111 protein-coding genes (2 of these 111 running past the window's edge) are annotated in these 113,397 nt (G+C 66.2%); 63 read left to right on the top strand and 48 right to left on the bottom strand.

Going from position 1 to position 113,397, the window contains the following annotated elements:
• Both IPG63_12045 and IPG63_12040 read left to right on the top strand, forming a co-directional pair.
• Nucleotides 1-1,072: the 3' portion of an ammonium transporter gene (locus tag IPG63_12045; protein ID MBK6727978.1), read on the top strand. It extends 242 nt beyond the left edge of the window; the window shows 1,072 of its 1,314 coding nt (coding positions 243-1,314); its start codon lies off the left edge, out of view; the stop codon is at nt 1,070-1,072.
• 14 nt (nt 1,073-1,086) lie between these two features.
• Nucleotides 1,087-1,425: a P-II family nitrogen regulator gene (locus tag IPG63_12040; protein ID MBK6727977.1), complete on the top strand. Its 339-nt coding sequence runs from the start codon at nt 1,087-1,089 to the stop codon at nt 1,423-1,425.
• 2 nt (nt 1,426-1,427) lie between these two features.
• Here IPG63_12040 and IPG63_12035 read toward each other — a convergent pair whose 3' ends face one another.
• Nucleotides 1,428-1,910, bottom strand: coding sequence for a YajQ family cyclic di-GMP-binding protein (locus tag IPG63_12035; protein ID MBK6727976.1), 483 nt, complete (start codon nt 1,908-1,910; stop codon nt 1,428-1,430).
• A 65-nt stretch (nt 1,911-1,975) separates the two neighbouring features.
• Nucleotides 1,976-2,365, bottom strand: a complete 390-nt coding sequence (locus tag IPG63_12030) for a hypothetical protein (GenBank protein MBK6727975.1) — start codon at nt 2,363-2,365, stop codon at nt 1,976-1,978.
• Between the two features lie 142 nt (nt 2,366-2,507).
• On the opposite strand from IPG63_12030, the gene IPG63_12025 reads away from it, so the two are divergent.
• The 6 genes from IPG63_12025 (at nt 2,508) to IPG63_12000 (ending at nt 8,145) form a co-directional block, all read left to right on the top strand.
• On the top strand, nt 2,508-4,931 hold the full coding sequence (locus tag IPG63_12025; protein MBK6727974.1) for an EAL domain-containing protein: 2,424 nt from the start codon (nt 2,508-2,510) through the stop codon (nt 4,929-4,931).
• 49 nt (nt 4,932-4,980) lie between these two features.
• Nucleotides 4,981-5,469: an 8-oxo-dGTP diphosphatase gene (locus tag IPG63_12020; GenBank protein MBK6727973.1), complete on the top strand. Its 489-nt coding sequence runs from the start codon at nt 4,981-4,983 to the stop codon at nt 5,467-5,469.
• Between the two features lie 49 nt (nt 5,470-5,518).
• Entirely contained in the window at nt 5,519-5,962 is a 444-nt protein-coding gene (gene trxC / locus IPG63_12015; GenBank protein MBK6727972.1) for a thioredoxin TrxC, read from the top strand.
• A 68-nt stretch (nt 5,963-6,030) separates the two neighbouring features.
• Nucleotides 6,031-6,951: a peptidylprolyl isomerase gene (locus IPG63_12010; protein ID MBK6727971.1), complete on the top strand. Its 921-nt coding sequence runs from the start codon at nt 6,031-6,033 to the stop codon at nt 6,949-6,951.
• Nucleotides 6,948-7,550, top strand: coding sequence for a class I SAM-dependent methyltransferase (locus IPG63_12005; protein MBK6727970.1), 603 nt, complete (start codon nt 6,948-6,950; stop codon nt 7,548-7,550). The genes IPG63_12010 and IPG63_12005 overlap by 4 nt, the downstream gene beginning before the upstream one ends.
• A 55-nt stretch (nt 7,551-7,605) precedes the next feature.
• Nucleotides 7,606-8,145 (top strand): carbohydrate binding domain-containing protein, encoded by a 540-nt coding sequence (locus IPG63_12000; GenBank protein ID MBK6727969.1) that lies wholly within the window; start codon nt 7,606-7,608, stop codon nt 8,143-8,145.
• Nucleotides 8,146-8,154: 9 nt separating this feature from the next.
• Here IPG63_12000 and IPG63_11995 read toward each other — a convergent pair whose 3' ends face one another.
• Entirely contained in the window at nt 8,155-11,220 is a 3,066-nt protein-coding gene (locus IPG63_11995) for an efflux RND transporter permease subunit (GenBank protein ID MBK6727968.1), read from the bottom strand.
• A 1-nt stretch (nt 11,221) separates the two neighbouring features.
• Nucleotides 11,222-12,295, bottom strand: coding sequence for an efflux RND transporter periplasmic adaptor subunit (locus tag IPG63_11990; protein ID MBK6727967.1), 1,074 nt, complete (start codon nt 12,293-12,295; stop codon nt 11,222-11,224).
• 183 nt (nt 12,296-12,478) lie between these two features.
• Here IPG63_11990 and IPG63_11985 point away from each other — a divergent pair, with 183 nt between their 5' ends.
• Nucleotides 12,479-14,359 carry an ATP-binding cassette domain-containing protein gene (locus IPG63_11985; GenBank protein MBK6727966.1) on the top strand — a complete coding sequence of 627 codons (1,881 nt, stop codon included), beginning with the start codon at nt 12,479-12,481 and terminating at the stop codon, nt 14,357-14,359.
• 47 nt (nt 14,360-14,406) lie between these two features.
• Here IPG63_11985 and IPG63_11980 read toward each other — a convergent pair whose 3' ends face one another.
• On the bottom strand, nt 14,407-16,173 hold the full coding sequence (locus IPG63_11980) for a M14 family metallopeptidase (protein MBK6727965.1): 1,767 nt from the start codon (nt 16,171-16,173) through the stop codon (nt 14,407-14,409).
• Between the two features lie 29 nt (nt 16,174-16,202).
• A complete protein-coding gene (locus IPG63_11975) occupies nt 16,203-16,865 on the bottom strand; it encodes a DUF502 domain-containing protein (protein MBK6727964.1) in 663 nt (220 codons plus the stop codon).
• A gap of 77 nt (nt 16,866-16,942) precedes the next feature.
• On the opposite strand from IPG63_11975, the gene IPG63_11970 reads away from it, so the two are divergent.
• The gene (locus IPG63_11970; GenBank protein ID MBK6727963.1) at nt 16,943-17,530 is read left to right on the top strand and encodes an AAA family ATPase; all 588 of its coding nucleotides are present in this window, start codon (nt 16,943-16,945) and stop codon (nt 17,528-17,530) included.
• Nucleotides 17,531-17,545: 15 nt separating this feature from the next.
• Here IPG63_11970 and rapA read toward each other — a convergent pair whose 3' ends face one another.
• Both rapA and IPG63_11960 read right to left on the bottom strand, forming a co-directional pair.
• Nucleotides 17,546-20,383, bottom strand: coding sequence for an RNA polymerase-associated protein RapA (gene rapA, locus IPG63_11965; protein ID MBK6727962.1), 2,838 nt, complete (start codon nt 20,381-20,383; stop codon nt 17,546-17,548).
• Nucleotides 20,384-20,482: 99 nt separating this feature from the next.
• A complete protein-coding gene (locus IPG63_11960) occupies nt 20,483-21,331 on the bottom strand; it encodes a symmetrical bis(5'-nucleosyl)-tetraphosphatase (protein ID MBK6727961.1) in 849 nt (282 codons plus the stop codon).
• Between the two features lie 150 nt (nt 21,332-21,481).
• Between IPG63_11960 and IPG63_11955 the strand changes: the two genes are divergently transcribed.
• On the top strand, nt 21,482-22,828 hold the full coding sequence (locus tag IPG63_11955; GenBank protein MBK6727960.1) for an FAD-dependent monooxygenase: 1,347 nt from the start codon (nt 21,482-21,484) through the stop codon (nt 22,826-22,828).
• 92 nt (nt 22,829-22,920) lie between these two features.
• Here IPG63_11955 and IPG63_11950 read toward each other — a convergent pair whose 3' ends face one another.
• Entirely contained in the window at nt 22,921-25,731 is a 2,811-nt protein-coding gene (locus IPG63_11950; GenBank protein ID MBK6727959.1) for a S8 family serine peptidase, read from the bottom strand.
• Nucleotides 25,674-27,062, bottom strand: coding sequence for a S8 family serine peptidase (locus IPG63_11945; GenBank protein MBK6727958.1), 1,389 nt, complete (start codon nt 27,060-27,062; stop codon nt 25,674-25,676). Before IPG63_11945 ends, IPG63_11950 begins: the two co-directional genes overlap by 58 nt.
• Nucleotides 27,063-27,419: 357 nt before the next feature.
• On the opposite strand from IPG63_11945, the gene IPG63_11940 reads away from it, so the two are divergent.
• The 14 genes from IPG63_11940 (at nt 27,420) to IPG63_11875 (ending at nt 37,974) form a co-directional block, all read left to right on the top strand.
• Nucleotides 27,420-27,596 (top strand): hypothetical protein, encoded by a 177-nt coding sequence (locus IPG63_11940; GenBank protein ID MBK6727957.1) that lies wholly within the window; start codon nt 27,420-27,422, stop codon nt 27,594-27,596.
• Nucleotides 27,597-27,619: 23 nt separating this feature from the next.
• The gene (gene ccmA / locus IPG63_11935) at nt 27,620-28,261 is read left to right on the top strand and encodes a heme ABC exporter ATP-binding protein CcmA (protein MBK6727956.1); all 642 of its coding nucleotides are present in this window, start codon (nt 27,620-27,622) and stop codon (nt 28,259-28,261) included.
• Nucleotides 28,254-28,937, top strand: coding sequence for a heme exporter protein CcmB (ccmB, locus tag IPG63_11930; GenBank protein ID MBK6727955.1), 684 nt, complete (start codon nt 28,254-28,256; stop codon nt 28,935-28,937). The genes ccmA and ccmB overlap by 8 nt, the downstream gene beginning before the upstream one ends.
• 4 nt (nt 28,938-28,941) lie before the next feature.
• A complete protein-coding gene (locus IPG63_11925; protein MBK6727954.1) occupies nt 28,942-29,706 on the top strand; it encodes a heme ABC transporter permease in 765 nt (254 codons plus the stop codon).
• Nucleotides 29,703-29,852 carry a heme exporter protein CcmD gene (ccmD, locus tag IPG63_11920; protein ID MBK6727953.1) on the top strand — a complete coding sequence of 50 codons (150 nt, stop codon included), beginning with the start codon at nt 29,703-29,705 and terminating at the stop codon, nt 29,850-29,852. Before IPG63_11925 ends, ccmD begins: the two co-directional genes overlap by 4 nt.
• On the top strand, nt 29,849-30,295 hold the full coding sequence (gene ccmE / locus IPG63_11915; protein MBK6727952.1) for a cytochrome c maturation protein CcmE: 447 nt from the start codon (nt 29,849-29,851) through the stop codon (nt 30,293-30,295). The genes ccmD and ccmE overlap by 4 nt, the downstream gene beginning before the upstream one ends.
• Nucleotides 30,292-32,268, top strand: a complete 1,977-nt coding sequence (locus IPG63_11910) for a heme lyase CcmF/NrfE family subunit (GenBank protein MBK6727951.1) — start codon at nt 30,292-30,294, stop codon at nt 32,266-32,268. Before ccmE ends, IPG63_11910 begins: the two co-directional genes overlap by 4 nt.
• Nucleotides 32,265-32,792 (top strand): DsbE family thiol:disulfide interchange protein, encoded by a 528-nt coding sequence (locus IPG63_11905; protein ID MBK6727950.1) that lies wholly within the window; start codon nt 32,265-32,267, stop codon nt 32,790-32,792. The genes IPG63_11910 and IPG63_11905 overlap by 4 nt, the downstream gene beginning before the upstream one ends.
• Nucleotides 32,792-33,220 (top strand): cytochrome c-type biogenesis protein CcmH, encoded by a 429-nt coding sequence (locus IPG63_11900; GenBank protein MBK6727949.1) that lies wholly within the window; start codon nt 32,792-32,794, stop codon nt 33,218-33,220. Before IPG63_11905 ends, IPG63_11900 begins: the two co-directional genes overlap by 1 nt.
• Complete coding sequence (locus IPG63_11895; protein MBK6727948.1) at nt 33,217-34,278, top strand: hypothetical protein; 1,062 nt, start codon at nt 33,217-33,219, stop codon at nt 34,276-34,278. The genes IPG63_11900 and IPG63_11895 overlap by 4 nt, the downstream gene beginning before the upstream one ends.
• Nucleotides 34,279-34,423: 145 nt before the next feature.
• Entirely contained in the window at nt 34,424-34,654 is a 231-nt protein-coding gene (locus tag IPG63_11890; GenBank protein ID MBK6727947.1) for a CopG family transcriptional regulator, read from the top strand.
• On the top strand, nt 34,651-35,046 hold the full coding sequence (locus tag IPG63_11885) for a type II toxin-antitoxin system VapC family toxin (GenBank protein ID MBK6727946.1): 396 nt from the start codon (nt 34,651-34,653) through the stop codon (nt 35,044-35,046). Before IPG63_11890 ends, IPG63_11885 begins: the two co-directional genes overlap by 4 nt.
• Nucleotides 35,047-35,297: 251 nt before the next feature.
• On the top strand, nt 35,298-35,741 hold the full coding sequence (locus tag IPG63_11880) for a DUF2442 domain-containing protein (GenBank protein ID MBK6727945.1): 444 nt from the start codon (nt 35,298-35,300) through the stop codon (nt 35,739-35,741).
• Nucleotides 35,742-35,982: 241 nt separating this feature from the next.
• Complete coding sequence (locus tag IPG63_11875; protein MBK6727944.1) at nt 35,983-37,974, top strand: VCBS repeat-containing protein; 1,992 nt, start codon at nt 35,983-35,985, stop codon at nt 37,972-37,974.
• Between the two features lie 106 nt (nt 37,975-38,080).
• Here the strand turns inward: IPG63_11875 and IPG63_11870 are convergent, their stop codons facing one another.
• On the bottom strand, nt 38,081-38,563 hold the full coding sequence (locus tag IPG63_11870) for a peptidylprolyl isomerase (protein ID MBK6727943.1): 483 nt from the start codon (nt 38,561-38,563) through the stop codon (nt 38,081-38,083).
• Nucleotides 38,564-38,702: 139 nt separating this feature from the next.
• Between IPG63_11870 and IPG63_11865 the strand changes: the two genes are divergently transcribed.
• The 4 genes from IPG63_11865 to IPG63_11850 are packed head-to-tail and all read left to right on the top strand — an operon-like array spanning nt 38,703 to nt 42,238.
• Nucleotides 38,703-39,290 carry a hypothetical protein gene (locus IPG63_11865; GenBank protein ID MBK6727942.1) on the top strand — a complete coding sequence of 196 codons (588 nt, stop codon included), beginning with the start codon at nt 38,703-38,705 and terminating at the stop codon, nt 39,288-39,290.
• Between the two features lie 36 nt (nt 39,291-39,326).
• Nucleotides 39,327-41,105, top strand: a complete 1,779-nt coding sequence (locus IPG63_11860; protein ID MBK6727941.1) for an acyl-CoA dehydrogenase C-terminal domain-containing protein — start codon at nt 39,327-39,329, stop codon at nt 41,103-41,105.
• 7 nt (nt 41,106-41,112) lie between these two features.
• Entirely contained in the window at nt 41,113-41,565 is a 453-nt protein-coding gene (locus IPG63_11855; protein MBK6727940.1) for an isoprenylcysteine carboxylmethyltransferase family protein, read from the top strand.
• Nucleotides 41,566-41,575: 10 nt separating this feature from the next.
• Entirely contained in the window at nt 41,576-42,238 is a 663-nt protein-coding gene (locus IPG63_11850; protein MBK6727939.1) for a DUF1311 domain-containing protein, read from the top strand.
• A gap of 78 nt (nt 42,239-42,316) precedes the next feature.
• Here the strand turns inward: IPG63_11850 and IPG63_11845 are convergent, their stop codons facing one another.
• From IPG63_11845 to IPG63_11810, 8 genes are all read right to left on the bottom strand, one after another.
• Nucleotides 42,317-43,678: an NAD-dependent succinate-semialdehyde dehydrogenase gene (locus tag IPG63_11845; GenBank protein ID MBK6727938.1), complete on the bottom strand. Its 1,362-nt coding sequence runs from the start codon at nt 43,676-43,678 to the stop codon at nt 42,317-42,319.
• 4 nt (nt 43,679-43,682) lie between these two features.
• Nucleotides 43,683-44,519 (bottom strand): ABC transporter permease subunit, encoded by an 837-nt coding sequence (locus tag IPG63_11840; protein MBK6727937.1) that lies wholly within the window; start codon nt 44,517-44,519, stop codon nt 43,683-43,685.
• Nucleotides 44,516-45,424 (bottom strand): ABC transporter permease subunit, encoded by a 909-nt coding sequence (locus IPG63_11835; protein MBK6727936.1) that lies wholly within the window; start codon nt 45,422-45,424, stop codon nt 44,516-44,518. The genes IPG63_11840 and IPG63_11835 overlap by 4 nt, the downstream gene beginning before the upstream one ends.
• Entirely contained in the window at nt 45,421-46,575 is a 1,155-nt protein-coding gene (potA, locus tag IPG63_11830; GenBank protein MBK6727935.1) for a polyamine ABC transporter ATP-binding protein, read from the bottom strand. Before potA ends, IPG63_11835 begins: the two co-directional genes overlap by 4 nt.
• Before the next feature lie 173 nt (nt 46,576-46,748).
• On the bottom strand, nt 46,749-47,885 hold the full coding sequence (locus IPG63_11825) for a polyamine ABC transporter substrate-binding protein (GenBank protein ID MBK6727934.1): 1,137 nt from the start codon (nt 47,883-47,885) through the stop codon (nt 46,749-46,751).
• 62 nt (nt 47,886-47,947) lie between these two features.
• A complete protein-coding gene (locus IPG63_11820; protein MBK6727933.1) occupies nt 47,948-49,324 on the bottom strand; it encodes an aspartate aminotransferase family protein in 1,377 nt (458 codons plus the stop codon).
• 66 nt (nt 49,325-49,390) lie between these two features.
• Nucleotides 49,391-50,791 carry a glutamine synthetase gene (locus IPG63_11815; protein ID MBK6727932.1) on the bottom strand — a complete coding sequence of 467 codons (1,401 nt, stop codon included), beginning with the start codon at nt 50,789-50,791 and terminating at the stop codon, nt 49,391-49,393.
• 5 nt (nt 50,792-50,796) lie between these two features.
• The gene (locus IPG63_11810) at nt 50,797-51,552 is read right to left on the bottom strand and encodes a gamma-glutamyl-gamma-aminobutyrate hydrolase family protein (protein MBK6727931.1); all 756 of its coding nucleotides are present in this window, start codon (nt 51,550-51,552) and stop codon (nt 50,797-50,799) included.
• 286 nt (nt 51,553-51,838) lie between these two features.
• Here IPG63_11810 and IPG63_11805 point away from each other — a divergent pair, with 286 nt between their 5' ends.
• Both IPG63_11805 and IPG63_11800 read left to right on the top strand, forming a co-directional pair.
• Entirely contained in the window at nt 51,839-53,191 is a 1,353-nt protein-coding gene (locus IPG63_11805; GenBank protein MBK6727930.1) for a glutamine synthetase, read from the top strand.
• Between the two features lie 12 nt (nt 53,192-53,203).
• A complete protein-coding gene (locus IPG63_11800) occupies nt 53,204-54,523 on the top strand; it encodes an FAD-binding oxidoreductase (GenBank protein MBK6727929.1) in 1,320 nt (439 codons plus the stop codon).
• A 475-nt stretch (nt 54,524-54,998) separates the two neighbouring features.
• Here IPG63_11800 and IPG63_11795 read toward each other — a convergent pair whose 3' ends face one another.
• Together IPG63_11795 and IPG63_11790 are read right to left on the bottom strand one after the other, a co-directional pair.
• A complete protein-coding gene (locus IPG63_11795; GenBank protein ID MBK6727928.1) occupies nt 54,999-56,180 on the bottom strand; it encodes a hypothetical protein in 1,182 nt (393 codons plus the stop codon).
• Nucleotides 56,181-56,255: 75 nt separating this feature from the next.
• On the bottom strand, nt 56,256-56,558 hold the full coding sequence (locus tag IPG63_11790) for a type II toxin-antitoxin system Phd/YefM family antitoxin (protein ID MBK6727927.1): 303 nt from the start codon (nt 56,556-56,558) through the stop codon (nt 56,256-56,258).
• A gap of 249 nt (nt 56,559-56,807) precedes the next feature.
• On the opposite strand from IPG63_11790, the gene IPG63_11785 reads away from it, so the two are divergent.
• Together IPG63_11785 and IPG63_11780 are read left to right on the top strand one after the other, a co-directional pair.
• Complete coding sequence (locus IPG63_11785; GenBank protein ID MBK6727926.1) at nt 56,808-57,245, top strand: helix-turn-helix domain-containing protein; 438 nt, start codon at nt 56,808-56,810, stop codon at nt 57,243-57,245.
• Nucleotides 57,181-57,498, top strand: a complete 318-nt coding sequence (locus IPG63_11780; protein ID MBK6727925.1) for a Fic family protein — start codon at nt 57,181-57,183, stop codon at nt 57,496-57,498. The genes IPG63_11785 and IPG63_11780 overlap by 65 nt, the downstream gene beginning before the upstream one ends.
• Before the next feature lie 62 nt (nt 57,499-57,560).
• Here the strand turns inward: IPG63_11780 and IPG63_11775 are convergent, their stop codons facing one another.
• Nucleotides 57,561-58,979, bottom strand: a complete 1,419-nt coding sequence (locus IPG63_11775) for a hypothetical protein (GenBank protein MBK6727924.1) — start codon at nt 58,977-58,979, stop codon at nt 57,561-57,563.
• A gap of 351 nt (nt 58,980-59,330) precedes the next feature.
• Here IPG63_11775 and IPG63_11770 point away from each other — a divergent pair, with 351 nt between their 5' ends.
• Together IPG63_11770 and bla are read left to right on the top strand one after the other, a co-directional pair.
• Nucleotides 59,331-60,221: a hypothetical protein gene (locus IPG63_11770; GenBank protein MBK6727923.1), complete on the top strand. Its 891-nt coding sequence runs from the start codon at nt 59,331-59,333 to the stop codon at nt 60,219-60,221.
• Between the two features lie 113 nt (nt 60,222-60,334).
• Nucleotides 60,335-61,177, top strand: a complete 843-nt coding sequence (gene bla / locus IPG63_11765) for a subclass B3 metallo-beta-lactamase (GenBank protein ID MBK6727922.1) — start codon at nt 60,335-60,337, stop codon at nt 61,175-61,177.
• Here the strand turns inward: bla and IPG63_11760 are convergent.
• The 4 genes from IPG63_11760 to IPG63_11745 all read right to left on the bottom strand — a co-directional run bounded on the left by IPG63_11760 (nt 61,174) and on the right by IPG63_11745 (nt 66,943).
• Nucleotides 61,174-61,656 carry a hypothetical protein gene (locus IPG63_11760; GenBank protein MBK6727921.1) on the bottom strand — a complete coding sequence of 161 codons (483 nt, stop codon included), beginning with the start codon at nt 61,654-61,656 and terminating at the stop codon, nt 61,174-61,176. The two genes, bla and IPG63_11760, sit on opposite strands and share 4 nt — an antisense overlap.
• A 186-nt stretch (nt 61,657-61,842) precedes the next feature.
• Nucleotides 61,843-62,460 carry a hypothetical protein gene (locus IPG63_11755; GenBank protein MBK6727920.1) on the bottom strand — a complete coding sequence of 206 codons (618 nt, stop codon included), beginning with the start codon at nt 62,458-62,460 and terminating at the stop codon, nt 61,843-61,845.
• A 190-nt stretch (nt 62,461-62,650) separates the two neighbouring features.
• Nucleotides 62,651-65,476, bottom strand: a complete 2,826-nt coding sequence (locus tag IPG63_11750) for a right-handed parallel beta-helix repeat-containing protein (protein MBK6727919.1) — start codon at nt 65,474-65,476, stop codon at nt 62,651-62,653.
• Nucleotides 65,477-65,545: 69 nt separating this feature from the next.
• Nucleotides 65,546-66,943 (bottom strand): GntP family permease, encoded by a 1,398-nt coding sequence (locus tag IPG63_11745; protein MBK6727918.1) that lies wholly within the window; start codon nt 66,941-66,943, stop codon nt 65,546-65,548.
• 345 nt (nt 66,944-67,288) lie between these two features.
• Between IPG63_11745 and IPG63_11740 the strand changes: the two genes are divergently transcribed.
• Nucleotides 67,289-67,942, top strand: coding sequence for a hypothetical protein (locus IPG63_11740; GenBank protein ID MBK6727917.1), 654 nt, complete (start codon nt 67,289-67,291; stop codon nt 67,940-67,942).
• 92 nt (nt 67,943-68,034) lie between these two features.
• Here the strand turns inward: IPG63_11740 and IPG63_11735 are convergent, their stop codons facing one another.
• The gene (locus tag IPG63_11735) at nt 68,035-69,045 is read right to left on the bottom strand and encodes a hypothetical protein (protein ID MBK6727916.1); all 1,011 of its coding nucleotides are present in this window, start codon (nt 69,043-69,045) and stop codon (nt 68,035-68,037) included.
• Between the two features lie 127 nt (nt 69,046-69,172).
• Between IPG63_11735 and IPG63_11730 the strand changes: the two genes are divergently transcribed.
• Together IPG63_11730 and IPG63_11725 are read left to right on the top strand one after the other, a co-directional pair.
• The gene (locus IPG63_11730; GenBank protein MBK6727915.1) at nt 69,173-70,207 is read left to right on the top strand and encodes a virulence RhuM family protein; all 1,035 of its coding nucleotides are present in this window, start codon (nt 69,173-69,175) and stop codon (nt 70,205-70,207) included.
• A 72-nt stretch (nt 70,208-70,279) separates the two neighbouring features.
• Nucleotides 70,280-71,095: an AAA family ATPase gene (locus IPG63_11725; protein ID MBK6727914.1), complete on the top strand. Its 816-nt coding sequence runs from the start codon at nt 70,280-70,282 to the stop codon at nt 71,093-71,095.
• On the opposite strand, the gene IPG63_11720 is transcribed toward IPG63_11725, so the two are convergent.
• Genes IPG63_11720 through IPG63_11710 form a run of 3 tightly spaced genes read right to left on the bottom strand, consistent with a single transcriptional unit; the run spans nt 71,065 to nt 73,220 of the window.
• Entirely contained in the window at nt 71,065-71,376 is a 312-nt protein-coding gene (locus IPG63_11720) for a type II toxin-antitoxin system RelE/ParE family toxin (GenBank protein MBK6727913.1), read from the bottom strand. The two genes, IPG63_11725 and IPG63_11720, sit on opposite strands and share 31 nt — an antisense overlap.
• A gap of 2 nt (nt 71,377-71,378) precedes the next feature.
• Nucleotides 71,379-71,669 carry a ribbon-helix-helix protein, CopG family gene (locus IPG63_11715; GenBank protein MBK6727912.1) on the bottom strand — a complete coding sequence of 97 codons (291 nt, stop codon included), beginning with the start codon at nt 71,667-71,669 and terminating at the stop codon, nt 71,379-71,381.
• Nucleotides 71,670-71,720: 51 nt separating this feature from the next.
• On the bottom strand, nt 71,721-73,220 hold the full coding sequence (locus IPG63_11710) for an aldehyde dehydrogenase (protein ID MBK6727911.1): 1,500 nt from the start codon (nt 73,218-73,220) through the stop codon (nt 71,721-71,723).
• A gap of 178 nt (nt 73,221-73,398) precedes the next feature.
• Between IPG63_11710 and IPG63_11705 the strand changes: the two genes are divergently transcribed.
• The 6 genes from IPG63_11705 (at nt 73,399) to IPG63_11680 (ending at nt 78,103) form a co-directional block, all read left to right on the top strand.
• Nucleotides 73,399-73,752 carry a hypothetical protein gene (locus IPG63_11705; protein MBK6727910.1) on the top strand — a complete coding sequence of 118 codons (354 nt, stop codon included), beginning with the start codon at nt 73,399-73,401 and terminating at the stop codon, nt 73,750-73,752.
• 283 nt (nt 73,753-74,035) lie between these two features.
• Nucleotides 74,036-74,908 (top strand): DUF1570 domain-containing protein, encoded by an 873-nt coding sequence (locus IPG63_11700; GenBank protein ID MBK6727909.1) that lies wholly within the window; start codon nt 74,036-74,038, stop codon nt 74,906-74,908.
• Nucleotides 74,905-75,495, top strand: coding sequence for a metal-dependent hydrolase (locus IPG63_11695; protein ID MBK6727908.1), 591 nt, complete (start codon nt 74,905-74,907; stop codon nt 75,493-75,495). The genes IPG63_11700 and IPG63_11695 overlap by 4 nt, the downstream gene beginning before the upstream one ends.
• Before the next feature lie 254 nt (nt 75,496-75,749).
• Entirely contained in the window at nt 75,750-76,184 is a 435-nt protein-coding gene (locus tag IPG63_11690) for a hypothetical protein (GenBank protein MBK6727907.1), read from the top strand.
• 159 nt (nt 76,185-76,343) lie between these two features.
• The gene (locus IPG63_11685; protein ID MBK6727906.1) at nt 76,344-76,775 is read left to right on the top strand and encodes a hypothetical protein; all 432 of its coding nucleotides are present in this window, start codon (nt 76,344-76,346) and stop codon (nt 76,773-76,775) included.
• Nucleotides 76,772-78,103 carry a hypothetical protein gene (locus tag IPG63_11680; GenBank protein ID MBK6727905.1) on the top strand — a complete coding sequence of 444 codons (1,332 nt, stop codon included), beginning with the start codon at nt 76,772-76,774 and terminating at the stop codon, nt 78,101-78,103. Before IPG63_11685 ends, IPG63_11680 begins: the two co-directional genes overlap by 4 nt.
• Before the next feature lie 150 nt (nt 78,104-78,253).
• Here IPG63_11680 and IPG63_11675 read toward each other — a convergent pair whose 3' ends face one another.
• Complete coding sequence (locus IPG63_11675; GenBank protein MBK6727904.1) at nt 78,254-78,802, bottom strand: cupin domain-containing protein; 549 nt, start codon at nt 78,800-78,802, stop codon at nt 78,254-78,256.
• Between the two features lie 122 nt (nt 78,803-78,924).
• Between IPG63_11675 and IPG63_11670 the strand changes: the two genes are divergently transcribed.
• The 3 genes from IPG63_11670 to speB all read left to right on the top strand — a co-directional run bounded on the left by IPG63_11670 (nt 78,925) and on the right by speB (nt 82,549).
• Complete coding sequence (locus IPG63_11670) at nt 78,925-80,289, top strand: aspartate aminotransferase family protein (GenBank protein MBK6727903.1); 1,365 nt, start codon at nt 78,925-78,927, stop codon at nt 80,287-80,289.
• Nucleotides 80,290-80,337: 48 nt separating this feature from the next.
• The gene (ald, locus tag IPG63_11665; protein ID MBK6727902.1) at nt 80,338-81,453 is read left to right on the top strand and encodes an alanine dehydrogenase; all 1,116 of its coding nucleotides are present in this window, start codon (nt 80,338-80,340) and stop codon (nt 81,451-81,453) included.
• Nucleotides 81,454-81,571: 118 nt separating this feature from the next.
• Nucleotides 81,572-82,549, top strand: coding sequence for an agmatinase (speB, locus tag IPG63_11660; protein ID MBK6727901.1), 978 nt, complete (start codon nt 81,572-81,574; stop codon nt 82,547-82,549).
• 176 nt (nt 82,550-82,725) lie between these two features.
• Here the strand turns inward: speB and pyk are convergent, their stop codons facing one another.
• On the bottom strand, nt 82,726-84,207 hold the full coding sequence (gene pyk / locus IPG63_11655; GenBank protein ID MBK6727900.1) for a pyruvate kinase: 1,482 nt from the start codon (nt 84,205-84,207) through the stop codon (nt 82,726-82,728).
• 163 nt (nt 84,208-84,370) lie between these two features.
• Here pyk and IPG63_11650 point away from each other — a divergent pair, with 163 nt between their 5' ends.
• The 3 genes from IPG63_11650 (at nt 84,371) to IPG63_11640 (ending at nt 88,384) form a co-directional block, all read left to right on the top strand.
• A complete protein-coding gene (locus IPG63_11650) occupies nt 84,371-85,597 on the top strand; it encodes an NnrS family protein (protein ID MBK6727899.1) in 1,227 nt (408 codons plus the stop codon).
• A 31-nt stretch (nt 85,598-85,628) separates the two neighbouring features.
• Nucleotides 85,629-87,122, top strand: coding sequence for a UbiD family decarboxylase (locus tag IPG63_11645; GenBank protein MBK6727898.1), 1,494 nt, complete (start codon nt 85,629-85,631; stop codon nt 87,120-87,122).
• A 68-nt stretch (nt 87,123-87,190) separates the two neighbouring features.
• Nucleotides 87,191-88,384 (top strand): aspartate/tyrosine/aromatic aminotransferase, encoded by a 1,194-nt coding sequence (locus tag IPG63_11640; GenBank protein MBK6727897.1) that lies wholly within the window; start codon nt 87,191-87,193, stop codon nt 88,382-88,384.
• A 324-nt stretch (nt 88,385-88,708) separates the two neighbouring features.
• Here the strand turns inward: IPG63_11640 and IPG63_11635 are convergent, their stop codons facing one another.
• Both IPG63_11635 and IPG63_11630 read right to left on the bottom strand, forming a co-directional pair.
• Nucleotides 88,709-90,121, bottom strand: a complete 1,413-nt coding sequence (locus tag IPG63_11635; GenBank protein ID MBK6727896.1) for a DUF3320 domain-containing protein — start codon at nt 90,119-90,121, stop codon at nt 88,709-88,711.
• Nucleotides 90,122-90,148: 27 nt separating this feature from the next.
• The gene (locus IPG63_11630) at nt 90,149-93,379 is read right to left on the bottom strand and encodes a DUF4011 domain-containing protein (protein ID MBK6727895.1); all 3,231 of its coding nucleotides are present in this window, start codon (nt 93,377-93,379) and stop codon (nt 90,149-90,151) included.
• Nucleotides 93,380-93,543: 164 nt separating this feature from the next.
• Between IPG63_11630 and IPG63_11625 the strand changes: the two genes are divergently transcribed.
• Nucleotides 93,544-93,921 carry an aminotransferase class I/II-fold pyridoxal phosphate-dependent enzyme gene (locus IPG63_11625; GenBank protein ID MBK6727894.1) on the top strand — a complete coding sequence of 126 codons (378 nt, stop codon included), beginning with the start codon at nt 93,544-93,546 and terminating at the stop codon, nt 93,919-93,921.
• 78 nt (nt 93,922-93,999) lie between these two features.
• On the opposite strand, the gene IPG63_11620 is transcribed toward IPG63_11625, so the two are convergent.
• Together IPG63_11620 and IPG63_11615 are read right to left on the bottom strand one after the other, a co-directional pair.
• Nucleotides 94,000-94,296: a HigA family addiction module antidote protein gene (locus tag IPG63_11620; protein MBK6727893.1), complete on the bottom strand. Its 297-nt coding sequence runs from the start codon at nt 94,294-94,296 to the stop codon at nt 94,000-94,002.
• Nucleotides 94,297-94,307: 11 nt separating this feature from the next.
• Nucleotides 94,308-94,589, bottom strand: a complete 282-nt coding sequence (locus tag IPG63_11615; GenBank protein MBK6727892.1) for a type II toxin-antitoxin system RelE/ParE family toxin — start codon at nt 94,587-94,589, stop codon at nt 94,308-94,310.
• A 193-nt stretch (nt 94,590-94,782) separates the two neighbouring features.
• Between IPG63_11615 and IPG63_11610 the strand changes: the two genes are divergently transcribed.
• The gene (locus IPG63_11610) at nt 94,783-95,313 is read left to right on the top strand and encodes an ORF6N domain-containing protein (GenBank protein MBK6727891.1); all 531 of its coding nucleotides are present in this window, start codon (nt 94,783-94,785) and stop codon (nt 95,311-95,313) included.
• A 239-nt stretch (nt 95,314-95,552) separates the two neighbouring features.
• Here the strand turns inward: IPG63_11610 and ipdC are convergent, their stop codons facing one another.
• Nucleotides 95,553-97,184 (bottom strand): indolepyruvate/phenylpyruvate decarboxylase, encoded by a 1,632-nt coding sequence (gene ipdC / locus IPG63_11605; protein ID MBK6727890.1) that lies wholly within the window; start codon nt 97,182-97,184, stop codon nt 95,553-95,555.
• 59 nt (nt 97,185-97,243) lie between these two features.
• Here ipdC and IPG63_11600 point away from each other — a divergent pair, with 59 nt between their 5' ends.
• Complete coding sequence (locus IPG63_11600; GenBank protein MBK6727889.1) at nt 97,244-97,747, top strand: cytidine deaminase; 504 nt, start codon at nt 97,244-97,246, stop codon at nt 97,745-97,747.
• Nucleotides 97,748-97,753: 6 nt separating this feature from the next.
• On the opposite strand, the gene IPG63_11595 is transcribed toward IPG63_11600, so the two are convergent.
• Nucleotides 97,754-98,302 (bottom strand): DnrO protein, encoded by a 549-nt coding sequence (locus tag IPG63_11595; protein MBK6727888.1) that lies wholly within the window; start codon nt 98,300-98,302, stop codon nt 97,754-97,756.
• A gap of 137 nt (nt 98,303-98,439) precedes the next feature.
• Between IPG63_11595 and IPG63_11590 the strand changes: the two genes are divergently transcribed.
• Both IPG63_11590 and IPG63_11585 read left to right on the top strand, forming a co-directional pair.
• A complete protein-coding gene (locus IPG63_11590) occupies nt 98,440-99,438 on the top strand; it encodes a U32 family peptidase (protein MBK6727887.1) in 999 nt (332 codons plus the stop codon).
• A 1-nt stretch (nt 99,439) separates the two neighbouring features.
• Nucleotides 99,440-100,324 carry a U32 family peptidase gene (locus IPG63_11585; protein MBK6727886.1) on the top strand — a complete coding sequence of 295 codons (885 nt, stop codon included), beginning with the start codon at nt 99,440-99,442 and terminating at the stop codon, nt 100,322-100,324.
• Here IPG63_11585 and fabB read toward each other — a convergent pair whose 3' ends face one another.
• The 4 genes from fabB to IPG63_11565 all read right to left on the bottom strand — a co-directional run bounded on the left by fabB (nt 100,325) and on the right by IPG63_11565 (nt 103,174).
• A complete protein-coding gene (gene fabB / locus IPG63_11580; protein MBK6727885.1) occupies nt 100,325-101,536 on the bottom strand; it encodes a beta-ketoacyl-ACP synthase I in 1,212 nt (403 codons plus the stop codon).
• Entirely contained in the window at nt 101,536-102,051 is a 516-nt protein-coding gene (gene fabA, locus IPG63_11575) for a 3-hydroxyacyl-[acyl-carrier-protein] dehydratase FabA (protein MBK6727884.1), read from the bottom strand. The genes fabB and fabA overlap by 1 nt, the downstream gene beginning before the upstream one ends.
• A 128-nt stretch (nt 102,052-102,179) precedes the next feature.
• Complete coding sequence (locus tag IPG63_11570; protein ID MBK6727883.1) at nt 102,180-102,626, bottom strand: RES family NAD+ phosphorylase; 447 nt, start codon at nt 102,624-102,626, stop codon at nt 102,180-102,182.
• Nucleotides 102,626-103,174: a DUF2384 domain-containing protein gene (locus tag IPG63_11565; GenBank protein ID MBK6727882.1), complete on the bottom strand. Its 549-nt coding sequence runs from the start codon at nt 103,172-103,174 to the stop codon at nt 102,626-102,628. Before IPG63_11565 ends, IPG63_11570 begins: the two co-directional genes overlap by 1 nt.
• 112 nt (nt 103,175-103,286) lie before the next feature.
• Here IPG63_11565 and IPG63_11560 point away from each other — a divergent pair, with 112 nt between their 5' ends.
• Together IPG63_11560 and IPG63_11555 are read left to right on the top strand one after the other, a co-directional pair.
• A complete protein-coding gene (locus IPG63_11560) occupies nt 103,287-103,547 on the top strand; it encodes a type II toxin-antitoxin system prevent-host-death family antitoxin (GenBank protein MBK6727881.1) in 261 nt (86 codons plus the stop codon).
• On the top strand, nt 103,535-103,960 hold the full coding sequence (locus IPG63_11555; protein ID MBK6727880.1) for a PIN domain-containing protein: 426 nt from the start codon (nt 103,535-103,537) through the stop codon (nt 103,958-103,960). The genes IPG63_11560 and IPG63_11555 overlap by 13 nt, the downstream gene beginning before the upstream one ends.
• 36 nt (nt 103,961-103,996) lie before the next feature.
• On the opposite strand, the gene IPG63_11550 is transcribed toward IPG63_11555, so the two are convergent.
• The 6 genes from IPG63_11550 to IPG63_11525 all read right to left on the bottom strand — a co-directional run bounded on the left by IPG63_11550 (nt 103,997) and on the right by IPG63_11525 (nt 109,385).
• Complete coding sequence (locus tag IPG63_11550) at nt 103,997-105,466, bottom strand: FAD-dependent oxidoreductase (protein ID MBK6727879.1); 1,470 nt, start codon at nt 105,464-105,466, stop codon at nt 103,997-103,999.
• Nucleotides 105,463-106,488 carry a quinolinate synthase NadA gene (nadA, locus tag IPG63_11545; protein ID MBK6727878.1) on the bottom strand — a complete coding sequence of 342 codons (1,026 nt, stop codon included), beginning with the start codon at nt 106,486-106,488 and terminating at the stop codon, nt 105,463-105,465. Before nadA ends, IPG63_11550 begins: the two co-directional genes overlap by 4 nt.
• 12 nt (nt 106,489-106,500) lie before the next feature.
• Nucleotides 106,501-107,385: an SCP2 sterol-binding domain-containing protein gene (locus IPG63_11540; protein MBK6727877.1), complete on the bottom strand. Its 885-nt coding sequence runs from the start codon at nt 107,383-107,385 to the stop codon at nt 106,501-106,503.
• Nucleotides 107,372-107,752, bottom strand: coding sequence for a putative zinc-binding protein (locus tag IPG63_11535; protein MBK6727876.1), 381 nt, complete (start codon nt 107,750-107,752; stop codon nt 107,372-107,374). Before IPG63_11535 ends, IPG63_11540 begins: the two co-directional genes overlap by 14 nt.
• Nucleotides 107,753-107,849: 97 nt before the next feature.
• On the bottom strand, nt 107,850-109,109 hold the full coding sequence (gene murA / locus IPG63_11530; GenBank protein ID MBK6727875.1) for a UDP-N-acetylglucosamine 1-carboxyvinyltransferase: 1,260 nt from the start codon (nt 109,107-109,109) through the stop codon (nt 107,850-107,852).
• A gap of 39 nt (nt 109,110-109,148) precedes the next feature.
• Nucleotides 109,149-109,385, bottom strand: a complete 237-nt coding sequence (locus IPG63_11525) for a BolA/IbaG family iron-sulfur metabolism protein (GenBank protein ID MBK6727874.1) — start codon at nt 109,383-109,385, stop codon at nt 109,149-109,151.
• A 186-nt stretch (nt 109,386-109,571) separates the two neighbouring features.
• On the opposite strand from IPG63_11525, the gene IPG63_11520 reads away from it, so the two are divergent.
• The 6 genes from IPG63_11520 to IPG63_11495 all read left to right on the top strand — a co-directional run.
• Nucleotides 109,572-110,549, top strand: a complete 978-nt coding sequence (locus IPG63_11520; protein ID MBK6727873.1) for a KpsF/GutQ family sugar-phosphate isomerase — start codon at nt 109,572-109,574, stop codon at nt 110,547-110,549.
• Between the two features lie 94 nt (nt 110,550-110,643).
• Nucleotides 110,644-111,105 carry an HAD hydrolase family protein gene (locus tag IPG63_11515; protein MBK6727872.1) on the top strand — a complete coding sequence of 154 codons (462 nt, stop codon included), beginning with the start codon at nt 110,644-110,646 and terminating at the stop codon, nt 111,103-111,105.
• Nucleotides 111,102-111,668, top strand: a complete 567-nt coding sequence (lptC, locus tag IPG63_11510) for an LPS export ABC transporter periplasmic protein LptC (GenBank protein ID MBK6727871.1) — start codon at nt 111,102-111,104, stop codon at nt 111,666-111,668. Before IPG63_11515 ends, lptC begins: the two co-directional genes overlap by 4 nt.
• Nucleotides 111,643-112,164, top strand: a complete 522-nt coding sequence (gene lptA, locus IPG63_11505; GenBank protein ID MBK6727870.1) for a lipopolysaccharide transport periplasmic protein LptA — start codon at nt 111,643-111,645, stop codon at nt 112,162-112,164. Before lptC ends, lptA begins: the two co-directional genes overlap by 26 nt.
• On the top strand, nt 112,164-112,883 hold the full coding sequence (gene lptB, locus IPG63_11500) for an LPS export ABC transporter ATP-binding protein (protein ID MBK6727869.1): 720 nt from the start codon (nt 112,164-112,166) through the stop codon (nt 112,881-112,883). Before lptA ends, lptB begins: the two co-directional genes overlap by 1 nt.
• 109 nt (nt 112,884-112,992) lie before the next feature.
• On the top strand, nt 112,993-113,397 hold the 5' end (the start) of the coding sequence (locus tag IPG63_11495) for an RNA polymerase factor sigma-54 (protein MBK6727868.1). Its footprint extends 1,014 nt past the window's final position; only the first 405 of its 1,419 coding nucleotides appear in the window; its start codon is at nt 112,993-112,995; its stop codon lies beyond the right edge, outside the window.

Genomic DNA, 113,397 nt, shown 5'->3' with positions numbered 1-113,397 from the left:
GGTGCTGTATGGCTACAGCCTGGTGTTCGACACCACCGGCATGGCCAAGGGCGCGCTCAACCTGCACAGTTTCATCGGCGGCTTCGGCAAGGCCATGCTCGACGGCATCACCACCGACAGCCTGAGCTATGCCATCCCCGAAAGCGTGTTCGTGACCTTCCAGATGACCTTCGCGATCATCACCCCGGCGCTGATCGTCGGCGCCTTCGCCGAACGCATGAAGTTCTCGGCGCTGCTGCTGTTCATGGCGTTGTGGTTCACCTTCGCCTACGCGCCGGTTGCCCACATGGTCTGGGGCGGCGACGGCGCGCTGCTGTGGGACTGGGGCGTCCTCGACTTCGCCGGCGGCACCGTGGTGCACATCAATGCCGGCGTCGCCGGACTGGTGGCCGCACTCGTGCTCGGCAAGCGTCGCGGCTACCCGAACACGGCGATGCCGCCACACAATCTCGGCTTCACCCTGGTCGGCGCCAGTCTGCTTTGGGTTGGCTGGTTCGGTTTCAACGCCGGCAGCGCGGTCGCGGCGAATGGCACCGCCGGCATGGCCATGCTCGTCACCCACATCGCGAGCGCGGCCGCAGCGCTGGCCTGGATGACCATCGAGTGGCTGACGCATCGCAAGCCGAGCGTGCTCGGCATCGCCTCGGGCGCGGTCGCCGGGCTGGTCGCGATCACTCCCGCCGCCGGCACCGCCGGGCCGGTGGGTGCGCTCTGGATCGGCCTGGCCGCCGGCGCGGTCTGCTTCTTCACTGCGACCGGGGTCAAGCGTCGCTTTGGCTATGACGATTCGCTCGACGTGTTCGGCGTGCATGCGGTCGGTGGCATCGTCGGCGCACTGCTCACCGGCGTGTTCGCAGCGCCGGCACTCGGCGGCTTCGGCACCGTCGAGAGCATCGGCATGCAGTTGTGGATCCAGTTCAAGGGCGTCGCCTTCACCCTGGTCTATTCGAGCATCGTCACCTGGCTGCTGCTGAAACTGGTCGACAAGACCGTCGGCCTGCGCGTCGACGCCGAAGCCGAGACCGAAGGCCTCGACCTGGCGCTGCACAACGAACGCGGCTACATCATCTGAACCGGAGCACCGACATGAAAATGGTCACCGCCATCATCAAGCCCTTCAAGCTCGACGACGTGCGCGAAGCACTGAGCGAGGTCGATGTCACCGGCGTCACGGTTTCCGAGGTGAAGGGCTTCGGCCGCCAGAAGGGCCATACCGAGCTCTACCGCGGCGCCGAGTACGTGGTCGATTTCCTGCCCAAGATCAAGCTCGAGGTCGCGGTCACTTCCGACCAGTGCGAGCGAGTCGTCGAAGCGATCCAGAACGCCGCGAACACCGGAAAGATTGGCGACGGCAAGATCTTCGTGCACGACCTCGACCGCGTCATCCGCATTCGCACCGGCGAACTCGACGGCGACGCGCTGTAGCGCTAGTCGCGGAAGTTGTCGAACTGCAGCGGCACCTCGAACTCGCCCTTGCGCAGCAGCGCGATGGCGAGTTGCAGGTCGTCGCGCTTCTTGCTGCTGACGCGCAGCTTGTCGGCATTGATCTGCGCCTCGACCTTGAGCTTGGCTTCCTTGATCGCAGCGATGATCTTCTTCGCCACCGCCTGTTCGATGCCCTGCTTCACCGTCACTTGCTGACGCGCGCCGGCCAGGTTCACCTCCGGGTCAGCCGCGTCGAGACAGCGCGCGTCGATGTGCCGGGCGACCAGCCGCGCGCGCAGGATGTCCTGCATCTGCTGCAACTGGAACTCGCTCGGCGCCTGCACCTTGATGACCAGCTTGTCGAGTTCGAACTTCGCGTCGGTGCCCTTGAAGTCGAAGCGATTCGAGATCTCGCGGTTGGCCTGATCGACGGCATTGGTCAGTTCGTGCTTGTCGACTTCGGAAATGACATCGAACGAGGGCATGGCGGGCTCCGGCAAGGATCGAGGCACGAAGCCTACCCGAGCATCCGCGAGCGCGAAATCGCTGCTCAGCGGAGCCGGCGTGTGGTCACCACCTGCTTCTGCCGGCGCACGTAGGCGATTGCCGTCAGCAAGAGCAGTAGGGGCGCGCCCCAGTGGGACCACAGCAGCAGCCGATGCTGGAAACCGAAGGATTGACGATGCAGTGTGTACATCGCCAGTGCCGGGTTGCCCAGGAGCATGGATCGGGAGGGCGCGAACATGGCGTCGGCATGCTGCCTCGCCGCGTTCTCCAAGCCGACGCGCTCGATCAACCAGCGCCCGCCCTGCATGTAGGTCCAGGTCAGCGCGCCTTCGCGCTTGGCCGACCGTTCGGCGATCGGGCCAAGGTCGGCGACCTGGGTCAATCCGCCCCAGCCATAGAGGGCGTTGCCGAGCACCGGCAGGGTCATCAGCATCAGCCATTGGAAATTGCGCAGTTTCACCGGAATACCTGTGGATCGGGGGCCCGAGGATAAGCCCAATTCCGGCACGATTCCTGCGACGCCAACGGCAGAATTCCGCTCCGAAGGCCGCGCACCGGACTGCTAGCATCCACCCATGATGTCGCCCTCGCCCGCACCTGTCGATTCGGACCCGCCACAGCGCACGGTGGCGGCGATCTGGGCCGAGCTGGCCGAGAACTGGTCGCAGCCCCAGGCGGAGCACTTGGCCGAGCAGATCGACGCGTGGTTCGAAACTGCCGACGGCGAGCAGGTCACGCGACTCGGCGACCTGGCTGCCTATCTCGCCAGTTTCGTCGAGGCCGGACGCGAGCCGAACACCGCGCAGCGCATCCGCCTGGAAGAACTGGTCGGCCGCCTCACCGCCGCGCCGTCAACGCCGGGCGCGGGCGCCCGCGAGGTGTCCGAGCGCAGCATCACAACGCCGCCTGCCGACAACGTCACTTCGATCCAGAACGCGCTCGCCGCAGCAGTGCGCCCGCGCACGGCACGCAATGCACTGTGCCTGCTTGGCATCGGCGACCGCATGGCCCCGGGCCTGCAAGCCGCACTCACCGAACGCGGCTACGACCTGCACCATTTCGGCGATGCCATCGGCCTGCGTGAATTCCTGGTCACCACCATGCCGGGCGCGGTGCTGATGCCGGCGCCGCAGTTGCGCGCATTGCCAGCTCTGATTGCACGCTGGAAGGACGCCCCGGCGCCGCCAGCAGTCGTGGTGCTGTCGCCGGACCGCGACCTGACGCATCGCCTGCTGGCCCTGCGCGCCGGCGCTGCGGCTTTCTTCGCGGCGCCGCTCGACAGCTATCGCATCGCGGCGCGCATCGACGAACTGCTCGGCCGCCAGGACGCGCCGCCCTACCGCGTGCTGATCGTCGAGGACGACCGCGATCTGGCACTGCAATGCGGCCAGTGGATTGCCGCCGAAGGCATGACCGCGCGCATCGCGCCGCACGGCTCGGCAGCGATCACTGCACTCTCGGAGTTCCAGCCCGACGCGGTCTTGATCGACGCCACCCTGCCCGACGCACGCGGCATCGACCTGGTGCAACTGATGCGCCAGCAACCCGAGCATGCGACCCTGCCGATCGTGATGGCCGCAACCGCCGGTGATGCCACCGAGCGCTTCGACGCCATTGCCGCTGGTGCCGATGAGGTGCTGGTCAAGCCGCTCAAGGCGCGCCACGTCGTCGGCGTCATCCGCTCGCGCGTGCAACGCGCACAGTGGCTGCGCGCCCAGGCCGAGGCCGGTGCCGCACGCGACCCCAAGACCGGGCTGTATCCGCGCTCGTTGGTGATCGAGCGCATCAGCGGGCGCATCGATACCCAGGGCTCGGCCTTGCTGATGATCCAACTGGACGAGGTCGACACGCTGCGCAGCCAGATCGGCACCAGCGCCCTGGCCGCGATCGACGTCGAGATGGGCTCGCGCCTGCGCGAATTGCTGCAGAACCACGACCTGCCCTGCGGACTGCGCGATTTCTCGTGGCTGGTGCTGCTCACGCGCGAGCGTCGCGAGCTGTCGACGCAGTTGGCCGAGCGCATTCGCTTCGCGCTGGTCGAGCGCCCGTTCATGGTCGCGAACACGCCGGTCGCCGTCACCGCCAGCATCGGCCTGGTGCCACTGGACGAGGCGCCGATCGACCCCGACGGCGCGCTGCTCGCGGCAGAACGTGCCTGCAGCGAAGCGCAGGCGCGCGGCGGCAATATCGCCACCTGGTCGGCGCTGGACAGCGAGGCGCCGATCGATCCGGTACTGGCGGTGCGCGCCGTGCTCAGCCGACCGCTGGACGCGCGCAACCTGCGCGTCGAATACCGGCCTTTGGTGCCACTCAAGGGCGCCCTGCATGACCAGTTCGATTTCCAGTTCTTCCTCGGTAGCGCTGGCAACGGCGGTGCCCGTGGCAGCTACGCGCTGTGCGCGCAGGCGGCGCGCGAACTCGGCGTCGCCAGCGCGCTCGAGCGCGCGCGCTTCGAGATCGCCTTCGCGGCGCGCGAAGAAGCACGCGGCGAACGCCATGCGCTGCGTTTCCTGATGCCGGTGAGCAGCGACTGGCTGCTCGATGCCGACGAAATGGAGTGGCTGTTCGCAACCATGGAAGCACGCCAGCTCGCCGGCGGCGGCTTCACCTTCGAACTGTCCGGCGCCGAACTGCTCGACCGTCGCGAGGCGCTCAGCGCCCCGATCGCGCGCCTGCGTCAGGCCGGCGTGCGCTTTGGCCTCGGCGACTACGGCCGGGATTTCGCCGCGGTGCATGTGCTGACACAACTCCCGATCGACGTCCTGCGCATCGACATCGAACTTCTCGAATCCACCGCCTCGGCGAACAGCACCAGCCCAACCCTGATCGCACTGGTACGCAAGGCGCATCAGCTCGGCGCCGCGGTGATCGCGCCGGGCATGAACACACTCGAACACGCGCACATCTACACGCGCCTCGGCATCGACTACGGCGTCGGCAATGCCTTCGGCCCAGCGCTGACGCAACCGGAGTTCGACTTCAACCGACCGCTGTGGTGAACACGGCCTGCCGGTTCCGGGCTACGCGCGCTTCTGCGACCATGCGCCGATGCCCTACACCCCGATCCTCGCCACGCTCGGCTATGTGCTCTCGCCCGATCGCTCACGCGTGCTGCTGGTGCATCGCAACGCGCGCGCACACGACGCCCACTTCGGCAAGTACAACGGCCTCGGCGGCAAGCTCGAAGCCGACGAGGACATCGTCTCCGGAATGCGTCGCGAGCTGCGCGAGGAAGCCGGCATCGAATGTCTTGAACTGCAGCTGCGCGGCACCATCTCCTGGCCCGGATTCGGCAAGCACGGCGAAGACTGGTTCGGGTTCGTGTTCCTGATCACCGCGTTCGACGGCGAAGTGCCCGCGCGCAATGCCGAGGGCGATCTCGAATGGATTGCGCTCGAGCGCATCCTCGAACTGCCGCTGTGGGAGGGCGACCGCCACTTCCTGTCACTGGTGTTCGATGCCGACCCGCGCTCAATCCACGGGGTGATGCCGTATCTCGACGGCCGTCTGGTGTCGTGGTCGGTGACGCGCGCCTGACGCTTGAATCGCGGTCGAGGCAGCCGCATCTCGTCGCCAGAGGTGAATCATGTCCGACACCAGCCTGCACATCGTCTGCCCGCATTGCGATGCGGTGAACCGCGTGCCCACGGCGCGCCTCGGCAATGCGCCGGACTGCGGCCGCTGTCACCAGCCCTTGTTCGTCGGCGCACCGCGAGCGGTCGATGGCGCGCAGTTGACGCAGCACCTGCAACGCGACGAACTGCCGGTCGTGGTCGATTTCTGGGCGCCCTGGTGCGGGCCCTGCCGCCAGTTCGCGCCGACCTACTCCGAGGCTGCGCGTCGACTGGAGCCGCGACTGCGCCTGCTCAAGATCGACACCGAGGCGCATCCGCAGGCGGCGGCGCCGTTTGCCATCCGCAGCATCCCGACGCTCGCGGTATTCGCCGGCGGTCGCGAGCTCGGGCGCGTCTCCGGTGCACTTTCGCTGCCGCAGTTGTTGCAATGGATGGCGCAGCACACCAGCGGCTGATGCGCACCCTTGCATTGGCGCCGCCGCATCCGGGCGGCTAGGCTCTGGTCTCCGCATCCGGAGGCCCCATGTCGCGATTCGTTCTGCCCCTGCTCGCCGTTGCCGCATTCACCGCCGCGGCCGCCGACACCCCTGCCTATCGCACCGTGAACGAGATCGTTGCCGCGTCCGCCGCCGAAGACTGGCGTACCCCGGACCCTGAGAACACGCTGTACCTGGAACTGGACAGTGGTCGCGTCGTCTTCGAATTGGCACCGTGGCTGGCACCGAAACATGCGACCAACATTCGCGCCCTGATCCGCGAACGCTACTTCGATGGCCTTGCGATTGTGCGCTCGCAAGACAACTACGTCGTCCAGTGGGGCGATCCAGACGCCGACGACGCTGCCAAGGCGCGGCCCCTCAAGAAGGCCTCGGCCACCCTTGATGCCGAGTTCACCATGCCCTGGCAAGACGGCATGGCGTTCACGCGCATTCCCGACGACGACGGCTATGCGCCCGTGGTCGGGGTGTCGGATGGCTTCTGGGTCGGCCGCGATCCGAAGTCGAATGAGGTCTGGCTGACGCACTGTTACGGCAGTCTCGGCGTCGCCCGCGGCAATGAATCCGACTCCGGCAACGGTGCGCAACTGTACGTCGTGACCGGACACGCGCCGCGACATCTGGACCGCAACATCGCCCTGATCGGACGCGTGCTGTCCGGCATCGATCTGCTCAGCACGCTGCCCCGCGGTCCGGCGCCGATGGGCTTCTACGAGAAGGCCGAGCAGCGCGTGCCGATCCGCTCGATGCAAGTCGCCGCCGACGTGCCGGCGGCGAGCCGAACTGCGTTGCAGGTGTTGCGCACCGACACCGCCACCTTCAGCGAGATTGTCGAGGCCAAGCGTAACCGCCGCGACCCCTGGACCAAGTTGGCGTCCGGCCATATTGAATTGTGCAACGTGCCGTTGCCGGTACGCACCACGCCCGCCGCACCGGGCAAGCCGTGAGCAAGCGCTACGACCAGGACTACTTCGACCGCTGGTACCGCGACCCGCGCCATCGCGTGAAATCGCCGCTGGTGCTCGAACGCAAGGTTGCGATGACGGTGGCCATGGCCGAGTACTACCTCGGCCATCCGCTGCGCTCGGTGATCGACATCGGCTGTGGCGAGGCGCCGTGGCGCGGTTTTCTCAAGCTGCTACGCCCGAAGCTGCACTACCTCGGGCTCGACAACAGCGAATACGTCGTCGACCGCTACGGGCTCGCGCGCGACATCCGCCTGTGTCGCTTCGGCGATCTGGAGCATCAGCGATTCGACCGTGAGTTCGACCTGCTGCTCTGCTCCGATGTCATGCACTACCTGCCAACCAAGGAACTGCTGCGGGGTCTGACCGGTTTCTCCGAACTGTGCCCGGGCGGTTTCGCCTTCCTGGAGCTGATGTGCCGCGGCGATGAGTTCGTTGGCGACCGCGAAGGCTTCATCGCACGCCCGGCGAAGTTCTACCGCAAGGCTTTCGCCGACGCCGGCTTCAGCGCCTGTGGCTCGCACGGCTACCTGAGCCGTCTGCTGCGCGAGGAAGCCAGCGCACTGGAACTGATCGGCTGATCGCGCCGAACTTCCTGGACCGATAGAATTCGCGGTCTTGAACCGGAGCCCCGCCATGAAAACCGTTCTCACCATCGCCCTGCTCGCCGTCGCTGTCACGGCGGTCGCGAAACCCGAGTCGCTGCTGCGCAACGGCAGCTTCGAAACCGCGAATGCCAAGGGCAAGCCGGAGGGCTGGAACTTCCAGCAGCATGCCGGGGTGCGTGCCTACGATTTCACGCTCGACGACCTCGCCTTCGAGGGCAAGCACAGCTTGCGCCTGACGCGACTGCAGAAGCAGGTCTGGGGCAAGGTCGTCCAGAACATCCCGGCCAACGACTTGATCGGCAAGACGGTCGAGTTCAGCGTGCGGGCGCGCGGCGAAGCGGTCGGCAAGCGCGGCTTCAGCGTCGGACTCGGCGGTTTCGCCGGCTCGACCATGTTGCAGCACGTGAAGTCGGAACGCGTAACCGGAACCAGCGACTGGCGCAAGTACACGCTGCGCATCGAAGTTCCCGAAGGCAGCAGCCAGGTAATGGTCGGGGTCACGCTCGATGACAAGGGCACGGTCTGGATCGACGACGCGCGCCTGCGCGTCGTCAAATCGAAGTCCTGAGATCGGACCTCAGTCCGCTGCCACCGGCAGCGGACGACGCCGACCCAGCCGCGCGGCCAGGTCGTCGACCACGGTGTAGGCCGCCGGCACCACGATCAGGCTGAGCAGGGTCGAGGTCACCAGGCCGCCGATCACCGCGATCGCCATCGGCGCGCGGAAACTCGAGTCGGCGCTCAGCCCGAACATGATCGGGGCCATGCCCGCAGTCATCGCGATGGTCGTCATCAGCACCGGTTGCGCGCGCTTGCGGCAGGCGTCGATCAGCGCATCGTGCTGGCTCATGCCGTGTTCGTCCTCTGCCATGACCGCGTAGTCGACCAGCAGGATCGAGTTCTTGGTGGCGATGCCGATCAGCATCAGCAGACCGATCAAGGCCGGCAGCGACAGGTAGTTCTGGGTCAGCAACAGCATGCCAAAGGCACCGCCCGCGCACAGTGGCACCGCAGTCAGAATGGTCAACGGCTGCAGCGCGCTGTTGAACAGCAGCATCAGCACCATGTAGATGCACACCAGGCCTGCAGCCATCGCCATCAGGAAACCGACGAACAATTCCACGAACACTTCGGCGTCACCGGTGTTGAGAAAGCTCACGCCAGGCGGCAACTGCGCCACGCTCGGCAACTGCTCGACCTCGGCCATGACCTCGCCCAGCGGGCGACCGTTCAACTCTGCGGTCAGGGTGACATTGCGGCTGCGCTGGTAGCGATCGATCTGCGCCGGGCCGCTGTCGAGGCGGATGTCGGCAACTGCGGACAGCGGTACCGGCCCGTTCTGGCCGGGCACGCGCAGGTCGGAGATCAGCGACTCGCTGGCGAGCGCGGCCCGCTTCACGCCAACGCGGATCGGCACCTGGCGATCGGGCAGGTTCAACTTCGCCAGTCGTTGCTCGAAATCGCCGGCCGTCGCGATGCGCGCAGCCTCGGCGATATCGGCGGTGGCAACACCGAGGTCGGCGGCCCGCGCCGGGTCCGGCACGATCACGATTTCCGGGCGCAGCAACGCCGCGGTCGAGGTAACGCTGCCGAGACCGGGCAAGGTGCGCAGATCGCGTTCCAGCGCCGCTGCAGCTTCCGCCAGGGTGTTGCCGTCATCGCCCGAAAGCACCAGCTGCATCAACTCGCCCGGCTCAGTGCTGAGGAAGCTGATGCGCGCGCCGGCGATGTCGGCGACGCGCTTGCGCACTTCGGCCTCCAACTCTTTCTGACTGCGGCCGCGATCGCCGGCCGGACCCCAGTCGAGGATCAGCGTCGCCTTGCGCGTCTCGCCGATGCCGGTCTTGGTCGGATCACCGATGTCGAGCACCGCACCGATCGAGGAATACACCTGCTTCAGTTCCGCGATCGGCGCCAGTCGGGCGCGCGCCGACTCGGCGACCTCGAACGTCTCCTCGATCCGAGTCCCTGGCGGCAGTTCGATGCTGAGGTTGCTGCGCCCAAGGTCCGAGGTCGGAATGAAGGTCGTGGGAATGAATGGCACGATCGCCAGCGACAACAGGAACAGCAGCGCCGCAATCACCAGCGTACGCCAGCGGTGGCGCAGCGCGGCATCGACCCAACCCAGATACCAGACCATGACCCGGCCATCATGCTCGTGCACCGGCTTGGCGCGCATCTGGTACGCCGCCATCATCGGTGTCAGCAGCCGCGCCACCAGCAGCGAGAACAGCACCGCGGTCGCCGCGGTCCAGCCGAACTCGCGGAAGAACTTGCCGGCGATGCCGGGCATGAACGCGACCGGCACGAACACCGCCGCCAGCGTCAGCGAGGTCGCGATCACCGCGATGCCGATTTCATCCGCCGCCTCGCGCGCCGCGTCGATCGGCTTCTTGCCCATGCGCAGGTGACGCACGATGTTCTCGACCTCGACGATGGCATCGTCAACGAGGATACCGACCACGACCGACAGGGCGAGCAGCGTGATCAGGTTCAGGCTGAAGCCGATCCAGTGCATCACCGCAAAGGTCGGGATGATCGACAGCGGCAGCGCCACCGCACTGACCCAGGTCGCACGCCAGTCGCGCAGGAACAGGAACACCACCACCAGTGCAAGCAGGGCGCCTTCCCCCAACATGGTCATGGACGATGAATAGGAGCGCTCGGCTTCCTCGACCGCCGAGTTCACCAACACGAACGTCACGCCGGCATGTGCCTGCTGCAACTGCTCCAGCGCCGCACGCACCTGCTTGGCGACATCGACCTCGCTGCTGCCGCGCGATCGCGTCAGGTCGAAACCGATCACCGGTTTGCCATCGAGCAGGGCGATCTGGCTGGTCTCGGCGGCAGCGTCGCGAATCGTCGCGATGCTGTCGAGCCGCAGCGAACGCCCATCCGGCAGGCTGATCGAGTAGCCGCGCAGCGCATCGACGTCGGCGACGGTGCCGACGGTGCGCACCACCTGGCGTTCACCGGCCCATTCCATGTGGCCGCCGGGGCGCTCGACCTGAATGCGCGCCAGTTGCTGCGACACCTGCCCGGCGGTGATGCCGAACGCATTCAGCGCCTGAGGGTCGAGATCGATGCGAATTTCGCGCTCGATGCCACCGACACGCTTGACCGTGGCGATGCCCTTGATGCCGTACATGGCCTTGGTCACGACGCGATCGACGAACCACGAGAGTTCGTCGGCCGGCATGCGCTGCGACTCGACTGCGTAAGTCAGCAGCGTGCCGCCGACGATTTCGATCTTGGCCACCACCGGCTCCTCGATATCGACCGGCAGGTCCATGCGGATGCGGCTGATGGCGTCGCGCACGTCGTCGAGCGCCACCTGCAGATCGACTTCCAGCTGGAACTCGATGGTCGTGGTGGAGACGCCCTCGTTCACGCTCGACATCACGCGCTTGACGCCGTTCAACGTCGCCACCGCGTCCTCGACCTTGCGCGTGACCTCGGCTTCGAGCTGGCTCGGCGCTGCGCCGGGCAGCTGGATGGTGGTCGCGACCATCGGGAAACTGATGTCGGGGAAGCGCGAGATCGGCAACTGGATGAAGCCGTAAATGCCGGCGACACAGAGCACGAAGAAGATCATCAGCGCCGGCAGCGGTCGCCGGATCGCCCATGCCGAGACGTTGAACATGTCAGCCTCCGTTGCTCACGCGCACGCGGTCGCCATCGGACAGGAAGGCGCCGCCGCGGCTGACCACACGCTCGCCCGCCTGCAGTCCGGAGCGCACCTCGACGCGCTCGCCGTCGATGCGGCCGGGCTCGACGCGACGGCGCTCGACCCGGTCCTGGCCCTTCAGCGTGAACACGTAGGCGTAACCGTCACGACGCACCAGCGCGGCAATCGGAACGGTCAGCGCTTCGACCTCACCGAGCAGGATGCGGCCCTGCGCGAACATGCCGGCGCGCAGCTTGCCGGGCGCGGGCAAATCGGCATGGACGGTGCCGGTGCGGGTTCCGGGATCCAGCGCCGGAGACACCGCGCGCACACGCCCGGACACCAGCGCACCCTCGCGGTCGCGCACCTCGACCACGTCACCGACGCTGACCGCGATCAGATCGGCCTCGCTCAGTTCGGCACGCCATTCCAGGCGACCATCGCGGATCAGAGTGAGCAACTGCGCGCCGCCCATCACCACTGCGCCCGGTTCGGCACTGCGAGTGGCGATGACGCCGGCATGCGGTGCGCGCAGGGTCGCGAAATCGCGGCGCAGCCTGGCCGCGTCGGACTGCGCCGCGGTGGTTTCCGCACGTGCCGTGGCCTGCACCAGCGCCGCCCGCAGCTGGTCGTGGTCGGCAACACTGATCAGCTTCTGTGACCGCAAGGCATCGCCGCGATCCAGCTGGGTGCGCGCCAGCAACACTCCGGCACGCGCTTCGTCCAGTGCCGCGGTCGCCACCTGCAGCTCGCTCTCCAGCGTGCGCGCATCGAGCGTGACCAGCACGTCGCCGCGCTGCACGCGATCGCCAACCTCGACCTTGATCTCGGCAATGCGCAGGCCGCTCAGCTCGACGCCCAGCTGCATCTCCTGCCACGGCGCCACCGCGCCGGACACGCTGACCGAACGCGTCATCGGCGCCATCACCACCTGCGACAACTGCACCGCCAGCGCGGCGCTGCCGGTGGGCGCCGACTGGTTCTTTGCATCCTCGCTCTTGCCGCCGCAGGCAGACAGGGCCAGCACGGCGGCCAAGCCGGCCGCAGCCACGATCAATCGACGTTTCATGTTGCTATCCAATGCACGAAGGAAAGCGTGTGCGGTCCCAACAGCGCCAGCGTGCAGCGTCGCCGATTGAGCCCGCATATCGACTGCCCATGATAACGTGCGCGGCTGTCTGGACCCGCCGTGACTTTCGTCACGGACGCGGCCACTACCGACCCCGGAACACCCATGCCCCTGCTGCAACTGCTCAAGGTCGACCTCGCGGTCGGCGGTCCGAAACTGCTCGATGGCGTCGATTTCGCCATCGACCCGCGCGAACGCATCTGCATCGTCGGCCGCAACGGCATGGGCAAGTCGACCCTGCTGCGCCTGATCGCCGGCGAGATCCGCCCCGACGATGGCGAGGTCCGCCTCAGCGACGGCGTACGCATCGCCACCCTCGACCAGGAAGTGCCGCGCGGACTCGAAGGCGATGTCTTCGACGTGGTCGCTGCAGCGCTCGGCGACATCGGCCGCATGGTCGCCGAGTTCCATCACCTGATCGAACACGGCGACACCGTCAGCCAGCGCTTCGCCGACGTGCAGGCGGCGATCGATGCACGCGGCGGCTGGGACCTGGATCAGCGCGTCAGCCGCATCATCGAGCGCCTGGATCTGCCCGGCACCGCGCTGTTCTCGTCGCTCTCCGGCGGCATGAAACGGCGCGTGCTGATGGCGCGTGCGCTGGTGGTCGAGCCGGACATCCTGCTGCTCGACGAACCGACCAACCACCTCGACCTCGAAGCCATCGACGCGCTCGAACAACTGCTGCTGAACTTCTCCGGCACGGTCGTGTTCGTGACCCACGATCGTCGCTTCCTGCGCGCGCTGGCCACGCGCATCGTCGAGATCGATCGCGGCCAACTGACCAGCTGGCCCGGCGACTACGACAACTACCTGCGTCGGCGCGAAGAGCGGCTGCATGCGGAGGCACAGGCGAACGCGCATTTCGACCGCCGGCTTGCCGAGGAAGAGGTCTGGATCCGCCAAGGCATCAAGGCGCGCCGCACCCGCAACGAAGGCCGCGTGCGCGAGCTCGAAGGCATGCGTCGCGAACGCGCCCAGCGTCGCGAACAGATGGGCAAGGTCAACCTCGCAGTCAGCCAGGCGGCGCCCTCCGGCAAGCGCGTGGTCGAGACCCGCGACCTGCGCTTCACCTTTGGCGATCGCGTGCTGGTCGATGGACTGACGACGATGATCCAGCGCGGCGACCGCATCGGCATCATCGGCCCCAACGGCGTCGGCAAGACCACGCTGATCCGCCTGCTGCTCGGCGACCTGCAACCGAGCTCGGGCGAAATGGTGCTCGGCAGCAATCTCGAAGTGGCCTACTTCGACCAGCACCGCATGGCACTGAACGAGAACCAGAACGCGCTCGACAACGTCGCCGGCGGTTCCGACAGCGTCGAGATCAACGGCCAGCGCAAGCACATCATCGGCTACATGCAGGATTTCCTGTTCACCCCGGAGCGCGCGCGCGCGCCGATCACCAAGCTCTCCGGCGGTGAACGCAACCGCCTGCTGCTGGCCAAGCTGTTCGCACGCCCGGCCAACGTGATCGTGCTCGACGAGCCAACCAACGACCTCGACATCGAGACCCTGGAATTGCTGGAGGAACTGCTCGCGACCTGGCCCGGCACGCTGCTGCTGGTGTCGCATGACCGAGATTTCCTCGACGCGGTGGTGACCAGCACGCTCGTTTTCGAGGGCGACGGTCGCGTGCAGGAATACATCGGCGGCTACAACGACTGGCTGCGCCAACGTGCCACAGCGGACGCCGCCGCCACCAAGACGCCACCGACCGAACCCGAGGCCGCCAGAACTGCGGCGCCCGCCGCCGAGCCACCGGCGAAGAAGCGGCTCAGCTTCAAGGAGCAACGCGAACTGGCCGAACTGCCGGCGCGCATCGAACAACTGGAAGCCGAACTTGCCGCGCTCGATGCGCGCATGCTGGAGCCGACCTTCTACCAGCAACCGGCAACTGCGATCACCGCCGCGAACTCCGAGCGCGCCGAGAAGCAGGCGACGCTGGATGCGGCGTATACGCGGTGGCAGGAACTGGATGCATAGCGGATCGCGCGCTGGCGGATGAGCGCATCGCGCCGTGGCCGGCGCTCCTACATGGGGCTTTTCGTTGGAGCGTCCGCGAGGGCGCGATAGGCCGCCCGATCCAGCCGCAACACCGGATACAGACCGAGGTCGGGTTCGCGCCATCGGGAGCGGAGGTAGAACCAGTTCAGGCGCGCGTAGGGGTTCTTGGCGAACTCGGGGTCGGCGGCGAGCTTGGCCTCGAACTCGGCCTTGAGCTTCGGGTCTGCGGCCATGAGATCGCGCGCGAGCTGTTCGGCGACGCGGCCATCGGCGTATTCGCGCTGCTCGAACACGATGTTGAAATCGCCCCAGCGCAGTGCCGAGTCCGGCGCATCCGGCTCCAGGACGTGCAGCACGACATTGGCCAGCGGCTGGTCCATCGGCACCAGACAGTCGCCGGCGCGAAGCCCCATCTCGCGCATTTCGCGGCGGTGCTCGAAGGCGGTGATGGTGACGCGGCCCTCGAACGATGCATTCGCGAATTGCGGCTTCGACAACAGCGAAACCTCGGCGTCGACGCGCGCGTCCTGGCCGATGCGCTGCAGCCGCACGCCATGCACGCGCAGGCGTTCGATCAGCGCGCTCCACTGCTGCGGGATCACGTAGGCCGCAGCCGGCTTGAGCGCCTGCGCGATCTTGACCTCGCGATAGAACGGCACGTTGAAGGTCTTCGGCTTGCCCGGGTCGTAACGGATCCACGGACCGCCGCTGATCTCGCTTTGTGTGATCGTCCACTCGTAGCCGCGAAACGCAAAGTCCTCAGCGATGCCGGCGTTTTCAACCTGGATCGGAACGCTGGCAGCGCCATCCGTGGCGCGCGCAACGGTGTCGGCATCGACCTGCCGCGTCGCCGCGCGCAACTCGCCCGGATGCGCGGCGATGTCATCGAGGATCGCCGCGATCACGTCGTAGGTAGCGCGTACCCGCACCGGATACGACTTCAGCATGTGCGTCTCCAGCAGCAGACCGACGCGCCCGCGCGCGACCGCATAGCCGGTGGAATAGCGCGGACTGGCGCCGAAATTGGTGAACCCCTTGAGCGGATCGACGGGATCGTTCAACTCGATGTAGGGCGCGACCAGGTGCCCGCGCTTTTCCAGCCGAGCCTGCACGCGACCGGCCAGCGCCTGCTCCTGCCACGCGCGCAGCCGCGGATGCTGGACCACGGTGTCGTCCATCGACCAGGTCAGGTCGTACTGGTAGTCGGCGCCATTGGTGGTGTGGCTGTCGATCAGGATGTCCGGGTTCACTTCGTTGATCAGCGCCAGCAGCGCACGCATCTCCGGCGCATCGGCCTTGAGGTAATCGCGATTGAGGTTCAGGCGCTGGCCGGTGCCGCGCCAGCCCATCTCGACCGGCCCGTTCTGGTTGATGCGGTTGAACTTCGACGACCGTTCGTGGCCATCGAGATTCAGGATCGGCACGAACACCAGGGTCGCGTGCGCCAGCCAGCGGCGCGAGCGGCGCGTGTCATCGGCAATCTCCGCCAGCAGCATCAGCCCGGCGTCCTTGCCCTCGATCTCGCCGGCGTGGATACCGGCCTGCACGAACACGACCTCGCGATCCGGCCTCGCCTCGCCCGCGACGACCACGATCAGCTTGCGCCCCTGCGGCGTGGTGCCGAACTCGCGCACGTTGATGCGCTCACTGGCGACGTCGAGCCGGTCGATGAAGGCGTAGGTCGTCGCCGCATCGGGCGTGCGCAGCAAGTCGGCGGCCTCGGCGGGCGTCTGCAGGCGTTTGCCCTGCGCACCGGCGGCGGCGAGCAGGAGCAGGATCGGGATCAGACGCATCGGCGGCATTGCAGGTCTCACGGCAGGGTTCAACGGATCGGCTCCTCGTCTTCGCGATAGAAGCGCAGCGTTTCCGGCGACTTGGCGCCGCCGGAGATGATGAAGGCCATCGCCTGGTCGACGCTCCAATCGGTCGGCGTCAGTTTCGAGACCGGTACGATTTCCAGATATCCCGAGGTCGGATTCGGCGTCGTCGGCACATACACGGCGGCCATTTCCTGGCCGGTGCGCGCATCGCGCAGCACGCGCGTGACCAGGCCGATGGTCTTCATCTCCGGGGACGGAAAGTCGATCAGCACCACGCGCTGGGTGCCGTCGGGCTTGGTCTGCAACGCTTCCAGCAGCTGCTTGGTACCGCCGTAGATGGTCTTCGCCAGCGGTACCCGCTCCAGCGTCTGCTCGAACAGCAGCAGCAGACGCTTGCCGATCACGCGCCGACTCAGCCAGCCGGTGAACATGATCAGCGAGATCGTCAACACGACGCCAAGCAGGAACTGCGTGGTCGACGATGCCAGCCAGCCGAACAGCGCCGGATGCGCGCGCGCCAGCGGGTCGAACACCGCCTTGATCCACGGCGAGGACACCATCGACAGTGCCTGGAACACAAACTTGAACACGATCCAGGTCAGCCAGATCGGAATCAGGGTGAGCAGACCGGGGACGAAATAGCGTTGCAGCAGTCGGCGAATCATGGGCTTCCTCGCGGTGCGCGAGTGTGCCGGGGACGCACGCCGCTGACCAGCCCGCGCCGCGCCGCTATGCTCGCGCCATGAGCCCGAACCGTCTGCCGAACGCGCCGCACGCGCGCCACCCGCACTGGTCGCGACCGGTCGTGGTCGCCCTGATCGGACTGCCCGGCGCCGGCAAGTCGACGCTCGCCAATGCTTTGGCCGAACGTCTCGACCTGCGCCTGGCCAACCGCGACCTGATCGCACGCGCGCTGTTCCCGCAGTGCACCTATTCGCTACCGGAGAAGCGCGCCGCGTTTCACGCCGTGTTGCTTGCGGTCGAAGTGAACGGCGCGATCGGCGAGTCGACGGTGATCGACGGCATGACCTTCTCCAGCCGCGGCGACCTGGAACGCGTGGCGCGCATCGCCGCAAAGTACGACCTGGTCATGGTCCCGATCTGGCTCGATCTGCCGGCCGACGTGGCCAAGGCGCGCATCGGCGCCGACCGCAAGTCGGGCCGCTACCACCCGGCCGACGACCGCACCCCGGCACTGGTCGACGCCGTGCTCGAACGCTTCGAACGGCCGCTGCCAACGGTGCCGGTGATCGACGCGTTGCTACCGGCGAACACCGTGCTCGACGTGGCCGAACAAATCATCGCCCAACGGGCGGTTCCGGTGCGGTAACGGCTGCGCCGCTGCTCAGCCGCGGTTTGCCAGCGTGAGGAAATCCGGGCTGACGATGAGGCGCACGGCGTCGAGGCGCACGCGCGATTCGGGCAGCAACTCGTGCAGCTGCTGCTTCTCGTCGGTGGCGGCGGCGATCTCCTCGGCGCGCACGCCGGGATTGACCGCGGCCAGCGCGACCAGGCGTTCGATCTCTGCCTCCAGGCGCTGGTCGGCGGCGAGCATGGCGCCTTCGACCTCGCGCCGGGCCAGGCGTTCGACCTTGGCCTGCGCGGTCTTCAGCATTGGCGGCAGCAACTGGTTCAGCACCTTGCGCAACTTGCCGAGGTCGATGGTCAGCTCGCTGGCGCGGCGTCGCGCTTCGTCGGACGGCTGGTAGTCCGGGCGTTCGCTCAGGCGCGAGTCGACCACGGCGCGCAACGGCAGTGGCGGCAGGAAGCGATCGACGTGCAGCTTCGCCGGTGCCACGCATTCGAGCAGGAACACGGCTTCGAGCAAAGCCGAGCGCGGCGGCAGCGCGGGATCGACCAGGAACGCGGCATTGCCGGTTTCGGCGCCGAGAAGAAGATCGAGCGCGCCTTGCACCATCGGATGATCGACCCGCAGGAAGAGCACGTCCTCGCGCGTCAGCGCGGTGGTTCGATCGAAGGTGGCCTGACGCGGCCCGTGCTCGAACCCCGGAAAGCCTTCGGTGCTCAGGTATTCGGGATCGAGCAGGTGGATGGTGCCGCTCAACTCTTCGCTGCTGATGCCGAACTGCTCGAACAGCTTGAGCACGAACTCGTCGCGCCCGGGGTTGTGGTCGTCATCGTGCAGGGCGTGCTGCAGCAGCGCGTCGGGCGCGGCGCGCTGGGTTGCGAGTTCGAGCAGGCGGTCGCGGCCGTTCTGGATCGCGGCCGCGAGTTCACGGTGCGCGGTCTGCGTGCGCCGGATCAGCGATTCGAGCGCTTCCTCCGCGGCCGAATGTGCCGCTGCATACTCGCGCGCGACGTGCACCAGTTCGGCACCGAAGCGGCGCAGCAATTCACGGCCGTCCTGCGGGCTGCTGCGGAAGGCATCCAGCCCTTCGTCGAACCAGCGCACCAGTGCTTCCTGCGCGGTGTGGCGGAACTTGGCGAAGTGCAGGTTGACATCGCGCTTCTGGCCGATGCGATCGAGGCGACCAATGCGCTGTTCAAGCTGGTCCGGGTCCGGCGGCAGGTCCCAGAACACCAGATGATGTGCGAACTGGAAGTTGCGCCCCTCGGAACCGATCTCGGCGCAGAGCAGCAGACGCGCTCCCTCTGCGCTCTGGAAGAACGCGGCATTGCGGTCGCGCTGGACGATGCTCATGCCTTCATGGAATCGCGCGACGGCGACGCCACTGGCAGCGCGCAGCGCCTCTTCCAGCGCCAGCACCTTGGCCTGGCTGCGGCAGATCAACAGGAATTTGTCGGCCGGAAATTCGTCGAGCAACGCCACCAGCCAGGCGAGGCGCGGGTCCTTCGCATAGTTCAGCGGCAAGGCATGGGCGTGCCCATCGACATCGCTCAGGAACTCCGCGAGCAAGTGCCCGCGCAGGTCGTCGCTGGCCTGTTCGTCGGGCAGCGTGACCAGTTCCGGCAGACGCTTGGGGAAACCGCCGACGACGGCGCGGCGATTGCGGAACATCACCCGTCCGGTGCCATGGCGGTCGATCAACGCTGCCAGCATGGCATCGCGCGCTTCGTCGTCTTCCGGCATCTGCGCGGTGTCGCCAAGCGTCGCCGTCAGCGTGTGCTGATCGTCATTGGAGAGCGGTTCTCCCTCGATCAGCGCCGCAGCCAGCACCGACAGCTTGGCGTACTCGGCGGTCTGCTGCTGAAACGCAGCAAGATCGTGGTAGCGCGCCGGATCGAGCAATCGCAGGCGCGCGAAATGACCACTGCGACCGAGCTGCTCGGGGGTAGCGGTCAGCAGCACCACGCCCGGCGTACGCTTGGCCAATGCCTCGGCAAGCACGTATTCCGAGCTCTCTTCTTCCGGCGACCACGCCAGATGATGGGCCTCGTCGATGACCAGCAGATCCCAGCCGGCAGTGACCAGTTGCTTCGCGCGCTCGGGGTTGGCGACGATGAAGCTGCTGTCGGTGATCACCAGTTCATCGTCTTCGAACGGATTGCGCCCGTCCGCGTTCAGCTCGATCGCCTCGACGCGCTCGGCGTCGTAGATCGAGAACGCCAGGTTAAAGCGCCGCAGCAGTTCCACGAACCACTGGTAGACCAGCGTCTCCGGCACCAGCACCAGCACCCGTCCGGCGCGGCCGCTGGCGATCTGGCGGGCGATGATCAGGCCGGCCTCGATGGTCTTGCCGAGGCCGACTTCGTCAGCCAGCAGCACCCGTGGCGGACGCCGATCGGCGACGATCTGGGCGACGCGCAGCTGGTGCGGGATCAAGTCCACGCGCGCGCTCTGCAGGCCGAACGCGGCGCTGCGCCGCGCTTGCGCACGATGGATCAGTGCCTGGTGGCGGAACTCGAACTGGTCATTGCGATCGATGCGACCCTGTCCCAGGCGATCCTCGGCCTTGGACACGTTCTGCAGGTCGTCGAGTCCAGTCTCGCACACACTGGTGCCGTGCACGGCGTAGTGCAGCAGACCATCGCGGGCATCGACCGCATCGACCCGATGCGGCCGACCGGCAAGCGTGATCAGGTCGCCAATGCGGAATTGCGCCCGCGTCAGCGGCGCCGACTGCGCCGCGTACTGACGCACGGTGCCGGTGCGCGCGTAGACCAGTTGCACCATGCGACCTTCGACCCGCAAGACGGTGCCGAGGCCGAGTTCAGGCTCGGCGTTCGAGATCCAGCGTTGTCCGGGAGCAAAGTTCGACATGGGGGACAGGACGTGGCGGAAGCGGATTATGACCGATGCCATCGCCGCGCGCGCACTTGCCGACACGCTGCCGAAGCAGCGGCACGATTCGTCACCCGATCAATCCGGGTTGCGCCCGCGCGTTCCCGGCAGCGCCTCACACTGCACCGCATGCACCCGCGGCTCCGGGCCGAGCTCCAGCGCTGTCAATTTGCCGCCCCAGACCGCGCCGGTATCGATGGCGTGGATGCCAAGTCCCTGGAACAGACCGAGCGTCGACCAGTGCCCGCAGATGATGGGCAGGTCACGCAGGCTGTGCCCGGGCACCTCGAACCAGGGATACAGCCCCGGCGCCTGGGTGCCGGGCGCGCCCTTGGCAGCGAACTCCATGCGACCGCGCACGTCGCAGAAACGCATGCGCGTCATCACATTGATGATTGCGCGCAGCCGATCGATGCCGGCGAGGTTCTTCGACCACAGTGCCGGCCGGTCGCCGAACATGCTCTTGAGCAGCTTGCGGTAGTCCTCGCCCCGCAGCTTGCGTTCGACCTCGGCGGCGCGCGCCATGGCGATATTCAGCGTCCAGCGCGGCGCCAGGCCGGCGTGCACCATGGCGAAACCGATCTCGCGGTCGACATGCAGCAGCGGCCGATGGCGCAGCCAGACGAGCAGATCCTCGCGGTCGGCGGCCATCAGCACACGTGCCAGATCGACGTTGGCGCGACGCTGTTCGACTTCCTTACGTTCAGCCACCGCCAGCAGGCTCAGATCATGGTTGCCAAGCACGACCACCGACTGCGCATCCAGCGAGCGCACCAACCGCAGCACCTCCAGCGACTGGCCGCCACGATTGACCAGATCGCCGCAGAACCACAGGCGATCGCGGGAAGGATCAAAACGAATGTGATCGAGCAGGCGCCGCAATGCGTCGTGACAGCCCTGCACATCACCGATGGCGTAGGTGGCCATCAGTACGAACGGCGCGGCCGGATGATGCGCGTTGGACCGGAAGTTGACATCCTCATCACGGCATTGTCCCTAGCTTGGCAACGCCGATCAATGACCTTGCCGAGGCAGCGCGCGGCAGGTGAAGATCGGTCCCCTCTCGTGGAAGCGTCCATGTCGAAACGCGAGCACACCGTCATTGGTGCCGGCCTGGCCGGCAGCCTGTTGGCGCTGAAGCTCGCACAACGCGGCGAACGGGTGCGCGTTTTCGAACGGCGTCCGGACCCTCGCAGGGTCGGCTATCTCGGCGGCCGCTCGATCAACATGGGCCTGGCCGAACGTGGCCTGCATGATCTGCGCAGCGCGGGCCTCGAGCGCGAGGTGCTCGATCTGGCGGTGATGATGCGCGGCCGCATGGTGCACGGAGTCGATGGCGAGCAGCGCTGCTTCCGCTATGGCCGGGACGACAGCGAAGTGCTGTGGGCGGTCAATCGCGGCCGTCTCAATACCTGCCTGATCCAGGCCGCCGAGGCCGCCGGCGCGGTCTTCCATTTCAGCTGTGTGCTGGAGTCGGTTGACTTCGTGCGACGCGAGCTGCGTTTCGCCGGCGACGACACCCAAGCGCGGTGTACCGGCTTCGAAATCGTGATCGGGGCCGATGGCAGCGGATCGACGCTACGCACGTCGATGCAGCGTGTCTCCGACCTCGGCGAGCGCATCGACTGGATGGCGCATGGCTACAAGGAACTGCGCATGCCGTCCGCCCCGGACGGCGGTTTCCGCATCGAAGCCAATGCGTTGCACCTATGGCCGCGACAGGCTTGCATGCTGATCGCGTTGCCCAATATCGATGGCAGTTTCACCGCCACGCTGTTTCTCGCCAAGCAGGGCCACCCGAGCTTCGCCAGTCTCGAGGGCGCGGCGGCGGTACGCGATTTTTTCGCGACCCGCTTCGCGGACGCGTTGCCATTGCTGCCGGACTTGAGCGCCGAGTTCGAACGCAATCCGGTCGGCCCGTTGGCCACGCTGCATCTGGATCGTTGGCATCTGGATGGCCGCGCGCTGCTGATCGGCGACGCCGCGCACGCGATCGTCCCGTTCCAGGGCCAGGGCATGAACTGCGCGTTCGAGGATTGTCTCGAACTCGATCGCCTGTTGGCCGAGCATGACGATCCCGAGTCGGCATTCGAGGATTTCGCCACGCGTCGCAAGCCGAACACCGATGCCATTGCCGAAATGTCGATGGAGAACTACATCGAGATGCGCGATACCGTCATCTCCGATCGTTTCGTGCTGCGCAAGCAGTTGGAGCGCAGCCTCGCCGGCCTGCATCCGGAACGCTTCGTGCCGCGCTACTCGATGATCATGTTCCGCCGCATCGGCTACGCCGAGGCGCAGCGTCGCGGTCGCGTGCAGCAGCAGATCATGGACGACCTGCTCGGCGACGCCAGCGACCTCGATACCGTCGATTACGCCCGCGCCGAGCAACGTATCGAATCCGAACTCACGCCGCTGCCATGACGCAGCGGTGGTGGCGGATTGGATCGCGCCGTTGCCGGCGCTCACGATACGCCAGGCGGTTGCCGGAAGAGATCGCGCCGTTGCCGGCGCTCCTACTGGCAAGCCATGTCCGGGGTGATCTTGGCCTGGGTGGATGCGGTGCGGATCCAAGTGCCGGGCACCGGGTCGGCGTAGTCGATGTTGATGTCGAGGCTGCCGTTGCCGTTGTTGCTGTAGCGGCGGGTCATGCTGCCAACCTGCTGTGTCGCCGGGTTACCGGTGCGGCTGCAGGTTGGGCAGAAGCCGCTGTACTGCAACAACGGGAGGGTGACGTTCGCGCCCGGCACCGTGGTCGCGCCGAGCAACCAGCGCGGATTGCCCACTGCATCGAACAGGTACGCTGCTTCGGCATCGGCCACCGAAACCGCGGTGACGCTGAAGCCCCAGCCGCCGTCGCCGGGTTGGTACCAGGCGCCGCTGTATTGCGCCGGAGAGCCCCCCACGGTCGGACAAGTCAAGGGCGCCAGGATCTGGAACGGCTCGCTACCGTACTGGCCGTCGAGCATCCACGAGAAGGTGAAGCTGGTCGCGGTGTTGAACGTCAGGATCACCTCGCCGACCGCGCTGGAGTCCGGCGTGCCATTCCATGTGTAGCGGGTCAGCGGCACGCGCCAGACGCCCTCGTCGCCGGTCGGCGCGTTGCCACCGGCGTAGTACCAGACCGGCGTGCCGTCCTGCAGGTAGGTGTACCAGACCAAGGCCCAGATGTTGCCCACCTGCGACAGGAACATGCCGTGACCGGATCGATTCGGGTTGTAGTAGGACTGCATCGCCGGACGCACGCTGCCGGCGGCAAAGTCCAGATCGGCAGTGAGCGTGAACGTCGCCGCGGTCGTCCCGCTGTTCACCGGCGTCACGTACCAGCGTCCCGGCGTCAATGTCGGTGCCAGCATGTCCACTGCTTCGGTCGCACCGGAGTGCATGGAGGTGCCCTGTGCCAGCCCGCGCGCAGGGGCCGCGGCAAAGGTCGGCGGCGACAGCGGTTCGGTCGCCTTGGCGACGTACAGGTCGATCTCGCCGCTGCCGCTGGTGGTTACATGCAGACCCGTGGCATTCGGCGGCACATCGATCACGATGCGCTCATGCGCCGAGTTGCCGGCCAGCGTGATGCGCTCGCTGTCGCCGAGGCCGTTCAGCACGATCGGCTCCGGCGTTGCAGCACCGGTGCGCTTGATCGACACCAGCACTTCGCCGACGCCGGAGGTGCGCGCCTGCGTCGCGCCGAAGCGGCCGATCGCATAGGCGGTCTGGCCGACATCCAGCCACGGTGCATTCCAGGCGACGCGGGTCTTGAACGCTGCCAACCGCTCGAGCACGCGCGGCCCGGTCATGCTCAGACTGGAGTCGCCACTGTTGACGGTCGGAATGTGCGCCGTCTCGATCTCGATTGACGCCGAAGCGGTGCCCGAGTAGCGCTGCACCAGCACCCAGTAGCGCTGGTCGCTGGAACTGAACCAGGTGTCCACCTGGCACGACTCCTCATTGCCGGAGGTTGCCGAGCGGCACAACTCCTCGTCCTCATCGGCCAGTCCGTCGCCGTCCGCATCGATGCCGACGAACAGGTCGATGTCGCCAGACGTGCCGGCAGCAGTGCGCGCGAACAGCACGCCATCGACACCCAGCCCGGCGCTGGTCGGGCCGACCAAGGTGGCGAAGGTGCCACCGGAATTGTCGTAGACATCATCCTCGGTGGAATCGACAGCGATGGCGCGATCGAATCGCTGCGCGGCGACCAGCGTCGAGTTCTCGATGCTGAGATCGGGCAATGCCACCAGCCCGGAGAGATCGATGTCGCGGAAACCACGCTCGGAACTGGTTTCGATGGCGATGCTCGAGGGCATGTTGCCGGAATCGGCGAACAGCGAGATCGGCAAAGTGGTGGTGGCGACGTTCGGGTCACTCGGGATCAGCCGGATCTGGCCATCCACCCAGCTGCCGACCAGGGCTGCGTTGTTCACGTTGAGCGCAATGTTGAGTGCCTGGCTGGCACCGGCAGCGAGCGTGAACGTGGTCGGGGAAATGACCGCAGTGGCGCCGCTCGGCAGCGTGGTCTCGACGCGCCAGCTACCGGCGATGTTGGCGGTAGCGGTGCGGTTGAAGCTGCACTGCTCGAAGCAGTTGCCGTCGTGCACGAAGGGCAGGTTCAGGGATTTCGGGCTGCCGCTCAGCGCCGGATCGGCGGCAACGAACTCCGCGCGCGAGACCGCGAAATGCAGGCCGGCTCGCGCGGCGTCGGCGAGCGAGACACGCCCTGCGCCGCCCTCAACATGGAGCGCCGGGGTGACGCCGTCATCGAGCACGACGCGATTGGCCGCCGTGGTCAGCAGCGCCGATTCCACCTGCGCCGCGGTCCAGCTCGGGTTTCCGGCGAGCAAGAGAGCAGCGGCGCCGGCCACGTGTGGCGTCGCCATCGAGGTGCCGGTCATGGTGGCGGTGCCACTCGAGTTGTAGGCAGCAGCGACGATCGCGGTGCCCGGCGCGGCCACGTTCGGCTTGAGCACGCCGGAATAGGTGGCGACCGGCCCGCGGCTGCTGGACGAGTTGAGCACATCGCCACGGCCATCCATGCGCCGCTGCACACCGGCGATCGCGCCGCTGACGCTGCCGCTCGCGAGCCGCGCGGCCTCGACCGCATCGCGCAATGTAGTGCCGGCGGCAGCGTCGAGTTGCACCGCCGGCAGGAAGTGGTTGTCCGAGACCAGATTGCTGTCGCCGCCGGGCAGGTTCACCAGGATCATGCCGAGCGCGCCGGCGAGCTTGACGTTGCAGCCCTTCTCGACGCGCGCGTATTCGCCGCGATTGCAGATCACGATCTTGCCGGTGAAGGTGCCGGGGCGAACGGATTGCTCATGCTGCTGTTGCAAGTCGATGTGTTCGATGTCGAGTTGCCGGTGCCGCACAACGCGTTGCCGTAATCCTTGGCGTGCACGATCTGGGCGCTGGCCGCTGCGCCAGTGAAGCCGACGCCCACCAGATCGAACGGCGCGGCGATACCGGTACCGCTGATGCCGGTCACGGTATTGCCGAAATAGCGGCCGGAGTTGGCGTTGGCCGCAGTGATCACCCAGGGTGCGTTGCCGGGCGCACCGACCGTGCTGACGCCTGGGCCCTCGTTGCCGGCTGCGACCACGCCCACGATGCCGGCCGCGCGCGCATTCAGGAAGGCGCTGCCGTCATCAATGCCGCCTCCGCGAACCCCGGACCAGGGATCGCGTTCGCCGCCGCCGATCGAATAATTGATCACGTCGACGGCATCGGCCACCGCCTGGTTCAGCGCCGCCACCAGCGCCGAACCGACGCAGCTGTTGTCCTTGTTGCAGGCCTTGTACATGACCAGGTTGGCGCGCGGCGCGACACCCGAGGGCGTGATCTGCACCGAAGTGGTATTGCCGCTCTGCGTCACCGTGAACGGATTGCCGAGCACGGTGCTGGCCACATGTGTGCCGTGACCCATGCAGTCATTGCCCTTGGGCGTGGTGGTCTGTCCGGTGCAGGTCTCGTTGATGTAGTCGTAGAGGCCGATCAGCTTGTCGCTGCAACGGGTCTCTCCGGCGTTGTTGCAGACGCCGTATCGCTGACCACGCGGATTGCTGTGGTTGAAGCCATCGCTGGACAGGTCCTGGAACGAGGGATGGGTGGTGTTGACGCCGCTGTCGACGACGCCGACAACCACACCCTCGCCGCGGGTATGGATGGTCGAACCGAGCACCGTCCCATTCCAGATCGGCTCGGCGCCGATCCACTGCGGACCGGCGTCGGTCAGCATGCGTCGCTCGAAGTCGGGCCGCACCCGCGCCACGCCCTCGACCAGCGCCAGCGCTTTGGCCTCGGCAGCGGTGAGTTCGATGGCAAAGCCGTTGGCGACAAGGTCGTAGCGGTGGGTCGGCGTCAATGCGCGCCCGAACTGCTTCGCGCCGAGCGCGAGCACCTGGTCCTGGCGCTCGCGCAGATAACCGACATAGCGCTGTACCGGCGCGGCCTTGGCGTCGAAGCGACGCTGGCCGGTGACGCTGATCGCGGTCGGCTCCAGATCGTGTGCACGCTTGGCGTTGCCGAGTTGGTCGGCCCGCTCGAACACGGTCGCCGCTGGCTCCGCCAGCGAAACCAGGTAAACCTTGCGCGTATCTGCGGCATGGGCCGCACCGAACAGAGCGAGCGAAGCGCAGAGCACTGCGCCGAGACGTGCGTGATTCATGATGGATACCTTTCTTTACGATCGCGAGCCGGCGATCATCGCAAATCTTCCTACACCCTGCACCTGTACCCGAATGGAACGCGATCTCCTCGACCAATTCCTGTGCGCCGAGTATGGCTGCGAAAGCGGCACTCCGGCGTTGATTCACATCGGTGAACGCTGCGCGTCCGCTGGTTCGCGGCACTGGATCACCGCATACAACCCGCTGGGTGCGATCTGTCCGGACGCCAGCAACCTGGCCGCACAACGGCTGTTGCTGGGGGCGGTCGCCGCGGCCGGATGGCACGGCGAAGCGGGCTTCGCGCGCGCGCCGGCCACGGCGCCCGGCCAACCAGGCCCTGGCAGGAACCCTGCATCGTGCTGCACTCGGTGCCGGACGCCCTGGTCGACCAACTCGCACACCGATTCCGGCAACTGGCCACGGTCGCGCTGCATCCGGGACAGCCAGCGCGCTTGCGTTGCTACCGGGCCTTCTGGAACGAGCGATTTCACTGCGCCGACATGGACGCTGCGAACGTCGAATGGGTAGCATAGCGGTCCACTTTTCCCGACCGACCATGTCCGATTCCCCCGATGATTCCGTGCCGCTGCTGGCAGCGCGCGGCCTGGCCGTCGTGCGCCAGGGAGAACCGATCTTCGGCCCGCTCGACCTTGAGTTGCGCGCCGGCGAAGTGCTGTTGGTCGAAGGCGGCAACGGCAGCGGCAAGACCACGTTGTTGCGCGTACTCGCGGGCCTGCTCGCACCGAGCGAAGGTTGCATCCTGCGCGCCGGCATCGCGTCCGAAGAACTGCTGGCACCGGTCGGTTTCCTCAGTCACGCCACCGGCCTGCGCGCCGATCTTTCGCCGCTCGAACAACTCGACTTTTTCGCCTGCCTGTACGGGGTTCGACCCGGCATCGCAGCGATAGCGGCGTTGCACAGCGTCGGCCTGGCCGGCTTCGAGCACATGCCGGTGCGCCGTCTGTCTGCCGGTCAACGCAAGCGCTGCGCGCTCGCCGCGCTGCTGCACACCGCCAATCATCTGTGGCTGCTGGACGAGCCCTACGCCAACCTCGACCGCGACGGCCAGATCCTGGTCGACCGCCTGCTCGAAGGCCACATCGCCCGCGGCGGCGCGGCACTGATCACTTCGCACGGCTTGATCGAACCGCAACTTTCGCGCGTGCGGCGCATGCGCCTGGAACTCGCCGATGCGTAAGGGCAGCGTGCTCTCTGCGTTCTTCGGCGTGATCCGCCGCGATGCGCTGTCGCTGTGGCGGCGCCGCGCCGACGCGCTGAACCCGATCTGGTTCGCGGCCATCGTCATCACCTTGTTCCCGCTCGCGCTCGGGCCGGAGGCGGCCAAGCTGGCGCGCATCGCCGGCGGCGTGATCTGGGTGATCGTGCTGCTCGCCAGCCTGCTGTCTCTGGATGCGCTGTTTCGCGCCGATCTGGAGGAAGGCTCGCTCGACGTGATGCTCACCAGCGCGCAGCCACTGGCGGTGCTGGCCGGGGCCAAGATCCTGCTGCACTGGATCGCGACCGGGCTGCCCCTGCTCGCGATCACGCCGCTGGCCGCGACCGCGCTCGGACTATCGCCGCGGGCGCTGCCGGTGCTGTTGACCTCGCTTGCACTCGGAACCCCGATCATCAGCGTCATCGGCGCCTGCGCCGCTGCGCTCACCGCGGGCCTGCGCCGCGCCGGCATGTTGCTGTCGCTGATCGTGCTGCCACTGGTGGTGCCGGTGCTGATCTTCGGAGCCGGCGCGGTCGAGGCCAGCCTCACCGGCACCTCGACCACGCAACCGCTGCTGCTGCTCGCCGCCGGCCTCGCGGCCGCGGTCAGCCTCGGCCCGCTGGTTTGCGCCGCCGCCTTACGCCTTGGAAACCACTGATCCCATGAACCCCTTTCTGATCTGGCTGAACAGCTTCGGCTCTCCCGAAAAGTTTCATCGGGTGGCGCTGCGCTTCGAACCCTGGCTGCTGGCACTCGCCGTGATCTTGGGCGCGACCGCGCTCTACCTCGGGCTGGTCAAGGCCCCCGCCGACTACCTGCAGGGCGAGTCGGCGCGGATCATGTACATCCACATCCCGGCGGCGTGGATGTCGCTGTTCATCTACGGATTCATGGCCGCCGCCGGATTCTGCGCGCTGGTCTGGCACTTCAAGGTGGCCGAATTGATGGCGATGGCGGCGGCACCGATCGGCGCCGGCTTCACCGCGGTGACGCTGGTCACCGGCAGCCTGTGGGGTCGCCCGACCTGGGGCACCTATTGGGTCTGGGATGCACGCCTGACCTCTGAACTGGTGCTGCTGTTCCTCTACTTCGGCGTGATCGGCCTGTACAACGCCATCGAAGACCAGCGCAAGGGCGCGCGCGCCGCGAGCCTGCTGGCGCTGATCGGGCTGATCAACCTGCCGGTGATCCACTTCTCGGTGAACTGGTGGAACACGCTGCACCAGGGCAACTCGATCAACCTGTTCGCCGGCAAGTCGAGCATCCACCCGTCGATGCTGTGGCCCTTGATCCTGATGGCCTTCGCAACCAAGTTCTGGTTCGGTGCCTCGCTGCTGGCGCGCACGCGCGCGGCACTGCTGGAGTTCGAGGCCGGCAAGGAATGGGCGCAGACGGCGCTGTTCGGACCGCGGAGACCGCTGGCATGAGCCACACGCCTTTCATCATCGTCTCGTACGCGGTATTCGCCGCGTTCCTGGTCTGGGATTTCGTCGCACCGCGCTTGGCCCTGCGCCGGCTGCGCCGCGAACTGGGCGCCCGCGCAGCGCGCGTCGAACGCAGGAAGAACGCATGAACCCGGTGCGCCGTCGCCGCCTGGTGGCACTCTCGATCGGCCTGCTCGGGCTCGGCATCGCCGCCGGCTTTGTCGTCTATGCGCTGCGCGAAAACCTGCAGCATTTCGTCAGCCCGACCGACATTGCCGCCGGCAAGGCGCCGCAGGGCCATCGTTTCCGCCTCGGCGGTGTCGTGCTGGAGGGCAGCGTGCAGCGCTCGGCGACCTCGCTGGAGGTCGAGTTCATCGTCACCGACCGCTTCAAGCAGATCCCGGTGCACTTCAGCGGCATCCTGCCCGACCTGTTCCGCGAGGGTCAGAGCGTGGTTGCCACCGGCACCCTGGAGGACGGGAGCCGTTTCCTCGCCGAGGAAGTGCTGGCCAAGCATGACGAGAACTACATGCCGACCGAAGTCGCCGACGCCATCGCCAAGGCCAAGGCGCAGAAGGAAGCGGCGCGATGATCCCCGAACTCGGCCAGTTCGTGTTGATCCTGGCGCTGCTGGTCGCGGCGGTGCAGGCGTTCGTGCCGCTGGTCGGCGCGCAGACCGGACGCGCGCGCTGGATCGCGCTGGCGCGACCGGCGGCGCTGCTGCAGTTCGCGCTGGTCGGGCTGGCCTTCGCGCTGCTCACGCAGGCGTTCGTGGTGCAGGACTTCTCGGTCGCCTACGTCGCGCGCAACTCGAATTCGGAACTGCCGCTGCTGTATCGGATCGCGGCACTCTGGGGCGCGCACGAGGGCTCGCTGCTGCTGTGGGCGCTGATGCTGTCGCTATGGACCGCGCTGGTGGCGTTGCGCACGCGGGATCTGCCGGAGGCATTCATCGCCCGCGTGCTGTCGGTGCTCGGATTCGTCGCGGTCGGCTTCCTGCTGTTCACGCTCCTCACCTCGAACCCGTTCCTGCGCAACCTGCCGGCCTGGCCCGAGGGCAACGACCTCAACCCGCTGCTGCAGGACCCGGGACTGATCTTCCATCCGCCGATGCTCTACGCCGGCTATGTCGGTTTCGCGATTGCGTTCGCGTTCGCGGTGGCGGCACTGATCGAAGGTCGCGGCGACAACCGTTGGGTGCGCTGGGCGCGGCCGTGGACGCTGGTCGCCTGGGCATTCCTGACCTTCGGCATCGCGCTCGGCTCGTGGTGGGCCTACTACGAACTCGGCTGGGGCGGCTGGTGGTTCTGGGACCCGGTCGAGAATGCCTCGTTCATGCCCTGGCTGGTGGGCACCGCGCTGATCCACAGCATGGTCGTCAGCGACCAGCGCGGACAACTGCTGCGCTGGACCGTGCTGCTCGCGATCGTGGCGTTTTCGCTGTCCCTGCTCGGAACTTTCCTGGTGCGCTCGGGCGTGCTCACCTCGGTGCATGCCTTCGCCGCCGACCCGACCCGCGGCGTGTTCATCCTCGCCTTCCTCGGATCGGTCACCGGTGGCGCGCTGACGCTGTACGCCTGGCGCGCACAGCGCTTCGCGGTCGACCCCGGCTTCGCGCCGGTGTCGCGCGAGTCGGCGATTCTGCTGAACAACGTGCTGCTGACCTCGGCTGCGGCGATGGTGCTGCTCGGCACGCTGTTTCCGCTGCTGGCGGACGCCTTCCACTGGGGCAAGATCTCGGTCGGACCGCCCTATTTCGGCACGCTGTTTCCGCTGCTGATGGCCCCGGTGGTGTTGCTGATCGCATTCGCGCCGCACATTCGCTGGCGACAGGACCAGATCGCTCGTTTCGCCGGGCGACTCACGCCGGCACTGATCGCCGCCAACGTGTTCGCCGCGCTCGCCTTCGTGGTCGCGGGCGCGCCATGGAAGGCTGCACTCGGGGTGCTTGCCGGCAGTTGGGTGGTCGTGTCGGTGGTGGACTATTTGCGCGTTCGGGGCCGTGCGAAAGCGGGCGACCACGGGGAGTCGCCGCGTCCATGGCGCGGGTTGACGCGGTCGACGATTGGCATGTTGATCGCGCATGCCGGGCTCGGCGTGTTCGTGATCGGCGTGTTCGTCACCGACTCGACCAGCATCGAGAAGGACGTGCGCCTGGTGCCGGGCGAGTCGATCGAGGTGCGCGGCTACCGCTTCGTGTTCGAGAAGCTCGAACACCGCGAAGGGCCCAACTTCAGCGCCGACCGCGGCGTGATCGGCGTCTATCGCGGCGACCGCCTGATCGAAACCATGACCCCGGAAAAACGCCAGTATCGCGGTCGCCAGGTGATGACCGAAGCCGACCTCGATCCCGGGTTCACGCGCGACCTGTACGTCGCCATGGGCGAGCCGGTCGGTGACCACGACGCCTGGGCGATCCGCATCTACCACAAGCCCTTCATCCGCTGGATCTGGCTCGGCGCGCTGCTGATGATGTGCGGCGGACTGGTCGCCGCGGCCGATCCGAAACTGCGTGCCGCGCGCAGCGCCGCGCGTGAGCGTGCCACTGCCGAGGTCACCGCCTGATGCGCTACCTGATTCCGCTGCTGCTATTCCTCGGCCTTGGCGTGCTGCTCTACGCCGGGCTCGGCAAGGACACGCGCATGGTGCCCTCGCCGCTGATCGACAAGCCCGCGGCCGCGTTCGATCTGCCGGAGCTGCGCAACCCGGCGCAGCGCGTCCTGTCGAAGCAGTTCGCCGGCAAGCCCTGGCTGCTGAATGTGTGGGGCAGCTGGTGCGTGGCCTGCCAGGAAGAACACCCGGTGCTGCTCAATTACGCGAAGTCCAAACAGATTCCGCTGGTCGGACTGAACTGGAAGGACGACGAGGCCACCGCGTTGCGCTGGCTGGCCACGCTCGGCGACCCCTACGACGCGGTCGCGGTCGACGCCGAAGGTCGCGTCGCGATCGACTTCGGCGTGTACGGTGCCCCCGAGACCTTCCTGATCGACGGCAACGGCGTGATCCGCTTCAAGCAGATCGGGCCGCTGACCGCGGAAGTCATCGCCAGCGAAATCACGCCACGACTCGCAGCGATGGGAGTGAAGTGATGCAACGCGCCGTGACCGCCCTCGCCTTCGTGCTGCTCGCCAGCCTGGCCCACGCCATCGATCCACTGCCGTTCGCGAACGAGGCCGAGGAGCGACGCTTCCAGTCGCTCGCGCAGGAGCTGCGCTGCCTGGTGTGCCAGAACCAGAACATCGCCGACTCCGATGCAGGGCTGGCCCGCGACCTGCGCAAGGAAGTGTTCGAGATGATGCGCGCCGGCAAGAGCGACGACGAGATCAAGCAGTTCCTGACCGAGCGCTACGGTGACTTCGTGCTGTACCGGCCGCCATTCAAGGCGACCACGCTGGTGTTGTGGGTCGGACCGCTGCTGATCCTGGTGGTCGGTTTCGCCATCGCGCGCTCCATGATGCTGCGCGGCGGTCCGCATCCGGACCTGCCCGGCCCGATCGACGACAAGGTGGAGCGATGACCCCGGCGTTCCTGGCCTGGATCGGGCTGATCAGCCTCGCCACGCTGCTGCCGCTGCTCTGGCCCTTGCTGCGCCCGCAAGTCGCAGCGGACACCCGCAGCGTTCCTGCGCGAGCTTTGGCGGTCGTGCTGCTGATCGCGCTGCCGCTGGTTGCAGTGTTGCTGTATCGCGAACTCGGCGAGCCGCGCGCGCTCGATCCGGCACAACTGGTTGCGGCGCCCACCGATACCGAGACCGCACCCGACCTCGCCACCGCCGTGGCCGGTCTGGAGAAGCGGCTCGCGCGCGATGGCGATGACCTCGATGGCCTGCGCCTGCTCGCCCGCGGCTACCAGGGGCTGCAACGCTTCGCCGACTCGCGCGATGCGCTCGGCCGCGCGCGCGCGCTGCAACCTGATGACATCGACCTGCAAGTCGAATACGCCGAAGCCTTCGCACTGGCCAGCACCACGCGCCGCATCGAGGGCGAAGCCGAGTCCCTGCTCACCGATGCCTTGTCCAGAAACCCGGATCATCAGCGCGCGCTGTGGCTATCCGGCATCGCCGCGATGCAGCGCGACGACCGCAGCGCCGCGCTCGCACACTGGCAACATCTGCTGACCCTGCTGCCACCGGACTCGACCGTGTACGCCGCAGTCGCGGAGCAGGTGCGAGAGATCGGCGGCGAAGTGCCGCAGTCCGCGGCCGCGGAACCAGCCACCACGAATGCGGCCGCGATCCGCATCCAGGTCAGCGTGGCCGCGGCGCTGCGCGACCAGGTCGCACCCGGCGACACCGTGTACGTGTTCGCGCGCGCCGCCGAAGGCCCGAAGATGCCGCTCGCGATCCAGCGCTTCGCCGCATCGGAACTGCCGAAGGAAATCGTGCTCGATGACAGCATGGGCATGACCGCCGGCCCGCATCTGTCGCAAGCCCCGCGCATCGTGCTCGGCGCCCGCATCTCCAAATCCGGCGACGCCATCGCAAAACCCGGCGACCTCGAAGTACTCTCGCCCGCACTCGACCAGACCGCACTCACCCAACCCGTCCCCCTCGAAATCGCCGAACGGGTGCGCTGAGCGCTGGGACTGTCGCGGCGCATAGTGGTCTACTGAGACGTCGCAAGCCACGCCTGCGCAGCACTTGCGCGCGGCGGGCAGCGGGACAAGTGAAACGATAGAATGCGTGCAGCGCGGTGACTGCAGAATCGCCGAGGAGTCGGAAATGGGCCAATTGACCATCGATCTGGACGCCGATACCACGCGCCGCGTCACCGACGCCGCAGCTGCGGCGCACATGGCGGCAGCCGACTGGGTAGCGGCGATGGTGCGGGCGCGCGTCAACGCGGAATGGCCGACCGATGTGCGCGCACTGGCCGGCGCGTGGCCCGATTTCCCTGAGGCGGCATCGCTGAGGGGGCACCAGCCAGCCGAGGTTGATCGGGAAACCTGGTGATGTACGCGCTCGATACCAATGCCGTCATTCACTTCTTCAAGGGCAAGGGCAAAGTCGCCGAGAGGCTTCTGGCAACACCGCCGGGACAGATCGCGATTCCCGCGATCGTGCTGTTCGAGTTGGAACGCGGCGCACGCAACCTCGCCGGCGGCGCCGGGCGCATGGAACGACTGGCGCGATTCGTGTCTGCAATCACGGTGCTGCCTTTCGATGCGCACGCTGCCAGCGTTGCGGCGCAAATCGCCCTGCATCTCCAATCATTGGGACAACCCATAGGACCGTTCGACACGCTGATCGCCGCGACTGCGCATGCGCAAGGTGCCACCTTGGTCACGCACAACAGCAACGAGTTTTCCCGCGTTCCGGGCTTGATCATCGAGGATTGGTACTGAGCCGCGCGAAGCGAACAGCGCCCAGGCGCCGACGCCGCAGGCCGGGATGTGGTTCGACCGCTGCAGGCTGGATCTCTACTCGCGCGAGCACGGGGTGCCGAATTATCACTTGATCGCCAACGACGGTCGGCGCGGCGCCTAAGCCATCGCCGGTCTCGTGCTGCTCGCTGGTGGCATTGACGAACGCGACGCTCGCGAAGCCCTGGCTTGGGCGAGCGCGCATGCATCCGGTTTGTCGTCCAAATGAACCCATGACCGCGAAGATTCCCCGCCTCGCTCGGCTGAAAGCGCTGAGCGCGTACCGACTTGCCCTCAGTTGGCAGGATGGCACCAAGGCCGCGATCGACCTGTCCGCAGACATTGCCCGCGATCCGGGCCTCAAGCCGCTGCGCGACGCGCGCGAATTCTCCACTGCGGCGCTCGACGAAGGTGGCCACCCGGTGGTGTGGCCATGCGGCGTGGACATCGGCGCCGACTCGCTCTGGCGCGACACGCTGTTGGCGATGGGTTGCTCCGACACCTTTGCTTTCAACGACTGGCGCATGGCTTATGGCCTTTCGTTCAGCGTCGCCGCCGAAGCGCTGGGACTGTCGCGGCGCATGGTGGCCTACTACAGCGCCGGCGAGAAACCTGTTCCCAAGACCGTGTTGCTGGCCTGCGAAGGCTACGCAGCACGCCAATCGCGCGCGGCCTGACGTTGTCGTACCTCCACGCGCTGCGCCACCGCTTCCTTCGCGGCTTCCTCGATCCACCGTGCCGCAACCAGTCGCTTGCGCCGTGTTGTCCAAGCGGAATTTGCGGATCATGCCGCCCGCTTTGCGGGTAGTGCGTTGAAGCCAGCGACGTCAGGCGTCTGACCACCGAGCGCCGCGGGCGACGCTTGCAGCGGGGTCGGGCGGTCGCCATTCTTCCCGCAGACCACCCACGGGATTTCCGATGCGACTTCCGCTCGCCGCGATCATGCTGTGCTGGATGTTCTCGTGGATGCTGTGCGGTACGGTGGCATCAGCGCCGCTGGCATTCGCGAACGGCGGCTTCGAGACCGATGCCGACAGCAACGGTCAGCCCGACCAGTGGACCTGGCCGACGACGCACTGGACCTGGGACGGCAGCATCCACTACGCCGGCGCGCGCTCGGCGCGGGTCGAGCGCGTGAGCGGTGGCGAAAGCGCGCACCTGATTTCGGCCGCACGGCCCATCGTCGCGCAGCACGACTACGCACTTTCGTACTGGTTGCGCACCGCGTCCGCTACGGCGCGGCCGATCGTGGTCGTGTACCAATACGATGCCGGCGGCAACCAGGTCGGCAACAAGCAACTGGTCGCGATGCAGGTCACGGGCGACAACGACTGGCAGGCGGTCACCCTGCGCTTCCAGTCGCATGCCGGCGCCAGCACGCTGCGCCTGCGCGTTTACCTGGCCGCGACTACCACCGGCACCTTCTGGTTCGATGACATCGACCTGACCGACCTCGGTCCCTCACGCTACCCGCTCGCGGCGGGCTTTCCGACAACCACGGTCGAATGGGTTGGCCCGCTCAGCCCCGCGGTCGCCGACCTGGACCGCGACGGCCACAACGAGGTACTGGCAATCACCAACACCGGCCGACTACTGGCGTGGAACGCCGCGGGCGTGGCGCGTCCGGGTTTTCCGATCGACATGGGTGGCAACGTTGCAGGGCACATCGCGCTCACCGACCTCAACCACGACCAGGATCTGGAGATCCTGGTCGGCGTCGGATCCAGCGTGCCCGACGCGGTCGGCCACGTGCACGCCTGGCAACCCGACGGCTCAGCCCTGCCCGGCTGGCCGCAGACGGTCGCGCGCCACCCGGACGGGCGCGTATCGCGGGTCAGCTCGGTGCTGATCGCGCGACTGGAGGCTGGACTCGATCCGCAGGTGATCGCGACCACCAACAACAACGACCTCGACGATGCCAGCAGCAGCCTGTACACGCCGAATCTCTACGCCTGGCGCAGCAATGGCCAGACCGTGCCCGGGCTTTGGCCGGTGGACGACGTGCGCAATGCCGCGATCCTCGGCGCCGCCGCGGTCGCCGACCTCGACGGCGATGGCTACGACGAGATCGCCACCGGCCGCGACTACCACTACCTGTTCGCCTACGACCGCAGCGGCGGCAACTGGCCGGGCTGGCCACAACGCATCCTGTTGCCGGTGGGCGGCAACGAGAACGTCGATCCGCGCATCGTTTTCCGCTATGCGCAGCCGGTGTTCGCGGACCTCGATGGCGATGGCCGCTTCGAATACGCGGTCGCCGGCATGCGCCGCCCGCCCGACGTGGAGACGATCAACAACATCGACGTGCTGGTCTACCGACCGGACGGACAGCGCCATCCATCCTGGACCGTGCCGGCCGCGGGCACCGGCGTGATCGACACCACGCAATGGATGTCGCAGGCCGCCGCCGTGGCCGACCTCGACGGCGATGGCCGCCCCGACCTGGTGGTGCCGATGCAGGACGGCCACATCCGCGCCTACCGCCACGACCGGAGTCTGATTTTCGACGTGGACTACGCCGGCGGGTTGTTCCTGTACGCAAGCGAGCCGGTGATCGGCGACATCGATGCCGACGGCCATCCGGAGATCGTGTTCGGCACCCACAGTCCGCTGCAGATGGCCGACGGCGTCGCCGGTGTCTGGGTGCTCGAACACGATGGCAGCGCGAAGCCCGGCACACCGCTGCGCACCGGCATGCCCGGCGTCGCCGCGCCGGCGCAGATCGTCGATGTCGACGGCGATGGCGGCCTCGACCTGGTCGCGGTCAGCGCCATCGGCAACGTCTTCGTCTGGCAGACCGGCGCACCCACCGCCGGCGCCGACCTCCCCTGGCCAACCGCCCGCCACGACCTCGCGCGCAGCGGTCGCTACAACCCGCCGCTGTTCGCCGATGGCTTCGAGTCGCCATGAGGCGCGACCGGCGTTCGCGCCCGGCCCGCGGCCGCAGCGTATCGACCCCGCAAACAACGAGGCCCGCTCGCGCGGGCCTCGTGGCAATCGGCTCGCGATGCGAACCTCAGTGGTGATGCCCGCCCGGGCCGTGCACGTGGCCGTGCGCGAGTTCTTCCGGGTTGGCCTCGCGCACACCGGTGATTTCGATGTCGAAGCTGAGCGTCTTGCCGGCGAGCGGGTGGTTGGCATCGATGTCGATGACGGTGGCGCCAACCTTGATGACGGTCACCTGGTGCGTGCCCTGCTGCGACTTCAGCACCGTGACCATGCCCGGCTTCAGGCGATCGCCGTTGTGGAAGTACTTCTTCGGCACGCGCTGGGTGCGCGTTTCGTCGCGCAGGCCATAGCCTTCCTCGGGCGGAACGGTGACCTGGAAGATGTCGCCCGCGACCTTGCCTTCGAGCGCTTGCTCGACGCCTGCGATCAGCGAGCCATGACCGTGCAGGATCGCCAGCGGCTCGGCTTCGCGCGAAGAGTCGATGCGCGTACCGTCGGCATCGGTCAGCGTGTAATGGAACAATACGACCTTGTCTTTCGCGATCTGCATGGACGGCTCCGCGGGAAAAAATGGGCGCGCAGCATAGCGCCGCAACCACAGTGGCGCGAACCGGCCACGAAAAATTGATTTATCGCCGCGTCCTCACGGCTACACTTGCGGTTCGAACCGCCGTTTGAATGGACCCGACATGCGCATGCTTCGACTGTTGACCCTGAGCCTCGCCCTCGTACTCGCCGCCTGCGCCTCGGCGCCGCCGAAGCGCATCAACCCGCCGCAGGTTTCGATCCAGCGCCTGACGACGCAGGCGAACGGCGACTTCGACGTCGAACTGCGCCTGCAGAACCACAGCGATGTCGCAATGCGCTTCGGGGCCTTCGACCTGGCGCTGATCATCGCCGGCATCGACGCCGGCCAGCTGCGCGCCAACCCCGATCTGGAAGTTGCCGCGCACACCGCCGAGCTGGTCTCGCTGCAGCTCGCCGCGGGACCCGATGCGGGCGCGCCTCTGGCCGCCGCGGCAGGCGCCAGCGGCAAGCCGGATCGCGTGCTCGACGGCGAGTTCGAATTCGAGAACCAGGACGGCAAGATGGTGAAGGTGCCGATCGACGCCACCCGTCGTGCCGAGATCGAGACGGCGCTGGCGCGGGCCAGCGACACCGCGGTGCACTACATGCTGCGCGGCAAGCTCGCCACCAGAGAACCCGAGCGCGACTACGAGATTTTCTTCGAAAGCCGCCTCAGCCCGGTGCCGGGCATTCCCGGCGAGTTCCGCTGACCGTCCCAACGCACCCGAATCCCGCAGGAGATTCCCATGAGCCGTTACGCCGCCCCGCTCCGTGAAATGCGCTATGTCCTCTACGACGTGCTCGGCGGCGAGGCGCACTTCGCCAGCCTGCACGGCGCCGATGGCACCAACCGCGAACTGGTCGACGCCGTGCTCGACGAGGCGGCCAAGTTCAACGAGCAGGTGCTGGCCCCGTTGAACCAGAGCGGAGACCGCGAGGGCTGCCACTGGGACGCGGGCCGGGTGACGACGCCGAAGGGCTTCAAGGAAGCCTATCGCCAGTTCGTCGACGGCGGCTGGAGCGGGCTGACCGCACCGGAAGCCTACGGCGGCCAGCACCTGCCCGAGATCGTCGGCGCCATCGTCAAGGAGATGATCGACTCGGCGAACCTGAGCTGGGGCAACTACCCGCTGCTCTCGCACGGCGCCACCGAGGCGCTCAAGCACCATGGCGAAGAGTGGCAGCGCGAAGTCTTCCTGAAGGCAATCATCGAAGGCCGCTGGACCGGCACCATGTGCCTGACCGAACCGCACTGCGGCTCCGACCTCGGCCTGCTGCGCACACGCGCCGAACCAGCCGCCGACGACACCTACCGCATCACCGGCACCAAGATCTTCATCACCGCCGGCGAGCACGATTTCACCGACAACATCGTGCACCTGGTGCTCGCGCGCCTGCCCGATGCACCGCCCGGCACCAAGGGCATCTCGCTGTTCATCGTGCCCAAGGTCAAGACCGCGCGCGACGGCACCTTGGGCGAGCGCAACTCGCTGTCGTGCGGTTCGATCGAGCACAAGATGGGCATCACCGCCTCGGCCACCTGCGTGATGAACTTCGACGGCGCCGAGGGCTACCTGATCGGCCAGGCGAATCGAGGCCTGCTGGCGATGTTCACGATGATGAACACCGCGCGTCTCGCGGTCGGCCTGCAAGGCCTCGGGCTGATGGAGCGCGCCTACCAGAACGCATTGTTCTACGCCCGCGACCGCCTGCAGTCGCGCTCGCTTTCGGGTGCCAAGCGCCCGGACAAGCCGGCCGATCCGCTGATCGTGCATCCCGACATCCGGCGCATGCTGCTCACCCAGAAGGCGTTCGTGGAGGCCGGGCGCGCACTCGCCTATCGCGCCATCCTCCTGGTCGACCAGTTCGAGCGCGGCAGCGACGCCGAGGCGAAGAAGCAGGCCGATGACCTGCTCGGTTTCCTGACGCCGATCGTCAAGGCCGTGCTCACCGAACTCGCCAACGAATGCACCTATCACGCGATGCAGATCTACGGCGGCCACGGCTACATCGCCGAGTGGGGCATGGAACAACTGGCACGCGATGCGCGCATCACCACCATCTACGAAGGCACCACCGGCATCCAGGCGCTCGATCTGCTCGGTCGCAAGACCCTGCAGAGCCAGGGCGCTGGCCTCAAGCTGTTCCTGACCGAAGTCGCCGACTTCTGCGCCGCGAATGCCGGCAATGCCGATGTCGCCGAGTTCATCCCGGTGCTGACGCAACTCGCGCAGCAGTGGCAGGAACTCACCTTGCATGTCGGCAAGGCGAACCTCGCCAATCCCGACGAACTCGGCGCCGCCGCGGTCGACTACCTGTTCTACTCGGGCTACGTCTCGCTCGCCTACTTCAGCGCCCGCCTGGTCGCGAGTGCGCGGCTGCAGGGTGAGGCCTTCCTGAAAAACAAGCTCGACACCGCGCGCTTCTACTTCACCCGCATCCTGCCGCGCGCCGCCAGCCACGCCGCCGCCGTCCGTGCTGGCGCCGCAACGCTGATGGCGATGGACGATGAAGCCTTTGGCTGAGTCGCCGATGAAACTGCGCGTACCGCCACCCGTCGTCACCGCGATCTGCGGCCTGCTGATGTGGCTGGTCGCGCGCTACGCACCCGTCGGTGCGTTCGCGTTCGAGGCGCAACGGGTGCTGGCGATCGCGATCGGCGTCGCCGCCTTCGCGCTGATGTCGCTCGCCGCGTGGCAATTCGCCCGCGCCCGCACCACGGTCAACCCGCTGCATCCGGAACGCAGCAGCGCACTGGTCACCGCCGGCGTGTTCGCGCGCTCGCGCAACCCGATGTACCTGGCGATGCTGGTGCTGCTGTTCGCGGTCGGGCTGTGGTTCGGAAACTGGCTGGCGTTCGCGCTGTGCCCGCTGTTCATGCTGTGGATCAACCGTTTCCAGATCGCACCCGAGGAAGCGGCACTGACGCGGCTGTTCGGCGACACCTTCACCGCCTACTGCGCCCGTGTGCGGCGCTGGATCTAGGACCGCCAGCATGATGCGTTCGGTTGCACGGATCTACGTCGCCTTGTGCCTGGCGGCTCCCGCACTTGGCAGCGCCGCGAGCTTCGATTGCGCCAAGGCCACGACCAAGGTCGAGAAGCAGGTCTGCGCGGACGAGGCGCTGTCGGCGCAGGACGAAACGCTGGCTGCGGTGTATCGGCAGGCAGCCTCGCTCACGTCGGGCGGGCCGGAACCGAAGCAGTCGCAACGCGCGTGGTTGAAGCGCCGCAACGCCTGCGCCGACCCGGGCTGCATCGCTCAAGCCTATGCGTCGCGTATCGCCGAGCTCGAAGACGCCATCGGCCAGGACCTTGGCGCCGAAGCCATCGCCGGTTCCTACGTCCGCAAGGACGCGAGCTACTCGTTCGAGCACGAGCCGGCAGAGATCCGCGTGCGCGCCCTGGCCCATGGCCGCGTGGCCATCGACGGCGACGCCAGCTGGGTCGGTAATGCCGAGACCGGCAACGTGCACGTCGGCACCATCGAAGGCGAATACGAACTCCGCGCCGGCGTCATCGAGTACCGCGACGGCGACGACGAGTGGTCCTGCGTCCTCACGCTGCGCTTCAGCCGCGACGCTCTCGACGTCGACGAGCCCCGCCCGACCTGCGGCGGCGCCAACGTCAGCTTCGCCGGCCACTACGTGCGCGAGTGATCCCCGCGGAAACCGCGCTGCTTGCCGTGGTGATTCAGATGCGGGGGATTTTTCTGTGAGAGGTCCGCTGCCGGCCCCTCAACCCACGTACACGCTCTGGATGTTCATGAACTCGCGGATGCCGTGTTCGGCGAGTTCGCGGCCGTAGCCGGAGGCTTTGGTACCGCCGAACGGAAGGCGGGCATCGCTGCGCACCAGGGAATTGACGAAGACTGCGCCGGCATCGATACCGCGGGCGAAGCACTCGCCGCGCTCGCGGTCGCGGGTCCAGACGCTGGCACCAAGGCCGAAGCGGGTGTCGTTGGCGACGCGCGCGGCCTCGGCTTCGTCGCGCACGCGGATCACCGCCGCCGCAGGGCCGAACAGTTCTTCGTCGTAAGCCGGCATGCCCGGGCCAACCTGGTCGAGCACGGTGCCGGGATAGCCGGTCGGCAGCGCCAGCGGCTCGGCCCCACACAGCCGACGCGCGCCGGCGGCGATGCTGGCGCGCACCTGGCGGTCGATCTCGCTGCGGAGGTCGGCGCGCGCCATCGGCGCCAGCGTGCTGGCGTCTTCGTTGGGATCACCGACCACGAGCGCACGCGCGCCGTCGACCAGTCGCTCGACGAACGCATCGGCGATTGCATCGACGACGATGAAGCGCTTGGCCGCGATGCAGGTCTGACCGGCATTGCCGAAGCGCGAGGACATCGCCACCGGCAGTGCCGCGTCCAGATCGGCGTCGGCCAGCACCACGAACGGGTCGCTGCCGCCGAGTTCGAGCACGCATTTCTTCAGGTGCGCGCCGGCAGTGGCTGCCACCGAACGCCCGGCACGCTCGCTGCCGGTCAGCGTCACCGCGTGTACGCGCGCATCGCCGATCACCGTCGCGGTCTGGGCGTTGTCGATGTGCAGCACGCCGAACACACCGGCGGGCGCGCCGGCATCGGCGAGCACGCGCTCGATCAGGTCGGCCGAGCGCGGCACGTTGGTCGCATGCTTGAGCAACGCGACATTGCCGGCAGCCAGCGCCGGCGCCAGAAAGCGGAACACCTGCCACACCGGGAAGTTCCACGGCATCACCGCAAGCACGCAACCGAGCGGCGCATAGCGCACATAACTGCGCACGGCCTCGCTGGCGATGGCCTGTTCGGCGAGGTAGGCCGGCGCGTGTGCGGCGTAGTAGTCGCATGCGGCAGCCGACTTCTCGATCTCGGCCAAGGCCTCGCGGCGCAGCTTGCCCATCTCCGCCGCCATCGTCGCGGCGATCGTGACGCGCGCACCGCGCAGTGCTTGGGCCACCGAAACCAGCAGATCGGCGCGCTCCGCCCAAGGCGCCGCCGCCCAGATCGGCGCGGCCGCGGCAGCCGCGGCCAGGCGCGCCTCGATCGCCGCGCCATCCATCATCGCGTAGCGGTATTCGACGCGCCCGCTCCACGGGTTCACGGTTTCGATCCTCATCGCCTCAGCCGCCCTGCTGCAATGCCAGTTGCATGTCGCGCTGGCGCTGTTTTTCCTCGCGCGCCATCAGCCACCAGCCGATGAAGGCGGCAACGCTGACGATCGCGATCAGCAGCGTCGCCAGCGCGTTGATCTTGGGGCTCACGCCCATGCGCACCGAGGAAAACACCTTCATCGGCAAGGTCGTCGACGACGGCCCGGAGACGAAGCTCGAGATCACCAGATCATCGAGCGACAGGGTGAACGCGAGCAACCAGCCCGAGGCCAGCGCCGGCGCGATGATCGGCAGCGTGATCAGGAAGAACACCTTGACCCGGTTGGCACCGAGGTCCATCGCCGCCTCTTCCAGCGAGCGATCGAGCTCGGACATGCGCGACGAAATCACCACGGTCACGAACGATACGCAGAAGGTCACGTGCGCGATCCAGATGGTCATCACGCCGCGCGAGGCGAAGAAGTCGAAGTGCTCGCCGAGCGCGACGAACAGCAGCAAGATCGACAGGCCGGTAATCACCTCGGGCATCACCAGCGGCGCCGTCATCAGCGCACCGAACATCGACTTGCCGCGGAACTGGCGGAAGCGCGTCATCGCCATCGCCGCCATGGTGCCGAGCACCACCGACGCGCAGGCAGTCAGAAACGCGATCTCCAGGCTGACCTTGGCGGCGTCGATCATCTGCTGGTCGCGAAACAGCTCGCCGTACCATTTGAACGAGAAGCCGGACCACACCGTGACCAGACGGTTCTCGTTGAACGAGTAGATGATCAGGATCAGCATCGGCGCATACAGGAACGCGAAGCCGAGCAGCAGGGTCGAGCGCGTGAACCAGGACGGTTTCATGCCAGCCGCCCTTCCAGTTCCTTCGACTGGTAGTGGTGGAAGATCAGGATCGGCACGATCAGCAACGCCAGCATCACGATCGCCACGGCCGAAGCCACCGGCCAGTCGCGGTTGTTGAAGAACTCCTTCCACAGCACATTGCCGATCATCAGCGTGTCGGCGCCGCCCATGAGCTCCGGGATCACAAACTCGCCGACCACCGGGATCATCACCAGCATCGAGCCGGCGATGATGCCGGCCTTGGACAGCGGCAGCGTGATCATCAGGAAGGCCTGCCAGGGCCGGCAGCCGAGGTCGTAGGCGGCTTCCAGCAGACGGTGATCGTGCTTCACCAGGTTGGTATACAGCGGCAGGATCATGAACGGCAGGTAGGCGTAGACGATGCCGATGTACACCGCCACCGGCGTATGCAGGATCTTCAGCGGCTCGTCGATCAACCCGGTCCAGATCAGGAAATTGTTGAGCAGACCGTTGTTCTTCAGGATTCCGATCCAGGCGTAGATGCGGATCAGGAACGAGGTCCAGGACGGCAGCACCACCAGCATCAGCGCGGTATTGCGCGAAGCGGTGGGCAGGCGCGCGATCGCGTAGGCGATCGGATAACCGACCAGCAGACACAGGAAGGTCGCGATCACGGCGATCTTCAGCGAACTCAGGTAGGCCTTGATGTACAGGGAGTCTTCGAGCAGGAACAGGTAGTTCTTCAGGTTCAGCTTGATCGCGAGTGCGTCGCCGCTCCATTCGGAGAGCGGCGTGTACGGCGGCATCGCGATCTGGATGCTGGAAAACGAGATCTTCAGCGCGATCAGGAACGGCACCGCGAAGAACAACAGCATCCAGAAGTACGGCGGCGCGATCACCGCCCAGCGCCCGTCCGGCAGCCAGCGTCGCAGGCGCGCCATCATGACGTCAGCACCACGCCGGCGTTTTCGCCCCAGCTCAACCACACCGTGTCGTTCCAGGTGAAGCGCTCGGAAGCCCAGCGCTTGGCGTTCATGAAGTGCACCAGCAGCTTCTTTCCGGTCGCAAGACGCACGTGGTAGACCGAGTGCGTTCCGAAGTAGGCGATGTCTTCGATCGTGCCTCGCGCCTTGTTGCGCTCCTGCGCTGGCTCGTCCTTCTCGATCTTGATCTTTTCCGGTCGCAGCGCGTAGGCGACCGCCTGGCCCTCGAAACCGGTGACGCCGTGGCCGACGAAGATCGGTTGTTCCAGCACATCGCTGCGGATGGTGACGTGATCCTTCTCGTCGTCCTCGATGCTGCCCTCGATCAGGTTCACCGAGCCAATGAACTGCGCCACGAACTTCGACGCCGGCTGCTCGTAGATTTCATCCGGCGTGCCGATCTGGCGGATCTTGCCGCCATCCATGATGGCGATGCGCGTCGCCATCGTCATCGCTTCTTCCTGATCGTGGGTGACCATCACGCAGGTCACGCCGAGCCGCTCGATGATGCCGACCAGTTCCAACTGCATCTGCGAGCGCAGCTTCTTGTCGAGCGCGCCCATCGGTTCGTCGAGCAGCAGCAGCTTCGGGCTCAGCGCCAGCGACCGCGCCAGCGCCACGCGCTGCTGCTGGCCGCCGGACAACTGGTGCGGCTTGCGCTTGGCGAAGCGATTCATCTGCACCAGCGTCAGCATCTCCTCGACGCGGGCGCGGATGCGATCTCCGGAATGGCCCGCCATCTTCAGCCCGAACCCGATGTTCTGCTCCACGGTCATGTGCGGGAACAGCGCATAGCTCTGGAACATCATGTTGATCGGGCGGTCGTAGGCCGCCTGTTCGACGATGCTGACCCCATCCAGCTCGATCTTGCCGTAGGTCGGCTTCTCGAACCCGGCGAGGCAGCGCAGCAAGGTCGACTTGCCGCAGCCGGAGGCGCCGAGCAGCGCGAAGATCTCGCCCTTGCGGATGTTCAGGCTGACGTCGTCGACGGCGCGGAAGCCGTCGTATTCCTTGGTCAGGTCGTCGATGCGGACGTAGTCCTCGCGGACCGGCGCTTCGGTCTTGGATGCAGTCGCGGGCGCGGGTGTGATCGAGCTGGCAGTGGCCGACATGGATTCTCCGAAGCGTCAATTCGTTTGAAGCGCTTCCTTCTCCCACCGGGAGAAGGTGCCCGAAGGGCGGATGAGGGAGGCTCTTGGCGAACCGCCCTCATCCCCAACCATTCCCCCGCGACACGGGGAGAAGGGATCGGGCCACAAGTGGCCCTCCTACATTGCGTTGTGCGTCATTGGCCGGTCTTGAGCGTGGTCCAGTGACGGTTGAACAGGCGGTCCACCTCGGCCGGCAGCACTGCCAGCGTGAACAGCTTGCCCATCACTTCCTCGCTCGGATAGACGCCCGGATTGGTGCGTACCGATTCCTCGACCAGTGGTACCGAGGGCGCGACTGCGCTGGCATAGGAGACGTAGTTGGAGATGCCGGCCATCACTTCGGGCCGCATCAGGTAGTCGATGAACTTGTGCGCATTCTCCGGATGCTTGGCGTCCTTCGGGATCGCCATCATGTCGAACCACAGCGGCGCGCCTTCCTTGGGAATGGTGTAGGCGACCTCGACACCCTTCGCGGCCTCTTCGGCACGGTCGCGCGCCTGGAAGATGTCGCCGGACCAGCCGACCGCGACGCAGATGTCGCCATTTGCAAGATCGTTGATGTACTGCGAGGAATGGAAATAGGTGATGTGCGGACGCAGTTGCTGCAGGCGGTCCACAGCCTTCTGGATCACCGCCTCGTCGAAACTGTTCGGCTCCTCACCGAGATATTTCAGCACCGGCGGAATCATCTCCGAGGGCGTGTCGAGCACCGCGACCCCGCACTTGCTCAGCTTCTTCAGGTTCTCCGGCTCGAACACCAGCGCCCAGCTGTCCACCGGCGCGTCGTCACCCAGCGCTTCCCTGACCTTGGCGACGTTGTAGCCGATGCCGGTGGTGCCCCAGAGATACGGCACGCTGTGGGTGTTGCCCTCATCGAGCATGGCGATGCGTTCCATCAGCTTCGCATCGAGGTTGCCGTAGTTCGGAATCTTCGCGCGGTCGATCGGCTGGAACACGCCGGCCTGGATCTGGCGCGCGAGGAACGACAACGAGGGCACGACGATGTCGTAGCCGGTATTGCCGGTGACCAGCTTGGTCTCCAGGATCTCGTTGCTGTCGAACACGTCGTAGGTGACCTTGATGCCGGTCTCCTTCTCGAAATTCGCCACCGTGTCCTCGGCGATGTAGTCGGACCAGTTGTAGATGTTGAGGACTTTCTCCTCCTCCGCCGGAGCAGCAGGCGCCGCGACGGTCGCTGGGGCCTCTGCTGGCTTGTCGCCGCAACCGGCCAGCGCGCCGGCAATCAGGATGCCCAACCAATGCTTCTTCATTGCTGTTCCTCCAGGTGGTTGACCGAACACGGGTCGGTCCGATGATACAGGCGGGATTGCAGTCAGGGCGCGGCTGCCAGCCCCAGCTCCGTGGCGGTGAGATCGAGCGCCTTCCAGGTCTTCTCGAAGATCTCGTCGACCTGCGCGCGGGTGATCACCAGCGGCGGCGACAGCAGCATCGAATCGTAGGTCGCGCGGAGGATCAGGCCTTCCTTGAGCGCGAAGTCGCGGCACATCACGCCGACCTTGCCGCGCTCGGCGAAGAACTTGCGCTGCGGCTTTTCCGGCACCAGTTCGAGCGCGCCAACCAGGCCCGCGATCCGCGCCTCGCCGACCAGCCGGTGGGTGCCGAGTTCGGCCCAGCGCTGCGCCAGGTAGGGCGCGATCGCGGTCTTCGCGGTCTCGACGATCTTCTCCTCCTGCAGCAGGCGAATGTTTTCGAGCGCGACCGCGGCGCACACCGGATGCCCGGAGTAGGTGTAACCGTGCGCAAGCTCCCCGCCCTTCTCCGCCAGCACCTTGGCGACGCGGCCGTTGAACATGACCGCGCCGATCGGGATGTAGCCCGAACTCAGGCCCTTGGCGATCGGCATGATGTCGGCCTGGAAACCGAAGTACTGCTGGCCGAACCACTCGCCGGTGCGACCGAAGCCGCAGATCACTTCGTCGGCGATCAGCAACACGTCGTACTTGCGGCAGATGCGCTCGATCTCCGGCCAGTACGTCATCGGCGGGATATACACGCCGATCGCGCCCATGATCGGTTCGCCGATGAAGGCAGCAACGCGTTCCGGTCCGAGTTCGAGAATCTTGGTCTCGAGGCGGCGCGCCGCGACCAGGCCGTATTCCTCGGGCGAAAGCTCGCCGCCATCGATGAACCAGAATGGCTCGTCGATGTGGTGGATGTCGGGAATCGGCAGCCCGCCCTGTTTGTGCATGCCCTTCATGCCGCCGAGGCTGGCGCCGGCCACGGTGCTGCCGTGATAACCGTTGTGGCGGCCGATCACGATGTTCTTCGCGGGCTGGTCCTGCACTGCCCAGAAGTGCCGCACCATGCGCAGGATGGTGTCGTTTGCCTCCGATCCTGAATTGGTGAAGAAGGCGTGGTTCAGATCACCCGGGCACAGTTCCGCGAGTTTCGCGGCCAGACGCACGGTCGGCTCGGTGGTGCAGCTGAAGAAGCTGTTGTAGTAGGCGAGCTGCTCCATCTGCCGCGCTGCGGCCGCGCCCAGTTCCTTGCGCCCGTATCCGACATTCACGCACCACAGGCCGGCGAAGGCGTCGAGCAGACGATTGCCCTCGCCGTCCCAGACGTAGCAACCCTCGCCCTTGGTCAGAATGCGCGTGCCGCGCTTGGCCAGCGCGGCGTTGTCGTTGAACGGATGCAGGTGATACGCAGCATCGAGTTGCTGCAGATTGCGAAGGCTGGTGACGTCCATAACGATTCCATGATCTCCGAATGTAGGTCGGCTCAAGCGCAGCGGAGCCGACGAATGCACACAAGGTCAGACATTCAACAACAGGAACTCGCGCTCCCACGAACTGATGACGCGGAAGAAGGTTTCGTACTCCTTCTGTTTCACCGAAATGTAGGCATTGACGAAGCGCTTGCCGAGCAGCCCCTCGAGTTCTTCGCAGTCGCGCAGCAAGGTCAACGCCTCTTCGAGCGAGCGCGGCAGCTCGTAGCCGAGCGCCTGGGCGCTGCCGGTCAGCGGCTCGGTCGGCAGCAGCTTTTCCTTGATGCCGAGCCAGCCACAGGCCAGCGTGGCGGCGATGGCGAGGTACGGGTTCGCGTCCGATCCGGCGAAGCGGCTTTCGACGCGGGTGTTCTCGGGCGTGTCCATCGGCACGCGCAGGCCGCAGGTGCGGTTGTCGTAACCCCACTGCACGTTGATCGGCGCCACCTGGCCGAGCGCGAGGCGCCGGTAGGAATTCACGTTCGGACCGAAGAAGGCCATCGCCATCGGCACATATTTCTGCAAGCCGCCGAGGTAGTGCATGAACAGTTCGCTGTGCTTGCCGGTCTTGCCCTCGGTGAACACGTTGCGGCCGTTCTTGGCGTCGATCATCGACTGGTGGATGTGCATCGCGCTGCCGGGCTCGTTCTCCATCGGCTTGGCCAGGAAGGTCGCGTAGATGCCGTGGCGCAGCGCGCATTCGCGCATGGTGCGCTTGAACAGGAACACCTGGTCGGCGCGCGACATCGGGTCGGCATGCTGGAAGTTCACTTCGAGCTGCGCCGCGCCGGATTCGTGGATCAGGGTGTCGACGTCGAGCTCCATCGCCTCGGCATAGTCGTACATGTCGTCAAGGATCGGATCGAACTCGTTGACCGCGTCGATCGAATACGACTGCCGCGCCGTTTCCGGACGACCGGAACGACCGGCCGGCGGCGCCAGCGGGAAGTCCGGGTCGGTGTTCTTCTGCACCAGGAAAAACTCGAGCTCGGGCGCGATCACCGGCTGGATGCCCATGCCCTCGTACAACGCCAGCACGCGCCGCAGCACGTTGCGCGGCGCCAGTTCATGCGGGCGCCCGTCCTTGGTGTAACAGTCGTGGATCACCTGTGCCGTCGGCGCACTCGCCCACGGCACCATGCGCACGGTGTCCGCATCCGGTCGCAACACCATGTCCGAATCGGACGGGCTGACCAGGTCATCGTAGTTGTCCGGATAGTCGCCGGTGACGGTGGTCGCGAAGATGCCTTCGGGCAGGCGCGTGCCGTAGTCGTGCGAGAACTTCGCGGCGGGGATGATCTTGCCGCGTGCATTGCCGGTGATGTCCGGCACCAGGCACTCGACCTCGGTGATGCGCTTTTCCTTGAGCCAGCGCTTGAGCGAGCTTTCGCTCTTCTCGGCCTCTTCGGCCTTGCTGGCGGTCTTTGCTTCGGTTCGTTTCTTGGCCATGGGACTCAGTTCCGCTTGGCGGCGCGTTCGCGGCATGCTTGCGCGAAGGCCTGGAAGATACCCAGATAGAACGGGTTCTCGCGAACCTTCCATTCCGGATGCCATTGCACGGCGAGCAGGAATGGCTCGGGCGCATCGAGGCGGATCGCCTCGATCAATCCGTCGCGCGCTCGCGCTTCGACGACGCAACCCGGCGCGAGCTTGTGGATGCCCTGGCCATGCAGCGAGTTCACGATGGCGACATCGGCGCCGGCGATGCGGTGCAGGATGCCGTCGGCGGCGAGCTCGATTTCGTGCGCCGGACCGTATTGCACGCCGAGCGCTGCGTCCTTGTCCTCGCGGTGGTCGTTGAACTCGGGGGTTTCGTGCACCTTCTGATGCAGGCTGCCGCCGAGCGCGACGTTCACTTCCTGCAGGCCCCGGCACACCGCCAGCACCGGCACCTTCAGCTCGATCGCAAGCGGCACGATCGAGAGCGTGTTGGCGTCACGCACCGGGTCGTGCAGGTTGCCCTCCCAACTCGGTTCTTCGCTGTAGTGGTGCGGTTCGATGTTGCTGTAGGCGCCGGTCAGCAGCAGGCCGTCAAGCTCGGCCAGCGTCGCGCGCAGATCGAGCGCAGGATCGAGCGAGGGAATCAGCACGGGCAGGCACCGCGCACCATCCACGACCGCGCGAATGTACTTCTCGCCGACGGTCTGGGTCGGGTGGGGGCCGATCATCCTGCGGTCTGCGGGCAGACCGACGAGTGGATGCGAGCGCATGCAAGGGCCTGACGTGGGGATGGCGAACCCTAGCCGCGCCGTTTGATTTTATCAACAGCCACCGCAACACCCACGTCGGATCCGGGGCAAAGCGCCTTGATCCGACCTACATTCGGGCTGTGCACGGCCCAATCCCGCGCGAGATCGCGCCCAAATGTAGGTCGGATCAAGCGCAGCGGATCCGACACCCCACCCCAAAGCGTTGAGTATTTTTTACGCCAGAACGAATTCCAGCTAGCATCCGCCGACCCCAACGGCCGGTGCCGCGCGCATGAAACCGAATGAAATGACCGACGAAGACGATGCCACCCTCGACCTCATCGTCGGCTGCGAACAGATCGACCTGATCCTGCCCGACATGAACGGCCTGCTGCGTGGCAAGCGCGTCACCCGCGACGCGCTCGACAAGGTCTACCAGAACGGCGTCTGCCTGCCGATGTCGCTGATCGGCACCGACGTGACCGGCAACACCGTCGAGGAAACCGGGCTCGGCTACGACATCGGCGACGAGGACCGCATCTGCCGCCCGATTCCCGGCACCCTGCGCCCGATCCCGTGGCAGGCCAAGCCGATGGCGCAATGCCTGATCCAGATGGAAGACGGCAACGGCGGCCTGTTCGAGGCGAATCCGCGCCAGGTGCTCAAGCGCGTCGTCGACCGCTACAAGGCCAAGGGGCTGACGCCGGTGGTCGCGGTCGAACTCGAGTTCTATCTGCTCGATGCCGAACTCACGCCCGATGGCCGTCCGCAGACCTCGATCAATCCCGCCACCGGCCGTCGCAACACCACGACCCAGGTGTATTCGATGGAAGACCTGAACGACTATCAGGGCTTCACCGACGCGATCAGCGACGCCTGCCGCAAGCAACGCATTCCCGCCGACACCGCGGTCGCCGAGTACGCGCCGGGCCAGTTCGAGATCAACCTGAAACACCGCAGCGACGCGGTCCAGGCCTGCGACGACGCGATCCTGCTCAAGCGCGCGATCAAGGCGGTGGCGGCCAAGCAGAACCTGCTCGCGAGCTTCATGGCCAAGCCCTTCGTCGACCAGGCCGGCAGCGGCACGCACATCCACGTCAGCGTGCTGGATCGCGACGGCAACAACATCTTCGCGTGCACGCCGGACGCACCGGCGACGACGCTGAAACACGCGGTCGCCGGCCTGCAGCGCACATCGCGCGATTGCATGGTGATGTTTGCGCCGCATGCGAACAGCTATCGCCGCTTCGTGCTGAACGCGTTCGTGCCGCTGAACGACTGCTGGGGTTTCAACAATCGCACCGTCGCGATGCGCATCCCGCACAGCGACCCGGCCAACTTCCGCGTCGAGCACCGCATTGCCGGCGCCGATGCGAACCCGTACCTGGTCACCGCGGCCGTGCTCGCGGGCATGCTCGAAGGCCTGGAGAACGGCGGCGACCCGGGCCCGGCGATCGTCGGCAACGCCTACGAGCAGACCGCGATGCGCGAACTGTTCTGGCGCGACACGCTGCGCGACTTCATGGACAGCACCTTCATCGGCCACACCTTCGGCAGTCATTTCCAGCACATCTTCGGCCAGCAGAAACTGAAGGAGCTGCGCAGTTTTCAGCGCGAGGTGACGACGCTCGAAATCGACTGGTACCTGCGCCTGGTCTGAGCGGAGTTCACCATGGGCACCATCCGCGACCGCGACGCCGCGCACGACTCCTGGTACGCAACGACCGCTTCGCCGTGGCCGGCGCAGCCCCGCCTTGAAGGTCGTGAGCGCGCCGATGTGGCTGTGCTCGGTGGTGGCCTGACCGGGCTGTCGACCGCACTCGAACTGGCGCAGCGCGGGTTGAAAGTCGCCGTGGTCGAAGCCCACCGCGTCGGCTGGGGCGCTTCCGGTCGCAGCGGTGGCCAGGCGATCTTCGGCTACAGCTGCGACCAGTCGAAGATCACCGCGATGGTCGGCCTGGCCGATTCACGCAAGCTGTTCGCATGGTCGGTCGAAGGCGTCGAACTGGTGCGCAGCCGCATCGCCCAGCATCGCATCGACTGCGACTGGCGCGACGGCCACGCGCACGTGCCGATCAAGCCGCGCCAGGTCGACGAGCTACAGGCTTGGCAGCGCGATCTCGAGGACAACTTCGACTACCCGACCGAATGGTGGGAACGCGAACGCAGCCGCGCGGAGATCGCCAGTGATCGTTACCTCGGTGCGTTGTTCGATCCGAAGTCGGGGCACCTGCATCCGCTCAATTACACGATCGGCCTGGCGCGCGCGGCGATCGCCGCCGGCGTGCGCATCTTCGAACACTCGCCGGTGACGGCGCTGGTGCGCGGCAGCGCTGTCGCGACCGATGGCTCGTCGTCGAAACCGGTGCTGCGTACCGAACACGGGGAACTGGAAGCCGACTTCGTCGTGCTCGCCGGCAATGCCTACGTGCACGGCCTCGCCCCGGAGCTCGATGCCCGCATCATGCCGGTGGGCACCTACATCGGCGCGACCGAAGTGCTCGGCGCGGAGCGCATGCAGCAACTGATCCGCGGCGGCATCGCGGTCGCCGACATCAACTGGGCGCTCGACTACTTCCGCCCGAGCGCCGACCAACGCCTGCTGTTCGGTGGCCGCGCGAGTTATTCGACGCTGCAGCCGCTCAACCTGCGCACGACCATGCAAAGCCGCATGACCCGCGTCTTCCCGCAACTCGCAGGCGTCAAGCTCGACCACGTCTGGGGCGGCTACGTCGACATCAGCCTCAACCGCGCCCCGCACTGGGGTCGCCTCACGCCCAACATCTACTTCGCCCAGGGCTTCAGCGGCCACGGCATCGCCGCCAGCGGCCTCGCCGGCAAGGTCATCGCCGAAGCCATCACCGCCCAATCCCACCGCCTCGACCTCTACGCCAAGATTCCCCACCGCCCCTTCCCCGGCGGCCGCACCCTGCGCACTCCACTCCTCGTCGCCGCCATGGCCTGGTACAAACTGCGGGATGCGTTGTGGTGAGGCACCAATCACCGATCTGCGCCTGAGGCATGGGCCATGGACCTCGATGCCAAGAGCGCCTGCAGAGTTCTTCGCCGCGACTCCGCCGACCCGCGCGGGATGAAACTGGGGTGCTGTCGGGCCTTCCTCTCGCCGCAACACGAATGGGCCCGTTCGGTCTGAGCCCGTCGAAGACCGCTGCCCAGACGTCGCGAACTGCCGCACTGCGGCGCTCGCCTTTCGACGGGCTCAAGGCGAACGGAGTGCAATCGCGGGGCAGGGTTTCGCCCCAGTGCCATTGCCCCGCGTCCGCGGCCGACGGCGCCTCATCAGGTCCGCGAAGCGTCCGATAGCCTTCGGCAAACCGCTTGATACCGGACAACCGCTCGACGGATGGTCCACAGGCCGAAACAGAAGACCAGAGTCAGCGCCACCGGCACCGATCGAGGAATCGCGACCTGCTCGACTGCAGTGCCGCCCTGCAAGGATCGTCGCGTCATGTTGAAAGCAAGGCTGCTTCGCCCAGGTAAGGTGCATCCGACAGGCTCGACAGCAGTCGCGGCCCAAGCAGCGTTCCATTTGGCAGCGGCCAAGCTCCGAGCACAGCTTCCGCCATCAACGGCACCGATTGTCGATTCGCGCCGATCGTCCGCGCGGCACCGAGTCCGAATGCGCTGGCGGCGGTCCCAAATCCGAATACCACCGGCCCCGCGTCGATCTCGAACATGAACGGATCTACCTGGCGTTGGTCCGGCGCGAATTCGCGAAACCCCTCCATGCCGAAAAGAGACTGCCAGTGGCGTTCGACGTAACGCCCGTACCACACCCGCGCGCGATCGGGCCACAACTCGGATGCGAAGGTCAGCATTGCCGACTGCCCTACACCGCGCGAACCGTCCAGCTTCGCTCCGGTCCGGGCATCCACACTGTAGGCCGGCAACCCGGTCTGCGGGTCGAGCCGATCACCGCTGAACGCACGCCAGCCGCGCTCGACAAACCCCGATGCATCAAGACCCATGCGTCGCTGTGCTCGTGCAATCACGGCGTAGGCCATGAGCACATCCACCGGGTAGCACTGGCCGGGATAGTCATCGAGCAAGCCATGCGGGGATTGATCGAGTTCCGCAGCGAGCGATTGAACTTGGTCGGACAAGATAGCGTGGTGACGACGGTCGCCGGTGAGCGCCTCGAACGAATCGAGACCGCCAATGAGCAGCATGCGGTAGAACAGGTTCTCGCGATCCAGATAGTCATCACCCCAGTGCATGCGCACCCAATGTGCATGCCCGGGGTCTGCGATCAGGTCGGCAGCCGCGATCAGTGCGTCGCGCGCGTACAAGGCAGGCTCCGGCTCGCGACGGTCGCTCTCGGACCACTGCGCCTGGAGGCTTTCGCTCGACCACAGGAAGAACACTGCGCCAAAGATCGGCCACTCCGTGCCTGCGATGTCGTCGACACCGAGATCGCCCGCGCGACCGCTCTCAATTCTGGCCCGGGCCCACGGCCCGAAGCGGTCCGAGAGTCGCCGGTGCCAGCGGTAGGCCGAATCCGGAGCTTCGCCTTGAGACAACCGCGTGCCGTATACCAGCCAGGCGACCTCGACCGTCGGCCAGAGGACGAACCAGCTACAGACGACGATCGTAAGCATCATGACCAGCCATTGCACACGTCGACGCATGGGCGCCTTGCTCCCGCACTCAGTCCAGGAAATGCTCAGATGACCGACACGATTGGACCTCAACCCACCCGCCGCTCACAACTGTACGCCGCGCACCGGCATCGCCCCGCGGCTCGGCTGCAGATCGAGATCACGATGCGGCGAGGCCTTCAGCGCATCGACCAGTTGCTCACCGCTGGGTTCGCCCTGCATGCGCCGAAAGGCGTCGGCGTCGACCACCACGACGGCTTCGCGACCATGCAGCGTCACCCGCTGCGGGCCCTCGCTGGACGCAAGCCGAACAACTTCGCTGAAGCGCGCCTTGGCATCCTGCAAGCGCCAGGAGCCGGTCGCGACCCGCGCCGCCACGGGCATCTTCGTGGTTCGTTTTCTAGTCATGGTGACCAGAATAGCAGTGCATCCAGCAGCGCTGGCCGGATGCCCAACAACGACGACTGCCAGCGAACGCGGCGCCGCTTGTGGTGGACGCTGGCCGGCGAGTCTGCAGCTTGTCGGCGTGGTTGGCACCGCCGACATCATGGAGCGCTACGGCGCGCCATTGCGTGACCATTTTGTAGCGCTATAGCGCACGTCATTGGTTCTGCATGTTGCACTACAGCACTTCACTTGCAAGACCAAGGCGTCACCATGGCGACCACCAAACCCACCCACTCGGGCTCATACCAGGCTTTGGCACGCCTGCGACTGGATACGCGCCTGCGGCCGATTGCCGAATTGCGCGCTGCGATGGCGGCTCCGCGCGGTGGCTGGTTGCGTGCGGTGCGCAAGGCCATGGGCATGAGCACGGAGGATGTGGCGGTACGGCTGGTCGTGACCCGCAGCAGCGTGGCGCGCATGGAGACCTCCGAGCAGCGCGACACGATCCAGCTCGATACGCTGCGCCGGATCGCGCAGGCGATGGACTGCGAACTGGCCTGCGTCCTCATTCCCCGGACGTCGCTTGAGCACAGCGTGCAGCGGGAACGCAGCAAGGCTGCGCGCCAGCGAGCGCAATATCGGTGTGGCGCCGCATGCCATCGGCAGCGAACTCAAGAAGCTGCTCGACGATGTGCAGACCTGGGATGAGTTCGATACCTACGTGCTCGATGAGCGTGCAGTGCGGCTGCACCATCGGCTCACGCTCATCCATCCCTTTCCCAACGGCAACGGCCGCTGCGCGCGCGTGTTCACCGACCTCTATCTCGAGGCGCGCGGGTCAGGCGCGTTCACCTGGGGCTCCGCACTCGCGCGCGACGCGCAGCGTCGCAGCTACCTTGATGCGATCCGCGCCGCCGACGACCGCGACTATCGAGCACTGATCGACTTCGTTCGCCGCTGATCTTGTCCGGATCGTCGCGAGCGAACGGGAGCCCAGGGCCGCGCCCCGGGCTGCAGGCGCGCCTACTTCACCTTCACCGGAATCACGTTCGGCACCGCATAGGCGGTGCCTTCGCCGAGTACGTGGCTGATCGCGATGCGGCGCGAGGGCAGTTGCGGTGGCGGTGGCGTCTGGAAGTTGTACGACGTCGCGTTATGGCACGAGAAGCAGTTCTGCCAGTCCTGTTTGTCGGCATTGCTGGCCTGCTGCACGAAGGTTTCGGCGGTGGTGTTGGCGAGATTGACCGAGCCGATCGCGTCGGTCTGGTTGCTCGTCACCGAATAGGTGTTGGCTTGCATCCACACCGTGCCGATCAGCTGGTAGTTGGCGAACGCCGCCTGCGCACCACCCTCGTTCTTCAGGAAACTCTGGCCGCCGCTGTTGATCGCCGCGATGTTCTGCGGGCCGCCCGGCTGGTCCTCACCACCCGTGCGGTTCTCCTGCACCGCCATCGTCGGCGGCGAAAACTTCTGCGTCACGAGATCGAAGCTCAGCGTCGGTGCGCTGGCATTGGAGTTCGGCAGGTTGACCTGCGAGAACGGCGTGTTGCTCTTGTAGAACGTGTAGTTGTTCGGGCTGCTGCCGCTGGTGGTGAAGCTGTTGTCGGGCAGCATCGGTGCATCGCCGCGATGCTCGAACGTCGCCCACAGGAACTCGGGGTGGTTGATGGTGTAGCCGACCACATGCAGGCCGACCAGGGCCACGGTGACCGTCGTGTATTGCCCGTTCGGCGTCACCGCGGCGCTGGTCTTGGTGCGCAGCACGTGCAGGACCGGTACCTGCGCCTGCGTCGTGAATGCACCCGGCGGCGGCGACTGGCCCGGGTCGAGTCGCAACCAGGTCGCCTTGAACACTGCGTCGCCGACGTTGAAGTAGGAGTCCGGCGGCTGCGAAGTGTAGCCTCCGGTCGCGATCAGGTTCTTCTGCGCGGTCGCGAAGTAGGTCGGGTTCATGTGCACCGATGCGTACACCGGATAACCGTTCGGCCCGACCAGCATGTTGCCGTCGGCCTCGACAATGGCACCGGCGCCCTCGACGAATCCGGCCATGCCATGCGGCGTGTTCGAACGCGCGGCCAGTTTCAGCATGCCGGTGCGCGGCTTGTTCGCGCTGCCGGTGAACAGGTCATTCGGCGTCTGCAAGCTCATGAAGCGCGGGACACCGTTGCCATCGAGCGCCGTCGCCCAGACGAAGGCCTCCCACGACCACTGGTGGAAATTGCAGTCGACTGCGGTCGGCGGCGTGTCATCGGTCGGGAACGCCGCACTCGCGGCCTGGTACTTGCCAAGACCCTCGGCCCAACCGAGCCCCGGGCACATCGCCATCGCCGTCTGCGAAGCCCCCACAACCGCGGGACCGAGCGCCAAGGCCAGAGCCGTGGCCAGCGTCGCCAGCCGCGTCGTTCCGCCGCGTCGTCCTGTAGTGATCGCTTGCACGTCCATTTGTGATCTCTCCGGTGTGGTTGCGGACCCCGAGTGATCCGCGCGTTCAGAAATAGCCGGAACTGGTGCCGGCGCCCACTGTCAGGAATGACAGGTATGCAGCAGCAACAAGTCCAGCCCGTGGAAGATCCGAATGGCATCCCGACCGGCACGCCGAGGATCATGGTCCAGCGCTACAACACCGCCAGCTACCGCCTCGGCGACCTGCTGCTTCGGGATTCGTTCGAATAGGCGTGGCCTGCGCCGGGGACCATCGCGAAATTCAAGCGAACCCGGCGGTATCCATGTCTGACGACTCTTAACGTCGAATGCTGCTGAACTCGGTGCGCTTCGTTGCCAACTCGAGCGCACATGGTTCGACTGTTGCTGGGCATCCTGTTCATTGCGATGGCGTCGCCGGTGTCGGCCACGCCATCGTGGCCGCGTGACTTGGCGCGGTGGGTCGAGATCCCGGTGCCGAGAGCGAGCGGGGTCGATCGCGAGGTGTGGGAGTCGGCGGCGAACTGGTCGCCGCTCGAATGGCGGGTGCGAGCGCGTGACGGACGCCCGATTGCCGAGCCGTACGATCGGACAACCACTGCGCCGCCGCAACGACCGGGTTTCCTGCGCGGGCTGGCGCGCTTCGGGCGCATCGATGCGTTCATCCAGGTCAAGGATGGTTGGCTGGTCGGCTTCGACCGCGGCGGTGAGGCGCCCGCGTTGTACTGGTTCAACCACAACGGTGCGCGCAGCGAGAAGATCGGGTCGCAGCACATCGCCGGATTCTTCCTGCGGGCGGATGGCGTGCACGCGATCGATGGCTCGAATGCGGCGGGTGCGCACCACGGTGCGGTGATCCGCATCGCGCGCACGCAGCCCGGCGGTCGCTGGCAAACAAGCCTGCTGACGCGCCTGCCGAACACGCCGGAAGCGGTGTCGATGACGCGCGATGGCACGGCGCTGATCACGCTCGCCGACGCAGTGGTCGCGATTGACGCGCGGGGACAACTGCACGGCGCGCTCGCCCATGCGCCGTGGCCGAAGTTCTATCCGAACTCGTCCTCGCTCTCTGCCGACGAGCAGCGCCTCTACATCGGCATGCGCCAGTACGTCGCCGAATTCGATCGAGCCACCCGGCGGCTGCGCTTCCTGGTTCCGCACCGCGACGCCCTGCACCGCCTCAGCCGCGAGGAAGAACGCGGCATCCGTGGCTACGTCGCGGTCAAGGTCACGCGCCGCAGTCTGATGCTGCCGCGCCCCTGATTGATCGGCGGCCGCTACGCCGACGCCCGCGAATCGCCGGATCCGCGTCCTCGGCAGGCCATGGCGGCGACGCCTGCAAGCGCGACAGTGGCAACCCCACGCAGGAGCCCACGATGGACGCACCGACGCTCGACACCCCACCCGCCGACCTGCAAGCCATCACCTGCGGCAGCTGCGCCGACTGGAACGCGGCACGCGCGCCGTTCCGGCTGTTCGGCGGCTCGCATTACGTCGGACCGGCGGGACTGAGCGTGGTTGCGATCGACACCGGCGCTGGCGTGATCCTGATCGACGGCGCGCTGCCGCAATCCGTGGCCGGCATCGTCGCTGGATTGAAATCCATCGGCCGCGAGGTGCGCGACGTGAAGTTCATCGCGGTGTCGCATGCGCACTTCGACCACGTCGGCGGCGCCGCCGCGCTGGCGCGGATGAGTGGCGCCAGCGTGCTCTCGACTGCGGCCGGCGCCGAGGCATTGAACCGCGGCACGGTGCCGAAGCACGATCCGCAGGCGGGCTACGGCGACTTCATGAAGTTCCCGCCGGTCGCGAACACGCGCGCGCTCGCCGATGGCGAGTCGATCACACTCGGCGACACCACGCTCACCCTTCATGCCACCCCCGGCCACACCCCCGGCGGCGCCACCTGGACCTGGCGCGACTGCGAAGACGAGCGCTGCGTGGACCTGGTCTACGCCGACAGCCTCACGCCGGTCTCGGACGAGCACTACCGCTTTGCCGATGGCGGTCGCGCCGCGACCCTGCGCCGGAGCATCGACACGATCCGCACCCTGCCCTGCGACCTGCTGGTCTCGGCGCATCCGGAGTTCTCGAAACTGTTCGAACGCCAGACCCGCAATCAACTCGTGGACCCCACGGCCTGCACCCGCTACGCCGACCGCGCCAGCGAACGCCTGGACCAGCGCCTGCGCGACGAGGCGGGCAACCGCCGCGACTAGCCCGGCTCTTCGACCGCTGCATCGTCAATGAAGTAGGCCGGGTGCGCCGGATCGTGATCGAACAGCGTCGCCGGGTTGTCGGCATTGAAGCCGATCAGCGCGCCGCCGGTGGGGCTGGCAAGCGTGACCTGAAACTGCTCGGTGCCCTCGGCGGCGTCGTCGCCGCTCGCGGGTTCACGGTCGGCGGCAGCGAGGTCCATCGCGAACTCGTCGATCAACAGCGCGTCACGAATGCGCCGACCATCTCCACGATGCCCCGAGATCGCGACATTCATCGCGACCCGGTACATCCAGGTCGAGAAGCTCGCAACGCGCGCATTGAACTTCGGGTACGCGCAGAACAACTCGATGGTGATGTCCTGGATCAAATCGCTGCGGTCCTCACGCCGGCTGCAATAGGCGTTCGCGACCTTGAACAGAATCACCTTGTGCAGCTGCAGCTCGTGCAGGAACGCGTCATGCAGATCGGGTTGAGTCATGGGTCGGGTCAGTCTCTTCGCCTTCAATCGCCTTCCTTTGCTCGAACTTCGGGACCAGGCCAGCTACACCGAAGTGCGCCGCTGTACCGAGTTGTTCGCCGGAAGCGACCGAAATATCACAACCGCGGAGCAACGCACGAACTCATGCATGGGTGTGTCGACGACTACAACCGGCCTCGGCAGCCGCTACGGAACGCTGCGCATCAACTCGACCCGGTATTGCTCGGTCAGGTGTCTGATGAGTGCCGGACGCCGCTTGCACACGTCGTCGTTGGCTATGCGAAACAGCACTCGATGGTCTTTCTCCACCGCTCGCATCAGCCAGGCCTCTGCTTCGGCTTGGCCTCGAAGGAGCGCGTGCCAACCAAGGAAGAAATCGGGTTCGGCCCATGACGGGTCCGCTTGTGCAGCCAACCCGGCAAGCCTGACCGCGTCGTCATGGCGCGCCGCTCGATAGGCCCAGCGAGCGAACTCGAGAAAGGACTGCGCGACGAAAATGCCTTCGAACGGGAGCGGGCCGTCCAGGGCGCTGGCGACAAGCTGTTCGCGTGTCTGGTCGGTGTCGACCATCCTGGCGCTTTGCACGCCGTCCCACATCAAACTCCACCAGCAATGGTGGTCAAGCATTGCCGTGAACTTGCTCTTGCGGTGCCGGAAGTACTCGAGCCCGGCAAGCGCAACTTGCGCCGCCTCCGCATAATTTTTTGCCCTCCAGCACGCATAGATCCGGCCCTGCCTGCCGCCCATGGTGCTGGCAAGGCAATGTGGATCACCGGAATCCTCGCCAATTGCCGAACCATCCACGCAGCCACTCCAAGCACCCGCGGGGACCGCGAAGGCGCGGTGTGAATCTGCTCGATATCTCTGGAGTTCAATGACATTCGCTGCAGTGTGCGACCGACCAGTTGCGTCGGTCAACACCAAAGGCCGCGCTTGTCGCGCGCAAGCGCGCCGCTACGTGCGTGGCGCGGCGTAGTCGCAGCCGATCCGCAGCTCAATCAAACCCGTCGGCGAAGATGCGGTTGCTGCTGATGGTGATCTCGGCCTCGCCGTCCTGCGCGATCACGCCCTGAGCGTAGAAGCCGCTGATCTGCAGGTAGAACGACTCCGCGCCCTCGCCGATCGCGTCGGCGAGCACCGTGACCGGCACCAGCTTGGTGGTTTCACCGACCGCGAAGGTGAGCATGCCCGAAGTCGCAACATAATCCTGGCCGGCGACGGCGGTCGCGTCCGCGGTCTGGTATTCGATGTCGATCGGATGGTCGGAACCGGAAATGTGCACCGCAACCTGCACCTGCACCGAACCCGCACCCGGTTCTTCGACCGCGGCATCGTCGGTGAAGTAGGCCGGGTGCGCCGGATCGTGATCGAACAGCGCGGCCGGGTTGTCGGCGTTGAAGCCGATCAGCGCGCCGCCGGTCGGGCTGGCGAGCGTGACCTGGAACTCCTCGGTACCTTCGGCGACATCGTCGCGCACCAGCGGGATATGCACGTACTTGACCACCTCGCCATCGGCAAAGTGGAGCGTAGTCGTGGTGGCGGTGTAGTCGCCGGGTGCGATCGCGCTACCGTTGCTGGTGTGGAACTGCACCGACGCCGCGCCGCTGACGCCGTGACTGCGTGTCACGTAGACATCCACCGCCTGCAAGTCTTCGTAAGCGAGGATGGTTTCGCGGGCGAAGTTGAACTCGCCCACCGCCTGCGGGCCGATGGCGATGCACGGCGAGAACTCCGAGGTGTTGCCGGCGGCATCGGTCGCGGTGGCGGTGAGGTAGCCGCTGACCGCATTGTCGGCGAGGCCGATCGCGAGATCGGCGTGGCCGCTGCCGTTGGTAACGACATCGAGCGCGCCGAGGAATTTCTGCCCCGCGCCGAAACCCGAGTAGTGGCAAACCGGGCTCCAGAAGAACTCGACGCGATAGCTTCCGGCCGCTGCGGAATCCAGTGCACCGGATACGCTGATCACGCCGGCGGCCGCCTGCGCGACGCGCAGCAATGGATAGTTCTGCCCCTGGTTGGGACCGAGGTCGGCGTCGAGCGCATCGTTCGCGCGCGGCCCGGAGGGGCTCAACTCGATGCCCGGTCCGCTGTTGCCGTAGATGCTGTTGCGCAGGATGCGATTGCCCTGGCCGACGTTGATCAGGATCGGAATCTGCGGACTGTTGGCGATGACGTTGCCCTGCCCGACCGAGGCACCGCCGATGCTGTTGCCATCGCCACCATTGATGCCGATGCCGAAGCCATTGCCGAGCCCCGCGGCCGCCGCCGGATTGGTGCCGATGTAGTTGTTCTGGATGGTGTTGCCGTCGGCGCCCTCTGCAAGATGGATCGCATAGCCCGGATTGGCGGCGATGACGTTGTGTGCGCCCACGCCGCTGCTGCCGATCACGTTGTCGGCACCATGGAGATTGATGCCATCGCCCAGATTGCCGAGCGCCAGCGTGCCGGTGGCATCCAGACCGATGGTGTTGCCGCGGATGCTGTGCCCGCTCGCGGTGTCGGCGAGCGTGATGCCGCTGCGCACGTTGCCCGAGATCAGGTTGCCGGCGATTGGCGCGCCAATGATCATGCCGGTGCCACGCACGTTCACGCCATAGAGCCCATTACCCAGCGCAGCGGTACCGGCGACATTGGTGCCGATGCGATTGCTCCGGATCGAACCACCGGCCGCATCGACGCCGACGGAAATGCCGTCACCGTCGTTGCCCGAGATTACGTTTCCATCGCTCGCCAGAGTGCCGCCGATCTGCGAGTCGTGGCCGTCATTGCGAATGCCGGTGCCATTGCCGATGGCGGCGTTGCCGGCGGCATTGGTGCCAAGGTAATTGCCGAGTACCTGCACGGCGCTGGCGTCCACGCCGATGCCGATGCCTGCGTTGCCGTTGCCGGAAATCAGGTTGCGCTCGGCGGCGCTGCCAAAGCCGATCTTGGCGCTGCCGGTGGCGACGTTGACGCCATCGAGAACGTTGCCGATCGCGCTCGTGCCGGCTGCATCGGTGCCGATGTAGTTGCCGAAGACGCGCACGTTGGCCCCATCGGGGCCGGCCACGTACACGCCCGACCCAGCGTTGCCGGAGATCAGGTTGCGCGCCGGTGCGCTGTTGCCGCCAACCAGCGTGTCGGCGTTGTACACGCGCAGGCCGCTGCCATTCGGCAAGGCTGCGCTGCCGGCGACATTGGTGCCGATGCGGTTGCCCTGCACAACGACCGCACCGGCACTCGCATCCACGTCGATCCCCGAGGGACTGTTGTCCGCGAGGACATTGCCATCGCCGGCCCCAGTACCGCCGATGCTGACGTTGCTGGCCGGGCCGACGCGCACGCCGCCGCCATTGCCGAAGCCAGCGGCACTGCCGGTGGTACCGATCCAGCAACCGCGCAGAACGATGTCATCGCCTGCACCGACGTAGATTCCGGCGCCGGGAAAGCGCGTGACGATGAGTCCCTGCAGCGTCGTCGGGCCGGCGTAGATGCGCAGGCCAGACTCCGTATTCGAGAATGCCGCACCGTCGATGCGGATCAGCGGGATGCCGACGAACCCGGGCTGCGTGCGCGCATCGAACAGCGTCGCCTGATTGATGTCGGGCAACTGCGTCAGCGGCGCGATGGTCTTCGCCCCGGAACCGATCTGGAAGGCGATGGTGTCGTTACCAGCGTTGGCGTTGGCATCCAGCAGCGCCTGCCGCAGCGAGCCCGGCCCGCTGTCGCTGACCGTGGTCACGGTGAACGTCGCCGCCTGCAGCGATGCCGCGGAGAAGGTGGCGAACAACATGCTGCAGGCGCGGTGGAACAGACGGCGAGATGGATGTGTGCGGCTCATGGTCGGGTCTCCTTTCCCCACCCATACGAAGCCATGCCGGCGGACCGGACATTCGCGCAGCCGGCAGCGCTAGACCAGCCCGGTACCCAGGTGCACCGCGATCACCACGAACACCGCGCTGGTCTTGATCAGGGTGATGGCGAAGATGTCGCGATACGACTGACGGTGCGAGAGGCCAGTGACCGCGAGCAAGGTGATCACTGCGCCGTTGTGCGGCAGCGTGTCCATGCCGCCCGAGGCCATGGCGGCGACACGGTGCAGCACTTCCATCGGGATGCCGGCGGCCTGTGCGTTGGTGATGAAGCCATCGGCCATCGCCGCCAGCGCGATGCTGAGCCCGCCGGAGGCCGAGCCGGTGATGCCGGCGAGCGCGGTGACGCTGATCGCCTCGTTGAGTAGCGGGTTGGGGATCGCCGCGAGCGCGTCGGCGACCACCAGGAATCCCGGCAGGGCCGCGATCACCGCGCCGAAGCCGTACTCCGATGCGGTGTTCATCGACGCCAGCAAAGCCCCGCCGATGGCCGCACGACTGCCCTCGACGAATGCCTGCGTGACCGGTTTCCACGCCAGCAAGACGACGCTGACAACGCCGACCAGCAACGCCGCCTCGACCGCCCAGATCGCGCTGACTTTGGCGACTTCCTGCACCACTGGTGGCGCCGCGCCGACGATGGCCGGATCGAAACTGTGCGAAGCGCCGTACCAGGCCGGAATGGCGAGCGTCAGCCACTTGTTGCTGATGCCGACCAGCAGCAGCGGCGACAGCGCCAGCAGCGGATGCGGCAAGCGCTCGCTCGAAAACGCCGCCGGTTCGTTGCTGTGGCCGCTGCCGTAGCCTTCGCCGCTGCGCAGCGCGGCGCGGCGGCGCGATTCCAGATAGAGCAGCCCCATCGTCAGGATGAACGACGCGCCGACCACACCGAGCCATGGCGCGGCCCAGCCATCGGTGCCGAAGAACGCGGTCGGGATGATGTTCTGGATCTGCGGCGTGCCGGGCAGCGCGTCCATGGTGAAGGTGAACGCGCCAAGCGCGATCGTGCCCGGGATCAGGCGCTTGGGGATATCGGCCTGGCGGAACAGTTCCGCCGCGAACGGATAGACCGCGAACACCACCACGAACAGCGACACGCCGCCGTAGGTGAGCAAGGCACTCACCGCCACGATGGCCAGGATCGCGCGCTCGGCGCCGAACAGACGGATTGCCGCCGCCACGATCGACTTCGAGAACCCCGAAAGTTCGACCAGCTTGCCAAATACCGCGCCAAGCAGGAACACCGGGAAATACAGCTTGAGGAACCCGGCCATCTTCTCCATGAACAGGCCGGTGAACATCGGCGCGACCAGGGACGGGTCGGTCAGCAGCACCGCACCCAACGCCGCCACCGGCGCAAACAGGATCACGCTGTGGCCGCGATAGGCCACCCACATCAGGAAGCACAGCGCGGCAAGAACGATCAGGAACGACATGCCGACTCCGACCCATGGACAAGCCGCAGTGTCCCCGCCCACGCCCGCGGAGCCCACTGTACGAAGGTACACGCCGAGCCTTGCCGCTGGCCTATAAATCGGTCAGAAGGCGGCACGTGCCGGACCTGCGCGGACGAGGCCGCGACGCGTCTCGATCGCCGGTTGGCCGAGGAGGTCGCCGCCTCCGTGGGCCGATCGGCCCACTGATCCGATTCGCCTCATCGACTTGCAATGCCGCGATTGCAGATGCCACGCCAGTCTGATTGCGCTGCTGCGTTGCCACGAGCGATGGACAACAGACAACTGCTATGCAACGCTATCGTTCGCCCTTGTGGAGGAGCGGTCATGCGACTTCAAAGCGCCCGATTGCTCCCGCTCTCGCTGTCTTGCCTGGGGCTGGCGGCGGGCGGGGCATGCGCGCAAACGGTCACCTACGACAACCCGATCGCGTTTGCGGCCGCCACGGTGGCACTGAGCCTGGTTTCGGAAGATTTCGAGAGCGCGAATGTCGCTGCTGGGGCGATCGCGAACTTCGCTTCACCGCTGCACGCGGGCACCAACAATGCGGTTTTCGCGGCTGGTGCGATGCCTGTCGGCGTCGAGATTCGGAGCGTGCCGGATTCCGGCGGGTTCACCGCGCTGGGCGCAGGCGCCGTCCACTTCTCGATCGGGCCGACCGCGTCCAAGATGGTGCTGGCGCGGGACGATGTGCGCGCCTTCGATCTGCTGTTCTCGCCGCCGGTGACTGCGGTGTCCCTGCGCGCGTTCAGCGAGTCCGATGGCGTCGGCATCGTCGTGTACGGCAGCAGCGGACTTCTGGCCAGCGTCCAGGTCACGGCGCCGGGCGACAGCGGCGGATTCTTCGGCGTGACCTCGACCACGCCGATCACGAGAATCAACGTGAATGCGCCCGACGTCACCACCAGCGGAAACTTCGAGGCCATCGACGATCTCCGCTTCGGCGGCGGACCGCTCCTCTTTGCAGACGGCTTCGAATAGTCGCGCACCAGCTGCCGGCACATCAGCCTTCTGCTGGCGCGACGGCGGGGCAAACCGGACTGCGGCGCTCCAGCTTTGGCCCCGACGGCGGCTCAGCGCTTCAGGCTCAGATGGATCACGAAACGCACGCGCCCGAAACTCAGGTCCATGGTCGACTCCAGTCGTACGCGCGCGACCTCGGGTTCCTTGCCGATGGCGGCGATCAGTTGATCGAGCGCTGCGCGGTCGGGCAGCGTGCCGGTGAACAACACATGGTCGCCGTCTTCCTTGAGGTTCAGCAGCATCGAGTCCGGGCCCATCAGCTTCCTAGCGCGGACGCGCAGGCCGATGATGCGCGCGTCGCCATCGCGCTGCATCCAGCCATCGGGGTCGGTGCTGGCGACCGCTTGCGCACTGGGCGGCAGCTTGGCTGCGGTCGGCATCCAGAACCGCGGCACCTCCACTGGAGCGAAGCGCGACCAGCGCGAATGGACGCGGATCGCGTAGGGAATGCCGGCACCGGTCTCGGCCCACAGGCCGATCACGCTGCGCTTGGTCTGGTCGTGCCGCACCAGCAACCCGCCGCGCACATCGCGGGTCAGGGCCAGTTCGACGTCGTAGTCGCGATCATCGACCCACCAGCCGTCGCGGCAATGACCCTTCGAACCCGGCGCCCCCCATTCCGGTACCGGGCCGAGGCGGGTCAACGCATCGAACGGCAGATCCCGGCGCACCTTCAGCGCACCGCGCATCGGATCGAACATCGACAGTGCCTGCTGCCGCCACTTTTCATAGTCGCCCGGGCGCTCGGTGCGAAAGCGCTCGACCGCACCTGCGAACTCGGCGGGATCGCGATGGAACACCGTGGTCAGCGAATACCCGCCCGAGTCGAACAGGGACACGACCGTCGCCGGCGCCTTCAGCGTGTGCTGGTACGAGACATCGCCCCATGGCATCTGGCTGCCCGCGTCCGCCTGCATCGCGTAGGACCCGGACAGGTCCGGGCACGTGGTCTCGCTGATCGGCGCGGGAAAGTCGGGTTCGTCCCCGGAGTGGCTGAAGCAACCGGCGAGCAGCGGCGCGAGCGCCAGCGGGATGATCCAGGTCGAGCGGGTCCGTCGCATCACGGCCTTCCTTCGGGTGACCCGGCATTGTTGAACGCTGGGCGCGGGGCTGCAACGCTTTGGCGGCCCGCTCCGGCGCAGCCACTCGCGCTGGACCTGCAGCGCGCACCACGACTAACCTGACACCATGAACGAAGCGCCCAGTCCATCGCAGCTGTTGATCTACCAGAGCGAGGATGGTCGCATCCGACTGGATGTGCGCTTCGAGGGCGAGACGGTGTGGCTCACTCAGCCACAGATGGCCGAACTGTTTGGCACATCGCAGCAAAACATCAGCTTGCACCTGCAGAACATCTTCGATGAAGGGGAGTTGCTCGCCGCCGCAACCCACAAGGAAATCTTGTCGGTTCGACAAGAGGGCTCCCGGCAGGTCAGCAGGAGCCTCGCTCATTACAACCTCGACGCCATCCTCTCCGTCGGCTATCGCGTCAAGTCGCGCATCGCGACCCAATTCCGCATCTGGGCCACGCAGCGCCTGCGCGAATACATCGTCAAGGGCTTCGTGCTCGACGACGAGCGTCTGAAGCACCCGGAGCGGCCCTTCGACTACTTCGACGAACTGCTGCGCCGCATCCAGGACATCCGCACCTCCGAGCGGCGGTTCTATCAGAAAATCACCGACATCTACGCCACCAGCATCGACTACGACCCTACGGTCGACGCCAGCATCAGCTTTTTCAAGACCGTGCAGAACAAGATGCATTGGGCGATCACCGGCCAAACCGCCGCCGAGATCGTGCGCAGCCGGGTGGACAGCAGCAAGCCGAACATGGGACTCACGACTTGGCGCGGGCCAAAAGTGCGCAAGGATGATGTCGCGGTCGCAAAGAACTATCTCGATGAAAGCGAACTTGCCGCGCTGAACAATCTGGTCGAGCAATACCTCGTCTTCGCGACCGGCCAGGCGATGCGTCGCGTGCCGATGCGCATGGCCGACTGGATCAGCAAGCTCGACAGCTTCCTGACCATCAACGACCGCGACATCCTGACCCATGCCGGCCGCATCTCGCACGAACTCGCACTCGCTCACGCCGAACAGCACTACGAGTCCTTCAACCGCAAGCGGCTCGCCGAAGCCGCCACGCAACCTGATGATTTCGACCGGGCCGTGCGGCGATGGTCGAAACCGATCGCGCGCCCCAGGAAGAAGCTCGATGATTGAACTCACGGCGCCCACCCGCGCCAAGCGCACCGGTTGCGCCGGTACCGCGATCCGGGACGGCATGCACGCGACATGAGCCGAAGGAAACCGCATCACGGCATCAGCGGCAGTCCGTTCCTGGTCCATGTCGGTCTGCACGCGGACCGCATCACCGATGCCGATCGCCATCCGTTCAACGTGCCGGCGATCGTGCGCGGTCTGCCGCTGCGGATGAAGACGCCGGTGACGATGCTGGTCGGCGAGAACGGCGCCGGCAAGTCGACCTTGCTGGAGGCGATTGCCTGGGCCTGCGGGTTCAATGCCCGCGGCGGTGATCGCGACCAGTCGTTCGGCGAGGATGCCGACGGCCAAGCGCTCGGCCGGGCGCTGCAGCTGGCCTGGCGGCAACGGGTCAGCGATGGTTTTTTTCTGCGCGCCGAGACGTTCCACCAGTGGATCGACTACATGGAGTCGGTCGGCGCGACGTTCTCGCAGTACGAACACAAATCGCTGCACGAGCGCTCGCATGGCGAAGCCTTCTCGCAGTACGAACACAAATCGCTGCACGAGCGCTCGCATGGCGAAGCCTTCCTTGCACTGTTCGAAGGTCGCTTCGAAGATGGCGTCTACCTGCTCGACGAGCCCGAGGCCGCGCTGTCACCGGAGCGCCAGCTCACTTTCCTCGCCCTGCTGCACCAGATGGATCGCTCGCGCTGCGCGCAATTCATCATCGCGACGCACTCGCCGATCCTGCTCTGCTACCCGGGCGCCACCGTGCTCAAGGTCGATGAGCAGGGCATCCGCGAGATCGACGCACGCGAGTCCGAACACGTGCGCCTGACCCGCGATTTCCTGAACGCGCCGGAACGCTATTTCCGTCACCTGTTCGCGGACGACGAGTCGACGTAACCGGCTTCGCGTTGGCTGCGGATCGCCAATACCAGCACGCGGTCCGCAAAGCTGTCGTATTCATACAGGGCGAGGTATCCGCGGCTATCCCTGCCCATGACCAGTTCGCGCACGTCTCCCGGCACCGGACGGCCGATCAACGGATTCTCCCGAAGCACGCGCACGCCTTGGACGATCGAACGGATGCGCTGCTCGGGATCAGTGACCTTGTACTTGATCAAGTGTTCAAGGATGCGCGCGAGATCTTCCCTTACGCGCGGAGCGAGCTCGACCCTGGCCATGCTCAGCGGTCGATCTTTCGCGCCGCAGGCCAGGGAACATCCTTGCCTTCGGCGCGCGCAAGCAGCACGGGCTCCATCTCTTCCCAGCTGATTGCGTTGCCGGTCTCCTGGAATTCCTTGCGACGGTCGTCCGCATCCTTCAGAAAAGACGCATAACGCTCGGCCATCTCGGTCTTCTGCGTGATCGCCTCCAGGATGAACGCGTGCGCTGTCGTGCCGCTCTTCTTCGCCAGCTTGGCGACCCGCGCCTTCATCTTTTCAGGAATGCGAATGGTGGTGGTTGCAGTAGCCATGTCCAGTCTCCCGTGCGCCCAACGTAGCACAAACGTGCCACAAGCGGCAGATCATGCCTCCAGATTGATCCAGGTCGCCTTGACCTCGGTGTATTTCTCGAACGCGTGCAGGGACTTGTCGCGGCCGTTGCCGGACTGCTTGTAGCCGCCGAACGGCGCGGTCATGTCGCCGCCGTCCCAGTAGTTGACCCAGACGCTGCCGGCGCGCAACTTGCGTGCAACGCGGTGGGCACGGCCGATGTCGCGCGTCCACACGCCGGCGGCGAGGCCGAAGTCGCTGTCGTTGGCATAACGCAGGGCCTGCGCCTCGTCGTCGAACGCGATCACGCTCAGCACCGGGCCGAAGATCTCCTCGCGCGAGATCGTGTGTTCGTGCGCGACCTCGTCGAAGATGGTCGGTTCGATGTAGCAGCCGCCCGTCACCGGATGCACGCGGCGCCCACCGAGCATCAGCTTCGCGCCCTCGGCCTGGCCCTTTTCGATGTAACCGAGCACACGCCGCGTCTGGTCTTCGTCGACCATCGCACCGATCATCGCGCCCGGATCGAGCGGATGCCGCGGCTGGTAGCTGCGACCGGCCTCGACCACCATCGCCACGAACTCGTCCTTGATCGAACGCTCGACCAGCAAGCGCGAGGCCGCGGTGCACACTTCGCCCTGGTTGAAGAAGATGCCGCTGGCTGCGGCCTCGGCGGCGCGCTTGAGGTCGGGTGCATCGGCGAACACCAGGTTCGGGCTCTTGCCGCCGCATTCCATGTAGGCGCGTTTCATGTTCGAGCGACCTGCACAGGTGAGCAGATGGCGCCCGACCGCGGTCGAACCGGTGAACACCAGACCATCGACGTCCATGTGCAGCGCGATCGCCTCGCCCGCTTCCTTGCCGTAGCCGGGCAACACGTTCAGCACGCCGGCCGGGATGCCGGCCTCGATCGCCAGTTCGGCCAGGCGCAGCGCGGTCAGCGGCGACTTCTCGCTCGGCTTCAGGATCACCGAATTGCCGGTCGCCAGCGCCGGCGCGATTTTCCAGCACGCCATCAGCATCGGGAAATTCCACGGCACGATGGCACCAATCACGCCCAGCGGCTCGCGCGTGACCAGCCCGAGTTCGTCCGGCCCGGTCGCGGCGATTTCGCCATAGACCTTGTCGATCGCCTCGCCGGTCCAGCTCATGCAACGCACGCTGGCGGCGACATCAACATTGAGCGCGTCCATCACCGGTTTGCCCATGTCCAGCGACTCGAGCAGCGCGAGCTCCTCGCGGTGGTCGTGGATCAATTGTGCGAACTTGACCAGCACTTTCTTGCGATGCGTCGGCTTGCTCTCAGACCAGCGCCCGGACTCGAACGCGCGCCGCGCCACCTGCACCGCACGATCGACGTCCGCCGCATCACAACGCGCGACCTTGGCGAGCACGGCGCCGTCGATCGGACTCAGCGCATCGAAGGTTGCACCGCTCAACGCATCGACGTGCTTGCCATCGACAAACGCCTGGTGCGGAAAGCGCAGTGCAGCGGCCTTGGATTGCCAGTCGGAAAACGATTCATGGTTCATCACTCGATCCTCGTCGTGGAGACGGCGCTCGATTCGAAAGGCGCCGCCGGGAAGAACCGAAACGCTAGCACGGCCGCTGCCCGCGATCGCGGCCGTGGCGCCACCGTTCAACATCGATTGCACGCGCTCCACGGTCACCGCTCGCGCTAGCCTAAGCACGCTCACCCGCGGACCACGCATGAAGCCAACGACCGCCCTGCACCTCGTCAAGCTGGCGCACACGCTGATCTGGGCCGTGCTCGCGACTTGCGTCCTGGCGATCCCGGTGACCGCTCACCTGGGCCGACCCGGAACGGCGGCCATCCTGATCGGCATCGTGCTCGCCGAGGTGCTGGTGCTCCTGCTCAATCGCTGGCGCTGTCCGCTGACCGACGTCGCGGCGCGCTACACCGACGCGCGCGCCGACAACTTCGACATCTACCTGCCCGCCTGGCTCGCGCGCCACAACAAGACCCTGTTCGGCACCCTGTTCGTCCTCGGCTCACTGTACGCCGGAGGTTCGTGGTGGCGCCTCGCTGGCGGAACCTGGTGAGGAAGCGATGACCCCGGTGCCGACCGCAGACGCTGGAGGAGGATAGGCATGCGAGGCTTCAGAATCCTTGGACTCGCTCTGACGATGCTCGGATCGTGCAGCGCACTGATCGCGGTCGTGGCGCTGTTGGATCCCGTGGGCACAAAGCTGGCGGATGATGGCGACCCATTTGGCGTACCCGCGTCGCCATTGGCATCTTGGATGCTGCTTACGGCATCGGTGCTGGTCGCCGCGCTCGGTCGCCGATTCATCCGGCGCAGCGGACGTGGCTGATAGGCCGCACATGTTCAGGCTCTCGACGGTCGGGCTCGCGCTGATCTGCGTAATCGCCGGCTGCTCGGAGCCACGACAACCCGAGCGCAAGCCGGTTGCGGCCCCCAAACCGCCTTACATTCCCGCTGCGTCCATCCGAACGAACCACTACGTCATCCATTCGTCCGCGGCGATCGGGGAAACCACGTCCGTGGCGATGGCAGTCGAATCACTCTATCGCGCCTATGGCGAAGCACTCCCGATCGCCAACGAGAAGGCCGCACTTCACCTGGTCCTGTACAGGGACCAGCTCGAGTTCAAGCGCAACAACCGCGCCTCACCCTGGGCCGAGGCGTACTACAGGCATCCGTACTCGTTCGCGTACCCGGGGAACAGCGAGAACCCGTACCACTGGATGCTGCATGAGGCGACGCACCAACTGATTGCCGAAGCGGCTGGCCACAAGCCTCGGCGCTGGCTGAGCGAAGGTATCGCGAGCTACTTCGGCACCAGCACCTTGTCGGAAGGCAAGCTCGATCTCGGTCGTCCAGATCCGACGACCTATCCCATCTGGTGGCTGACCGAGATCGATGCCGGCGCCGACTCACCGCCAACCTTTCAGGGCACGCCGCTGTTCTCACTGAAGTCACTGGTCGAAGACACCGGACCGCCGATCGCACAACACGTCAACCACTACTATGTGGCCTACTGGAGCCTCGTCCACTACCTGTTCCATGGCGACAATGGCATCCATCGCGAATCCGTTCCGGCACTGCTCCAACGCCGCGGCGAGCCAGCCGCATTCGCGCAGCTCGTCGGCGCCTACGACACGATCGAACCGCGTTGGCACGCACACCTTGTCGACTTGGCGAGATCCCATGAAATGACTGGTCGCGCGCGATGAACCCGATCACGCACTTCCTCGTCGGCTGGGTCGGGTTCGAGCGCATCGTGCCGTCGATGCGCGACAAGGGGCTGATCGCGATCGCTGGCGTGCTGCCGGATCTGGACGGCGTCGGCATCGTGGTCGATTTTTCGACGCGCATGCTGGGGTTGCCGCCAACCGACTACTACCAGCACTACCATCGACTGCTCGGACACGGCCTGCCCGCGGCGATCATGATCGCCGCGCTCGTCGCGGGCTTCGGCCGCAACCGACGCGCCGTTTTCGGTCTTGCATTCCTCGCCGTTCACCTGCATCTGCTCTGCGACATTCTCGGCTCGCGCGGCAGCACGCCGCTCGATCTGTGGCCGATCTACTACTTCGCACCCATCCGCCTGCAACCCGAATTCTGCTGGTCCGGCCAGTGGCCGCTGATCGGCTGGCAGAACTTCGTGATCACAGCGGCATTGCTCGCGATCACGTTGCTGCGTTCGGCGAGAACGGGCTACTCGCCCGTTGGCCTGCTCAGCGCCCGTGCGGATCTCGAACTGATCCAGGTGATTCGACGGCGCCTTGGCCAAGTGCGCGAGCGAGATCGACGCGATTGAAGGAAATGGGTTGCGACGTTTGCCATTCCGCGAACTGAAGAGCACCCCACCCAAACCCTCCCCTCCGCGCTGCGCGCGCAAGGGAGGGAGCCGATTCAAAACGTCGGCGGTGTGCTGGCGCTGACGATGATGACGTCGACTTGGCCGACGTTGCGGAAGCGATGGGGGCGAAGGCATTCGAAGTAGTAGGCTGCGCCGGGCTCGAAGGCACGGATGGCGTCCCCACCTTGAACTGACCTCCCCGAGGAACACCCATGCGCCTGCCGATCACACTCGCCACCCTTCTGTTGCTTGGCGCATGCAACGCAAATCCGGAGTGCGATGCCACCGACGCGCCGCCCGCTGCGACGATGGATGCGACGATCGGTGCAGCAGTCGATGCCCTGCTCACCACCGCCGCCACCGACTTCCACGCTCATCGCCCACCCGAGCCGTCGCAATTCCGCGCCGTGCGCGCCGGCACCCTGGCCACGCCCGACGGCCCCAACCAGCCCCTGATCTGCGGCGAGTTCCTGCCACTGCAAACCGACGGCAACGCACAATGGACACTCTTCGCCACCATCAAAACCTCCGGCTACGAACAATGGCTCGGTACCGGCGCCCTCGCCTTCTGCCAGAACCCCGCCGTCTCCTGGCAACCCGGCGACTGGACCCCCACGCTGCAGCAGAAATTCGACGCGCTGCGGTAGGGTTGAGCGTATGCCCAATGAGAACGCCAGCGCCCCAACCCGAAGTCGTGGCTTCCTGAGCCGATGAGTCTGGAAGCAAATCCACATGTGGAGTTGTTGACCGGCCTTGGCCGCTTTGCCCCCCCCCTCAGGTTAAGATGGCGCAGAAGGAGCAACGACATGAAGCCGCGCCGTACCGTAAACCCAAAGCGAAAACTGAGGCCTTCGCCGATCGATCCGACATCGATTGAACGACTTCGCGTCCTTAGTGCGACGGCATCATACGGCGGCAATCCGGAACACAAGAAGAACCCAGGCGACTTTGGCCTGAGTCCACCTGCGCTGCCACGCCAAGGAAAGTCGCTGTGCGATGATGCCGGCGTCTTTCACCGCAGTGAAGCATTGCGGCTACTGAAGTGCGCTCTTGAGCGCGGGTTGGTCAGCGTCCAGGAACGAAACGGTTGGCCGCAGAACGTGTGGGCGATGGCCAAGAATGGCATTCCAATTGAGGGCATGCTCGAGAATCCGGAAATCGGGTCGTACCACGGTTATCCCATGTTGCCTATCGATCCACTGATCGAAGTCGTCAAGTCCAGGTGGGCTGCGCAATGAACTTCGCCATTACGTGGCAATGGTTGTCGTCCATCCATGAGTCTGCAGAGGTCAGAGAAACGGGGGCAAAGCTCAAGTTGGCAATCGGCCCCAAGGTATTGACCCAAAACGTCGATGAATGGTCCAAGACCGTGAGCGACGATGTGCGACTGTCGGCGTACCCATTAGCACTGTGGTTTGCGTCGAACTGGTGGCGTTTGAGGTGGGAGCCACTGCCCAACGGTACCCCAGACGTCTCGTGGAGGATGGCGCATGAGATCGCTGCGGCTGGCTATGGATACATTTGGCCCCAAGTCCTGCTCGCTTCTGACGGAGAAGCTATCCACGTTTGGGCTGCAGCGTCCCCAGAAGGGAAGCCCGGACCGATTAAGTATCTGTCTAGCGCGCACGAAGTCTTGATAGCGGACGAATTTGAGCGCGTACTCGATGACTTCTTTGGCGGCGTCATAGCGCGCTTGGAAGCGGTTGGCATCTCGCATTCTCCACTGCATGACTTGCTGGCCGAACTGAGTGAAGAACGTGCCAATCAGGAACTGACTGTCTACCGGCGCTTGGAAGCCATCGCCGGTTTCGACGCCGGGGAAGGACCAGCTTCAGTGTTGGATCAGTTGGAAAGGCTGGTTCCGCAAGCTGGATTGAATGCGGCCCAAGAGGTGGCCACTCTGTGCGTCTCTCAAGATGTTGGAACTCTTCTAGAGTCCGCGGTTCGCACCGCAAACGGAGTTGGCCTGAATGCAAACCCAAGCATCGTCGTGGACGAAGTGGCACAAGCCTTCTGCAGTCAACGCGCACCGGCTTGGGTGCGAGGCAAGGAACTTGCGAGTCATCTGCGTAGGAAGCTTGGACTGAATGGGGGTCCAATTTCCGACACCGCCTTGCATGACGCACTCGGCGTCAAGAAAACTGACTTGGTGGAGGCCAGTGCGCACTCTCGCCCGCCCTTTGGGCTCGCGGTTCGCAAAGCACCAAGGCAGCTTACACTGCACTTGAGAAAGCGCGGAAATGAATCAGTCCGCTTTGAGCTCGCCCGGTTTCTCTGTGATCAAATGTTCGCTGCTGCGGATGATCGCTGGCTGCCGTTGACCGACGCCAAGACTTCTCGACAGAAAGCCCAGCGTGCTTTTGCCGCCGAGTTTCTATGTCCGATCGAAAGCTTGATCCAACATTTGGGCTCCGACTTTTCGGATGATGCGATGGATGATGCGGCGCACCACTTCCAAGTTAGTCCGTTGGCAATCCAAACACAGCTCGTCAACAATGAGTTCTTGTCACGCAGTGCTTTGCCAGACTTCAATGGTGGAATCGCGTTTCCGTACGCCGTCCGCTAGTTGATATGTGGCTAAAGGTTGAGGTGGCTGTGCTATCGGCGCTCGTTCCAGTCTGTGGTTCTGGCGGCAGGCTCGATGATGACTACGTGTAGGCGCCCAACACCTGACCTTCGGGTGACCTTTTCCCCGCTGCGCGGGGCGTAGGAAAAGCTAAACCGTCGGCGGTGTGCTGGCGCTGACGATGATGACGTCGACCTGGCCGACGTTGCGGAAGCGGTGGGGGCGTTGGCATTCGAAGTAGTAGGCTTCGCCGGGGCCGAGGGTGCGGATGGATTCGCCGACGGTGATTTCGACCTGGCCGGCGAGTACGACGCCGCCTTCTTCGCCTTCGTGGGTGATCATCTCGGCGCCGGTGTCGGCTCCGGGGGGCATGACTTCGCGCAGGATGGTCATCTGCCGGTTCGCGCGGCGTTGTCCGACCAGGTAGTAGTGGATGCCGAGCGTGCCGAGGTCCGGCATTTCACCCGGTTGGTAGAACGGGCTGTCGGCGCCGCCGGCATCGAAGTCGGCGGTGAAGAAATCGGCCAGCGACATCGGGATGCCGTCGAGCACTTTCTTCAGCGAACTGACCGAGGGACTGACCTTGTTCTGTTCGATCAGCGAGATCGTGCTGTTGGTGACGCCGACGCGTTTCGCGAGCTCGCGCTGACTCAAGCCCTTGGCCTTGCGCACCGCCTGCAGTCTGAGACCGATATCCACGCCCGAACGCTCCGATGATGCGGAATCTTGAACACCGCAGGCCGCGAGCGTCCAACATCGGCGCGGCGTTGTAAAGTTTATTTGACACTGCTAGCGTGGTCGGCATTTCACGGAGCCCGGACATGAGCAGCGATCTCGACCAATTCCATAGCCACTATGCGAACGAGGCGACCTCGTCGCCCGAGCAGATGGGCGCGTTCTGGCTGCCGTTCACTGCCAATCGCCAGTTCAAGTCGAAGCCGCGCCTGCTCGCGTCCGCCAAGGGCATGTTCTACAAATCGGTCGATGGCCGCGAGATTCTCGACGGCACCGGCGGCCTGTGGTGCTGCAACGCCGGCCACGGACGCGACCGCATCGTCGCCGCCGTGCAGCAGCAGATCGCGACCATGGATTTCGCGCCGACCTTCCAGATGGGCCATCCGCTGCCATTCAAGGTCGCCGAGCGACTGGCCGCGATCGCACCCGCGGGGCTCGACCATGTCTTCTTCACCAACTCCGGTTCGGAATCGGTCGACACCGCGCTGAAGATCGCACTCGCCTATCACCGCGTGCGCGGCGAGGGACAACGCACGCGCATCATCGGCCGCGAGAAGGGTTATCACGGCGTCGGCTTCGGCGGCATCTCGGTCGGCGGTCTGCCCAACAACCGCAAGTTCTTCGGTCCGCTGCTGCCCGGCGTCGACCACATGCGCCACACCCTCGACATCGCGCGCAACGCCTTCAGCAGAGGTTTGCCCGCGCACGGCATCGAACTCGCCGAAGATCTCGAGCGCATGGTCGCGCTGCACGACGCGAGCACCATCGCCGCAGTGATCGTCGAACCGATCGCCGGTTCGGCTGGCGTGGTCATTCCGCCCGACGGTTACCTGAAGCGCCTGCGCGAGATCTGCGACAAGCACGGGATCTTGTTGATTTTCGACGAGGTGATCACCGGCTTCGGCCGCGTCGGCAAGGCCTTTGCGGCACAGCGCTTCGGCGTCACGCCGGACCTGATCACCTGCGCCAAGGGCCTGTCCAACGGCTCGGTGCCAATGGGCGCGGTGATTGCGTCGGGCAAGATCCACGACACCTTCATGACCGGGCCGGAAGGCGCGATCGAACTGTTCCATGGCTACACCTACTCGGGCCATCCGCTCGCCTGCGCCGCGGCATTGGCGACGCTCGACATCTATGCCGAGGAAAACCTGTTCGAGCGAGCGATCGAACTCGAGTCGTACTGGCAGGACGCCATCCACTCGCTGAAGGGGCTGCCGAACGTGATCGACATCCGCAACTTCGGCCTGATCGGTGCCATCGAACTGGCGCCGCGCGATGGCGTGGTCGGTGCGCGCGCCTTCGACGTGTTCAAGACCTGCTTCCACGACAAGGACCTGCTGATCCGTACCACGGCGGATGTGATCGCGCTCAGCCCGCCGCTGATTCTCGACAAGTCGCACATCGACAGGATTTTCTCGACGCTGGCGGATACGATTCGCGCCACTGCGTAAGGCGCAGCCAGCCCCACGATTTCGATTACCGCCCCGGGAGGGCAAATCATGTTGATCGGCGTACCCAAGGAAATCAAGAATCACGAGTACCGCATCGGCCTCACGCCGGCAGGCGCACGCGAGTTGACGCACCACGGCCACCAGGTGATGGTGCAGCGTGACGGCGGCAAATCGATCGGCCTGACCAACGAGATGTACGAGAAGGCCGGCGCGAAGATCGTCGATACCGCGGCCGAGATCTTTGCCCGCGCCGACATGATCATCAAGGTCAAGGAGCCGCAGCCGGTTGAATGCCAGATGCTGCGCCCGGGCCAGTTGCTCTACACCTACCTGCACCTGGCGCCCGATCCGGACCAGACCGCGGCCCTGGTGAAGTCGGGCTGCACCGCGATCGCGTACGAGACGGTGACCGATCGCAAGGGCGGCCTGCCGCTGCTCGCGCCGATGTCGGAAGTCGCGGGTCGCATGTCGATCCAGGCCGGTGCGCATGCCCTCGAGAAGGCGCAGGGTGGTTCCGGCGTGCTGCTCGGCGGCGTGCCCGGCGTGAAGCCGGCGGAAGTGCTGGTGATCGGCGGCGGCGTGGTCGGCATCAATGCCGCGCGCATGGCCATGGGCCTGAACGCGCGCGTGACCATCCTCGACCGTTCGCTCGATCGCCTGAAGTATCTCGACGAGTTGTATGGCGACAAGATCACCACGCTGTATTCGACCATCGACGCGATCGAAGACCTGCTGCCGATGACCGATCTGGTGATCGGCGCCGTGCTGATCCCTGGCGCCGCGGCACCGAAGCTGGTGTCGCGCAAGCATCTGTCGCTGATGCGGCCCGGTTCGGTGCTGGTCGACGTCGCCATCGACCAGGGCGGCTGCTTCGAGACCTCGAAGGCCACCACGCATCAGACGCCGACGTATGAAGTGGACGGCGTGATCCACTACTGCGTCGCGAACATGCCGGGTGGCGTCGCCCGCACCTCGACCTTCGCGCTGACCAACGCCACGCTGCCGTTCGCGGTGCAGCTCGCGAACAAGGGCAAGCAGGCGATGCTCGATGACGCGCATCTGCTCAATGGTCTCAATGTGCACGCCGGAAAGATCACCTTCGAAGCGGTCGCGAAGGACCTGGGCTACGACTACGTGCCTGCGGCGCAGGCGCTGAAGTCGTAAGAGCCACCCCACCCCGACCCTCCCCTGCGCTGCGCGCAAGGGAGGGAGAAAGAACAGTCGGCTTGTCTCCTCCCCTTCGCGCAGCGAGGGGGAGGCTGGGAGGGGGTCCGCTCTTCGCATGTCCAACGACAAATCTGTTCATCCGAACACCACCGACCTCGCGTTCACGCGTGAATCGCCGTACGGCACGCAAGCCGAACCGACCTACTCCGGCGCACTCAGCTTCCTGCGCCGGAACTATTCGAAAGACCTTGGCGGCGTCGATGTCGCCGTGGTCGGCATCCCGTTCGACACCGCAACCACCAATCGGCCGGGCACGCGCTTCGGCCCACGCGCGATCCGCCAGGCCTCGGCCTCGCTGGCCTGGTGCCGGCCCTACGCCTGGGACTTCGATCCGCTCGATCGCCTGCACGTGATCGACTACGGCGATCTGTACTTCGACTGCGGCCGGCCCGAAGCCGTACCTGAAGCGCTGCGCGCGCAGATCGCCGGCATCGTGCAAGCCGGCGTCGTCCCGCTCGCGCTCGGCGGCGACCATTTCATCGCCTACCCGATGTTGCAGGCGCTGGCCGCGAAGCACGGCGCGCTGTCGCTGATCCACTTCGATGCGCACAGCGACACTTGGGAAGACAGCGACGGCCGCATCGACCACGGCACCATGTTCTTCCACGCCGCGAAACAGGGCCTCGTCGATCCGGCGCGCTCGATCCAGCTCGGGCTGCGCACGTTCAATTCCGACAGCCACGGCTTCGAGGTGCGCGACGCCAACTGGATGCACGCCCACGGCATCGACGCCACCATCGCCGCGATCCGCGCGCGCGTCGGTGCGCACGCCTGCTACGTCAGCTTCGACATCGACTTCCTCGACCCCGCCTACGCACCCGGCACCGGCACGCCGGTGGTCGGCGGCTTCACCACGCAGGACGCACTACGCCTCGTCCGCGGCCTCGCCGGCATGCACGTGATCGGCGCCGACGTCGTCGAAGTCAGTCCACCCTACGACCACGCCGACATCACCGCGCTGGCCGGTGCCAGCATCGCGCATGAACTGCTGGCGGTGATTGGGTCGCGATATCCGGATCGCGCGGCGCGTTGACACGATGGTCGCGACCTCGCAGGCCACGCCGGTATTCGCCGCTTCGAAAAGCATGTCGGTCCAGGGCCGCATGACCATCGCCACCACCCCGGCGATCCCGCGTGCAGTTGCCGCCACCAGCATCAGGGAGCGCGGCTAGCGCGTGGTCGCGCCCCGCTCCGGACGATCGGAGCGCTTCACAGGTCGCCGAGCCCTTCTGCCCTGCCTTCCGGCCCGACTTCCAGCAGGCGCAGGGTGTTGGTGGCGCCCTGGTTTTCCATGCTGTCGCCGCTGGTGATCATCACGCGGTCGCCTTCGTGCAGGCAGCCGAGTGCGTGCAGGCGGCGGATGGCTTCGCGCGCGGCCTCGCGCGGAGGCAGACCGCGGGTGTCGAAGTCGATCGGGAACACGTCGCGCATCATCGCCATGCGTCGGCGTGCGCCGTCGTGGCGCGACAGCGCGTAGATCGGCACCTCGGAGCGGAAGCGCGACAGATAGCGCGCGGTACCGCCGGACTCGGTCAGCGCGATGATCGCGCGCACCTTGATGTGTTCGGCCAGAAACATCGCCGACATCGCGATCGCCTGGTCGACGCGCGCGAGATTGCGCGGCGCCGCTTCGAAATCAGTGTCCATCTCGAACTGGCGTTCGGCGCCGAGGCAGATGCGCACCATCGCCTCGACCGCCTTGGTCGGGTAATTGCCGGCGGCGGTTTCCTGCGACAGCATCACCGCGTCGGAGCCGTCGATCACCGCGTTCGCGACATCGAGCACTTCCTCGCGCGTCGGAATCGGCGACTCGACCATCGACTGCAGCATCTGCGTCGCGGTGATCACCACCTTGTTGCGCTCCAGCGTCTCGCGGATGATCTTCTTCTGCAGACCCGGCAACTCGGCGTCGCCGATTTCCACGCCGAGGTCGCCACGCGCGACCATGACCACATCGGATGCGTCGATGATCTCGCCAAGCAGCGGGATCGCTTCCGCGCGCTCGATCTTGGCGACCAGTGCTGCTTCCCAGCCTGCCGCCTTGAGCAGCGCGCGCGCTTCGTGCATGTCCGCGGCGTTGCGGCAGAACGAAACCGCGACGAAGTCCACCTTCAACTCGGCCGCGGTGATGATGTCGCGCTTGTCCTTGTCGGTGAGCGCGCCGAGCGACAGCCCGCCGCCCAGACGATTCAGACCCTTGCGGTCCGACAGCTTCCCGTCGGTCAGCACCGTGGTGCGGATCTCGACGCCCTCGATCGCATCGACACGCACCGCCATCAGTCCATCGTCGAGCAGCAGCGTGTCGCCAACCACGACGTCGTCGATCAGGCCGAGGTAGCTCATGCCGACGCGATTGCGGTCACCGGGCGCGGCGTCGGCGCTGCACACCAGCGTGAACGGATCGCCGGCCTGCAGCAGCACCTTGCCTTCCTCGAACTTCTCGATGCGGATCTTCGGGCCCTGCAGGTCGGCCAGCACGCCGACCTCGCGTCCCAGCTTGTGCGCGGCCTCACGCACCGCCTGGATGCGCGCGGCGTGGTGTTCCTTGGTGCCGTGAGAGAAGTTCAGGCGCACGACGTTGACGCCGGCGGCGATCAGGGCCTCGATCGCGCCGTGCGCATCCGATGCCGGGCCGAGCGTGGCGATGATCTTGGTCCGGCGCAGCGCGCCGTTGCTTGCTGTGTGGCTCATTCGTTCTGGTCTCGTTCGATTCGAGCGCGAATGTACCAGCCGCGACCGAACCCGCCATCTCCGTGCAATCGAATGCGCTCCGGCTTCGGCGCTGCATGCCGCACCCGGGCGCAGCCTGACCTGCATCAATCACGCAACACAGCGAGCGCGGGACAATGCGCAGATGAACACGATCCCCGAGTCCTTCCCCATTTCGCCGCGAATGCTGGCGGCGGCGCCGCACCGTTTGCTGTTCTTCGTCGGCGCCAGCAACGTGCTGGCGGCGATGACGTGGTGGGCGTTGTGGCTGTACCAGTCGCGCTTCGGCGACATCGGCCTGGCACAGCCGCCCCTGTTCGCCGGCTGGGCGCATGCGTTCGTGATGCAGTACCAGGTGCTGCCGCCGTTCATGTTCGGCTTCCTGCTGACGGTGTTCCCGCGCTGGATGGGGCAACCCGAGCTTTCGCCCTGGCATTACCTGCCGGTCGGGCTCGGGCTGCTCAGCGGACAACTGTTGTTCCTGGTCGGTCTGTTCGGCTTTCCGCACCTGGTGCAGATCGGCCTGTTCAACACCATCGCCGGATGGATTGCGGGACTGGCGTTCCTGTGGGGCCCGCTGCGCGCCGATCGTGGCCGCACCCTGCATTCGGCCAGCGCCTACGCGGCGCTGCTGTTCGGGCTGCTCGGGCTGCTGCTGTTCGCCCTGCACCTGCACACCGGATCGGTGCGGCTGATGTTCGCGGTGATCAAGATCGGCAGCTTTGCCTTGCTGCTGCCGATCTACACCACGGTTGCGCACCGCATGTTTCCGTTCTTCGCCAGCGTGGTCGTGCCCGGCTATGTCGGCTGGCGCCCTCTGGGCTGGCTGGGCGCGGTCTGGGCCTGTCTGTTGCTGCACCTCGCCGGGGAATTGGCGGCGCTGAACGCGTGGCTGTGGCTGGCCGACCTGCCGCTGGCCGCGCTCGCCGGCTACTGGCTGTGGCGCAATGCCCCGCGCGGCCCGATGCCAGCCTTGGCGCGCGTGTTGTTCGCCGGGTTCGCCTGGCTGCCGCTGGCGATGTTGCTGTTCGCGACCCAGAGCTTGTGGCTGCTCGCGAGCGGTGACCTGCACCTGGGCCGCGCTCCGGCGCACGCGCTGTTCATCGGATTTTTCGGCAGCCTGCTGGTCGCGATGGTCACGCGCGTGACCGCCGGACACTCGGGACGACCGCTGGAACTGGGTCGCGTCGCCGGCTTCGCTTTCCTCGCCATTCAGCTGGTCGCGCTGATTCGCATCGGAGCCGAACTGAGCGCCGACGCGATGGCCTGGCAGAGCGTGGCCGCGTTCGGCTGGCTGCTCGCATTCGTGCCGTGGGTGCTGCGCTCGCTCTACATCTACACGACGCCGCGCCGCGACGGACGTCCCGGTTGATGACATCCGGCAGCGCGGCGAGGAGCCTGTGATGAGCCACTTCCACGACTTGCGCACCTTCCTCGCGCACCTCGAAGCCCGCGGCCAGCTGCGGCGCGTGCACGAGCCGGTCGATCCGCATCTCGAAACCACGGCGCTCAGCCTGCATGCCCTGAAGCAGCAGGGGCCGGCGCTGCTGGTCGAACATCCGACCGGCGCCGCCCATGCCTATCTCGGCAATCTGTTCGGGCATCGCAGCCGCATCGAAGCGGCACTCGCCGGGCGTCCGCTGGCATCGCTGCGCGAGCTCGGCGAACTGCTCGCAGCGATCAAGGAACCCCGCTGGCCCTCCAGCCTGAAGGATGCACTGGCGTTGTGGCCGGAACTGGCACAGCTCGCACATGTCGCGCCGCGCGCGCAGCGCGAAGCCGCGTTCAACGAAGTGGTGCTCGAAGGCGACGACATCGATCTCGCGCGCTTGCCGATCCAGCACTGCTGGCCGGACGATGCCGGCAAGCTGATCACGCTCGGTTTGGTGATTACCCGCGGCACCCGCCAGCGCCGCCAGAACGTCGCGATCTATCGCCAGCAGGTGATCGGCCGCAATCGCGTGATCATGCGTTGGCTGCCGCATCGCGGCGGCGCGCTCGACTTCGCCGATTTCCAACGCGAGCACCCGGGCCAGCCGTTCCCGCTGCTGGTCGCGATCGGCGCCGACCCGGCAACCACGCTGGTCGTAGTCGCGCCGGTGCCGGACACGATCTCCGAATACGAGTTCGCTGGCCTGTTGCGCGGCGAACGCACGCGCGTCTGGCACAGCGAACGCACCGGACTCGACGCGCCCGCCGGTTGCGAGATCCTGATCGAGGGCCACATCCACCCGGGCGACACCGCGCCCGAAGGCCCGTTCGGCGACCACACCGGCTACTACAACGCGCGCGCCGAGTTCCCGGTGCTGACCATCGAGCGCCTGCGCCTGCGCCGCGACGCGATCTACCAGGGCAGCTACATGGGCCGCGCGCCGCACGACGAACCTTCGGTGCTGGCGATGGCGCTGAACGACGTGTTCGTGCCGATCCTGCGCAAGGTGTTCCCGGAGATCCACGACTTCTACCTGCCGCCCGAAGCCTGCTCGTACCGCATCGCGGTGGTCAGCATCCGCAAGCAGTACGCCGGCCACGCGCGCCGCATGATGATGGGCATCTGGTCCTACCTGCGCCAGTTCACCTACACCAAGTTCGTGATCATCACCGACGAGGACATCGACGTGCGCGACTGGTCGCAGGTGATCTGGGCGCTGTCGACGCGCGTCGATCCGGCGCGCGACTCGATGCTGGTCGAGAACACGCCGATCGACTACCTCGATTTCGCGAGCCCGGTGCCCGGGCTTGGCTCCAAGCTCGGCCTCGACGCAACCCGCAAGTGGCCAGGCGAAACCAGCCGCGACTGGAGCCGCACGATCGTGCCCGACGCTGCCGTGGCGCGGCGCATGGAGGCGTTGTGGGGCCGCATTCTGACCACTGCGGGTGCTTCCGAATCGCCATGATCCTGCCGCGAGCCGCGGCTTGCACCGCGCTACGCTCGCGTTCTCCCGCCACCGCCCACGAGGCTTCGATGTTCGAGCATCTGCAGACCGCGCCCGACGATCCCATCCTCGGCTTGATGGCGCGCTTCCGCGCCGACTCGCGCGCCGAACGCATCGACCTCGGCGTCGGCGTGTTTCGCGACGCCGACGGCCACACGCCGATCCTCGACTGCGTGCGCGCGGCCGAGCAGATGCGTCTGGCCGAGGAGACCACCAAGACCTACCAGGGCATGGCCGGCGATGCCGAGTTCAATGCCGCGGTCGCGTCGCTGGCGCTCGGCGACCACGCCGCCCTGCGCGACCATCGCGTGTTCACCGCGCAGACCCCGGGCGGTACCGCCGCGCTGCGCGTCGCCGCCGACCTGCTCAAGCGCAGTCGTCCGGACGCGACCCTGTGGCTGCCGGACTCGACCTGGGCCAACCACGCCGCGGTATTCCGCGCCGCCGGCCTGGCGATGCGCGAATTCCCGTACTACGACGCCGCGAAGCAGACCCTGCGCGGCGACGCCATGCTCGCCGCGCTCGCCGAGGTGCCGGCCAACGATGTCGTCGTGCTGCACGCCTGCTGCCACAACCCCAGCGGTGTCGACGTGCCCGCGGAACTGTGGCGGGCGATCGCGGATCTGGCGCAGAAGCGCGGCTTCCTGCCCTTCATCGACATGGCCTACCAGGGCTTCGGCGAAGGCCTCGATGCCGACGCGCAGGGACCGCGGCTGCTCGCAGCACAACTTCCGGAACTGCTGCTCGCGACCTCGTGCTCGAAGAACTTCGGCCTCTACCGCGAGCGCACCGGCGCCATCAGTCTGGTCGCCGCCAACCCGACCCAGGCCGCCGCCGCGGGATCGGTGCTGCTCACCGGCGTGCGCAACATCTACTCGATGCCGCCCGCGCACGGCGCCGCCATCGTCGCGCGCATCCTGACGCGCCCGGCGTTGCGCACGCAGTGGCTGCAGGAACTCACCGCGATGCGCGAACGCATCGCCGCCATGCGCAGCGGCGCCGTCGCCGCACTCGCCGCCGCCGGCGCCGAACGCGACTTCGGCTTCATCGCACGGCAACACGGCATGTTCTCCTTCCTTGGCCTGACGCCAGCCCAAATCACCCGCCTGCGCGACGAGTTCGCGGTCTACATGCTCGACAGCAGCCGCATCAACATCGCCGGCCTCGCCCCCCGCAACCTCGACCACTTCGCCCACGCCGTCGCCAGCGTCTTGCGCGACTGAGAACGGCTCGCGACGACTCCTCAGGCTGCGGCACGCAGACGTTGCACCGGAGTCTTGCGAGCGGAAAGAGCGGAGCGCGCGGCTTCGAGGTCGAAGTCGTTCCGCAGACCCAGCTTGCCGTGTGGCCCGACTCGCACTGGCGTGAGTCAGAAAAGCGAATGCTCTGGGCTCCGAATTTCGGCTACTGCGGAGCGGTGAGTCAAACCAAGGCGTCTTGACCAACATCGCGCTCTCCAGGAGCCCGACTATCTGCTTGTCGAACGATCGTTTCGAGCCACCGACAGCTGGCCGGCATCCAAGCGCAGAGCGCCAGACGCCACCAAGTCATCGACCTGCTTCTCGATCTTCTCTCGAAGTTGCGTACTGGTCTGCTGAAAACCCAGCCATCGCGCGATCGGAACCGACACCTCCGCCGAGCCTACCCGGTGACTCAGCTCGACCAGTTTGCGGATCGCGTAGCGGATCTCGGAAGGCGGCAGCATTTCTACTTGCCGGAGCGACCGCGATTCGGTGTTCGCGCGGTTTCGCAGCATTGGGGTGTGCTTCGGCGAGATCAGAAACGCTCCGTCCTCGACACACCGCCCCTTGCGTACAGGCGAAATCTACTGCCGACTTGACCGCTGCCTGGATACGCGAACCTGCACGACCTAGCCCCCAAAGCATTCGTACGCGCTGCACGACTTCGCTCTCGTGGATTGGGGCTTCCACGGATACGATTTGCTTGACGATGTTCGCAAGTCGGTCGACTGACAGATCGTGGATTTGTTCCGACTGCGGCACCTGGAACCGTGCCTCCACATATTCTTCGCTTGGGCTCGCTGCCTGCACGACCACCTGCGCTTCGTCTTCGCCAATTGTGTCGACGTCGATCTTGATCGCCGTTGCTTGCTGCACCTTGGGAGCGGCTGACGCGCTGTCTCGAGAATCGGCAATGGCGCGATCGATGGCTGCGAGAACGATGCGAAGCGTCTCCGTCGGCCGGTGCAGCCAGTCGGCACTCCAAATGCGGTGGATGCGCCAGCCATGATCTTCAAGCACCGTCTGGCGCAAACGATCACGATCGCGCGCAGAACGCGACGAGTGGTAGGCAGCTCCATCGCATTCAATGCCGAGCACATAGCGCCCAGGCTGATCCGGATCGACGATAGCGAGATCGATAAAGAACCCAGCCATGCCAACCTGGGTATGCACCGTATGTTCGGACGCTTCGATCTTCTCCTTCACCGCCTCCTCGAACGCCGATTCCATTTCTCGTTCAGTGCGTTGACTCAGCTCGAGACGACCGGTCTCGGCGAACTTGAGGTAGATCTTGAGCGCGGCCGCCCCACGTGATTTCGCGCGCTCGAGGTCGATGTCGTCGGCAGAAATGGACGAATAAACTTCGCAACGCCAGCGAGCGCGGGATATCAACACGTTCAGTCGCCGCTCACCGCCTGCAGTGGAAAGCGGACCGAAAGTCATCGTCATGTAGCCGCTGGCATCCCGTCCGTAGCCAATCGAAATCAGAATGACGTCGCGTTCATCGCCCTGTACGTTTTCCAAGTTCTTGACGAAGAATGGTTCAATCTTGCTGCCCTCGAAAAATGATTCCAGATCCGGCCTGGTGCGGCGCAGCGCCTCCAGTTGATCAAGTATTGCCTGCTTCTGGGCTTCGGAGAATGCGACAACTCCTAGGCTGCGTGCAGATTCGTGCTCGGCGAATTCCAACACGGCGCGGGCGATCGCCTCAGCCTCCATCGCATTCTGTCGAGGCTTGCCACGATCTTAGATGCCTGGCACCTTGCGCAGCTTCAACCCGGACGCCGCAGCGAGATTCTCCGGGCTAGGCACAATGAACAACCCTGCCGCGTAAAACTCTCGATTGGATACCGCGATAAGTGAATGGTGGCGGCTGCGGTAGTGCCATCGCAGCATTTGGTCCGGAATTCCACGCGCACGACAAAGTCCAAGGATGCTCTCAACGACGGTCGCCGCACCGACGTCTTCATCCTCGTCATCTTCAGCGGTGTCGTTGCCGGTCATGCGGCTGAAGAACCTAGTCGGAGGCAACTGCTTGTCGTCACCGACAACGACGATTTGTTTGCAGCGTGCGATCGCGCCCAGGGCGTCTACCGGTTCCACTTGGCTCGCCTCGTCAATCACAAGCAGGTCGAATTCCACTGCACCGGGAGCGAGGAACTGCGCGACGGACAGCGGACTCATCATAAAGACAGGCTTGATCTGCTGAATCACTGTACCCGCGCGCGTCAACAACCTGCGCAGCGCCATATGCTTGGACTTCTTGTTCATTTCCTGGTGCAGCGTGCCGAGCGCACCTGTGCCAGTGTTGACGCGAGGGAGGCTGTCGAGATGTCGCCTGACGACCTGTAGTCGTATCCAGTCCAGGTGGGCGCGATCCAGTTGCCGAAAGCGCGTGACAATCTCTGAATGCGTCCGGCCTTCGAACTGCGCCAGTGCTGGGTACATGCGCACCGCGAATCGAAGCAGCGAATTGAAATACGCTTGGTCGAGCGCGCTTTCAACCCGCGCTGTCGTCAGTGAGCCCGTGACGATCGGAGCGAGGAAAACTTGAAGCGCGCCGTTGCGCACACGTTCGGAAGCAGCGTGAAAATTGACCCACGGCGACAGCGATTCCGAGCCTTCCGCCCAAGAACGCAAGCGATTGACAAGGTCTAACAACGGCAGCTCAACGATCCGGTCGACACCGAACGCGACGGGAATCTCCAGTTGCACAGCCTCCACCAATTCAGCGAGTTCAGTCGAACGCTGGAAGAGCTTTTCGCCGAGCTTGGCTGCGAGCGCGCCCATCGCGGCAGGTTGATTTACCCGAGCCACCAGATCGACCTGCGCTGTGGCCATCTTGAGCGCCTTGTAGCCAGCGACCCAGTTGATCTGCGCTTCAAGCTGATCCCAGCGACTTGCGAGGCCACTCCAGCGCGAGCCGAAAGCCGAGCGGGCAAAGTCGTCTTGCTGCCCGAGTCGCACCTGCAAGTGGCGCGTTTCGTCCAGTCTGTCGAGCAACGCTCGACGTTCCTCAAACGACTTCGGCAACGATTTGGTCACGGCGAGCCGGAGTTGCCGCACAGCCGACCGGTAGTCGCCATGAAACCAGCGCAGCCACGATTGTCCTCGCTGCAGGTAGACGGCCTTGTCCGCGGTCCATTCGCGCTCGAGGGCATCCGCACGAACTGCATCGCCAAGTTCGTCGCGCACTATCGAATGGCGTCGACCGTCGGCAATGATCTTTCGTACCTGATCAAGTCCGCTTGCCCATACCGTGGAGGCAAGACTGCTGCGGTCCACATCGGGCAGCTTGCCCAGTTCGGTACCAAGTCGACACAAGCACTCGATGGCTGACAGCGTCGCTGGGCTCTCCTGCTCAAGCATGCCGGCGATCTTTGCCGCAGCGGACGCCAACCCATCCAACTCTGCCGCGAGCTGTTGGGACTTGTGGCTGATTGCTCGCGCTTCGTTGGGCAGTACGGCTGCCAAGCGAACACCACGCCAAGGATGATCCGCAGGCAGGCCGATGCCAGCCACTCGCGACGCGAGGTCATGTAGCGCACTTCGGGCAGCTCGCAGCTCAGTCGGCGACCATGTCTCGGGTTGCGCGATGACGACGTGATCGTATTCGTGTGCTCCGCGGAGACCAGCGATAGCGCCGATAACGTTGAAAGGCGAGAGCTCGGTGGCGCCGAGTCGGGCATGAAGGGCGCGAGCGTGATGGTTGAGCGCGTCGGTGTGGGACGACAGGTCGGCCGACTGGTCCGAGATGCCGTCGGAACTTCGTAAGGTCAGAGCCAACGTACGCGCCAACTCATCGAGCACGGTTCGCTTGTGCGCCTTGTTGCTGTGCAGCTCGAGCGCGATCTGCCCGAGCCCGACTCGTTCCAGGTTTCGTTTGACGACTTCGAGCGCGGCCAGCTTCTCGGCCACAAACAGAACTTTCTTGCCCGCATGCACCGCGTCGGCGATAAGGTTGGTGATCGTTTGCGACTTTCCCGTACCGGGTGGGCCTTGCACGACCAAGTCGCTGCCGCGGTCGACCTCAGCGATCACCAAGCTCTGCGAGCCATCCGCATCGACTACATGCACCCGCTTGGCCGGAGGCACCAACTCGTCGATGTTCGTGTGGGATGGAATGGGCGGCGCAGCATGCGGGAAACCATCCCTCAGCAGGCTCTTTATCTTTCCGTGCTCGTCGATCCGGGCACTCTCGGGCCAAGTTGCGGAATCCAGGTCGCGGTACATCAGGAACTTCGCGAACGAGAAAAATGCCAAGACGATGTCATGCCGACGTACACGGAATCGCCGCGCTGGCTCGACTGCCTTCGCTACCTGCGACAGATACGCCGCTGGGTCGAAGTCATCGGAGTACTCAAAGCTCGGCAGCTTGATACCGAGTTCCTTCAAGCGCTCCGCCAACGACAGATTCTCGGTCAGATCATCCTGGTCCCACGCGATCGAGAACCTCGAACCTGCCGTCTTGCGATCGATGCGAACCGGAATCAAGATCAGCGGCGCCAATCGCGCGAGCTGCGAACGGTCGCTCTCGAACCATTCAAGCTGCCCGAGCGCAAGGTAGAGAATATTCACGCCCTGCTCTTCCAACAGCGTGCGTGCGTCGTAATAGATGGTCAGAAGTCGCTTCTGCAGAGATTCAGAGGACAATCTTGTTTGCAGCTTTAGGTCACGATGCCGGGCTGCGACGCCTTCTGCGTCTACATCCGCCGGATCAGATTTGGGCAACTCCACGAGTTCGCTCGCAGTTCCTCCCGCAGCCCCATCTTCGGCTGCGGCAGACTCACGTCCTGCAGCGAGCGTGAGCGACTTTTGCTCGCGAACCAAGAGGCGAAACAGCTCTTCGCTTAGCTCGTCGTGCACATGCACAATTCGTCCGGCGGAACTCTCTCTTGGAAGGCTCAGCAGCCGATTCCTTGTCGACAAGTCGAGCAGGCTGCGGCGAGCGTGATCAAGGAGAGCCGCTATGGTCATGTATCGCCTCTTCTATTCGAAACTGACGCTTGCATCACCAGCGTACCGGAAAGCCGAAGATTCGTAAGCGTCCCGCCAAGCCCACTTTTCCGCCGCTGTTGATCGGGAAGCGGTCGTCGTCGAGGCAGGCGACAAGCCCAGCACAGGCCGCCGCCGCGGGATCGGTGCTGCTCACCGGCGTGCGCAACATCTACTCGATGCCGCCCGCGCACGGCGCCGCCATCGTCGCGCGCATCCTGACGCGACCGGCGCTGCGCACGCAGTGGCTGCAGGAACTCACCGCGATGCGCGAACGCATCGCCGCCATGCGCAGCGGCGCCGTCGCCGCACTCGCTGCCGCCGGCGCCAACCGCGACTTCGGCTTCATCGCACGGCAACACGGCATGTTCTCCTTCCTTGGCCTGACGCCAGCCCAAATCACCCGCCTGCGCGACGAGTTCGCGGTCTACATGCTCGACAGCAGCCGCATCAACATCGCCGGCCTCGCCCCCCGCAACCTCGACCACTTCGCCCACGCCGTCGCCAGCGTGCTGCGCGGCTGAGCACCCACTCCGATCATCGCGACCGCGGGTCTGCACGCTGCGGCGAATTCTCCGAGAACTGCGACGGCCGGTGGATCGTCAGGCTGCGGCAGGCAGACGTTGCACCGGGATCTTGCGAGCGGAAAGGGCGAAGCGCGCGCCTTCGAGGTCGAAGTCGTTCTGCAGGCCCAGCCAGAAGCGTTCGCTCGTCCCAAACGCCAGCGCCAAACGCACTGCGGTGTCCGCCGAGATGCCGCGCTTGCCGAGCACGATCTCGTTGATGCGCCGCGGCGGCACGGCCATCGCGCGCGCCAGTGCGTTCTGGCTGATGCCGAGCGGCAACAGGAACTCTTCGAGCAGGATTTCGCCAGGATGAATGTTGGGCAGAGCTTTCAAGGTTTTCATGGTCAGTGGTAATCCACGATCTCCACATCATGCGCGTCGGCTTGCATCCAGCGAAAGCAGATGCGCCATTGGTCGTTGACTCGGATGCTGTGTTGGCCCTTGCGCTCGCCGAGCAGCGGTTCCAGGCGGTTCGCGGGCGGAATGCGCAGGTCCGCCAGACTGCTGGCGTTGTTCAGCATGCGCAGCTTCCGTCTGGCGATCGACTGAATCGCGAACGGAAGACGCCGGGACACCTGCCCCTGCCACACGCGTTCCGCTTCCTTATCGACAAAGTTCCGAATCACGATTGAACCATAACGCGTTCCGCCATATGACGCAACACGTTATGACGCACCGTACAGCCATCAGGACTCAGGGACTCAGGGACTCGCGGCCGACGCCGAGGCGCTTGCTCTCGCCAAACGTCCGCTCCAGCCAGCCGCCGAGTGGAGCCACTCGCCGACCACGCCCCGTCGATACGCCGCAGCAACCCGAGCACTGTGCAAACAGTGCACCACCGCCTTCTATGGCGTGCCAACAAAGCGATTCAACGAGGCGGTCAAACGCAGCCTCGCGAAGTTTCCGGAAGACTTCATGTTCACGCTGACAGTGGACGAGTGGACCGCTTTAAGGTCGCAAAGTGCGACCATAAAGACCGGACGCGGACAGCATCGCAAGTATCTGCCGAACGTCTTCACCGAGCACGGCGCACTGATGGCCGCCATGCTGCTCAGCAGCCCGCGTGCCATCGAGATTTCGGTGTACGTCGTGCGCGCCTTCGTGCAATTGCGCGAACTGGTCAGCAGCCACCGCGATTTGACCAAGCGCCTTGACACCCTCGAACAAAAAACTCAGGCGCTCGCCTTCCAACACGACGCCTTCAGCCGCAACACCCGCAACCAACTCAAGCAAGTCTTCGACGCTCTGCGCGAACTGATGACCCCACCCGATCCGCCCAAGCGGCCGATCGGGTTCGTGGTGCATGAGGACAAAGGCAGCAAATCCAAGAAGTGCGAAGGACGGCGATGAATGTCCAAGCGCTGCAACACCTTCAACATGTCCGTCAACTCGGAGGAACTGATCGCAGACATGCGTAGCACCACTGCGGCACTCCAGGTTCAGGGTAAGCGTCCGGCCAATCCAACTTCCCGCAGCGGAAAGGCTGTGCTTACGGCGCAACGGGCTGCCAGGTGTGCGGTAGCAGTTCGCCGATACGGCTGTTGAGTTGAATCAGCAGGCGCGTCATCCGCCACCGCCCACACCACCAATCAATGCGCCGCACGGGCGCGCAGGGCGCGGATGCCGTCGGAGAAGCGTTGCAGGGTGGGGGTGCAGTCGCCGGGGGCGATCATCATTTCGATGAGCTGGAAGCGGCCGCGCTCATTGAAGGCGGCGGCGAGGGCGGCGCGCAGTTCGGTGGGCGTGCGCACGCGGTGGCCGCGGCCGCCGAGCACGTCGGCGAGATCGGCGTAGCGCCAGTCGCCGAGGTCGGCGCAGCGTGACTCGGGCTGGAACGCGCGGATCATCTCCCAGCTCTGGTTGTTCAGCACCACCACGATCGGGTCCCAGCCGTAGCGGCGGCAGTTGCCGAGTTCCCAGCCACTCATCTGAAAGGCGCCGTCGCCGACCAGGATCAGCGGCCGCTCACCGGTGGTCGCGGCGACACCAAGACCGGCCGGCACGCCGAAGCCCATCGAGGCGTAATAGCCGGGCGCGACCAGCGGCGTCGGCAACAATTCCATCGCCGCGAACAGGCAGTCGCCGATGTCGGAGACCAGCGGGAAGGCGCCGCGTTCGCGAATCAGGTCATTCAGCGCCGGGCTCAGGTCGGCGGCGCGCAGCGGACGATCCGAATCGACCAATCCCTCGGGATACGCCGGCGGCGGCGGCAGCGTGCGCGTCGCGTCCGCCGGTGGCAGCAGCGCCAGCATCGCATCGACCAGCGCCGCCAGCGGAATGTCCTGATAGAGATGGTGGCTGACGCGCGCTTCGCGATGCTCGGCGATCAGCGTGCGACGGAAGTCGAAACGCTCGGCGGCGACGCCGAAGTTGCTGTCGGACGGGATCACGCCGAGCATCACCGGCAGGTCGGACTCGTCGAGCAGCGCCGTCGTTTCCGCCGCACCGGCCACGCCCAGATAGGTGCCGTGCACCTCGACGCCGTGATCGGCGAGCAGGCCGCGGCCCATGAACGTGGTCAGCACCGGCAGCGCCAGACGCTTGGCCAGTTCCGCGACCTGCGCCTCGACGCCGAAGCGCCGCACTTCGATATCGACCACCAGCACCGGACGCTTGGCGGCGTGGATGCAGTCCAGCCACTCGGTCGCGCATTCGGCGACCGCGGCCGGATCGAACGGGCTCGGCGGCAGCATCGGCACCGCGGCCATCGGCCGCTCGGTCATGTCGCGCGGCACCTCGATCAGCACCGGCTGCGAATACTCGCGGCAACTGCGCAGCACGCGCGCGATCTCCGCCGGCGCGCGCTCGGCATCGGTCAGGCGCACGCGGTCGCAGGTGATCTCGCCGAAGATGCGCCACTGCGAGTCGATGCTGCGCACCTGGTGGTGCAGCACCAGGCTGGAGTGGCGCTCGACTTCGCCTGGGCAACCGGCGACCACCACCAGCGGCGAGCGTTCGGCAAAAGCGCCGGCGACGGCGTTGACCACGTTCAGCGCACCGGCGCCGTAGGTCACCGCGATCACGCCGAGGCCGCAGTTCATGCGCGCCGCGGCATCGGCGGCGAAGCCGAGCGAGGGTTCATGGCTGAGCGTGTACAACGGCAGGATGCCGCTCGCCTCGATCTGCTTGTACAGCGGCAGAATGAAATCGCCGGGAATGCCGAAGATTTCGCGCGCGCCGTGCGCCTTCAGTGCATGCAGCAGATTCAGACCAAGGGACATGGGGGCGGATACCGGTGCGGGAGGGGCGCGCATTGTCGCCGCGAAGCACCGCGCGCGGCATGACGTGCATCAATGCGCGCCGCCGGTCGCGTGCATCGGCGCGCAAAGCCGGCGAGAATGCGCGCCGCGTATCCCCGCAAGGAATCACCGGCATGTCCAAGGATCTTCGTGCAGCCGCGGTGCAAGTCGCCGCCCAGGCCTACGCGCGCTACTCGAACTTCCACGTCGGCGCGGCGCTGCGCTCGGTCAGCGGCAAGGTCTACACCGGCTGCAATGTCGAGAACGCGGCCTACCCGCTGGCGCTGTGCGCGGAGCGCGGCGCGATCTCGGCGGCGGTCGCGGCCGAGGGTGCAGCGTTCCGGCTGCAGGCGATCGCGGTGGTCGCGTTCGACGCCGCCGGAATCGCTCAGGCGGTCACGCCCTGCGGTGCCTGCCGCCAGGTGATGGTCGAGTTCGGCGCCGATGCCGAGGTCGGATTCGACAGCGCTGACGGCTGGCGCACACTCGCCGCCGCCGACCTGCTGCCGCACCGCTTCATCCTGCGCGAAGCCGCGCCGATCTGAAGCGCATCACTCGGCGAGCGGCAGCCAGGTCGGGTCGTCGAAGCGTTGCAGATACTCGGCCAGGGCCAAGCGCAGCGGCGCCACCGGAGTCGCATCTGCAGGCTTGTCCTTGAGCGCCTTGGCGCCTTCGAGCAGCTTGCCGATGATGCCGTGCAGGGCGGCGTCGGCCTGCGGATCGAGCTTGCAGTTCGCGATCAGGAACTGCACCTGCGCCTCGATTTCGTTGGCCTGAGCGACCACATCCTCATCGCTGAGGTGGCCCATCTCGTGGTGTTCGAGATTGGCCACCGCGGTGCGGATCTTGCCCATACCCTGTTGCAGCGGCGCGTCCACCGCGAAGCGTTCGCCACTCGCCGGAGCCGCCGCCGCGGCGCCATCCGCGGGTGCCGCCGTGTGCTCGTGTTCGTGCTCGTGCGTGGCGGACGCTGCGGGTGCCGCGGCTTCCGCGGCGGGCGGCGTGGCCGTTGCTGCCGGCTCATCGTGGCGCGCGCAGGCGGCGCCGGCACAGAGGGCGGCGATGCCGCAGAGGGAGAGGATCATCGGACGCATGGACATGGGGCGTTCTCCGGGGAATTCGCTTGCGGGAAGCGGGCATGCTAGTTGGCGATGCTCGATCGTGGGCTGACCTGGATCAACGACGCTCACGCGCGTGGGCGCCACCATGCGCCCTCTCCGCTCCGGACCCCGAACGCATGCAACTGGTCTGCCCGGCTGGCAACCTGCCGGCACTGAAAGCCGCGATCGAACAGGGCGCCGACGCCGTCTATGTCGGCTTCCGCGACCAGACCAACGCGCGTGCGTTCCCCGGTTTGAACTTCAGCGAGGCCGAACTGCGCGACGGCATCCGTCATGCCCACGAGCGCGGCCGCAAGGTCTACATCGCGCTGAACACCTATCCGGACAGCGCGCGTGTCGCGCACTGGTTCGCGGCAGTGGACCATGCCGCCGAACTCGGTGCCGACGCCATCATCGCCGCCGAAATGGCCGTGCTCGACTACGCCGCGCGCACGCATCCACAGTTGCCGCGGCATCTGTCGGTGCAGGGTTCGGCGACCACCGCCGCGGCGCTGACCTACATGCATGAACGATTTGGCATCAGCCGCGCCGTACTGCCGCGCGTGCTCTCGATCCAGCAGGTCGAGCGCGTCTGCGCGGCATCGCCAGTACCACTCGAAGTATTCGCGTTCGGCAGCCTGTGCATCATGGTCGAGGGCCGCTGCCAGCTGTCGTCCTATGTCACCGGTGCCTCGCCGAATCGGCACGGCGTGTGCTCGCCGGCGCGCTTCGTACGCTGGGACGAAGCCGCCGACGGCAGCCGTACGGTGCGCCTGAACGGCGTGCTGATCGACCGCTTCCAGGAACACGAGCCGGCCGGCTATCCGACCGTGTGCAAGGGCCGCTTCGACGTCGGCGGAGAAGTTTTCCACGCGCTCGAAGAGCCGACCAGTTTGAACACCCTGGAGCTGCTGCCGCGCCTCGCGCAGGCCGGCGTCGCCGCGTTGAAGATCGAAGGCCGCCAGCGCGGCGTCGCCTACGTTTCCGCGGTCGCACGCACCTGGCGCAGCGCGATCGATCGCTACCGCGCCAATCCCGAGCGCTGGCAGGTCGAAGCGGGCTGGCAGTCGTCACTGGCGGCGCACGCCGAAGGTCACCAGACCACGCTCGGCCCCTATCACCGCGCCTGGCACTGACATGCAACTGAGCCTCGGACCGACGCAGTATTTCTGGCCGCGCGAACGCACGCTCGCGTTCTACCGCGAAGCCGCGCAGTGGCCGCTGGATCGCATCCATCTCGGCGAGACCGTGTGCAGCAAGCGCCGCGAACTCGGCACGCGCGACTGGATCGCGCTGGCCGAGGAACTGGCCGGCAGCGGCAAGCAGATCGTGCTGTCGACACTCGCCTTGATCGAAGCCGAATCCGAACTCGGCGCGCTGCGCCGCATCGTCGAAAACGGGCGCTTTCTGGTCGAGGCCAATGACTTGAGCGCGGTGCAGTACTGCCGCCAGCGCGGCATCCCGTTTGTCGCCGGGCCGACGCTGAACATCTACAACGCGCAGGCGCTGTCGCTGCTGATCGAAGATGGCTTGCGCCGCTGGGTGCCCGGCGTCGAACAAGGTCAGGCGCTGCTGGCCGAACTGCGCACGGCGATGGCGGAACTCGGCCACGCCATGCCCGAGCTCGAAGTGATCGCCTGGGGCCGCTTGCCGCTGGCGTTCTCGGCGCGTTGTTTCACCGCGCGTGCGCTCGACATCGCCAAGGACGACTGCGGCTTCCGCTGCATCGAGCATCCCGATGGTCTGCCACTGGCGACGCGCGAAGGCCAGCGCTTCCTGCGCATCAACGGCATCCAGGTGCAGGGCGACGAAATCACCGACCTCGCCCCGGAAATCGCGGAGCTGCGCGAACTCGGTGTCGATGCCCTGCGCCTGTATCCGCAGCACGAGGGCATGCACGAGGTCGTCGCGCGCTTTCGTGCCGCACTCGATGGCACACAGGCGGTGGCGCGCGTCGGTGCGAGCAATGGCTACTGGCGCGCCGAACCCGGCAAGGCCGGACTGCCGCTGCAGCCGGCCTGATCAGCGCGCGCGCGCGAACACCAGGGTGGCGTTGGTGCCGCCGAAGCCGAAGCTGTTCGACATCACCGTATCCAGCCGGCAATCGACGCGCTCGCGCAGGATCGGCATGCCCACGGCGCGCTCATCGAGCGTGTCGATGTTGGCCGATGCGGCCATGAAACCGTCGCGCATCATCAGCAGGCAATAGATCGCCTCGTGCACGCTGGCGGCGCCGAGCGAATGGCCGGACAGCGCCTTGGTCGAGGACAGTGGCGGCACGCGCGCGCCGAAGGCCTGGCGAACCGCCTCCAGTTCGACGATGTCGCCGAGCGGCGTCGAGGTGCCGTGCGTGTTCAGGTAATCAATCGGCGCCGACACGCCCTGCAGCGCCATCTGCATGCAGCGCACCGCGCCTTCGCCGCTAGGCGCGACCATGTCGGCGCCATCGGAGGTGACGCCATAGCCGACGAGCTCGGCATGGATGCGGACGCCACGCGCGACGGCATGGTCCCAATTTTCCAGCACCAGCATGCCGCCACCGCCGGCGATGACGAAGCCATCGCGGTCGGCGTCATACGGGCGCGAGGCATGCGCGGGATCGTCATTGCGCTTGGTCGAGAGCGCGCCCATGGCGTCGAACTGCAGCGTCAGTCCCCAGTGCAGTTCCTCGCCGCCACCGGCGAACATCAGGTCCTGGCGCCCGCTGCGGATCAGGTCGGCGGCGGCGCCGATGCAATGCGCCGAGGTCGCGCACGCGGCCGCGATCGAATAGCTGACGCCCTTGATCGCATACGCGGTGGCGAGCGTGGCCGACACCGTGGAGGCCATCGAACGCGGCACCATGTACGGACCAACCTTGCGCACGCCACGGTTGCGCAGCAGGTCGGCGGCTTCGATCTGCCACTCGGCCGAGCCGCCACCGGAACCGGCGATCAACCCGCTGCGGACGTTGCTGACGTGTTCCGGCGCCAGTCCGGCGTCGGCGATCGCATCGCGCATGGCGACGTGCGCGTAGGCCGCGGCATCACCCATGAAACGCTTCTGCTTGCGATCGATGGCGGCGTCTAGATCGATGTCGCAGGCGCCGCCAATCTGGCTGCGCAGGCCGCGCTCGGCGGATTCGGGCAAGGCGCGGATGCCGCTGCGACCTTCGCGCAGCGAACTCGACACCGCGTCCAACGTATTGCCAAGGCACGAGACGATGCCCATGCCGGTGATCGCGACGCGCCGCATCAGAAACCGTCGGTCGAGGTGAACAAGCCAACGCGCAGGTCGTTGGCAACGTAGATCTCGCGACCATCGACGAGCATGCGACCGTCGGCGATGATCATCGCCAGCTTCTGCTGCATCACCCGGCGCACGTCGATCTCGTAGGTGACGATCTGCGCATCCGGCAACACCTGCCCGGTGAACTTGACGTTGCCGACTCCGAGCGCGCGACCGCGACCAGGCAGGCCCTGCCAGGACAGGAAGAATCCGGTGAGCTGCCACAAGGCATCGAGCCCGAGGCAACCCGGCATCACCGGATCGTCCTTGAAGTGGCAGTTGAAGAACCACAGGTCCGGCTTGACGTCGAGCGCCGCGCGCACGATGCCCTTGCCATAGCGCCCCGCGCTCTGCGCGATCTCGGTGATGCGATCGAACATCAACATCGGCGGCGCCGGCAGCTTGGCATTGCCGGGCCCGAAAAAATCACCACGCGCGCACGCGATCAGCTGCTCGAACGAGAGCGAAGAAGGAAGTTGCATGAGACCGGCCCCGCGACGGAAAGGAGCAGTGTACCCGCTGCCGGCACCGCTTCGCTGACACGCATCAACTCCGCTCACCATACGCAGCCGTAGCGTGCGGGGGCGTATGGGCGGGTGTGTCGAGCCCGCTATCGACCCAAGCGCGGGTCGATCCAGAGCGGGCCTTGGTCGAGTTCCTTCAGGTGGGTGAGCGCTTGCTTGTGGCGCGGGTTGATCGCGTAGTTGCTGGCATGCGGCAGGATGGCCGAGGGGATCTTGAGCAGCAGCGACTTCGAGGCGTCGAGCCAGGCATTGCCGAGGGCCTGGGTGGTCGGGAGGTTGGCTTGCCAGCCGCTCGGCAACTCGGGCGCGAGTGAGATCGATGCGCGCGGTTTCAGGTCGATGGCGAACAGGCGCAGCGTAGTCGGCATCTGCGCGAGATCGATCTGCAGGTGCGCCAGCACTTCCAGCATCGCAAGCGCGGGGTGCTCGGCTGCGAACAACACGTGGCGCGGCGCGTGGTGCCAGCGACTGTCGGCATGCAGACCGCCCTCGCCGCTCAAGCCGCGGTAGCGCGAGATGCGCCAAAGTCGCATCAGGGCATGCCGTGCTCGGCGCGCAGCAACGTGGATTCGACGATGCGCGCACCGGATTCGGTGATGGCCAGTTCCAGCGGCGAGATCGGCGGCTCGCCAGAGACGAGCGCTTTCGGCGTCAGCAGCCACACCCGCGCCTTGGCCTGATCGCCGAACAGACCTTCCGCACGCGAGCTGATGCGAGCCAGCCGCATCATCCGTTCCGATTCGTCGACCGTCAGCAGCTGGTTGTTTTCGACCCGCCGCCGCAATGTGCTTTCCGGCGCAATCAGCTTCGGGTCGACCGCGCGCCCTTCGGCGAATCCGACCGCCGCGCGCGCCGACAGCCCCTTGCGCACCGCCAGCAATACATCCGCCTCGGTCTCGAGCTTGCGACCGACCATCTGGCCCATGCGCAGATAGGGGCTCGCGAGTTTCGGCTCGGCCACGGCGCTGGCTGCGGGCTTTTTGTGCGCGTACTTCATCGCTTCCTCCATTTGCACGTGAATCTTCCGCCATTTGGCGAAAGAGTCAAGGCGCGCGCAGGCAACACCCGGATTGATCGCCACCCCGCCTGATGGCAAGCCGGTTGCTGAACGCAGTACTTGCGGGCGCGGCGCGGTGGAAAGTCGGCAAAGGGGTCGGCTTGACGCAGTTCCGTACGCTCCGTACAGTCTGCTCATGAACGTCCGATCGAAGCCAAGCCGCAAGGGCGCCGAAGCTGCGCGGCAGCAACTGCCGGCGATCCTCGCCGCGGCCGCGGCGGGCCACACCACCGTGATCACCCGGCATGGCCGCGACGTCGCCGCAGTGGTTCCGGTGGCCACGCTCAAGCAGCAGCGACAGGCTTCGTTGCAGCCGCTCGCCGGCAGCGGGCGCGCGTTGTGGGGCCGCGACAGCGAGAAGTCCATCGACCAGTTGCGCGACGAATGGAAACGCTAGACGCGGACCGTCTCGCAACGGGCGCTCTGTTGCTGATCGACAGTGCGCCCATCATCTACATGCTGGAAGGGCACAAACGCTTCGCACCGCACTTCGCGCGACTGTTCGAACGCCACGGCAATGGCGAAGTGGTATTCGCGGTGACGCCGATCACCCTCGCCGAGGTACTGGCCGGACCACTGAAGAACGGCGCCGAGGCACTGGCCCGGCGCTACCGGCAGACGCTGGAAACCTGGCAAGTGGTCGACTTCGACTTCGACATCGCCGAAAGCGCGGCGCGCCTGCGTGGCCGCTATCGGCTGAAGCTGCCCGATGCCATCCAGCTTGCCAGCGCGCTGGCGATCAATGCCGACGCACTGGTCACGCACGACCGCGACTTCGCTGCCGTATCGGGCATGCGCATCCTCGGCTGATCGCTCTCCTGCACGTGCGCTTCCGCTACGGTGCGCTCAAGCTCCCGCGCTGATCGCCGCATCCACTTCCCAGTGATGCGCGCCCAGACTTTCCCGGCGGACCGCTGCGGCTTCCAGCATGGCCAGTGCGACCTTGCCCTGGGCGCTGGCGGCGAGGTTCGCGTCGCCGCTCAGGAACTCGCGTGCGGCATTGATGCGCTGGCGCGCACGCAGCGGGCCGAGCGCGTCGCTGACGCAGTGACGCAAGCGGGCCAGCGCTTCGGATTCGAGTGCGGGGCCGGGGTCGGCGATCCACAGCGTGCGTCGACGCAGTGGATCGGTAGCGGTCTGCGCCGCGTGCGCGCCGACGCGACGGCCATAGACCACACCTTCGAGCAGCGAATTGCTGGCCAGTCGGTTGGCGCCATGCAGGCCGTTGCACGCGACTTCACCGACCGCATAGAGCCCCGGAACGCTGCTGCGCCCATCGAGATCGACGGCGATGCCGCCCATGTGGAAGTGCGCCGCCGGCTGCACCGGCAGCGGCTGCGTGCGCGGATCGAACCCGTGCGCCTGGCATTGCGCGAGCACGGTCGGGAACGCGTGTTCCCAATCGAGCCCAAGGTGTTCGCAGTGCAGGAAGGCGCCGCGCCCGGATTGCAGCGCCGCGAACACGCAACGCGCGACGATGTCGCGCGGCGCCAGGTCGGCAAGCGCGTGCACGCCTTGCATGAGCGCGACCCCGGCGCCGTCGCGCAGTACTGCGCCGGCACCGCGCAGGGCCTCGGTCAGCAGCGGCAGGCGCACACCGCTTTGCACCGCCAGCGCAGTCGGATGGAACTGCACGAACTCGAGATCGCGCATCGGCGCATGCGCCGCCAGCGCCAGTGCCAGTCCACGACCTTGCGCCGACTCCGGGTTGGTGGTCGCGGCAAACAGGCCGCCGATGCCGCCGGTCGCGAGCAGCACCGCGGATGCGGTGAAAAATTGTTCGCGACCGCCGGAACTGCGCACGCGCACGCCGGCCACGGCATCGCCGCGCAGCAGCAGCGCATTCACTTCGACACCGCTGCGCCAACGCACATGCCGCGCCGCCTGCACGCGTCGCGTCAATGCCGCCAGCACGCGCGCACCGCTGGCGTCGCCGCCAGCGTGCACGATGCGCGCGCAACCGTGTCCACCCTCGCGACCGAGCGCCAGCACACCGGAAGCATCGCGGTCGAACTCGACGCCCTGCTGCTGCAGCCATTCGATCGCGCCGGGACCCTGCGTGCACAAGTACTCGACCGCGGATCGCTCGTTGTGCTGCGCGCCCGCCGTGAGCGTATCGGCGATGTGCGCGTCGGCGTTGTCGCCGGCGGCGAGTGCGGAGGCGATGCCGCCCTGCGCGAGCGCGGTCGCGGCATCGCTCGCGCCGTCGCGTACCGGCGGTGATCGGTTCAGCAGCAACACTGGTCGCGGCGCTGCGGCCAGCGCGGCACTCAGGCCGGCGATGCCGGCACCAACGATGATCAGCGGTGCGTTCACACGCGCTCGCGCCGACCGACCTCAAGCATGCGTTGCAGCGCGCGGCGCGCGCCTGCGGCCACGTCTTCGGGCACGGTCACTTCATACTTCAGCTTGGCCAGGCAGGCGTGGATATTCGGCAGCGTGATGCGCTTCATGTGCGGGCAGAGGTTGCACGGCGCGACGAAGTCGATGCGCGGGAACTGCGTGCGCAGGTTGTCGGCCATCGAACACTCGGTGATCAGCGCGACGCGCTCCGGCTTCTCCTGCGCCAGCCAGCGACCCATGGCCGAGGTGGAACCGACGAAATCGGCTTCGGCCAGCACCTCCGGCGGGCATTCCGGATGCGCCACCAGCTTGGCATGGAACTGCTCGCGCGCCTGCCGTGCCTGCTGGCCGGTGAAGCGTTCGTGCACTTCGCAGGCGCCGTCCCAGAGGATCAGTTCGACATCGGTCTGGGTCGCCACGTGCGCACCGAGGAAGCGATCGGGCAGGAAGATCACGCGCTCGCTGCCCATCGCCTCGACCACTTGCACCGCGTTCGCCGAGGTGCAGCAGGCATCGGACAGCGCCTTCACCGCAGCGGTGGTGTTGACATAGCTGACCACGGGCACGCCCGGATGCTGCGCGCGCAAGGCGCGCACGTCGTCGGCGGTGATCGAACTGGCCAGCGAGCAACCGGCTTCGAGGTCGGGGATCAGGACCATGCGCTCCGGCGCCAGGATCTTCGCCGTCTCGGCCATGAAGTGCACGCCGCACAGCACGATGATCGGCGCGTCGCAGTCGGCCGCGGCCTGGGCCAGCGCCAGCGAGTCGCCGGTGACATCGGCGACGCCATGGAAGATCTCGGGCGACTGGTAGCTGTGCGCCATGATCGCGGCGCCGCGCTCGGCCTTGAGCTTGCGGATCGCGTCGATCCACGGCAGGTGCAACGGCCATTCCAGGCACGGCAAGCGATCGCCGAGCTTGGCGATGACGTCGGCGTATTCGTGTTCCATGCCTTCACGCCAGGCCGGTGTGCTCACCGCCAGTTCGCTGGTCATGCGGGTGGCTCCTCAGTTCTTCGGTTGCAAGGCTGCGACCGGATGCCGCTCACGATAACTGCGCCGCGCCGACTGTGCGATGCGCGCGCCATGGTTCAACACCACGCGCAGGCCGAGCGGCACGTCGGCCCAATCGAGTCGATCGAGCAGGTTGCGCGCGGTCAAGCCGAGCTCGGTGTCGCCGGTCAGCACCAGCCGACGCTGGAAGAACAGCGTGTCGGCATCTTCGAGGCGGCTGGCAAGCAGCAGCAGGTCAGTGGCGGTACCGCGCACGGTTGCGTCGGCGGCGCCGTCCTCGGCATGCACGCGGCCGTCGCGCAGCACGAACACCCAGCGCAGGCCGAGATCGGAAACCTCGAGACCGAGGCGACGGTCCTGCATGAAATCGAGCGAGCCACTCGCCACCGGGGTCGCGAGCACACGCCCGACCACGGCGTCGAGCACGCGCTGCTGCAACGCCTGCGGCAACAGCTTGAACAGCGGAGCGACGCGTTTGGGCGGCGGCAGCCAGGCCCAGCGGCGGTCGAGATCGGATTGGCGCAGTTCGTTCAAGGTCGGACTCATGGGTGCAATCATCGCATCGCCGGCGCCGCCCGCATACTGATCGGCGTCAGCCACCAGCCCCTGCGCGCGCTGTGCCGAAGCAACCACGCCGGCCATCAGCAGATCCACCGCGGGAGCATCGAGGTCAAGCAACGCCCCGAGGCGACGCGCGCGGTCGCGTACCGCGAGCTCGCGGCCCGGATCGCGGCGCGGCTGCCCGGCGGCATCCTTGGCCAGCATCGCCGCGCGCACCAGACGCTGGCGCAGCGCCAGCAGCAAGACGAACGCATCATCGACGCGGTCGATACCGCCGCGGATGTGCTTCAAGCTCCGGTCCGGCTCAGCGGGCAACATCGATCGACATCCTCCACGCCAGCGGGCGAACTTCGTTCTGGTAGAGGCGCTCGGCCTCGCCCGCATCGAAGTCGGCATGCCTGCGCTTCTTCACTCCGTGCTCGGACAACAGCAGGTGCCGCGTCGGCTGCACGCCTTCGCGTTGCAGGCAGGCCGCCGTGCAGGCAAGCACACAGCCATCAAGCGCGAGGATCGGCCGCCCTTCCCGCGCGGTCTTCACCAGCGCGGCCACGCCGCCCCCAACCCCGGCGATGCACGACATCTCGGCCAGCCCGTCGCGATCAAGCCGCAACGCCAGATGGTTGGCCATCTGCGCCGCGCTCGAACAGCCCGAGCACGAGTAGACCAGCGGAGGTTTCGATTTCATCGATCAGCCTGCAAAACGCGGCGCGACGCGCCCTCCGGAATCAACATTGCAGCGAGCGCACACGGTCGCCGCCTTGACTCAGGTCATGCCCGAACAATCAGTTCGGCAACCGCCGGATCTTCGCGCCGAGCATGCCAAGTTTCTCTTCGATGCATTCGTAGCCGCGGTCGATGTGGTAGACGCGATCGACGCTGGTGTCGCCTTTGGCGACCAGGCCAGCGAGCACCAGACAGGCGCTGGCACGCAGGTCGGTGGCCATGATCGGTGCGCCGGTCATCTGCGGCACGCCGCGAATGATCGCGGTGTTGCCTTCGACGCGGATGTCGGCGCCAAGACGCTGCAGTTCCTGCACGTGCATGAAGCGGTTTTCGAACACCGTTTCGGTGACGATGCCGACGCCTTCCGCAACCGTGTTCAGTGCCACGAACTGCGCCTGCATGTCGGTGGGAAAGGCCGGGTATGGCGCGGTCGTCAGCGTCACGGCCTTCGGCCGATTGCCACGCATGTCGAGTTCGATGGTGTCTTCGCCGACGTTCAGGTGCGCGCCGGCTTGCTCGAGCTTGGCCAGCACCGCATCGAGCGTGTTCGGGCGCGTTCGCTTGAGCAGCACGCGGCCGCTGGTGATGGCGCCGGCGACCAGGAAGGTGCCGGTCTCGATGCGGTCCGGCAGCACGTCGTAATGGGTGCCATGCAGGCGCTCGACACCGTCGATGACAATGGTGTTGCTGCCGGCACCAGAGACTTGGGCGCCCATCGCATTGAGACAGTTCGCCAGATCGACGACTTCCGGTTCCTGCGCCGCGTTCTCGATAATCGTGGTGCCACTCGCCAACGCCGCCGCCATCATGATGTTCTCGGTGCCGGTGACAGTGACCAGGTCCATCACCACGCGCGCACCCTTCAGTCGCTTGGCCTTGGCATGGATGTAGCCCCCTTCAACGGTGATCTCGGCGCCGAGCGCTTCCAGGCCGCGGATGTGCTGGTCGACCGGACGCGAGCCGATGGCGCAACCGCCCGGCAGCGACACATGCGCTTCGCCGTAGCGCGCGACCAGCGGCCCGAGCACCAGGATCGACGCACGCATGGTCTTGACCAGATCATAAGGCGCGTGAAAGTTGCGGGTCTCGCGCGGATCGACGTGGATCTTCATGCCCTCGTCGATGATGAACTGCACGCCCATCTGGCCGAGCAGTTCCATGGTCGTGGTCACGTCGTGCAAGTGCGGCACGTTGCCGATGCTGATCGACTCGTCGCACAGCAGGGTCGAGGCGAGGATCGGCAACACCGCGTTCTTCGCACCGGAGATCCACACTTCACCATTGAGCGGCTTACCACCGCTGATGACGATCTTGGCCATCGTTGTTCCTTGAAAGAGATTGACCCGCAGCCACGCGCCTTACGCGCGTGCGGCTTCGTCCGGCGTCAGCGTGCGCAGCGACAGCGCGTGGATGGCGCCACCCATGAGCCCGCCGAGGGTGGCGTAGACCATGCGATGCCGCGCCAGCGGCAGCTTGCCGGCAAAGCTCGCGCTGACCACGACTGCCTCGAAATGCACGCCGTCCTCGCCCTGCACGCTGACTTCAGCGTCGGGAAGGCCTTGTTCGATCAAAGCACGGATGTGGGCGGTGTCCAAGGCGCGTCGCGGCAGTTTCCGGGGCGTCGGGCATCGTTCGGACGACACCCGCTGCTTGCGGCTAGAATGAGGGCCGCGAAGTCTAGCCGATTCCCCGCGAAGGAACGAGCACGACCGCCACCCCTGCGCCCGGGAAACAACGTGAACGCCCAACTCAAACCGGTGCCCCCGGTACTGATGCATCCGATGCTAGACCCCGAACGCCTGTCCGCCAGCGCCCGTCGCGTCTTCGACATCGAGGCCGATGCCATCCGCGGCCTGTCGGCGCGCATCGACGCCAGTTTCTTCCGCGCCTGCGCGCTGATGCTCGACTGCACCGGGCGCATCGTCGTCTCCGGCATGGGCAAGTCCGGGCACATCGCCAACAAAATCGCCGCCACACTGGCCAGCACCGGCACGCCGGCGTTCTTCGTGCATCCGGCCGAGGCCAGCCATGGCGATCTCGGCATGATCACCGACAAGGACGTGGTGCTTGCGCTCAGCAATTCCGGCGAGACCGACGAATTGCTGGCGATCCTGCCGCTGATCAAGCGCCAGGGCATTCCGCTGGTGGCGATGAGCGGCAATCCGAATTCCTCGCTGGCGCGCCTCGCCGACGTGCACCTCGACGTCAGCGTACCGGTGGAAGCCTGCCCGCTGAATCTGGCGCCGACCTCCAGCACCACCGCGACCCTGGTGATGGGCGATGCGCTCGCGATTGCCCTGCTCGAAGCGCGCGGCTTCACCGCCGACGACTTCGCACGCTCGCATCCGGCCGGTTCGCTCGGGCGTCGCCTGCTGCTGCGCATCAGCGACATCATGCACACTGGCGATCAGGTGCCGAGCGTGACCAGCGGCTCCAGCGTGTCCGACGCGCTGCTGGAAATGACGCGCAAGGGCCTCGGCCTGACCGCCGTGGTCGATGACGCGCAGCGCCTGCTGGGCGTGTTCACCGACGGCGACTTGCGCCGCACCCTCGACGACGCCGAGATCGAACTGCGCAGCACCGCGGTTGACGCCATCATGACCACCCGCGCCAAGACCATCAGCTCGGACAAGCTGGCGGTGGAAGCTGCGCGGTTGATGGAGGACTTCAAGATCCACGCGCTGCTGGTGGTGGATGGCGAGGGCTTGTTGGTCGGCGCGCTCAACATCCACGACCTGCTGCGTGCACGCGTGGTCTGAGGCATGACGTACGCGTCGCCGCTCGCTGGCATCGGACCGGACATCGTCGCCCGCGCCGCGCGTGCGCCTGGCCTGCTTCGATGTCGACGGCGTGATGACCGACGGCGGCCTCTACTACAGCGACGGCGGCCACGAAGCCAAGCGCTTCCACGTGCTCGACGGACTCGGCCTCAAGATGTTGCTGGAGTCCGGCTTGCACGTCGCCGTGATCACCGCCCGCGATACCCCGGCGGTGACGAAGCGCATGCACGATCTCGGCATCCGCCACGTCTTCGCCGGCGTGCCCGACAAGCGCGCCTGCATGCTGGCACTGGCACAGGAACTCGAACTCGAACTCGCGCAGGTCGCGCACGTCGGTGACGACCTGCCCGACCTCGGCCTGATGTCCGCGGTCGGATTCGCGGTCACCGTCGCGGGCGTGCATCCACGCATCGCGGCGGTCGCCCACTGGCAGACCGGCAAGCGCGGCGGCGATGGCGCGGTGCGGGAATTCTGCGAGCTGATCCTGGCCGCGCACGGCCTGCTCGATGCCGCTATCGAGCGCTTTCGCGCATGAGCCGTCTGCAACTCGCCGTCGTTCTGCTGCTCGCCGTCATCGCCGCGATGACCGGCTGGCAACTGCTGATGCAGCCGGACGAACGCAAACCCGACCGTTTCTCCGGCCCGTCGCGACCGAGCTATGAGTTGACCGACTTCGAGCTCGACGCCTTCGACGAACAGGGCCGCCTGTCGTTCAAGGCGAAATCGCCGCGTCTGCTGCACGATGAGCGCCGGGACGGATTCCTGGTTACTACCCCGGCATTCGTGCTGTTCGGCATCGGCGGCGAGCGCTGGAGCGCAAGCGCTGAAGACGCCTGGATCGACACCCGCGACAAGCGCATCGACCTCGACCGCGAGGTGCGGGTGACGCGCGAGAGCGACCGGACCGAAGACGCCTTCCAGCTCCGCACCGACCGGCTCGTCGCGCATACGGAAACGCGCCTGATCGAAACCGATCGCAGCGTCGAAGTCACGCGTCCCGGTTCTATACTGCGCGGCCGCGGCCTCAGTGCCGATCTTTCCGCCCAATCCTTCGAACTCAAGGCCGAAGTCGATGCCACGTTCACGCCCAAGCGCTGAAGTACTGCTGATCTCGCTGTTCCTCGCGGCACCCGCCGCGCTGGCACTGGAATCCGACCGCGAGCAGACGATGCAGATCGATGCCGACCACGCCAAAGGCGACGCCGCCGCTGGTACCACGCTGCTGACCGGAAACGTCCGCATCGACCAGGGCTCGCTCAGCATCCGCGCCGACCGCGCCGAGGTCGAGCAGCAGGACCAGGACATCCGCCGCGTGCTCCTGGACGGCACCCCGGTGCACCTGGAACAGGAGATCGAGCAGCAGGGCCGCCTCAAGGCCGACGCCGAGCGCATCGAATACCTGCTCGCCGAGCAGAAGGTGGTGCTCAGCGGCAATGTGCGCATCGAACGCCCGCGCGGCGTAATGACCGGCACGCGCATCGTCTACCAGCTCGATACCGGAGAGATGATTGCCGGCGAAGCGGGCAGCCGCGTGCACATGACGATCGCGCCCAAGGCCAAGGCGGCAACGCCGGCTGACGTACCGAAGTCCTGATGCTGTCCGCGCGGCACCTGAAAAAACGCTACAAGGACCGCGAGGTCGTCGTCGACTTCTCGCTCGATGTCGCACCCGGCGAATGCGTCGGCCTGCTCGGCCCGAACGGCGCTGGCAAGACCACCTGTTTCTACATGATCGTCGGCCTGATCGGCGCCGACGCCGGCGCCATCCTGCTCGACGACACCGACCTCAGCACGCTGCCGATGCACGAGCGCGCGCGCCGCGGCCTTGGCTACCTGCCGCAGGAACCCTCGGTGTTCCGCAGCCTCAGCGTCGAGGACAACCTGCTCGCGGTGCTCGAACTGCGCCCAGGCCTGAACCGCAAGCAGCAGCGTGAGGAAATGGAAGGCTTGCTCGCCGACCTGCAGATCGCGCACGTGCGCAAACAAAAGGGCCAGAGCCTGTCGGGTGGCGAACGCCGGCGCGTCGAGATCGCGCGCGCACTGGCGGCGAAGCCGCGCTTCATGCTGCTCGACGAACCCTTCGCCGGCGTCGACCCGATTTCGGTGAACGAGATCCAGCGCATCGTCGCGCACCTCAAGGACCGCGGCATCGGCGTACTGATCACCGACCACAGCGTGCGCGAAACCCTCGGCATCTGCGACCGCGCCTACATCCTGCACGCCGGCAGCGTGCTCGCCGCGGGCTCGCCCGCCGAGATCCTCGCCAACCAGCGCGTCCGCGACGTGTACCTGGGCGAGAAGTTCTCGATCTGAGGACGGAAGGCAACAATTCGCAGCGGGTGCTTGGCGAATTCCGCGGAGTGCGTAGAATCGACTGGAACGAATCTTGCTTCCAGGCCGACCGGAGGGCCGCCCCCGCGTGGTGAAAGCCGCTCTCCAACTCGGGTTGGGCCAAAGCCTGAAGCTGACGCCGCAGCTGACCCAGGCGATCCGGCTGCTGACGATGTCGACGCTGGAGCTGGAGCTCGAAGTCACCACCTTGCTCGAGTCCAATCCGTTGCTGGAGCGGGAGGAAGACCTGCCCCAGGACGACGCCGGAGATCGCACCGATACCCCGGCCGACGAACGCGAAGCCGAACCCAAGGACGACGTCGACGACCAGCTCGACCTGGAGGGGTTCGAGGAGATGGCCGACTGGAGCGAACCCGGCTCCGGCGGCTTCGACGGTATGGATGGCGATCGCGAACTGGCGACAGGCGCCCCTGACCTACGCGGCGAACTCGCCTGGCAGATGGCGATGCGGCCGCTGACCGAGCGCGATCGCGCC

It is taken from the genome of Lysobacterales bacterium (assembly GCA_016703225.1).
Lineage (GTDB): Bacteria > Pseudomonadota > Gammaproteobacteria > Xanthomonadales > Ahniellaceae > JADKHK01.
Note: the sequence above shows the minus strand (reverse complement) of the source record. Positions and strands in the feature narration are given on the sequence as shown.

Coding starts and splice junctions, on each gene's coding strand:
- IPG63_12040 (MBK6727977.1), top strand. CDS start 1,087: ATGAAAATGGTCACCGCCATCATCAAGCCCTTCAAGCTCGACGACGTG.
- IPG63_12035 (MBK6727976.1), bottom strand. CDS start 1,910: ATGCCCTCGTTCGATGTCATTTCCGAAGTCGACAAGCACGAACTGACC.
- IPG63_12030 (MBK6727975.1), bottom strand. CDS start 2,365: ATGCTGATGACCCTGCCGGTGCTCGGCAACGCCCTCTATGGCTGGGGC.
- IPG63_12025 (MBK6727974.1), top strand. CDS start 2,508: ATGATGTCGCCCTCGCCCGCACCTGTCGATTCGGACCCGCCACAGCGC.
- IPG63_12020 (MBK6727973.1), top strand. CDS start 4,981: ATGCCCTACACCCCGATCCTCGCCACGCTCGGCTATGTGCTCTCGCCC.
- trxC (MBK6727972.1), top strand. CDS start 5,519: ATGTCCGACACCAGCCTGCACATCGTCTGCCCGCATTGCGATGCGGTG.
- IPG63_12010 (MBK6727971.1), top strand. CDS start 6,031: ATGTCGCGATTCGTTCTGCCCCTGCTCGCCGTTGCCGCATTCACCGCC.
- IPG63_12000 (MBK6727969.1), top strand. CDS start 7,606: ATGAAAACCGTTCTCACCATCGCCCTGCTCGCCGTCGCTGTCACGGCG.
- IPG63_11995 (MBK6727968.1), bottom strand. CDS start 11,220: ATGTTCAACGTCTCGGCATGGGCGATCCGGCGACCGCTGCCGGCGCTG.
- IPG63_11985 (MBK6727966.1), top strand. CDS start 12,479: ATGCCCCTGCTGCAACTGCTCAAGGTCGACCTCGCGGTCGGCGGTCCG.
- IPG63_11980 (MBK6727965.1), bottom strand. CDS start 16,173: ATGCGTCTGATCCCGATCCTGCTCCTGCTCGCCGCCGCCGGTGCGCAG.
- IPG63_11975 (MBK6727964.1), bottom strand. CDS start 16,865: ATGATTCGCCGACTGCTGCAACGCTATTTCGTCCCCGGTCTGCTCACC.
- IPG63_11970 (MBK6727963.1), top strand. CDS start 16,943: ATGAGCCCGAACCGTCTGCCGAACGCGCCGCACGCGCGCCACCCGCAC.
- rapA (MBK6727962.1), bottom strand. CDS start 20,383: ATGTCGAACTTTGCTCCCGGACAACGCTGGATCTCGAACGCCGAGCCT.
- IPG63_11960 (MBK6727961.1), bottom strand. CDS start 21,331: ATGGCCACCTACGCCATCGGTGATGTGCAGGGCTGTCACGACGCATTG.
- IPG63_11955 (MBK6727960.1), top strand. CDS start 21,482: ATGTCGAAACGCGAGCACACCGTCATTGGTGCCGGCCTGGCCGGCAGC.
- IPG63_11945 (MBK6727958.1), bottom strand. CDS start 27,062: ATGAATCACGCACGTCTCGGCGCAGTGCTCTGCGCTTCGCTCGCTCTG.
- ccmA (MBK6727956.1), top strand. CDS start 27,620: ATGTCCGATTCCCCCGATGATTCCGTGCCGCTGCTGGCAGCGCGCGGC.
- ccmB (MBK6727955.1), top strand. CDS start 28,254: ATGCGTAAGGGCAGCGTGCTCTCTGCGTTCTTCGGCGTGATCCGCCGC.
- IPG63_11925 (MBK6727954.1), top strand. CDS start 28,942: ATGAACCCCTTTCTGATCTGGCTGAACAGCTTCGGCTCTCCCGAAAAG.
- ccmD (MBK6727953.1), top strand. CDS start 29,703: ATGAGCCACACGCCTTTCATCATCGTCTCGTACGCGGTATTCGCCGCG.
- ccmE (MBK6727952.1), top strand. CDS start 29,849: ATGAACCCGGTGCGCCGTCGCCGCCTGGTGGCACTCTCGATCGGCCTG.
- IPG63_11910 (MBK6727951.1), top strand. CDS start 30,292: ATGATCCCCGAACTCGGCCAGTTCGTGTTGATCCTGGCGCTGCTGGTC.
- IPG63_11900 (MBK6727949.1), top strand. CDS start 32,792: ATGCAACGCGCCGTGACCGCCCTCGCCTTCGTGCTGCTCGCCAGCCTG.
- IPG63_11895 (MBK6727948.1), top strand. CDS start 33,217: ATGACCCCGGCGTTCCTGGCCTGGATCGGGCTGATCAGCCTCGCCACG.
- IPG63_11890 (MBK6727947.1), top strand. CDS start 34,424: ATGGGCCAATTGACCATCGATCTGGACGCCGATACCACGCGCCGCGTC.
- IPG63_11880 (MBK6727945.1), top strand. CDS start 35,298: ATGACCGCGAAGATTCCCCGCCTCGCTCGGCTGAAAGCGCTGAGCGCG.
- IPG63_11875 (MBK6727944.1), top strand. CDS start 35,983: ATGCGACTTCCGCTCGCCGCGATCATGCTGTGCTGGATGTTCTCGTGG.
- IPG63_11870 (MBK6727943.1), bottom strand. CDS start 38,563: ATGCAGATCGCGAAAGACAAGGTCGTATTGTTCCATTACACGCTGACC.
- IPG63_11865 (MBK6727942.1), top strand. CDS start 38,703: ATGCGCATGCTTCGACTGTTGACCCTGAGCCTCGCCCTCGTACTCGCC.
- IPG63_11860 (MBK6727941.1), top strand. CDS start 39,327: ATGAGCCGTTACGCCGCCCCGCTCCGTGAAATGCGCTATGTCCTCTAC.
- IPG63_11855 (MBK6727940.1), top strand. CDS start 41,113: ATGAAACTGCGCGTACCGCCACCCGTCGTCACCGCGATCTGCGGCCTG.
- IPG63_11850 (MBK6727939.1), top strand. CDS start 41,576: ATGATGCGTTCGGTTGCACGGATCTACGTCGCCTTGTGCCTGGCGGCT.
- IPG63_11845 (MBK6727938.1), bottom strand. CDS start 43,678: ATGAGGATCGAAACCGTGAACCCGTGGAGCGGGCGCGTCGAATACCGC.
- IPG63_11840 (MBK6727937.1), bottom strand. CDS start 44,519: ATGAAACCGTCCTGGTTCACGCGCTCGACCCTGCTGCTCGGCTTCGCG.
- IPG63_11835 (MBK6727936.1), bottom strand. CDS start 45,424: ATGATGGCGCGCCTGCGACGCTGGCTGCCGGACGGGCGCTGGGCGGTG.
- potA (MBK6727935.1), bottom strand. CDS start 46,575: ATGTCGGCCACTGCCAGCTCGATCACACCCGCGCCCGCGACTGCATCC.
- IPG63_11825 (MBK6727934.1), bottom strand. CDS start 47,885: ATGAAGAAGCATTGGTTGGGCATCCTGATTGCCGGCGCGCTGGCCGGT.
- IPG63_11820 (MBK6727933.1), bottom strand. CDS start 49,324: ATGGACGTCACCAGCCTTCGCAATCTGCAGCAACTCGATGCTGCGTAT.
- IPG63_11815 (MBK6727932.1), bottom strand. CDS start 50,791: ATGGCCAAGAAACGAACCGAAGCAAAGACCGCCAGCAAGGCCGAAGAG.
- IPG63_11810 (MBK6727931.1), bottom strand. CDS start 51,552: ATGCGCTCGCATCCACTCGTCGGTCTGCCCGCAGACCGCAGGATGATC.
- IPG63_11805 (MBK6727930.1), top strand. CDS start 51,839: ATGACCGACGAAGACGATGCCACCCTCGACCTCATCGTCGGCTGCGAA.
- IPG63_11800 (MBK6727929.1), top strand. CDS start 53,204: ATGGGCACCATCCGCGACCGCGACGCCGCGCACGACTCCTGGTACGCA.
- IPG63_11795 (MBK6727928.1), bottom strand. CDS start 56,180: ATGCGTCGACGTGTGCAATGGCTGGTCATGATGCTTACGATCGTCGTC.
- IPG63_11790 (MBK6727927.1), bottom strand. CDS start 56,558: ATGACTAGAAAACGAACCACGAAGATGCCCGTGGCGGCGCGGGTCGCG.
- IPG63_11785 (MBK6727926.1), top strand. CDS start 56,808: ATGGCGACCACCAAACCCACCCACTCGGGCTCATACCAGGCTTTGGCA.
- IPG63_11775 (MBK6727924.1), bottom strand. CDS start 58,979: ATGGACGTGCAAGCGATCACTACAGGACGACGCGGCGGAACGACGCGG.
- IPG63_11770 (MBK6727923.1), top strand. CDS start 59,331: ATGGTTCGACTGTTGCTGGGCATCCTGTTCATTGCGATGGCGTCGCCG.
- bla (MBK6727922.1), top strand. CDS start 60,335: ATGGACGCACCGACGCTCGACACCCCACCCGCCGACCTGCAAGCCATC.
- IPG63_11760 (MBK6727921.1), bottom strand. CDS start 61,656: ATGACTCAACCCGATCTGCATGACGCGTTCCTGCACGAGCTGCAGCTG.
- IPG63_11750 (MBK6727919.1), bottom strand. CDS start 65,476: ATGAGCCGCACACATCCATCTCGCCGTCTGTTCCACCGCGCCTGCAGC.
- IPG63_11745 (MBK6727918.1), bottom strand. CDS start 66,943: ATGTCGTTCCTGATCGTTCTTGCCGCGCTGTGCTTCCTGATGTGGGTG.
- IPG63_11740 (MBK6727917.1), top strand. CDS start 67,289: ATGCGACTTCAAAGCGCCCGATTGCTCCCGCTCTCGCTGTCTTGCCTG.
- IPG63_11735 (MBK6727916.1), bottom strand. CDS start 69,045: ATGCGACGGACCCGCTCGACCTGGATCATCCCGCTGGCGCTCGCGCCG.
- IPG63_11730 (MBK6727915.1), top strand. CDS start 69,173: ATGAACGAAGCGCCCAGTCCATCGCAGCTGTTGATCTACCAGAGCGAG.
- IPG63_11725 (MBK6727914.1), top strand. CDS start 70,280: ATGAGCCGAAGGAAACCGCATCACGGCATCAGCGGCAGTCCGTTCCTG.
- IPG63_11720 (MBK6727913.1), bottom strand. CDS start 71,376: ATGGCCAGGGTCGAGCTCGCTCCGCGCGTAAGGGAAGATCTCGCGCGC.
- IPG63_11715 (MBK6727912.1), bottom strand. CDS start 71,669: ATGGCTACTGCAACCACCACCATTCGCATTCCTGAAAAGATGAAGGCG.
- IPG63_11710 (MBK6727911.1), bottom strand. CDS start 73,220: ATGAACCATGAATCGTTTTCCGACTGGCAATCCAAGGCCGCTGCACTG.
- IPG63_11705 (MBK6727910.1), top strand. CDS start 73,399: ATGAAGCCAACGACCGCCCTGCACCTCGTCAAGCTGGCGCACACGCTG.
- IPG63_11700 (MBK6727909.1), top strand. CDS start 74,036: ATGTTCAGGCTCTCGACGGTCGGGCTCGCGCTGATCTGCGTAATCGCC.
- IPG63_11695 (MBK6727908.1), top strand. CDS start 74,905: ATGAACCCGATCACGCACTTCCTCGTCGGCTGGGTCGGGTTCGAGCGC.
- IPG63_11690 (MBK6727907.1), top strand. CDS start 75,750: ATGCGCCTGCCGATCACACTCGCCACCCTTCTGTTGCTTGGCGCATGC.
- IPG63_11685 (MBK6727906.1), top strand. CDS start 76,344: ATGAAGCCGCGCCGTACCGTAAACCCAAAGCGAAAACTGAGGCCTTCG.
- IPG63_11680 (MBK6727905.1), top strand. CDS start 76,772: ATGAACTTCGCCATTACGTGGCAATGGTTGTCGTCCATCCATGAGTCT.
- IPG63_11670 (MBK6727903.1), top strand. CDS start 78,925: ATGAGCAGCGATCTCGACCAATTCCATAGCCACTATGCGAACGAGGCG.
- ald (MBK6727902.1), top strand. CDS start 80,338: ATGTTGATCGGCGTACCCAAGGAAATCAAGAATCACGAGTACCGCATC.
- speB (MBK6727901.1), top strand. CDS start 81,572: ATGTCCAACGACAAATCTGTTCATCCGAACACCACCGACCTCGCGTTC.
- pyk (MBK6727900.1), bottom strand. CDS start 84,207: ATGAGCCACACAGCAAGCAACGGCGCGCTGCGCCGGACCAAGATCATC.
- IPG63_11650 (MBK6727899.1), top strand. CDS start 84,371: ATGAACACGATCCCCGAGTCCTTCCCCATTTCGCCGCGAATGCTGGCG.
- IPG63_11645 (MBK6727898.1), top strand. CDS start 85,629: ATGAGCCACTTCCACGACTTGCGCACCTTCCTCGCGCACCTCGAAGCC.
- IPG63_11640 (MBK6727897.1), top strand. CDS start 87,191: ATGTTCGAGCATCTGCAGACCGCGCCCGACGATCCCATCCTCGGCTTG.
- IPG63_11635 (MBK6727896.1), bottom strand. CDS start 90,121: ATGGAGGCTGAGGCGATCGCCCGCGCCGTGTTGGAATTCGCCGAGCAC.
- IPG63_11630 (MBK6727895.1), bottom strand. CDS start 93,379: ATGACCATAGCGGCTCTCCTTGATCACGCTCGCCGCAGCCTGCTCGAC.
- ipdC (MBK6727890.1), bottom strand. CDS start 97,184: ATGTCCCTTGGTCTGAATCTGCTGCATGCACTGAAGGCGCACGGCGCG.
- IPG63_11600 (MBK6727889.1), top strand. CDS start 97,244: ATGACGTGCATCAATGCGCGCCGCCGGTCGCGTGCATCGGCGCGCAAA.
- IPG63_11595 (MBK6727888.1), bottom strand. CDS start 98,302: ATGTCCATGCGTCCGATGATCCTCTCCCTCTGCGGCATCGCCGCCCTC.
- IPG63_11590 (MBK6727887.1), top strand. CDS start 98,440: ATGCAACTGGTCTGCCCGGCTGGCAACCTGCCGGCACTGAAAGCCGCG.
- IPG63_11585 (MBK6727886.1), top strand. CDS start 99,440: ATGCAACTGAGCCTCGGACCGACGCAGTATTTCTGGCCGCGCGAACGC.
- fabB (MBK6727885.1), bottom strand. CDS start 101,536: ATGCGGCGCGTCGCGATCACCGGCATGGGCATCGTCTCGTGCCTTGGC.
- fabA (MBK6727884.1), bottom strand. CDS start 102,051: ATGCAACTTCCTTCTTCGCTCTCGTTCGAGCAGCTGATCGCGTGCGCG.
- IPG63_11570 (MBK6727883.1), bottom strand. CDS start 102,626: ATGCGACTTTGGCGCATCTCGCGCTACCGCGGCTTGAGCGGCGAGGGC.
- IPG63_11560 (MBK6727881.1), top strand. CDS start 103,287: ATGAACGTCCGATCGAAGCCAAGCCGCAAGGGCGCCGAAGCTGCGCGG.
- IPG63_11555 (MBK6727880.1), top strand. CDS start 103,535: ATGGAAACGCTAGACGCGGACCGTCTCGCAACGGGCGCTCTGTTGCTG.
- nadA (MBK6727878.1), bottom strand. CDS start 106,488: ATGACCAGCGAACTGGCGGTGAGCACACCGGCCTGGCGTGAAGGCATG.
- IPG63_11540 (MBK6727877.1), bottom strand. CDS start 107,385: ATGTTGCCCGCTGAGCCGGACCGGAGCTTGAAGCACATCCGCGGCGGT.
- IPG63_11535 (MBK6727876.1), bottom strand. CDS start 107,752: ATGAAATCGAAACCTCCGCTGGTCTACTCGTGCTCGGGCTGTTCGAGC.
- murA (MBK6727875.1), bottom strand. CDS start 109,109: ATGGCCAAGATCGTCATCAGCGGTGGTAAGCCGCTCAATGGTGAAGTG.
- IPG63_11520 (MBK6727873.1), top strand. CDS start 109,572: ATGCTAGACCCCGAACGCCTGTCCGCCAGCGCCCGTCGCGTCTTCGAC.
- IPG63_11515 (MBK6727872.1), top strand. CDS start 110,644: ATGACCGACGGCGGCCTCTACTACAGCGACGGCGGCCACGAAGCCAAG.
- lptC (MBK6727871.1), top strand. CDS start 111,102: ATGAGCCGTCTGCAACTCGCCGTCGTTCTGCTGCTCGCCGTCATCGCC.
- lptA (MBK6727870.1), top strand. CDS start 111,643: ATGCCACGTTCACGCCCAAGCGCTGAAGTACTGCTGATCTCGCTGTTC.
- lptB (MBK6727869.1), top strand. CDS start 112,164: ATGCTGTCCGCGCGGCACCTGAAAAAACGCTACAAGGACCGCGAGGTC.